The 115343-nt window shown below is 30.2% G+C and carries 117 protein-coding genes and 2 pseudogenes (1 of these 119 cut by a window edge); 94 read left to right on the forward strand and 25 right to left on the reverse strand.

The window, feature by feature from the left end:
- Positions 1-354 precede the first annotated feature (354 nt).
- On the forward strand, positions 355-1470 hold the full coding sequence (locus tag ACZ5N4_RS05825) for a M20/M25/M40 family metallo-hydrolase (RefSeq protein ID WP_464208001.1): 1116 nt from the start codon (positions 355-357) through the stop codon (positions 1468-1470).
- A gap of 122 nt (positions 1471-1592) precedes the next feature.
- Here the strand turns inward: ACZ5N4_RS05825 and ACZ5N4_RS05830 are convergent, their stop codons facing one another.
- The gene (locus ACZ5N4_RS05830) at positions 1593-3005 is read right to left on the reverse strand and encodes a PdaC/SigV domain-containing protein (RefSeq protein WP_464208003.1); all 1413 of its coding nucleotides are present in this window, start codon (positions 3003-3005) and stop codon (positions 1593-1595) included.
- Positions 3006-3216: 211 nt separating this feature from the next.
- Between ACZ5N4_RS05830 and ACZ5N4_RS05835 the strand changes: the two genes are divergently transcribed.
- The 4 genes from ACZ5N4_RS05835 (at position 3217) to ACZ5N4_RS05850 (ending at position 7554) form a co-directional block, all read left to right on the forward strand.
- Positions 3217-3879, forward strand: a complete 663-nt coding sequence (locus ACZ5N4_RS05835; RefSeq protein ID WP_464208005.1) for a response regulator transcription factor — start codon at positions 3217-3219, stop codon at positions 3877-3879.
- Positions 3869-5338, forward strand: coding sequence for a HAMP domain-containing sensor histidine kinase (locus ACZ5N4_RS05840; RefSeq protein ID WP_464208007.1), 1470 nt, complete (start codon positions 3869-3871; stop codon positions 5336-5338). The genes ACZ5N4_RS05835 and ACZ5N4_RS05840 overlap by 11 nt, the downstream gene beginning before the upstream one ends.
- A gap of 104 nt (positions 5339-5442) precedes the next feature.
- Positions 5443-6870, forward strand: coding sequence for an ABC transporter permease (locus ACZ5N4_RS05845; RefSeq protein ID WP_464208009.1), 1428 nt, complete (start codon positions 5443-5445; stop codon positions 6868-6870).
- 12 nt (positions 6871-6882) lie between these two features.
- Positions 6883-7554 (forward strand): ABC transporter ATP-binding protein, encoded by a 672-nt coding sequence (locus ACZ5N4_RS05850; protein ID WP_464208011.1) that lies wholly within the window; start codon positions 6883-6885, stop codon positions 7552-7554.
- Between the two features lie 72 nt (positions 7555-7626).
- Here the strand turns inward: ACZ5N4_RS05850 and ACZ5N4_RS05855 are convergent, their stop codons facing one another.
- The 3 genes from ACZ5N4_RS05855 to ACZ5N4_RS05865 form a co-directional block, all read right to left on the reverse strand.
- Positions 7627-8307, reverse strand: a complete 681-nt coding sequence (locus ACZ5N4_RS05855) for a GNAT family N-acetyltransferase (protein ID WP_464208013.1) — start codon at positions 8305-8307, stop codon at positions 7627-7629.
- 100 nt (positions 8308-8407) lie between these two features.
- On the reverse strand, positions 8408-9226 hold the full coding sequence (locus ACZ5N4_RS05860; protein WP_464208015.1) for a MerR family transcriptional regulator: 819 nt from the start codon (positions 9224-9226) through the stop codon (positions 8408-8410).
- A gap of 59 nt (positions 9227-9285) precedes the next feature.
- Complete coding sequence (locus ACZ5N4_RS05865) at positions 9286-10839, reverse strand: RNA polymerase sigma factor (protein ID WP_464208017.1); 1554 nt, start codon at positions 10837-10839, stop codon at positions 9286-9288.
- A 220-nt stretch (positions 10840-11059) separates the two neighbouring features.
- Between ACZ5N4_RS05865 and ACZ5N4_RS05870 the strand changes: the two genes are divergently transcribed.
- A complete protein-coding gene (locus ACZ5N4_RS05870) occupies positions 11060-11836 on the forward strand; it encodes an RNA polymerase sigma factor (protein WP_464208019.1) in 777 nt (258 codons plus the stop codon).
- A 145-nt stretch (positions 11837-11981) separates the two neighbouring features.
- Here ACZ5N4_RS05870 and ACZ5N4_RS05875 read toward each other — a convergent pair whose 3' ends face one another.
- Positions 11982-12683 (reverse strand): acyl-[acyl-carrier-protein] thioesterase, encoded by a 702-nt coding sequence (locus ACZ5N4_RS05875; protein WP_464208021.1) that lies wholly within the window; start codon positions 12681-12683, stop codon positions 11982-11984.
- 377 nt (positions 12684-13060) lie between these two features.
- On the opposite strand from ACZ5N4_RS05875, the gene ACZ5N4_RS05880 reads away from it, so the two are divergent.
- The 9 genes from ACZ5N4_RS05880 to ACZ5N4_RS05920 all read left to right on the forward strand — a co-directional run bounded on the left by ACZ5N4_RS05880 (position 13061) and on the right by ACZ5N4_RS05920 (position 19880).
- Entirely contained in the window at positions 13061-13795 is a 735-nt protein-coding gene (locus tag ACZ5N4_RS05880; protein WP_464208023.1) for a PadR family transcriptional regulator, read from the forward strand.
- Between the two features lie 87 nt (positions 13796-13882).
- Positions 13883-14695, forward strand: coding sequence for a flavodoxin family protein (locus ACZ5N4_RS05885; protein ID WP_464208025.1), 813 nt, complete (start codon positions 13883-13885; stop codon positions 14693-14695).
- A 103-nt stretch (positions 14696-14798) separates the two neighbouring features.
- Positions 14799-15182 carry a GNAT family N-acetyltransferase gene (locus ACZ5N4_RS05890; protein WP_464208027.1) on the forward strand — a complete coding sequence of 128 codons (384 nt, stop codon included), beginning with the start codon at positions 14799-14801 and terminating at the stop codon, positions 15180-15182.
- Between the two features lie 92 nt (positions 15183-15274).
- On the forward strand, positions 15275-15721 hold the full coding sequence (locus tag ACZ5N4_RS05895; protein WP_464208029.1) for a DUF3795 domain-containing protein: 447 nt from the start codon (positions 15275-15277) through the stop codon (positions 15719-15721).
- Between the two features lie 285 nt (positions 15722-16006).
- Positions 16007-16339 (forward strand): hypothetical protein, encoded by a 333-nt coding sequence (locus ACZ5N4_RS05900; RefSeq protein WP_464208031.1) that lies wholly within the window; start codon positions 16007-16009, stop codon positions 16337-16339.
- A gap of 87 nt (positions 16340-16426) precedes the next feature.
- Positions 16427-16975 (forward strand): nucleotidyltransferase, encoded by a 549-nt coding sequence (locus ACZ5N4_RS05905; RefSeq protein WP_464208033.1) that lies wholly within the window; start codon positions 16427-16429, stop codon positions 16973-16975.
- A 152-nt stretch (positions 16976-17127) separates the two neighbouring features.
- Entirely contained in the window at positions 17128-17664 is a 537-nt protein-coding gene (locus ACZ5N4_RS05910) for a GNAT family N-acetyltransferase (RefSeq protein WP_464208035.1), read from the forward strand.
- A 383-nt stretch (positions 17665-18047) separates the two neighbouring features.
- Positions 18048-19418, forward strand: a complete 1371-nt coding sequence (locus tag ACZ5N4_RS05915) for an 8-oxoguanine deaminase (RefSeq protein ID WP_464208037.1) — start codon at positions 18048-18050, stop codon at positions 19416-19418.
- Between the two features lie 207 nt (positions 19419-19625).
- The gene (locus tag ACZ5N4_RS05920; protein WP_464208039.1) at positions 19626-19880 is read left to right on the forward strand and encodes a transposase; all 255 of its coding nucleotides are present in this window, start codon (positions 19626-19628) and stop codon (positions 19878-19880) included.
- On the opposite strand, the gene ACZ5N4_RS05925 is transcribed toward ACZ5N4_RS05920, so the two are convergent.
- Positions 19812-21206, reverse strand: coding sequence for a PQQ-dependent sugar dehydrogenase (locus tag ACZ5N4_RS05925; protein WP_464210844.1), 1395 nt, complete (start codon positions 21204-21206; stop codon positions 19812-19814). The genes ACZ5N4_RS05920 and ACZ5N4_RS05925 overlap by 69 nt on opposite strands.
- A 315-nt stretch (positions 21207-21521) precedes the next feature.
- On the opposite strand from ACZ5N4_RS05925, the gene ACZ5N4_RS05930 reads away from it, so the two are divergent.
- The 4 genes from ACZ5N4_RS05930 (at position 21522) to ACZ5N4_RS05945 (ending at position 24502) form a co-directional block, all read left to right on the forward strand.
- Positions 21522-21863 (forward strand): PadR family transcriptional regulator, encoded by a 342-nt coding sequence (locus ACZ5N4_RS05930; protein ID WP_211141290.1) that lies wholly within the window; start codon positions 21522-21524, stop codon positions 21861-21863.
- On the forward strand, positions 21856-22815 hold the full coding sequence (locus ACZ5N4_RS05935) for a permease prefix domain 1-containing protein (protein ID WP_464208042.1): 960 nt from the start codon (positions 21856-21858) through the stop codon (positions 22813-22815). The genes ACZ5N4_RS05930 and ACZ5N4_RS05935 overlap by 8 nt, the downstream gene beginning before the upstream one ends.
- Before the next feature lie 61 nt (positions 22816-22876).
- Positions 22877-23371 carry a Csac_0668 family 2Fe-2S cluster-binding (seleno)protein gene (locus tag ACZ5N4_RS05940; RefSeq protein ID WP_464208043.1) on the forward strand — a complete coding sequence of 165 codons (495 nt, stop codon included), beginning with the start codon at positions 22877-22879 and terminating at the stop codon, positions 23369-23371.
- 69 nt (positions 23372-23440) lie between these two features.
- Positions 23441-24502: a M28 family metallopeptidase gene (locus ACZ5N4_RS05945; RefSeq protein ID WP_464208045.1), complete on the forward strand. Its 1062-nt coding sequence runs from the start codon at positions 23441-23443 to the stop codon at positions 24500-24502.
- Positions 24503-24643: 141 nt separating this feature from the next.
- On the opposite strand, the gene ACZ5N4_RS05950 is transcribed toward ACZ5N4_RS05945, so the two are convergent.
- The 3 genes from ACZ5N4_RS05950 to ACZ5N4_RS05960 all read right to left on the reverse strand — a co-directional run bounded on the left by ACZ5N4_RS05950 (position 24644) and on the right by ACZ5N4_RS05960 (position 26891).
- Positions 24644-24838: a hypothetical protein gene (locus ACZ5N4_RS05950; RefSeq protein ID WP_464208047.1), complete on the reverse strand. Its 195-nt coding sequence runs from the start codon at positions 24836-24838 to the stop codon at positions 24644-24646.
- A gap of 241 nt (positions 24839-25079) precedes the next feature.
- Positions 25080-26084 (reverse strand): sodium:calcium antiporter, encoded by a 1005-nt coding sequence (locus ACZ5N4_RS05955; protein WP_464208049.1) that lies wholly within the window; start codon positions 26082-26084, stop codon positions 25080-25082.
- Positions 26085-26276: 192 nt separating this feature from the next.
- Positions 26277-26891, reverse strand: coding sequence for a manganese efflux pump (locus ACZ5N4_RS05960; protein WP_464208051.1), 615 nt, complete (start codon positions 26889-26891; stop codon positions 26277-26279).
- Between the two features lie 239 nt (positions 26892-27130).
- Here ACZ5N4_RS05960 and ACZ5N4_RS05965 point away from each other — a divergent pair, with 239 nt between their 5' ends.
- From ACZ5N4_RS05965 to ACZ5N4_RS05980, 4 genes are all read left to right on the forward strand, one after another.
- Entirely contained in the window at positions 27131-27472 is a 342-nt protein-coding gene (locus ACZ5N4_RS05965; protein WP_464208053.1) for a DUF805 domain-containing protein, read from the forward strand.
- 138 nt (positions 27473-27610) lie between these two features.
- Positions 27611-28354, forward strand: coding sequence for a Bax inhibitor-1/YccA family protein (locus tag ACZ5N4_RS05970; protein ID WP_464208055.1), 744 nt, complete (start codon positions 27611-27613; stop codon positions 28352-28354).
- A 54-nt stretch (positions 28355-28408) separates the two neighbouring features.
- Positions 28409-29125, forward strand: coding sequence for a response regulator transcription factor (locus ACZ5N4_RS05975; protein WP_464208057.1), 717 nt, complete (start codon positions 28409-28411; stop codon positions 29123-29125).
- Positions 29097-30503 (forward strand): sensor histidine kinase, encoded by a 1407-nt coding sequence (locus ACZ5N4_RS05980; RefSeq protein ID WP_464208059.1) that lies wholly within the window; start codon positions 29097-29099, stop codon positions 30501-30503. The genes ACZ5N4_RS05975 and ACZ5N4_RS05980 overlap by 29 nt, the downstream gene beginning before the upstream one ends.
- Here ACZ5N4_RS05980 and ACZ5N4_RS05985 read toward each other — a convergent pair.
- Positions 30500-30685 carry an iron chelate uptake ABC transporter family permease subunit gene (locus tag ACZ5N4_RS05985; protein WP_464208061.1) on the reverse strand — a complete coding sequence of 62 codons (186 nt, stop codon included), beginning with the start codon at positions 30683-30685 and terminating at the stop codon, positions 30500-30502. The two genes, ACZ5N4_RS05980 and ACZ5N4_RS05985, sit on opposite strands and share 4 nt — an antisense overlap.
- Positions 30686-30735: 50 nt before the next feature.
- The gene (gene cooS / locus ACZ5N4_RS05990; protein ID WP_464208063.1) at positions 30736-32628 is read right to left on the reverse strand and encodes an anaerobic carbon-monoxide dehydrogenase catalytic subunit; all 1893 of its coding nucleotides are present in this window, start codon (positions 32626-32628) and stop codon (positions 30736-30738) included.
- Between the two features lie 517 nt (positions 32629-33145).
- On the opposite strand from cooS, the gene ACZ5N4_RS05995 reads away from it, so the two are divergent.
- Positions 33146-34540, forward strand: a complete 1395-nt coding sequence (locus ACZ5N4_RS05995) for a L,D-transpeptidase family protein (RefSeq protein ID WP_464208064.1) — start codon at positions 33146-33148, stop codon at positions 34538-34540.
- Positions 34541-34709: 169 nt separating this feature from the next.
- On the forward strand, positions 34710-35321 hold the full coding sequence (locus tag ACZ5N4_RS06000) for a DUF2238 domain-containing protein (protein WP_464208066.1): 612 nt from the start codon (positions 34710-34712) through the stop codon (positions 35319-35321).
- 128 nt (positions 35322-35449) lie between these two features.
- Here ACZ5N4_RS06000 and ACZ5N4_RS06005 read toward each other — a convergent pair whose 3' ends face one another.
- Positions 35450-35872: an OsmC family protein gene (locus tag ACZ5N4_RS06005; RefSeq protein WP_211141279.1), complete on the reverse strand. Its 423-nt coding sequence runs from the start codon at positions 35870-35872 to the stop codon at positions 35450-35452.
- 131 nt (positions 35873-36003) lie between these two features.
- Between ACZ5N4_RS06005 and ACZ5N4_RS06010 the strand changes: the two genes are divergently transcribed.
- The 6 genes from ACZ5N4_RS06010 (at position 36004) to ACZ5N4_RS06035 (ending at position 39834) form a co-directional block, all read left to right on the forward strand.
- Positions 36004-36906 (forward strand): LysR family transcriptional regulator, encoded by a 903-nt coding sequence (locus tag ACZ5N4_RS06010; RefSeq protein ID WP_464208068.1) that lies wholly within the window; start codon positions 36004-36006, stop codon positions 36904-36906.
- A gap of 29 nt (positions 36907-36935) precedes the next feature.
- Complete coding sequence (locus ACZ5N4_RS06015; protein WP_464208070.1) at positions 36936-37058, forward strand: hypothetical protein; 123 nt, start codon at positions 36936-36938, stop codon at positions 37056-37058.
- Between the two features lie 60 nt (positions 37059-37118).
- On the forward strand, positions 37119-37577 hold the full coding sequence (locus ACZ5N4_RS06020) for a MarR family winged helix-turn-helix transcriptional regulator (RefSeq protein WP_464208072.1): 459 nt from the start codon (positions 37119-37121) through the stop codon (positions 37575-37577).
- Between the two features lie 2 nt (positions 37578-37579).
- Positions 37580-38770 carry an MFS transporter gene (locus ACZ5N4_RS06025; protein ID WP_464208074.1) on the forward strand — a complete coding sequence of 397 codons (1191 nt, stop codon included), beginning with the start codon at positions 37580-37582 and terminating at the stop codon, positions 38768-38770.
- 72 nt (positions 38771-38842) lie between these two features.
- Complete coding sequence (locus tag ACZ5N4_RS06030; protein WP_464208076.1) at positions 38843-39106, forward strand: cupin domain-containing protein; 264 nt, start codon at positions 38843-38845, stop codon at positions 39104-39106.
- Positions 39107-39198: 92 nt separating this feature from the next.
- Complete coding sequence (locus ACZ5N4_RS06035; RefSeq protein ID WP_464208078.1) at positions 39199-39834, forward strand: oxygen-binding di-iron domain-containing protein; 636 nt, start codon at positions 39199-39201, stop codon at positions 39832-39834.
- Positions 39835-39860: 26 nt separating this feature from the next.
- On the opposite strand, the gene pdxR is transcribed toward ACZ5N4_RS06035, so the two are convergent.
- Positions 39861-41285 carry a MocR-like pyridoxine biosynthesis transcription factor PdxR gene (gene pdxR, locus ACZ5N4_RS06040; protein WP_464208080.1) on the reverse strand — a complete coding sequence of 475 codons (1425 nt, stop codon included), beginning with the start codon at positions 41283-41285 and terminating at the stop codon, positions 39861-39863.
- Positions 41286-41535: 250 nt separating this feature from the next.
- Between pdxR and ACZ5N4_RS06045 the strand changes: the two genes are divergently transcribed.
- From ACZ5N4_RS06045 to ACZ5N4_RS06065, 5 genes are all read left to right on the forward strand, one after another.
- Complete coding sequence (locus tag ACZ5N4_RS06045) at positions 41536-42411, forward strand: LysR family transcriptional regulator (RefSeq protein WP_464208082.1); 876 nt, start codon at positions 41536-41538, stop codon at positions 42409-42411.
- A gap of 291 nt (positions 42412-42702) precedes the next feature.
- Positions 42703-44943, forward strand: coding sequence for a heavy metal translocating P-type ATPase (locus ACZ5N4_RS06050; RefSeq protein ID WP_464208083.1), 2241 nt, complete (start codon positions 42703-42705; stop codon positions 44941-44943).
- Positions 44944-44977: 34 nt separating this feature from the next.
- Positions 44978-45193, forward strand: coding sequence for a heavy-metal-associated domain-containing protein (locus ACZ5N4_RS06055; protein WP_464208085.1), 216 nt, complete (start codon positions 44978-44980; stop codon positions 45191-45193).
- 186 nt (positions 45194-45379) lie between these two features.
- A complete protein-coding gene (locus ACZ5N4_RS06060) occupies positions 45380-46228 on the forward strand; it encodes a patatin-like phospholipase family protein (RefSeq protein ID WP_464208087.1) in 849 nt (282 codons plus the stop codon).
- Between the two features lie 222 nt (positions 46229-46450).
- Positions 46451-47107, forward strand: coding sequence for a DsbA family oxidoreductase (locus ACZ5N4_RS06065; RefSeq protein WP_464208089.1), 657 nt, complete (start codon positions 46451-46453; stop codon positions 47105-47107).
- A gap of 81 nt (positions 47108-47188) precedes the next feature.
- On the opposite strand, the gene ACZ5N4_RS06070 is transcribed toward ACZ5N4_RS06065, so the two are convergent.
- The gene (locus ACZ5N4_RS06070; protein ID WP_464208091.1) at positions 47189-48526 is read right to left on the reverse strand and encodes an aminotransferase-like domain-containing protein; all 1338 of its coding nucleotides are present in this window, start codon (positions 48524-48526) and stop codon (positions 47189-47191) included.
- 222 nt (positions 48527-48748) lie between these two features.
- On the opposite strand from ACZ5N4_RS06070, the gene ACZ5N4_RS06075 reads away from it, so the two are divergent.
- The 6 genes from ACZ5N4_RS06075 to ACZ5N4_RS06100 all read left to right on the forward strand — a co-directional run bounded on the left by ACZ5N4_RS06075 (position 48749) and on the right by ACZ5N4_RS06100 (position 54713).
- Positions 48749-49975 carry a peptidase U32 family protein gene (locus ACZ5N4_RS06075; RefSeq protein ID WP_464208093.1) on the forward strand — a complete coding sequence of 409 codons (1227 nt, stop codon included), beginning with the start codon at positions 48749-48751 and terminating at the stop codon, positions 49973-49975.
- A 315-nt stretch (positions 49976-50290) separates the two neighbouring features.
- Positions 50291-51193 (forward strand): carbon-nitrogen hydrolase family protein, encoded by a 903-nt coding sequence (locus tag ACZ5N4_RS06080; protein WP_464208095.1) that lies wholly within the window; start codon positions 50291-50293, stop codon positions 51191-51193.
- 457 nt (positions 51194-51650) lie between these two features.
- Entirely contained in the window at positions 51651-52142 is a 492-nt protein-coding gene (locus tag ACZ5N4_RS06085) for a C-GCAxxG-C-C family protein (RefSeq protein ID WP_464208097.1), read from the forward strand.
- A gap of 53 nt (positions 52143-52195) precedes the next feature.
- The gene (locus tag ACZ5N4_RS06090; RefSeq protein ID WP_464208099.1) at positions 52196-53650 is read left to right on the forward strand and encodes a hypothetical protein; all 1455 of its coding nucleotides are present in this window, start codon (positions 52196-52198) and stop codon (positions 53648-53650) included.
- Positions 53651-53836: 186 nt separating this feature from the next.
- On the forward strand, positions 53837-54001 hold the full coding sequence (locus ACZ5N4_RS06095; protein ID WP_464208101.1) for a hypothetical protein: 165 nt from the start codon (positions 53837-53839) through the stop codon (positions 53999-54001).
- Between the two features lie 196 nt (positions 54002-54197).
- Positions 54198-54713: an N-acetyltransferase family protein gene (locus ACZ5N4_RS06100; protein WP_464208102.1), complete on the forward strand. Its 516-nt coding sequence runs from the start codon at positions 54198-54200 to the stop codon at positions 54711-54713.
- A gap of 177 nt (positions 54714-54890) precedes the next feature.
- Here the strand turns inward: ACZ5N4_RS06100 and mscL are convergent, their stop codons facing one another.
- Positions 54891-55289 (reverse strand): large-conductance mechanosensitive channel protein MscL, encoded by a 399-nt coding sequence (gene mscL / locus ACZ5N4_RS06105; protein ID WP_464208104.1) that lies wholly within the window; start codon positions 55287-55289, stop codon positions 54891-54893.
- A gap of 155 nt (positions 55290-55444) precedes the next feature.
- On the opposite strand from mscL, the gene ACZ5N4_RS06110 reads away from it, so the two are divergent.
- The 3 genes from ACZ5N4_RS06110 (at position 55445) to ACZ5N4_RS06120 (ending at position 57354) form a co-directional block, all read left to right on the forward strand.
- Entirely contained in the window at positions 55445-55891 is a 447-nt protein-coding gene (locus ACZ5N4_RS06110) for a MarR family winged helix-turn-helix transcriptional regulator (RefSeq protein ID WP_464208106.1), read from the forward strand.
- 234 nt (positions 55892-56125) lie between these two features.
- Positions 56126-56473: an SHOCT domain-containing protein gene (locus tag ACZ5N4_RS06115; protein WP_464208108.1), complete on the forward strand. Its 348-nt coding sequence runs from the start codon at positions 56126-56128 to the stop codon at positions 56471-56473.
- Positions 56474-56790: 317 nt separating this feature from the next.
- On the forward strand, positions 56791-57354 hold the full coding sequence (locus ACZ5N4_RS06120) for a flavin reductase family protein (RefSeq protein ID WP_464208110.1): 564 nt from the start codon (positions 56791-56793) through the stop codon (positions 57352-57354).
- Positions 57355-57530: 176 nt separating this feature from the next.
- Here the strand turns inward: ACZ5N4_RS06120 and ACZ5N4_RS06125 are convergent.
- Positions 57531-57941, reverse strand: a pseudogene (locus ACZ5N4_RS06125) (IS3 family transposase); the annotation flags it as partial.
- Between the two features lie 48 nt (positions 57942-57989).
- A pseudogene (locus ACZ5N4_RS06130) lies at positions 57990-58334 on the reverse strand (transposase); the annotation flags it as partial.
- A 195-nt stretch (positions 58335-58529) separates the two neighbouring features.
- Here ACZ5N4_RS06130 and ACZ5N4_RS06135 point away from each other — a divergent pair.
- The 20 genes from ACZ5N4_RS06135 to ACZ5N4_RS06230 all read left to right on the forward strand — a co-directional run bounded on the left by ACZ5N4_RS06135 (position 58530) and on the right by ACZ5N4_RS06230 (position 79451).
- Entirely contained in the window at positions 58530-59132 is a 603-nt protein-coding gene (locus ACZ5N4_RS06135) for an accessory gene regulator B family protein (RefSeq protein ID WP_464208112.1), read from the forward strand.
- Positions 59104-59259: a hypothetical protein gene (locus ACZ5N4_RS06140; protein WP_464208113.1), complete on the forward strand. Its 156-nt coding sequence runs from the start codon at positions 59104-59106 to the stop codon at positions 59257-59259. The genes ACZ5N4_RS06135 and ACZ5N4_RS06140 overlap by 29 nt, the downstream gene beginning before the upstream one ends.
- A 76-nt stretch (positions 59260-59335) precedes the next feature.
- Entirely contained in the window at positions 59336-60643 is a 1308-nt protein-coding gene (locus ACZ5N4_RS06145; RefSeq protein ID WP_464208115.1) for a sensor histidine kinase, read from the forward strand.
- A 51-nt stretch (positions 60644-60694) separates the two neighbouring features.
- Complete coding sequence (locus ACZ5N4_RS06150) at positions 60695-61462, forward strand: LytR/AlgR family response regulator transcription factor (protein WP_464208117.1); 768 nt, start codon at positions 60695-60697, stop codon at positions 61460-61462.
- 293 nt (positions 61463-61755) lie between these two features.
- A complete protein-coding gene (locus ACZ5N4_RS06155) occupies positions 61756-62889 on the forward strand; it encodes a radical SAM protein (RefSeq protein WP_464208119.1) in 1134 nt (377 codons plus the stop codon).
- A gap of 29 nt (positions 62890-62918) precedes the next feature.
- A complete protein-coding gene (locus ACZ5N4_RS06160; protein WP_464208121.1) occupies positions 62919-64037 on the forward strand; it encodes a S8 family serine peptidase in 1119 nt (372 codons plus the stop codon).
- Positions 64038-64063: 26 nt separating this feature from the next.
- Positions 64064-65170 (forward strand): radical SAM protein, encoded by a 1107-nt coding sequence (locus tag ACZ5N4_RS06165; protein WP_464208123.1) that lies wholly within the window; start codon positions 64064-64066, stop codon positions 65168-65170.
- A 14-nt stretch (positions 65171-65184) separates the two neighbouring features.
- Complete coding sequence (locus ACZ5N4_RS06170) at positions 65185-66516, forward strand: radical SAM protein (RefSeq protein WP_464208124.1); 1332 nt, start codon at positions 65185-65187, stop codon at positions 66514-66516.
- 173 nt (positions 66517-66689) lie between these two features.
- Positions 66690-66833 carry a hypothetical protein gene (locus ACZ5N4_RS06175; RefSeq protein WP_464208126.1) on the forward strand — a complete coding sequence of 48 codons (144 nt, stop codon included), beginning with the start codon at positions 66690-66692 and terminating at the stop codon, positions 66831-66833.
- A 57-nt stretch (positions 66834-66890) separates the two neighbouring features.
- Positions 66891-67034, forward strand: coding sequence for a hypothetical protein (locus ACZ5N4_RS06180; RefSeq protein WP_464208128.1), 144 nt, complete (start codon positions 66891-66893; stop codon positions 67032-67034).
- Positions 67035-67085: 51 nt separating this feature from the next.
- Positions 67086-67226, forward strand: a complete 141-nt coding sequence (locus tag ACZ5N4_RS06185) for a hypothetical protein (protein WP_464208129.1) — start codon at positions 67086-67088, stop codon at positions 67224-67226.
- A gap of 131 nt (positions 67227-67357) precedes the next feature.
- Positions 67358-68908: a M1 family metallopeptidase gene (locus ACZ5N4_RS06190; protein WP_464208131.1), complete on the forward strand. Its 1551-nt coding sequence runs from the start codon at positions 67358-67360 to the stop codon at positions 68906-68908.
- Between the two features lie 82 nt (positions 68909-68990).
- On the forward strand, positions 68991-69899 hold the full coding sequence (locus tag ACZ5N4_RS06195; protein WP_464208132.1) for an ABC transporter ATP-binding protein: 909 nt from the start codon (positions 68991-68993) through the stop codon (positions 69897-69899).
- Complete coding sequence (locus ACZ5N4_RS06200; protein WP_464208134.1) at positions 69892-72636, forward strand: hypothetical protein; 2745 nt, start codon at positions 69892-69894, stop codon at positions 72634-72636. The genes ACZ5N4_RS06195 and ACZ5N4_RS06200 overlap by 8 nt, the downstream gene beginning before the upstream one ends.
- Positions 72637-72943: 307 nt before the next feature.
- On the forward strand, positions 72944-74614 hold the full coding sequence (locus ACZ5N4_RS06205) for an ABC transporter ATP-binding protein (protein ID WP_464208136.1): 1671 nt from the start codon (positions 72944-72946) through the stop codon (positions 74612-74614).
- A 202-nt stretch (positions 74615-74816) separates the two neighbouring features.
- The gene (locus tag ACZ5N4_RS06210; protein ID WP_464208137.1) at positions 74817-75596 is read left to right on the forward strand and encodes a GNAT family N-acetyltransferase; all 780 of its coding nucleotides are present in this window, start codon (positions 74817-74819) and stop codon (positions 75594-75596) included.
- A gap of 187 nt (positions 75597-75783) precedes the next feature.
- Complete coding sequence (locus ACZ5N4_RS06215) at positions 75784-76020, forward strand: DUF2164 domain-containing protein (RefSeq protein WP_464208139.1); 237 nt, start codon at positions 75784-75786, stop codon at positions 76018-76020.
- Between the two features lie 82 nt (positions 76021-76102).
- The gene (locus tag ACZ5N4_RS06220; RefSeq protein ID WP_464208141.1) at positions 76103-76567 is read left to right on the forward strand and encodes a GyrI-like domain-containing protein; all 465 of its coding nucleotides are present in this window, start codon (positions 76103-76105) and stop codon (positions 76565-76567) included.
- A gap of 222 nt (positions 76568-76789) precedes the next feature.
- The gene (locus tag ACZ5N4_RS06225) at positions 76790-78832 is read left to right on the forward strand and encodes a leucine-rich repeat domain-containing protein (RefSeq protein ID WP_464208143.1); all 2043 of its coding nucleotides are present in this window, start codon (positions 76790-76792) and stop codon (positions 78830-78832) included.
- 439 nt (positions 78833-79271) lie between these two features.
- On the forward strand, positions 79272-79451 hold the full coding sequence (locus ACZ5N4_RS06230) for a hypothetical protein (RefSeq protein WP_464208145.1): 180 nt from the start codon (positions 79272-79274) through the stop codon (positions 79449-79451).
- Positions 79452-79619: 168 nt separating this feature from the next.
- Here the strand turns inward: ACZ5N4_RS06230 and ACZ5N4_RS06235 are convergent, their stop codons facing one another.
- On the reverse strand, positions 79620-80222 hold the full coding sequence (locus ACZ5N4_RS06235; RefSeq protein WP_464208147.1) for a hypothetical protein: 603 nt from the start codon (positions 80220-80222) through the stop codon (positions 79620-79622).
- A 563-nt stretch (positions 80223-80785) separates the two neighbouring features.
- On the opposite strand from ACZ5N4_RS06235, the gene ACZ5N4_RS06240 reads away from it, so the two are divergent.
- From ACZ5N4_RS06240 to ACZ5N4_RS06275, 8 genes are all read left to right on the forward strand, one after another.
- Entirely contained in the window at positions 80786-81784 is a 999-nt protein-coding gene (locus ACZ5N4_RS06240; protein ID WP_464208149.1) for an alpha/beta fold hydrolase, read from the forward strand.
- 438 nt (positions 81785-82222) lie between these two features.
- A complete protein-coding gene (locus tag ACZ5N4_RS06245) occupies positions 82223-82786 on the forward strand; it encodes a sigma-70 family RNA polymerase sigma factor (protein ID WP_464208151.1) in 564 nt (187 codons plus the stop codon).
- Complete coding sequence (locus tag ACZ5N4_RS06250; protein ID WP_464208153.1) at positions 82783-84186, forward strand: hypothetical protein; 1404 nt, start codon at positions 82783-82785, stop codon at positions 84184-84186. The genes ACZ5N4_RS06245 and ACZ5N4_RS06250 overlap by 4 nt, the downstream gene beginning before the upstream one ends.
- Before the next feature lie 148 nt (positions 84187-84334).
- On the forward strand, positions 84335-85147 hold the full coding sequence (locus tag ACZ5N4_RS06255; RefSeq protein WP_464208155.1) for an alpha/beta fold hydrolase: 813 nt from the start codon (positions 84335-84337) through the stop codon (positions 85145-85147).
- Between the two features lie 273 nt (positions 85148-85420).
- Positions 85421-86434 carry a CPBP family intramembrane glutamic endopeptidase gene (locus ACZ5N4_RS06260; RefSeq protein ID WP_464208157.1) on the forward strand — a complete coding sequence of 338 codons (1014 nt, stop codon included), beginning with the start codon at positions 85421-85423 and terminating at the stop codon, positions 86432-86434.
- Positions 86435-86780: 346 nt separating this feature from the next.
- Positions 86781-87293 carry a GNAT family N-acetyltransferase gene (locus ACZ5N4_RS06265; protein WP_464208159.1) on the forward strand — a complete coding sequence of 171 codons (513 nt, stop codon included), beginning with the start codon at positions 86781-86783 and terminating at the stop codon, positions 87291-87293.
- 2 nt (positions 87294-87295) lie between these two features.
- Positions 87296-87613: a MazG nucleotide pyrophosphohydrolase domain-containing protein gene (locus ACZ5N4_RS06270; protein WP_464208161.1), complete on the forward strand. Its 318-nt coding sequence runs from the start codon at positions 87296-87298 to the stop codon at positions 87611-87613.
- An 81-nt stretch (positions 87614-87694) separates the two neighbouring features.
- Positions 87695-87970 (forward strand): YciI family protein, encoded by a 276-nt coding sequence (locus tag ACZ5N4_RS06275; RefSeq protein WP_464208163.1) that lies wholly within the window; start codon positions 87695-87697, stop codon positions 87968-87970.
- 131 nt (positions 87971-88101) lie between these two features.
- Here the strand turns inward: ACZ5N4_RS06275 and ACZ5N4_RS06280 are convergent, their stop codons facing one another.
- The gene (locus tag ACZ5N4_RS06280; RefSeq protein ID WP_464208165.1) at positions 88102-89418 is read right to left on the reverse strand and encodes an amidase domain-containing protein; all 1317 of its coding nucleotides are present in this window, start codon (positions 89416-89418) and stop codon (positions 88102-88104) included.
- 330 nt (positions 89419-89748) lie between these two features.
- Here ACZ5N4_RS06280 and ACZ5N4_RS06285 point away from each other — a divergent pair, with 330 nt between their 5' ends.
- From ACZ5N4_RS06285 to ACZ5N4_RS06315, 7 genes are all read left to right on the forward strand, one after another.
- Positions 89749-90561 carry an alpha/beta fold hydrolase gene (locus ACZ5N4_RS06285; protein ID WP_464208166.1) on the forward strand — a complete coding sequence of 271 codons (813 nt, stop codon included), beginning with the start codon at positions 89749-89751 and terminating at the stop codon, positions 90559-90561.
- Between the two features lie 461 nt (positions 90562-91022).
- On the forward strand, positions 91023-92144 hold the full coding sequence (gene rodA, locus ACZ5N4_RS06290) for a rod shape-determining protein RodA (protein WP_464208168.1): 1122 nt from the start codon (positions 91023-91025) through the stop codon (positions 92142-92144).
- 458 nt (positions 92145-92602) lie between these two features.
- Complete coding sequence (locus ACZ5N4_RS06295) at positions 92603-93526, forward strand: S66 peptidase family protein (protein WP_464208170.1); 924 nt, start codon at positions 92603-92605, stop codon at positions 93524-93526.
- A gap of 369 nt (positions 93527-93895) precedes the next feature.
- Complete coding sequence (locus tag ACZ5N4_RS06300) at positions 93896-94588, forward strand: CAP domain-containing protein (RefSeq protein ID WP_464208172.1); 693 nt, start codon at positions 93896-93898, stop codon at positions 94586-94588.
- Between the two features lie 224 nt (positions 94589-94812).
- Entirely contained in the window at positions 94813-95181 is a 369-nt protein-coding gene (locus tag ACZ5N4_RS06305) for a DUF7668 domain-containing protein (protein WP_464208174.1), read from the forward strand.
- 350 nt (positions 95182-95531) lie between these two features.
- Positions 95532-95816, forward strand: a complete 285-nt coding sequence (locus tag ACZ5N4_RS06310; RefSeq protein WP_464208175.1) for a hypothetical protein — start codon at positions 95532-95534, stop codon at positions 95814-95816.
- 357 nt (positions 95817-96173) lie between these two features.
- The gene (locus ACZ5N4_RS06315) at positions 96174-96953 is read left to right on the forward strand and encodes an NAD(P)H-dependent oxidoreductase (protein ID WP_464208177.1); all 780 of its coding nucleotides are present in this window, start codon (positions 96174-96176) and stop codon (positions 96951-96953) included.
- Positions 96954-97146: 193 nt separating this feature from the next.
- On the opposite strand, the gene ACZ5N4_RS06320 is transcribed toward ACZ5N4_RS06315, so the two are convergent.
- Both ACZ5N4_RS06320 and ACZ5N4_RS06325 read right to left on the reverse strand, forming a co-directional pair.
- Entirely contained in the window at positions 97147-98124 is a 978-nt protein-coding gene (locus tag ACZ5N4_RS06320) for a TRM11 family SAM-dependent methyltransferase (protein WP_464208178.1), read from the reverse strand.
- 155 nt (positions 98125-98279) lie between these two features.
- The gene (locus ACZ5N4_RS06325) at positions 98280-99953 is read right to left on the reverse strand and encodes a methyl-accepting chemotaxis protein (RefSeq protein ID WP_464208179.1); all 1674 of its coding nucleotides are present in this window, start codon (positions 99951-99953) and stop codon (positions 98280-98282) included.
- 249 nt (positions 99954-100202) lie between these two features.
- Between ACZ5N4_RS06325 and ACZ5N4_RS06330 the strand changes: the two genes are divergently transcribed.
- Together ACZ5N4_RS06330 and clpP are read left to right on the forward strand one after the other, a co-directional pair.
- Positions 100203-100556 (forward strand): helix-turn-helix transcriptional regulator, encoded by a 354-nt coding sequence (locus tag ACZ5N4_RS06330; protein WP_464208181.1) that lies wholly within the window; start codon positions 100203-100205, stop codon positions 100554-100556.
- Positions 100557-100592: 36 nt separating this feature from the next.
- Complete coding sequence (gene clpP / locus ACZ5N4_RS06335) at positions 100593-101177, forward strand: ATP-dependent Clp endopeptidase proteolytic subunit ClpP (protein WP_464208183.1); 585 nt, start codon at positions 100593-100595, stop codon at positions 101175-101177.
- A gap of 133 nt (positions 101178-101310) precedes the next feature.
- Here the strand turns inward: clpP and ACZ5N4_RS06340 are convergent, their stop codons facing one another.
- The gene (locus ACZ5N4_RS06340) at positions 101311-101817 is read right to left on the reverse strand and encodes a GNAT family N-acetyltransferase (RefSeq protein WP_464208184.1); all 507 of its coding nucleotides are present in this window, start codon (positions 101815-101817) and stop codon (positions 101311-101313) included.
- A 277-nt stretch (positions 101818-102094) separates the two neighbouring features.
- Between ACZ5N4_RS06340 and ACZ5N4_RS06345 the strand changes: the two genes are divergently transcribed.
- From ACZ5N4_RS06345 to ACZ5N4_RS06360, 4 genes are all read left to right on the forward strand, one after another.
- Positions 102095-102319, forward strand: a complete 225-nt coding sequence (locus ACZ5N4_RS06345; RefSeq protein WP_464208186.1) for a DUF1659 domain-containing protein — start codon at positions 102095-102097, stop codon at positions 102317-102319.
- Positions 102320-102331: 12 nt separating this feature from the next.
- Positions 102332-102550: a DUF2922 domain-containing protein gene (locus ACZ5N4_RS06350; RefSeq protein WP_464208188.1), complete on the forward strand. Its 219-nt coding sequence runs from the start codon at positions 102332-102334 to the stop codon at positions 102548-102550.
- 81 nt (positions 102551-102631) lie between these two features.
- Positions 102632-102754 carry a YvrJ family protein gene (locus ACZ5N4_RS06355; RefSeq protein ID WP_464210846.1) on the forward strand — a complete coding sequence of 41 codons (123 nt, stop codon included), beginning with the start codon at positions 102632-102634 and terminating at the stop codon, positions 102752-102754.
- Positions 102755-102863: 109 nt separating this feature from the next.
- Positions 102864-103475: a YitT family protein gene (locus ACZ5N4_RS06360; protein ID WP_464208189.1), complete on the forward strand. Its 612-nt coding sequence runs from the start codon at positions 102864-102866 to the stop codon at positions 103473-103475.
- Positions 103476-104217: 742 nt separating this feature from the next.
- Here the strand turns inward: ACZ5N4_RS06360 and ACZ5N4_RS06365 are convergent.
- On the reverse strand, positions 104218-104709 hold the full coding sequence (locus tag ACZ5N4_RS06365) for an N-acetyltransferase family protein (RefSeq protein WP_464208191.1): 492 nt from the start codon (positions 104707-104709) through the stop codon (positions 104218-104220).
- Between the two features lie 60 nt (positions 104710-104769).
- Positions 104770-105684 carry a LysR substrate-binding domain-containing protein gene (locus ACZ5N4_RS06370; protein WP_464208192.1) on the reverse strand — a complete coding sequence of 305 codons (915 nt, stop codon included), beginning with the start codon at positions 105682-105684 and terminating at the stop codon, positions 104770-104772.
- A gap of 315 nt (positions 105685-105999) precedes the next feature.
- Here ACZ5N4_RS06370 and ACZ5N4_RS06375 point away from each other — a divergent pair, with 315 nt between their 5' ends.
- The 4 genes from ACZ5N4_RS06375 to pyk all read left to right on the forward strand — a co-directional run bounded on the left by ACZ5N4_RS06375 (position 106000) and on the right by pyk (position 111330).
- The gene (locus ACZ5N4_RS06375; protein ID WP_464208194.1) at positions 106000-107469 is read left to right on the forward strand and encodes an SLC13 family permease; all 1470 of its coding nucleotides are present in this window, start codon (positions 106000-106002) and stop codon (positions 107467-107469) included.
- Between the two features lie 13 nt (positions 107470-107482).
- On the forward strand, positions 107483-108235 hold the full coding sequence (locus tag ACZ5N4_RS06380; RefSeq protein WP_464208196.1) for a hypothetical protein: 753 nt from the start codon (positions 107483-107485) through the stop codon (positions 108233-108235).
- A gap of 11 nt (positions 108236-108246) precedes the next feature.
- The gene (gene apgM, locus ACZ5N4_RS06385) at positions 108247-109500 is read left to right on the forward strand and encodes a 2,3-bisphosphoglycerate-independent phosphoglycerate mutase (protein ID WP_464208198.1); all 1254 of its coding nucleotides are present in this window, start codon (positions 108247-108249) and stop codon (positions 109498-109500) included.
- 75 nt (positions 109501-109575) lie between these two features.
- Positions 109576-111330 (forward strand): pyruvate kinase, encoded by a 1755-nt coding sequence (pyk, locus tag ACZ5N4_RS06390; protein ID WP_464208200.1) that lies wholly within the window; start codon positions 109576-109578, stop codon positions 111328-111330.
- 70 nt (positions 111331-111400) lie between these two features.
- On the opposite strand, the gene ACZ5N4_RS06395 is transcribed toward pyk, so the two are convergent.
- The gene (locus ACZ5N4_RS06395; protein WP_464208202.1) at positions 111401-112303 is read right to left on the reverse strand and encodes a LysR family transcriptional regulator; all 903 of its coding nucleotides are present in this window, start codon (positions 112301-112303) and stop codon (positions 111401-111403) included.
- A 141-nt stretch (positions 112304-112444) separates the two neighbouring features.
- Between ACZ5N4_RS06395 and ACZ5N4_RS06400 the strand changes: the two genes are divergently transcribed.
- The 4 genes from ACZ5N4_RS06400 to ACZ5N4_RS06415 form a co-directional block, all read left to right on the forward strand.
- On the forward strand, positions 112445-113620 hold the full coding sequence (locus ACZ5N4_RS06400; protein ID WP_464208204.1) for a threonine synthase: 1176 nt from the start codon (positions 112445-112447) through the stop codon (positions 113618-113620).
- Between the two features lie 29 nt (positions 113621-113649).
- Positions 113650-114081: a GlcG/HbpS family heme-binding protein gene (locus ACZ5N4_RS06405; protein WP_464208206.1), complete on the forward strand. Its 432-nt coding sequence runs from the start codon at positions 113650-113652 to the stop codon at positions 114079-114081.
- Positions 114082-114207: 126 nt separating this feature from the next.
- On the forward strand, positions 114208-114744 hold the full coding sequence (locus ACZ5N4_RS06410) for a cysteine hydrolase family protein (protein WP_464208207.1): 537 nt from the start codon (positions 114208-114210) through the stop codon (positions 114742-114744).
- A 99-nt stretch (positions 114745-114843) separates the two neighbouring features.
- On the forward strand, positions 114844-115343 hold the 5' portion of the coding sequence (locus ACZ5N4_RS06415) for a hypothetical protein (RefSeq protein WP_464208209.1). Its footprint extends 319 nt past the window's final position; only the first 500 of its 819 coding nucleotides appear in the window; it begins with the start codon at positions 114844-114846; the stop codon falls past the right edge of the window.

Consider the following 115343-nt stretch of genomic DNA (forward strand, 5'->3'; position numbering starts at 1 on the left):
AATAGCCTCTGCTAAGCATAAATAATATATTTTCTCATAAAGCTGTACCCCTTTCCTGTCTACTTGATATATAAATTTTATCTAATAAATATGATTATCTACATAGCTATAATATAACATAATTGATTAACTGTGGAAATAAAAATGGTATCTTTAATAGGAAGGTAGATTCGTAATTTTTATACAATAAAGCACTTTAGAAAGTTATAATCTTTTTTCGCTTAATATTTCAATCTACATTAAAGTGAGTATTAACAAATTTGAATATTTATATAATTTGAATATTCATATAAAATGTGATAAAGTTAAATTTATACACAATATGATCATTTTTACATAATGGGGGAGTATATAATGGTAAATAGGCAAAGATTAATAGGTGAACTTGTAGAATTAGTGCAAATAAGTAGTCCAAGTTCCAAAGAAGGTGCGGTAGCTAAAGTCTTAGTAGACAAGTTAGAACAACTAGGATTTGAGGTATATGTAGACGATGCCGGAGTAAAATCTGGAGGAGAAACTGGTAATGTTATAGCAACATTAAAAGGAACTAGACAAGGAAAAACTATATTATTTAGTTCTCACATGGATACAGTTAATCCGGCTGAAGGAATAAAGCCTATTATAGATGAAGTTAATGGCATAATAAAGAGCGATGGAACTACAGTATTAGGCTCTGATGACAAAGGTGGTATAGCCGCTATATTAGAAGCTATAAGAATAATAAAAGAAAATAATATAGAGCATGGCGCTATACAAGTTGTATTCTCTATATGGGAAGAAGGGGGATTATTTGGTGCTAAGTATTTAGATTACTCTAAGATAAATGCAGATTTTGCATTTGTACTAGATGGTGGTGGAGCTCCAGGAAAAATAATAGTTAAAGCTCCAGCACAAGATAGCATAGAAGTTAAAATAAAGGGTAAACCAGCTCATGCAGGCTTAGTTCCAGAAGAAGGCATAAGTGCAATAATGGTTGCATCAAGAGCTATAGAAAATATGAAATTATTAAGAATAGATGAAGATACTACAGCAAATATAGGCACTATAAAAGGAGGAGTTGCTACTAATATAGTTATGCCAGAATTAGAACTATTAGCAGAAGCAAGAAGTTTAGATAACTCAAAGTTAGATGTCCAAACTCAGCACATGGTAGATACATTCAAGCAAGCAGCGGATGATTTTGGTGCAGAAATAGAAATAAAAACTAAAAGAATGTATGAAGCTTTTAGTGTAGATGAAAATGATGAGATAGTTAACATGTTAAAGAAAATATTCTCTAAAATGAATATAGAACCTACTGTTATTTCTACAGGTGGTGGAAGTGATACAAATATATTAAATGCTAATGGTATAAAAGCTGTTAACTTAAGTGTAGGTATGGAAAAAGCTCATACATTAGAAGAATATATAGCTATAGAAGATTTAATGAATTCAGCTAGAATGGTAGTTGAAATAATTAGAGAAGCATAGTAAGGTAATAACTACTTAATCTAGCACTTAGGTCAAGTGGTTGCTTATATACAATTTTTTTGGACATACAAAAGGGGATGTTGCAAAATTTCATTTTGCAATAACCCCTTTTTAAATTGGAATTAGTGAGCTACATCAACTTTTAAACTATCTTTTAACATAGAAAATGGAATTTTAAATTCAGGAGTACCAACAGCATAAGGAGCAATTTCGTATGGCTGGTAATAGATTACGATGCCATCTTCTGCAATGTAAAAGGATTGATCGTCTGAAATTGAATCTAATGCCGCAGCTGCGCCTGGATAGAATTTAGTATCTGCTGCCATTTGTTTCTTTATTTCTTCTGTAATTATTTTTTTAGAGTTTACTCCTTTCTTAAAGAAATCTTTTAGTAATATTTTTTCTCCAGTTTTTAGATTTATATTGGAAGTTTCAGTAAGGGTATTTCCATGTGCACCGCCAGTATATTGATGATAAGTGCTGGTAATACTTATAATATTCTTTTCATTGTAAGAAATATCGTAATCTACGAGCAGAATGTAAGGTCTAGCTTCATGGCCATAATTCTTAGCATCTTCTAAGGCTTTTTTTCCATCGCTTGTCATTTGTTCTTTAAGCTCTAATGCTCTTTTTTGAAAAGCTTTATTTATTTCAGACTGCATTTTTTCATCTTTCAAACCTTTTATTACTGGGATTTTTATATTAGAAATTAAAGCTTCATTTTTTTCTGAAATTAATTCTGGAACAACTTTTACGGAATCTGTCTTGATTTCATATCCTGTTTTTACGCCTCCTTTAAATAGTGAGAAGGGAAGCTTAAACTGTGGAGCACCTGTTGAATATGGTGCAATTTCATAAGGATTAAAATAAAGAATCACATTGCCGTCTTCGATTCCGAAAGGTTGATCAGGGTTAATACTAACAAAACCTTGATCTTTTTCACTAAAATAATTGCTTGGATTTAATTTTATTTGTTTTTGAATATCTTCATTAATAACAGAGATATAGTTTTCGTTTTTGTTAAATAGATCTTTTAAAGCAAGCTGTTTTCCAGTGGTTAAATCAAAGTTAAAAGTTTTTATTTCATAGTTTTCATGTGCACCAAGGGTGTAATTATAGTAAGTGCAGGCTATGCTTACTATATTGTTTTGCTTGTAGGTAACTTTGTAGCTAGTAGATGCAGTATAAGGTCTTACTTCCAAGCCTTGTTTTTTTGAATCCGCTGCAAATCCAAGTCCTTGATTTTTTATATCCTGTGCAAAAGCAAGTGCATCTTTTTCTATAAAAGTATTAATGGCAGTTTGAATTTCTGTATCTTGAACTCCTTCCAGTACTGGGATTTGTAAATTAATTTTGTAAGCTTCTTGATTGTTTTTTACTTCTTTTGTTGAAACTTTCACTTCAGGATGAAGGGTAATTTGTCCACCTTGTGCATAGAGAGTTGAGGCAGACTGAGATGTCGGTGATGCCTTTACAAAAGAGGTAGCTCCCAAGCTTAGTATTCCAATTAATCCTAAACAAAATATTTTTTTCATCTATATTCACTCCTTAATTTGTGGTATTTGCTATTTGTTTCTATGTTTATACTATACTTCACAAATTATATAGATGGGTTACAAAATGCTTACAAACAGTAAAAATCTAGTTACAAAAAGATTTGCTAACTTCAGTTTATAATATAAATTTTTAACTTCACATAAAAAACACAATCATACTTTATAATAATGAAGATAGGAAGGTGAAAGTATGAATGAAAAGATACTTGTAATTGAAGATGATTTAGACATACAAGAAATACTTCGTGAGTTTTTGTGTGTAAATGGATATATTGTTGAAGTGGCTGAGGATGGATTAAGAGGCATTGACAAATTTAATTCAGGTAAATTTGATTTGGTGCTCCTTGATATCATGATTCCAAAGATTGATGGCTTTGTTGTATGCGAAATTATTAGAAAGACATCTAAAACCCCAATAATAATGTTAACTGCTTTAGAAGAGGAACAAGATCAAATAAAGGGCTTTGAATTAGAAGTGGATGATTATATAACGAAACCTTTTTCAGTTAATCTTCTAATTAAAAGAGTTGAAGCAGTACTTAGAAGAACGAAAACTCTAGATGAGGAGGCAAGGCTAAGTTTTGAAGATATTGTTATTGATGCTAGCTGCTTTAAGGTGTGGGTAGGCGAAAAAGATATCGAACTTACAGCTAAGGAGTTTGAACTTCTAAAAATTTTTATTAAAAATAAAGGCAGAATTTTAACAAGAGAAATATTACTAAATCAGTTATGGGGTTATGATTTTTATGGGGATGTCAGGGTTATTGACACTCACATTAAAAATTTAAGGTGCAAGTTAAAGGTTGATTATATTAAAACGATTAGAGGTGTTGGCTATAAACTTGAAAAATAATATAAGAAAAAGTATTACTTTTAAAACTTTTAAAATCACATCAATATTGCTAATTACTTCAGCAATCTGTATATATTTAATACTATATTTCTTGCTGCCAAGCTATTATTATAAATATAAAAAAAGTACTATAGAAACTGGGTTAGATAAATTGGTAAATACTGTTTCAATGCTTCCAATTAAAGATGCTAAAAAATACCTTGATGATTTTAATGTTAAATATACTGTTAACTTGACCGTACGGGATAGTGTAGGAAGACCTGTATACTTACCATTTAATTTGATTGAAATGACTTTAGAAAATCAAAATAATATACCTTATATGTCGTCATCTATAGTTACACCACAAGCAGGCAGCTTTCTAGTTTCAGGCAGTAAGCAAATTCCTTCTGCCTATATGGTTTCAAGACAGATAAAATTTTTAAATGATAATGAAAGCTACACTATGAATGTTATAGTTCCTCTGCAGCCAATAGATGAAGCTTCAAAGGTTTTATTAAATTTAGTACCCTTAATTGGCATTGTAGTGATTATTATATCAGTGGTAGGAGCCTTTATATATTCAAAAATAATTACTAAGCCATTACTTGAAATAAATAACGCAGCTAAACATTTGGCAGCTTTAGATTTTGAAAAAAGCTGTGAGGTAAAGAGTGAGGATGAAATAGGAGAAATTGCCTTAAGCTTAAATGAATTAGCTTCCAATTTGCAGCATACCATGAGTGAACTTAAAAATACTAATTTAAAACTTTTGGATGACATTGAAAGAGAACGAGAAATTGAAAGGAAAAGAAGAGAATTTACTGCTACAATTTCACATGAATTAAAAACACCTATTACAATAATAAAAGGGCAACTTGAAGGGATGCTTGGAAATATAGGTGCTTATAAGGATAGAGATAAATATATGAATAGAGCCTTATTAGTCTTACAGGATATGGAATCAATGGTCAGAGAAATACTCGAAGTATCAAAACTAGAAGCTCATGGGTTTAAACCACAATACACTGAAATAAATCTATCATATCTAGTTAAAACTCACCTTGAAAAACTCAGTTATCTTGCAAATGAAAAGGATATAAGTTTAAATCCAAAAATAGCTGAAGAAGTTTATGTTCAGGCAGATGAAAAACTAATTAAAAAGGCAATATCTAATGTTATTAATAACGCCATTACACATACAGCAAGGAATGAGAAGGTATTTGTAAATTTATATGTGGAAAATGATAGAGTGGTACTAACTGTTGAAAATACCGGAGCACATATAGATGAAGCTGAATTCGAAAAGCTCTTTAATCCTTTTTATCGCATAGAAAAATCTCGAAACAGAAGTACCGGTGGCAGCGGTTTAGGATTATATATTGTAAAGATGATACTTGAGGCTCATGAAATAGAGTATAAAATGAGCAATACTGAGTCAGGAGTTTGTTTTAAAATTATATTTAACAGAAGCAATTAAGCTTCTGTTTTTTCATATTAAAAACACTTAGACTTCACAGTAACTACACAATACAAATTTACAATTAATAATGTAATAAAGATTAAAAGGTAGGAGGAAGAACAATGAACTTTATAAAAAGAGCAATATTAAGTGTTACTAAAAGAAAAGTAAAAACTATAATATTAATTGTAATTTTAAGTGTTATAGCCAATATGGTCCTTGCTGGTCTAGCAATACGATCTGCTACTGTTAAATCAGGTGAATTTGCTAGAAAAAAACTTGGAGGGTCTGTATCTCTTAGTGTTGATTTTGAAAAGGCAATGTCTAAATCAGGTAATAAAGGCGGTAGAATCGACATAACTCCGCTAACTATTAAAGACGCAGATAAATTAAAAGACTTAAAACATGTTAAAGCATATAATTACTCATCCTCAGGAATGGTTTCGTCAGAAAATTTTAAACCCGTTGCGAAAGAACAAGATGATAAGAAGGATGATAAGAATTCCTCTGTATCATTTGGTGGACCCGCAGGTATGGCCCAGCCAGATGTATCATTAGAAGGGAATTTATATACAGAGCTTTCTCCTGACTTTACTGAAGGAAAAAGTAAGTTGATTGAAGGAAGAAATTTAACAAAGAGTGATCAGGGAAAAAATGTAGCCGTTATAGAGAAAAAACTGGCAGATGAAAACAAGTTAAAGCTTGGCGACAAAATAAAAGTAAAAAACTTACAAGGGGAAAATGCTCTAGAATTAGAAGTGGTAGGAATATATACAGCTGAAAAAATTGAATCCAATCCTATGATGGATGCGATGCCATTTTTAAGTCCGTATAATAAAATATATGTGCCTATTTCAGCTACAGCACAATTGGACTCTTCCTCATCTGGGCAAACAGATACTATTCAAAATGCTGTATATTACATGGATGATCCTATGAACGTTGAAAGCTTTAAAAATGATGTAAAAGCTTCAGGTATAAATTTAGAAGATTATAAATTAGATGCAAAGGATTCTTTATATAAACAGATGATGGGACCTATTGAAAATGTTGGATCATTTTCAAAAACTATAGTTATTATAGTTGCAATTGCGGGCGCAGCAATTCTATCACTTATAATAATTTTATCACTTAAGGACAGAAGGTATGAAATTGGTGTGTTAATGTCTATGGGAGAAAGCAGATTTAAAATTATTAGTCAATTATTAGTAGAAACCATGATTGTTGCTTGCATAGCTTTTGGTATATCAACATTTACCGGGAATGTAGCAGCACAGAAAATAGGGACTAATCTATTACAGAATGAAATAAAGACCACTGAAAAACAGAAAAATTCGCAGCCTTCAAACTCAGGAGTGGTGATGGTTGGGCCTGGAGGAACAATGAACGAAAAAGTTGATGCCATAGATAAAATTGACGTTGGCGTAAATTCAAGGGATCTTGAAAAATTATATTTAATTGGATTTCTAATTGTAACTTTAGCAACAGCGGTTCCAACAATATCAATACTTAGATTTAATCCAAAAACAATTTTATCTAAGAATGAATAAGGAGGTATAAAAATGAATACAGTATTAGAATTTAAAAATGTGAGTTATCATTATCAGGATGGTTCAAAAAAATCATCAATTTTAAAACAGATAGATTTTAGTTTTGAAAAGGGAAAGTTTTATACTATACTTGGTTCCTCAGGTTCTGGGAAAACCACATTTCTTGCTTTAGCTAGTGGTTTGGACATACCTAAATCTGGAGATATACTATATGATGGTAAAAGTATTAATAATATAGGATTAACTAACTTTAGGAATAAAAATATAGGAATAGTATTTCAATCCTATAATCTTATACCTTATATGACATCTTTACAAAATGTTTTAACAGCAATGGAAATAACTAAAAATAAAATAGAAAATAGAAAACAAAAGGCTTATGATTTATTAGAAAAGATGGGTTTAACAAAGGAGGAAGCCAATAGAAACGTACTAAAGCTGAGCGGTGGACAGCAGCAGAGGGTTGCTGTAGCTCGTGCCATATCCACAGAAAGCGATTTAATACTTGCAGACGAGCCAACAGGAAATCTTGATCATGGTACAGCTATTGAGATAATAAAAATATTTAAAACCTTAGCTCATGAGAATAACAAATCTGTTATTGTAGTTACTCATTCGAGTGATGTAGCAGCTCAATCGGATGTTATACTTAATCTTAAAGCTGGAAAACTTGTTATAGCTTAAAGACTTCTGTTAATTTATTATCCAAAGAAGTGCAAATACAGGTAGTGCAATATCCATACACACACATGAACTTTAAGAATTCATGTGTGTTCTTTTTTTATTATTGATTAAATACTCGCCAACTTTATAGGAATATAAATATACTCCTAAATCTGCTGATCCATTTACAGTGTTAATGTTGATTTGTTTTTCACCCATTCTTTTGAAGCCATTATTATCATAAAATCCATAATTACATTTTGAGTCTGTAAATAGATACAAACTTCTAACATTGTTGCTTTTGCAAAAGCATAAATAATTATTCACAAGTCTTCTACCAATGCCTTTGCCACGGCATTTTTCACCAACTATAAAAAGCACTACCTCACCGTCGAAATTGTCATTACATTCCTTAATTAAATTAGCATAGGCATCAGAAATTTTTTTATATTCTAGTAAGAAGGCTTTATCTTTTTTATTAGTCAATAAAGCTCGTACCCAACAAATAAGTAAAGACCAGATGTCAGGAGCATTTTTCAAAAATTTATTTTTATTATTCGCTTTTCCTAATAATAAGCCGATAACTTCTCCATTTTCTTCTACCACTTGCGAATAGTTTTGTACAAGAAGACATCTTCTTAAATAAGTTTCTAAAAAAATATCTAAAACTTTTGAATTTGAAGTATATTGTTTAAATTTAAATGCCTCATTAATAAGCTCTTTCACTGTACTATAATCATTTTTTCTAATTTTTCTATAAACTAAGCTACTCATTTTAAAACCTCCAATTACTTTCAATTAATATCTATATTTGAATCCTTAAAAAAATAATAAACCTTGGAGTAACTCCAAGGTCAATAGTTTTTTGTTTACTTTATGGAATTTTTTTATTACCATCTATAGGAACCCACATTTCATAATAATCTATAGAAGTATTTTCAACAGCTTCAAAAGCTATTGCTCTAGCTAAAATATCATCAGTTATCTGGATATTATTATAATTTAAGTAGTCTTTTAGTGCAGCCAGATCATCTATTTTAATGTCATTTTCAGCTTTAATAACTGTGTATATACATTTTCTTTTTTTGAATCTTTTGCAATTATTCTCTAGAACTATATCTTCAGTATCACTAGCGCTTATTCCACTAATGGCATAGTTCATATTTCCACCTAACTTCAGTTCATCAAAACAATTAGTATTTAAAATAACAGAGTATTTGATTGACAGCATATTAGCATAAGGATTAAATTCCTTTAAGATATTAATCATATTTTCATCCAGCTCATAGTTTTGAGCTTTGTATATAAACAAAGGGTTTTCTACAACTTCAAATTTGTTTATATAATTTATAGCCTTATTAAAGTCTTTTTTGTATTCAATAACAGTATTTTTAATTTTTTCTAGTTTTTTTATTTTGTTATCTATTACAGTTTCTTGATTTTCAAAAATATTAGTCATTTCATTTAAGGATTTATGATATAGCATAAGTTTTATCTCTTCTAAAGGCATATCTAATTCTTTTAGTGAAATTAAGTATGGTAACTTAACTATATCCTCTTCAGTATAATATCTATAGCCATTAAGCTCGTCTTTTTTTGGTGTTATTAATCCAAATTTATCATAATATCTTAAAGCATCTTTACTTATGTTAAAAAAATTAGAAACTTCGCCAATTAAATATTTATTCTTCATTCTACTATCACCATTTCCAAAATTAATTTAATAAATTATATCATATTTTTGGTAGCTTTCTATTTGTGTATTATTATTTCCTCTTCATCATAAATGAGATTTTTAACAGCATTATTTATTATTAATTTTGTTGATTTAGAATTTGTAGTAACCTTTGTACTGACAGCTCCATTTTGTAAACTTCCAAACTGATCTTCGATGGCTTTTAAATTAGGAACTTTTTTTACCAATGAATTATAAATTTTATCTCTTGAAGGTTGGTCCTTAAATTGTATATTTTTACTATTATTGATATTGCTATCTGATCCTGAAAAAATAAAGTTAAATTCGCTGAATATTCTATTGATCTTGCAGTATTCTATAGTCCATTTAGTAGAATCATTCTTCTCTTCCACAGAAGTAACTTTAAACTTTTCTCCATCACAATCAAATTCCATTGGGAGTTTATTTTTATCTATGTTATATATTTTTGAATTACTAAAAACATAGTTTGCTTGTATACCAATAAGTTTTACTTCTATTTGATTTTGGTTTTTATAATATACTGATTTAAATTTCTGTGATCCATGAGAACCTGTTCTTTCTCCTAAGTTAAGTTTGTCTTTACTACCAGTGTCAACTAAGCCTGCATCTGTACTAGAGTCGTTCCCACCTTCGTCAATTAAATATTCTTTATCTAACCTTACAGAGAATAAAGGATGTATAAATTCTATGTTTTTATCTTTTGGTATAAAACTGTAGTCCATAATACTTTTTAAAACACCTACTTTAAATGAATTAATTTTCAATGTACCTATATCAAGTGCATATTCCTTATTTACAGGTATAACTTTAATCGGCTGCATTGGTACCTGCATTTTTAAAGTCCAGTCAACCTTAATGTTATTATAATTATTATTGTGAATTATAGAATTCAATTTATCAAAAAAATTATCAGATTTTTTATTATCAATATATAAAAGATTATCTACTTTTAGAGTTATCGGATTATTGTGAATGTAATCTGCAATACTATTGTTTATAGTAATAGAGAAGGATTTTTCTTTATTATCTGAATTTGGATCTGGAAGAGTTTGCCCCCAGACTTCGAATTCTTTATTATCTTTGTCACAAAGCGTAACTTTATTTATAGAATATCTAGGATCAGAGACATCGTATATAACTTCTATTCCCATATCATCTGCTAGAATTTCTTTTGTTGAATAATCCTTAAGATATCTAAGTGCAAGTATATCTCTTTCATCTTTTCTAAGTTTAGAAAGTAATTCTTCTACCATAAGCCTGTCATCAATGGATTGGTAGGAAAACTCATCTCTAACTTGAATTAGTTCCTTATCGGAGGAGGCAGTTATCTTATTTTTTATGTTCTTTCTACATACATTTATAAGTATAGAAATAAACCAGCAATAAAATTTTTCTTCCTTTCTTAATTGCTTTAATTTGTCAAAGGCTTTTATAGAAGCTTCCGATATACAATCTTCAGCATCATATGAATTCTTTGTATAAGAAAAGGAAATATTATAAATTAGCGCTTCCTTTTCTTTTAAAAGTGACATAAATGAAGAAATGTCTCCATCTCTACTTTTCTGAACAAGTTCTTGTATGTTATACATTTTCTACCTTCTTTCAATGCTGCAGCAATATTGTTCTTACATAGATTAGATATTTAAGAAACACAAAAAGTTTCAAATTAATTTAGTAAGTTACTAATTTGATAAAAAGTCCATATTATCCCAGTTACAGTGAATAGTACCATAAATAACTATAAAAATTAACATAATAATAAATTTTTATGATATAATTTATAAAAAATTATAGAAATGAAGTGAATTAATGGATATTGAAATGCTTATAAATACATATGGGACTTATGTTTTCAGCTATGCTCTAAAATTATCTTGTCATCCATCTGCTGCAGAAGATTTAGCACAAGAAACATTTATTAGTGCATGGCAAAAAATTGAGACCTTGGAGAATCCAAATGCAATTAAAGCTTGGCTCCGAAAAATATGCTTTAATAATTTTCTAATGAAAGAAAGAAAAAATAAAGATTATAGTGAACTACTTTATGATGATATTAATCTTCTTGAAAAAGAGGGACATTTATTTGCGGACAACCCTCCAAAACCTGAAGATGAGGTAATTGTAGAAGAGGCTATTCGTGAATTGCAAAATGGTTGTTTTCTTGCGATGGTAAGACGTCTCACACTACATCAGAGAATAGCCTTCTCACTAATTGATATGTTTGGATTATCTTTAGATGAAGTTTCAAATATAATTGATATCTCAAAAAGTGCAACAAAAGGACTTCTCTATCGTGCTCGTATGAATTTAGATTCCTTCTTTAGTGGTCACTGCAACCTTTTAGATGTTAATAATCCTTGCAGTTGTAAAGCTTGGATTGAGTTCTCTAAAAGTAGAGATAATTTACAGAAGAACTCCAATAAACATAAATTGATTACAAAGCTAGATTATACAAAGTCAAATTATACTTTTAATGATGAAGTACGTGGCAAAATAAATTTCTTATATAAAAACATGCCTGATAAAAAGCCTCCTAAAGAATGGTATGAAGAAGTCATTAGTACAATAAATAAAATGTATGTTTAGATAAAATTTTTATAAGCAGGATTCTTGGCTTCAGGTGGAGGTTAAATGCCTAAATGGCATTTAACTGGCAGACTTGCCCAGTGGTCATAGACAAGCTATATCTGAAGCTTAGAAGCCGTTATCTAGGTAAATTATGTTAATCAGATTAGCTGAATTCGATTAGAGCACATACATCGTCATTCTTTTTCAGATACACCCACACCTTGTTGTCTAGATGGATTATCCTTGGAGTCAGGATATCTCCTTGAATAGCTGGTTTTTTGTACTCAATTCTTACGCGGTGAACTGGAAAGCCATCTGGGAGGCAGCTTGCCGCAATATCCACATACCGGGAATTATTCACATGTCGGTAACTGTCCAGATGGTAATTCTGTACTGTAATGGGCTCTTTCTCTATGATAATCCCATCAGGAACCGCTATTTTTCGGGGTAGAACCTCCATATTAAAAGGCGGCTCGATGGTAATAACATTGATAATTTCCGGTGGAATTCGAATTGGACGTCCGGTTTTCAAATTGATAAACGAACCCATAGAAGTAGAAGCCATACATACTTTACCATTTTCATCATAAAGTATGGTATTTCGATGTCCCCATGTTTTTTCACAATTATATATCCAGACCTTCATGGTTAAGCGTTCCCCATAAGCTGGGAGACGAGTAATATCTATCTGTCTTGAAACCAGATACATTCCTAACTGGTTTTGCCTGAAATATTCCATCATTTCTTTTTCGGTATCCATTTGAAACCAACTGCCATTCTGCAGGATATCGACCGCCGCACCAAGTTTGAGCAGGTTTTCTCCATCTATATGGCTGATACCCACCTGAATATGATATTCGTACAAATTCATCATCTCCTTCCAAAACCATGAGCAAATTGAAGGCTAAGGGTAATTCCTATAACAGGAAACTATCTCTAAGCTAGTGTGATTAATATACTAATACATGATTCTATAAAAAATTTTTTCAATTCTAGGTTCAATTGGTTCTATTTTATCCACCTCCATTAGTTTCTTTAAAAATTAATAAAAATATATCACAAAACAGTTTCCTTTCCAACTAATTATTTGGAAAAGTTTGTATTACGATTTTGCATATAGAATAAAAGTAAGTATTTTAATTAGTCGTTTATAGAATATAGTGAAGACTATTTGTATGATATAAAAACTATAGATGAAAAAATCTTAATTGCTGCTTGATGTTAACCAATGTTGGATATATAATGTTTATATACAATGTTGGATATGGGGTGATTTATATTATTAAAGTATTAATATTATACTATCTAAGTATTAAACCTACACATGGGTATGAAATTCAGAAATTTATACAAATAAATCATATGGATAATTGGACAAAAATTCAATCGGGATCGATTTATTATGCTTTAAATAAGCTTGAAAAAAAAGGCCTTATAGTATTGTCAGAGGAAGTAGGGAGCGGAGCTAAGGCTCGTAAAGTCTATTCCATTACAGAAGCAGGAAAAGTTGAGTTAAAAAATTTAGTAAAGCAAGAGCTAAATTATCAAATTTCTGAGGTTGGATCTGATAAATTCATTATCTTTCCATTGCTAAATGTTCTTAATAAAGATGAAATGCTTACTGAATTAAAAGAACATATTGAAAAGTTGAATGTTCAGAAAAAGTATCTTGAAAAGTGGCAAAAGATTAAAGTTAATGAACAAACGTTGGAGGTAGAAAAAATTGCATTCGAAATGATGTTATCTAATCTTGAATATCAAATTAAGTGGCATAATGCTCTAATTGACAATATGGAAGATTGCATTACAGCAAGTAAAAAAGTAGCTAAATTAATTTCAGAATTTGATTTTTCAGATGCACAGGATATAGAATCTGACAGAGCAGAGGAGATAGAAAATCTAAAATATCAAATATTAAATAATCCTGATACTGCACAGAATAAATTAGAGCAACTTATTGAAGTTTTAAAAAGATAATTATCTATCCTATCCTTAACAGGGTAGGATAAAAAAATAGTAGTGATATCCAACGTTGGATATGATCGAAAAGAAAGGATTGATTAAATGAAAGTTATTGTATTAATGGGAAGTCCGCGAAAAAAAGACAGCCATGATGTGTGTAAGTTAATTGAAGAGAAATTTAAAAAAAACTGTACTGTAGAGTTTGAGTATATATTTTTGAAGGATTATGTAATTGAAGATTGTAAAGGGTGCGATATGTGCTTCAAAAAAAGTGAAAAACTTTGTCCTTGTAAAGATGATTTGCATAAAATTAAGGATAAGCTTTTGAATGCTCATGGTATTATTTTTGCGTCGCCAGTATATGCATATCAAGTACCTGCACCACTAAAGCGAATATTTGATAGGCTATCTTATCTGTTTCATCGTCAAGAATTAATAGGAAAGCCTACGTTAACAGTTGTAACCACAGGTGGTGGAGGGCATAAGCAAGTTAGTAAATATCTCAAAATGACTGTATGTGGGTGGGGCTGCAATTTAGTAGGAGCAATTAGTATTATTTCTCCTATGTTTTTTGAAAACAAAAATGAAAGTTCAGCATGGGGATATGATAAATACTATCATGAAATAAATGTTGAAAAGATTGAAAAAATTTCAGAAAGTTTTATAAAAGTTATAGCAGATAATACACCACCTACGCCTACCTTTTATGATATTTTTATGTTCAACTGTTTAAGAAGTAAAACTTTTACTTCTCAAGCAGACTGTGATTTTTGGAAGGAAAAAGGTTGGCTTAATTCAAACTACTTTTATGATGTGAATATTAATTTATTAAAAAGAGGGTTTGGTAATATATTAAAAGTCATCATTAATTTAATAGGTAAAAAGTTAAAGAATAAATCAATTTGTAGCAAATAGTACAATCAAAATTTTTCATAATTTATATTTTAGGAAGAGGACTAAACTGTAGAATATCTAATTGTAATTAGGTTTAAATTTATATTTGATGGGGGAATTAAGAATGAAGTTGGCTTTAGAAACTGATAGATTGTTATTACGTGAAGTAACTGAAGAAGATTTTAACTTTATTATTAAGTTAGAAACACGACCTGAAAATCAAAAGTATGAAATGGAGGGTATTCCCAAAAAGGATAATGTTATTGAAGCCTGCAAATGGTTTGTTGAAAAAGCAAAGATATTGCCTGAATGTGGAGCAATAAAATACATTGTTTGCGATGATAAAGGTAACATGATCGGTACTGTTTCCTTAATCTGTAATTGGGAAAAAACAAAGGAGTGGGAAATTGGATATATGCGTGAAGCAAGACTTGTTGACGGAAAGTGGAATGATGAGCTTGTATTTGCATTATTAGAAACAGATTTAGAAAATGAGATGTATGTTTAGATAAAATTTTTTATAAAACGTGACTTTCCTCTTTTTATTGCATCTATATAAGTGAAAGGAAATATTTTTATATTATAAGAGGAGGAATTGTTATGAATAACTATGAACAAGCTGTAAAGGATTTAGCCCCTTGCGGGATTGACTGCTCAAGGTGTGCATATTATGAAAATAGCAAAATAGTACTATTAAGCAAAGAACTTGATGAGAACTTAGTAAACTTTGAGAAGATGGCTGAAAAAACAAAGGATTTTGTGCCCGCATTTAATCATTATGAAAAATTTTTAGCCGTTTTAAAGCATCTTTCAAAGGGTAGTTGTCCAGGGTGTCGTTTTAGCGATAAGCCTAACTGTCAATGTAGTATAAATGAGTGTCATAAAAAAGAAAAAGTAAACTTCTGTTTTGAATGTTCCAAATATCCTTGTAATCCTATGACATATAATGCACTTGTTACTGAAAAATGGAAAGGAAATAATGATACTATGAAAAAAATTGGTGTTGATAATTTCTATATAGTTCAAAAAGAAAAACCAAGATATTAATTTTAAAATTTTTAGGTTCCTGTTGTTAGGTATTTCGAAAGAAATGTACAAATGAGGTAAAAAACATAAACAGACTTCTAAGCTTCAGATGGAGTTTTGACTCCATCTGAAGCTTAGAAGTCATTATCAAGGGGCATAGCCGCTCTTTACTCCCGCTTGAAAATACAATTAATATTGTGCTAATTAGATAAGGACTCAATAGTAATTAATACGAAGGGGTTTACCTTTTATATCTATATGTATAATGGTACAATTATAATATTATTAGTAAAATAAGGGGATTCAATGAATAATAAAACTAACAAATTCATGTTTGAAAGTTTAAATATAATTAATAAATTATATTTTATAGGAAAGTATATTTTCTTCGGAGTGCTAACTTGGGCATATTGGGGGACTATGTTTTCATTTGCAAGAAAAAGTATATCGGGGGGGATTGTAAGTTTTACTTTATTAATATTATTTTTTTTATATAAAGAGACTATAAATCCAGAGAAAACAAATAGTAATGAATTTGGTAAATATACAAGTATTATTGGAATAGCTATTTCAATAATTGTTGTAAGTTATTTATGCTTTAATGTTGGATTTATATTTAAGATATCATTAAATATATGATACTATATAGCATTTGCTTTGTATCATAACAGTAAGATTTTGCGTCACAACAATAAGATAAGGTGAATAAGAGGTGATATATATATAATGTTTAATACTTTAAGTTATATCGGTGGAAAACTTAATAGTTCAAATATAGTATGGGGAGTCGGTGCTTCTATATTATTAAATCAATTTGGACTTATAAAAAAACCAAATGATATAGATATTTTTATAGATATTAAAGACATTGAAAAAGCAGATGAAGTCCTTAAAAGTATTAGCGAGAAGAAAAAATGGGAGAAGACTGCTACCTATTCAACAAAATACTTCTATGAGTATATAATAGACGGGTTTGATGTTGATGTAATGGCAGGATTCGCAGTCAATCATATTAATGGAGTATTTGAATACACTTTTGATCACAACTCAATTTCAGAATTTAAAAGGATTAACGGAGTAAATATTCCTTTCACATCATTGGAGGATTGGTATGTAATTTATCAATTAATCCCTAATAGAGAAGCAAAAGTAAAGATAATAGAAAGTTACCTGCTATTGAATGGAATTAAGAAACCACTTTTATTAGAAAGAGCATTAAAGGGTAATTTACCGATAGAAGTAAGAGAGAAAATTAAAAAGATATTAAGTTCGTAATATTCTTATTATGCTAAGTATCTAATAAATGAATTGTTTCTCGAATTTTGATTTTACAGTTGAAGTACACAGGTTACATCCACTTGTAGGAGTTATGGTTGCTAACAGAAATAGAATTGACCATTAATATAAAATTTTAGGAGGAAATAGAGATGGAGTTTGTAAGAATAAATTCTAATGATAATAATTATTTTGATGATGTAATGAATATATATAAAGTAAGTTTTCCTATATTTGAGCAAAGAATTATAAAAAATCAAATAGATGTCTTAAAAGATGATAAATATAATTTCATGGCTGTTTATGAAAATAATGAATTAGTTGGAATATTATTATATTGGGATTTAGATAAATGTAAATACATTGAACACTTAGCGATATCTCCTAGTTTAAGAGGGAAAAGCTATGGTTCTAGAATTTTAAAAGATTTTTGTGAGAATAATGGAACTATAATTTTAGAAATAGACCCACCAGTAGATGATATATCAATTAAAAGATTAAACTTTTATTCTAACTTAGGATTTAAGTTACAAGAATTTGAACATATTCATCCACCATATAGAAAAGAGTATAAAGGTCATAAATTAAAGATTATGAGTTTTAATAGAAATCTATCTGAGGATGAATATAATGAATTTAACGTATTTTTAAAAGAAAGGATTATGAAATACTCAGAGAATAATGATTAAATACTACTACTTTATATTTATTAAATTGAAGGATTTAAATATTGTAGTAATCAAGGCTGGGAGGATGTAGCTAAAATATGCATTACTCATTCATATAGTATAAAGGATATAAGGTCTGTAATTGGTAAGCTAGATGTAACTAAAGAAGATTATAATTTTCTTAAAATGCAATGTAATAATTTAAATTGAAAATATAAACAAGGCTCTTGGATAATTGAACAATACGGTGTTAGAAAATAGAAATACTTATTATAATAAAATTTGATATTGAAAAATTTTCGTTTTATAGTATATTATTAGTATATTCTTAATTTTACTAATTAAGAATTTAGTGTCGAGTTAACCACTTAAAATACTCAAATTATTTTAGGAGGTTCATGAGATTGAAAACGTTGCTTTTAAAAAACATCAATTCTATCTATACCTTTAATGATAGGGATGAAATATTTGAAAATTGTAGCATCCTCATTGAAGGTTCGAAAATTATTGCAATTGGAGAAAACTTTTCTATTCCTGAAGACACAGAAGTTCTTGATTGCAGTGGCTTAATTGCTCTTCCAGGCTTTGTTAACACACATCACCATTTATACCAAACTTTATTTAGAGGAATTAAGGAAGTTCAAGAAAAACCTCTATTTCCTTGGCTTATAGGGCTTTATGAGTTTTGGAAAAACATAACTCCTAAAGCTGTATATTATGGAGCTATGGTTGGTTTTAGCGAACTTTTAAGAACTGGATGCACGCTTACTTCTGACCATCACTATGTTTTCCCAGAGAATCAACCGCATACTTTAATCGATGACCAAATTAGAGCGGCTAAAGAAATTGGAATAAGATTTCATGCAACTCGCGGTTCTATGTCTTTGGGTAGAGAACAAGGTGGTTTGCCTCCAATGTCAGTTGTTCAAAGTGAAAGTAAAATATTAGAAGATTGTCACAGACTAGTTAGTAAATATCATGATGTCAATGATTTTGCAATGACTAGAATAGCCTTTGCACCTTGTTCTCCTTTTTCAGTCACTAGAAGTTTAATGCTTGAGACAAAAGATTTAGCAAGAAAATTAAATGTTATGATGCATACTCACCTTGCGGAAACTTTAGATGAAGAAAATTTCTGTATCGAAAAATATGGGAGAAGACCTTTTGAGCTTATGGAAGATTTAGAATGGGTTGGTAATGATGTTTGGTTTGCCCACGGAATATTTTTAAATGATAGAGAAATAAATAATCTTAAGGGTTCTGGTATAGCACACTGTCCATCATCAAATATGAAGCTTAACAGTGGCATTTGCAGAACTACTGATATTGTAAAATCAAAAAAAGGAAATTTAAGTATTGCTGTTGATGGAAGTGCTAGCAATGATGGTTCTAATATGTGGGAAGAAGTCAGAAGAGCTTATTTATTAAATCACTTGAAATACGGTGTTGATGGTTTAAATGCTTATGAAATATTAAAGGTAGCAACTAGAGGCGGTGCAGATGTACTTGGCAGACCTGACACTGGTAGACTTGATATTGATAAAGCTGCTGATATAATTCTTTTTGATTTAAATAAAGTTGAATTTGCAGGTTGCCATGACCCCCTAGTTTCTCTAGTATGTCTTGGAAATTCTAGCTTTACAAAAATGACTATAGTTAACGGGAAAGTAATATGTAAGGATGGAGTTCTTCTTACTATTAATGCAGATCGTATTTATAATAATGCTCATAGCCTTGCTAAAGATATAGTTAACAAAGAAAGAGTTAAAATTTAATTTATAATCTAGTTTGTGTAGAATTAGATATTAAAAATTATTTAAAGGAGCTGTTGCAAAATGAAATTTTGCAGCAGCTCTTTTATATGCCCTAAAAAAAGCAAATGACTGGCTCTACGAACCAGTCATCGGTATAATATTAGTATGCTAATCCTAAATATTACACAAAAACACTATACCAAAGAATTAAATAAATTACAATTAAAAATGAACTTTGATGTTGGAGTTTTTATTCCACAGTATGATTCTGTGAGATTGCTGCGCAATATAGTTAAGGAGATGGATTTTAGTAAAGTTTACAGCGCTTATTCCGATAGAGGAAGGAAACCAGTAGTTTCACCGGTCACAATGTTCCAGATAATTGTTTATGCATATATATTTTATAGTTATGAATCATGGAACAATTTCAAAAACAGTACCTTGGTTAAAATCAGTCACATTCATAGAGCCATAAACCCCTAAATATAGTCTGGTTTGATTCAGATTTGTTCCTAAACTAGTATAATAAGCTGATTGAGATCCAAAATTATAATCGGTTTCAATAACACTAAAATCATTTAGTTTACAATCTGTTCTTGCCCTGGTATAAGCTAAAACCCCTCTAATAGGAGGTTTAGATCCTTCATCACGGGCAAAATCAGTAAACACAACGCTTCCAGTTAAACCGGGAATTCCATTCCCCATATATGCCTGGACTCCCGTAAGTGCAGTTGCTCCGAACTTATCCGGCCTAGGATCTTTATGAAAATAACTAGTTAGAGGCGGAATACGCTGTGTTGAAGTTTTTACTGCATCATTGTAATAAGCAATTATTTTCTCATCTAAAGTAGGATTTGTAGAGCAGCTCCTTATAATCGAAGTTGGAAAAGCACCTTCCCACCCTCGCCAGCCAAAGTTAATAAATCCTTCTTGGTCAGATTCAGATTTCATTAAATAAGCTTGAATAAGCTGAGTAACCGGTATTGGTTTATAATTAACGAATGAAAAAATTGACTCTACCAGATCCTGTCCGACAATTCCAACATATTTGATATACTGATTATAAAACCTTTGGAATGAAATTCCAGTTATGTTGCGAACTCCTTTGGCAATTACCGTAAGCGTCTCCTGAATAGGTACGGGAAGTTCATTAAAACGTGTGACTACCGGTGGATTATTGATAAATGTATTCTTAGTTACATCAATTTCAATTATTTTACCGGCGATTTCCATATCATTCTGGCTTGAATTAAATGGATCATAGCCTGATCCTCCATCTCCGGTTGTTAAAACAAGTTTTCCTGTTTCAGGTGAAAAGTTTAAGCTATTAATACCATTATGATTAAAAAATGGTCTTCTTAAATTAAGTAATGTACGCCGTTTTTGAGATTGACCATTCGATTGTAAAATCCATTCTTCAACTGTATCAATATGATCATATTTAATTTCTCTATTAATCCACTTTTGGTTTAAGGTACTGGGGTCACAGGGATTAGGTTTAAAAAATTCAGGAAGTTGTCTTGAAACTTCTGAACTAGGAAGAGCACCTGGACCTTGTGTTCCAGCTACTGAATAATGAAGATAAAACAAACCGTTATAATAAAATTGGGGATGAAACGCTAGTCCTATCAATCCCCGTTCATCATATTTACCACCAGAAAAACCTAGTTTTAAGACTCGTGGGCGAATATCTAAGAAAGTTCTTACAACTCCGTTTCCAATGTAAAAGATCTCCCCTACCTGGGTTGCAATAAATAATCTTTCCATTGAGTCACCAGGAAGTATAGCTGTTTTCAAAACAGTAGGCATATTTACCTTACTAACAATGGGCCGTAAACTAACTTTAACTTTTTTTAACAAATAACTTTACACTCCTTCATATTCTTTTCTTTTATAAAATATGATTAGAACCGTTCTATTAGTACTAAATTGAGACCGGGGAATCTAATGAGGTATTGCACCATTTTCCGCACCAGTGTCGGAGGAATCTTGGGTGAGCATTGGGAATGTGACTAAATTTGCACATTGAATTAACTCTATGTTTTTTGTTTAACAATGCGATAGCATAAACTACTTTACACTATAGAGTAGTTTATGCTATCATGTTGTTGGAGGTGATAATATTTGGAAATAAACAAAGAGATGATAAAAGGATACATTGAAAGTATAATATTAAGCCTATTAGAAGATGAAGATTTATACGGATATGATATTGCCAAAAAGATAAGAAACACAAGTCAAGAAACCTTTGAAATTAAAGAAGGAACAATGTATGTAGTATTAAAAAGGCTTGAAAACAATGGACTTGTAGAGTCATATTGGGACGACTCAATAAGCGGCGGGGGAAGGCGAAAATATCATCATATAACTGATAAAGGCAAAAAATATTTAGAGAACTCACAAAAAGAATGGCAATTTTTTAAGAGTATAATAGATAAATTTTTGGGGGAGAAAAAAAATGGATAGAATAGATAGATACCTAGATTCTATATATAGAGGTGCAAGTGATTCCTCTAAAGAAGCAGAAGATTTAAAACAAGAAATGAGAAGTCATTTAATAGAAACTGTAAGGGAGCTTCAAGAAAATGGAGTTACTGAAGAGGAAAGCGTCAGAATTGCTATAGAAAGATTTGGAGAAGAGTTTCAGATAAGAAAGGAATTAAATCAGGTACTAAAGTTTCAAAAATTATTTGCTCAAAAAACATTAATAGCATCATTAGTTTTATTAGTGATATCTGGCATATTATTTATAACATCATTTTTTGTACATAAAGCCTCTATGAAAAGTCTTGATATTATGGATTCTCAAATTGAAACAGCAGAGAATAAATTAGCTAATGAAGGAATTACAGGTGTTGATAAGTATTTAAAAGAACTCTTTAAAGATGAAAAAAATAATAAGCTTACTTATTTTGCCATAAAAGAATTACCAAAAGACTTCGATAGTAGTAAACATGATGAGTTATTCCCTGGAGAGATAAAGTACATTTATCCTGAAAAAATAAAAGATGAATATTATAGTAATAGGTTTGGACATGAAGTAACATCAAATAATATTAAATATTTTTTAGAAACAGGGGTAAAGAATTCTGCTAACTTAGATAATAGTAGTATGTATAGGGGGTTGGCAGCTTTAGCTTTTGCGGTATGCTGGGTACTATGGATAATATGGTCAATAATAAATGTTCATGGATATGGATATCTAAACACTAAATGGTGTATACGACTAATTTCAACAGGAATCTTAGGATATTTTATATTTTCACTTTCTGTTAATCCAAAAAATATTGCTAATAATCGAAGAAATAACATTATATATATCAGTATCTTTTGTTTTATAGTAATAGCATTAATATTATATTATATATATAGTGAGCCTTATAGGATTCAAATGTTATATCAATTAATTTTTCATTGAAAAAGTGGGACATGCTTTAAGAATATTATATCCTAATAGCTTAATTTTGGAGGTGTAAAAGATGAAAAACAAAGATATAAAGATGTCTTGTTGAGCAAGTAAAGAAAATTCTGTTGGTTCAGCAGAGGAACTTTATGTATGCCCTGTATGTAACGGAGATACTAAAGAAGTAAAAGGAATAACTGTTAGGAATTTTATAATTGATAGCCTTGTAAACAAAGTGAGTGAGGTTAATTATCGTATTTGTTTAAATGAAGATTGTGATGTTGTTTATTATGATTTAGGTGGGAATGTAATATTTAAAAAACAAGATATGAAAATTCCTATTTGGTATAAAAAAGACGCTAATCCTAAATATATATGTTACTGCAACCAAGTAACGGAAGAACAAATTATTAATGCAGTCCTTAATGAGGGAGCAAAAGATATTAAGGACATTGTTAGACTTACAGGAGCAATGAAGAATGGAAAGTGCGAAATTAATAATCCTTTAGGTAAATGTTGTAGTCCTATTATTCAAGAAACTATCAACAAAGCATTGAACATGAAATCATAATATAGTACGTTATATTTTAAAACTGCGTCGTAAGAGTAAGAAACCCTTATAGAATAATAATCGGACAATTTGAATAAGCATATAAAGAATTGTAGATATAAAACTATTGGGGGGATTACTATTAAAAATATATTAAAATTAGGTGCTATCTGTGCTATAACTATAACTTTTACGTTCTGTTCTTATACTTCAATCATTAAGCAATCTACTCAAGGTGATGGACAAGTAGCCCAATCAACACAGGTTCAAACTCCTGTAAAAATTCCGAATACTAAAGAAATTGTGAACACCTTATGCTCAGATGAATTTCAGGGAAGGCTAACTGGTTCAAAGGGAAACGAAAAAGCTGGAGAGTATATTGCTAAAATTTTTAAAGATATAGGACTAAATCCTCTATTTGGGAATAGCTATTATGAAAAGTATTCTCAAAAGATTGCTAGCACTTATCGAGGTGATGAAAAGAATGCTAAAACTAAGACCGTCAACAATATTGTTGGGGTTATAAGAGGTAAGGATAGTAAAAAGGCAGTAATAATATCAGCTCATTTTGATCATTTAGGATATGTTAATGGAAAGATTAATAGAGGAGCATTAGATAATGCTTCTGGTATATCAGCTTTGGTAGAGATAGCACATATATTAAAAGAAAAATCAAAGGATAAACCTTTTAATATGGATATAGTTCTATGTGCCTTTAATGGAGAAGAAGAATTTATGGAAGGAAGTCGAGCCTTTGTACAGGACATCAAATCTAAGCACTTATATAGTAGTAGCTTATACAACATTAACATTGATTGTATAGGAGCTAAAAATGTAGGGAAAAACCTTGCTCTGCATAATGAAAGCAGGTTATCTGAGAAACTATATGACGCTGTAGAGTCTACCTTTAAAAAGAATAATATTAGCTTTGCAGACTCCAAAGTACAAGGTGGAAGTGACCATTTCAGTTTTCAAGCTGAAGGCATACCTAATATTTTTATAGTGCAAGAAAATATAGAAAAATTAGCTAATAAGCCTACAGATACTCCAGACATTTTAGACTATGACCAAATAGATAAAATTGCAAATGCTATATGTGATTTTGTAGAGGCAAATGATGGGGTAGAATTTCCGAATTGGAGAAGTAATTAAAATAACTGTGTATAAAGAAGGAACAGTCACAATGGATTATGCTGCTCCCTCTTGGCTTTTCTAAAGTTCTTGCCCTTTTTTATGAATTTATGTAGTATTTGTAGTGTAATTATTATAGCGTTGCTTCGAAGTTTAAGAACATTACGACTTTTTCTCTTTATGCTTAAACCACAACATTGTAAATATAACAATAAATATAAAAGAGATTGCTATTGCTATTCCCTTGTATATATTTATACCTATTTCTATTATTGACAGCACACTGCTAATAAATATGGCAAAACATAATATTCCTAGTCTAATAATTATTTTATAATATGTTAGATTGCTATTCATTTTTAGACTCTCCTTTCTATATTATATTTCGCCATAGCCTATTGTTCCATTACAGCCCCCAAAAACATTAGTTAAAATATACTATGATAAATTTGGGAATAATGTTACTTATCTTATATGAAACTCATCTTCCTTACGTCTGAGGAGTACTCACTGAGTAAGCGACCATATTAAAATCGAAGATTTTGAATGCCTGCTTAAGATTTCGGTTCTCTGCCTAAAAAGAGGTAATGCATACAGGTTAAAATGCATTACCTTCTATTAATAAAAATCCTATAATAAAAATAACATATAAAAGAGCGTTTAAAGATAGCTTTTTAGCAGACAAACAACCTATTTTTAAAGTTGTCCATATAGCTATAATAGCCCCAAAGGTTACTATAGCTGAAAGCATAAGTGACTTATCAAAGATCCATGGAGTGAAAATGATACCTAATGCACTTGGGACTGTGGCTTGAATCATCATAGAACCGCTAATGTTTGCAATTGCTAAATTTTCTTTACCTTGTTTTACCCATATAAATACATTTAATATTTCAGGCAGTTCTGTAGCAATTGGACTTAACAATAAAGCAACCAAATGGGGTGACATTCCAAGGGAAATGCTTAGGGCATCTAAATTATGCACAAATAATTGTGAAGCTACAAATATAAAAATCAGTGATATGATAGTTTGAACTAGAATCAATGATTTCTTAGGATTTATGCTTTTAGAACTAAATTTCAACGGCTCAAGTGCTTCTGCTACATCTACTGTATCTACGCTCATTTCTTTATAAAAATAAATTGCATAAGCTATTAGAAATAAAAGCCCTAACCATGGCTTAATAGTAAAAGCAAGAAGTCCTAGTCCTATCTTGAATATAAAAATAAACATAAACCAAATTTGATCCCTTGCTAATTTTTTTACATTAACATTAATACAGCTTCCCATTTTTCTTCTACCACTAAAAATGATTATACAAATACCAATAACAGCATATCCGATTGTACTTAATACAAGAGGTCCTCCTAAGGCTGCACCAACTCCAATGTCTTTTTGACTTGCATTTACGCCAAAAACTACAGCTATGAAAGTTACAATGCTCTCAGGCAAAGCTGTACCGAAAGCTGCAAGCACGGAACCTACTGCACTTTGAGAAATATTAAATGCTTTACCTACCCATTCAATTCCGTTTACAAACAGTTCGCAACTAAAATAAATTAATAGTGCTGAAGCAATCATAATTAAAATTGTTGTAATCATACTTGTCCTCCTTTGAAAATAAAAAGACTTTTAGCGTATTTTAAATACGCTAAAAGTCTCGTTTCACATTTTTGCGGATATTGCCAGGCTTTTAACCAATATGTTGACAATATCTATCAAACTACTCCCTTTTAGGTGAGTTATTTTTATTAACTGATATTTATTTGTAAGATAACTCAAAAATAAGAAATATTAATTAAGGAATTCAACTATACCAAGTATTATTAGCAATACGCCTGAAATTAATGGTGCATATTTACCAAATAATTTACCCAATACATGATTACCTACAGCTTCACCAAGTATAATTGTAAGAATACTTAATATAAATGTAAATACCACTGTAAATTGAATACTAACTCCTGTTATACTTGCTGCTACACCAGTTCCTAAGTTGTTAAAGGTTAATCCGAATGCTACAATGAGAGCTTCTCTTATATTTATATCACCAGAGTTGTCCAAATCTGATTTCTCAGCATATTCAATCATGTCAGTAATATCTTTTAAAGCAAGTTCTTTTGATTTCTTATTATTTATAAGTTTTATTATGCTTTGGATTACAAAATATACCCCCAATATAATAATAGCTCCAGCACCTAATGAATTTGCTACAGTATGAGGTAAGAATTTTGATATATAAACTCCAAGTGACATAGATAAAAATGTTCCTGTAGATGTTATAGCTGCTATTATAAAATTTGAAATTATTCCTATCTTTATTTTCTTTATTCCATAAGCAATACCTACAACTACATTATCTAAGTTAGATGACAAACTAAACAATAATGCAGATAAAATTAATGCCATATATGATCTCCTTTTTTCATTCTTCCCGTTTTAGTATATGACTTTTAAATTTTAGTGTGATTAAGAACTCAGATAAAATTAAAATTTCATTTCAATAACAACTAAAGTAATATCTAAATCTTAAGAAATCTTAAGAATGTCTTAAGTGTATTCATAGATTGAGCTGCTATCATTGATATTGTAAAAATAAGTTTTACTAATTTTTTAAAACGAAATAAAATAATAAAGGAGAGAATTATATGTTAAATTTTTTTAATTTCAATGGAAGAGTCAATCGTTTGATTTATGCTATCTATTTTTTAGTGGGAGGCTTTCTTTCAAGTATTACAGGGATTGTGCTAGAAAATACTAATAATACATCCTTGGGAATTATTAGCGCGTTTATTTATGCCATTATTGGGATAAAACTCGTTTTGATTAGTATTCAAAGATTTCACGACATAGAAAAGTCAGGTAAAAATGTTTGGTGGCTATGTCTACCAATTATAAATATTTACTTTGTAATTGTTTTACTTTTTAAGAAAGGAACAAATGAACCTAATAAATTTGGAGAAAATCCACTACAAATTGTAAAAAAATAAATTGTTAGATTTAATATTCTTCACAATGTTGCATTAAAAGCAAATGAACATTGTGAAGAATATATATTGTAAAATCTAATTTTATATGTAATTATAGTACATATAAATTTTACTGAAAAACAAAGTGGAGGGACTTATATGATAACAAGAAGTATTTTTTTAGAAAAAGGTTTTAGAAGAGTTGAAGCGGAAAACTCTACAGAGTATATGACATATACAGGTACAGTAAATAAAAGTATATTGCTTTTAACACTACTATTTTTATCAAGTGGAATTGCTTGGTATGTATTTCAGACTAAGCAAGAGAAAGCTATAGCATTCATGATAGTTTGTGGACTAGTAGGTTCTTTATTAGGAGTAATAACTTCCTTTTTTCCAAAAATTTCAGTAGTTACTGCACCTATATACACGGCGTTAGAAGGAACATTGCTTGGAGTAATTTCTGCTTTTTTAGAAAGTGCAGTTCCTGGAATAGTAACATCTGCTGTATTAACAACTTTTGCCGTTTGCATTGCTGTTCTAATGCTATTTAAATCTAAGCCAAGCATTGCTCATAAGCTTAGAAATTTTATAATTATTGCAACCATGTCTATAGCGTTTTTATATGTGTTAAATAGTATTTTAGGTATAGTAGGGTTATCTGTTCCTTTTCTTAATGATATGGGTCCAGTGGGTATTTGTATAGATTTATTTATTATACTTATTGCAGCAGGAAATCTTTTATTAGATTTTCAGCTTATATATGAAGGAGTAAACAACAATGCTCCCAAATACATGGAATGGTATGCTTCCTTCGGTATTATGCTTACACTAGTATTAATGTATACAAAAATATTAGAACTATTATTTAAATTATTCGGCAAAAATCTCTTAGACAATTAGTCTAAAAGAAAAAATGCTTATTGGATTTTGTCCATTGAAAAGGAGGAACATATTATGAAGCTTCAAATTCTAATAGCGGAGGACGAAAAAGATATTATAGACTTGCTGAAGCTATATTTAGAAAAGGAAAACCTAGAAGTAATTCCTGCATATAATGGCGAAGATGCTTGGAATATTATTGAAAATCAAAGAATTGATTTAGCTGTTTTAGATATAATGATGCCTAAACTTAATGGTTTTGAGCTCACTAAAAAAATTAGAAGCAAGTATGCTATCCCAGTTATTATTTTGTCTGCTAAACAAATGGATAATGATAAAATATTAGGATTAGATTTAGGAGCAGATGATTATATAACAAAACCTTTTAATCCTTTGGAAGTATTAGCGAGAATAAAATCACAGCTAAGAAGATGTTATAATTTAAGTAATGATCTAAATATGAAAAATGTAAAAAATGTATTAAAGGTAGGAGAGCTTATATTAGATGAAGATGCTTTTAAGCTTACTAAAAATAGTATTGAAATCATACTAACACCAACAGAATATAAAATACTCCACTTACTTATGAAATCCCCTGGTCGTGTATATACTAAAAGCCAAGTAATGGAGAATATCAGCAATGGTTATTTTTTAGGAGATGACAATATTCTAATGGTTCACATTTCTAAATTAAGAGAGAAGATTGAAGATAATCCTAGAAATCCAATATATATTAAAACTATAAGGGGGATTGGCTATAAAATTGAAAAGGAATCAAACATCACAAAATAATAGATTCTATACCACTCTTATAAAGAATTATATTTTATTTACACTAAGTACTATACTTATAATAATTATTGTTTCATCTATTGGTATATTTAAGCTTACAGGATTTTTAAGTTTATCTGATGAAAATATATCTTCTCAAATACCATTATTAGAAAGAGGACAATATGAAAAAATAGATATTAGCTCAATAGAAAAAGAAGAGGGCTGGATTGAAATACTAGATAAAAATTACAAAGTAATATATGCAAAAGGAAATGTAAAAGAAAAAAGAAACTCATATACTAAAACAGAATTAGAGGCTATTACAGCACCAGAGACTCTTCCATATCACACTAGCAAGCAAGAATTCAAGAGCGATACTGGGGAAAATTTAATTCTACTTTCTAAAATACCAACAGAAAAAAGTAACATCGAAACTACAAATAATTTTAAAAGCAGTATCTCCCAATTATTTGATATATTTCTAGCGCTTTATGTTGTTAACATTATGTTGTTTGTGTTGTGGTTAAATAAAAAAGTAAAAAAGCCTCTTGATAAAATTAATAATGCTATGACTTTTTTCACAGAAAGCAACGAAGAGACATACCTTAATTACAAAGGTGAAGCGGAATTTGCACAAATATGCAATAGCTTTAATATTATGGTTAAAAGACTGAAAACAGTAGAGAAAGAAAAGAAAGTAATAGAAGAAAGTAAACAAAAGATGCTTGCAGATATTTCACATGATCTAAAAACGCCTATAACCACTATTCAAGGCTATGCAAAAGCAATTTCAGAAGGTTATGTAACTAATACAGATGATATAAATAAGTATTTAAATATTATATATCAAAAATCTACTAAAGTAACAGATCTAATTAATCTTCTATTCGAATATGTAAAACTAGGTCATCCAGACTTTAAGCTTAACTTAGTCATAGAGGATTTAACGGAATTTATAAGAGAAATCATCGCTGAGAACTATGAGTATATTGATGATAAAGGATTTATATTGGAGTTTGATATACCAGATAAAGTACTTCCTTTTTATTTAGATAAGAATCAATTGAAGAGAGCTTTTTATAATCTTATATCGAACAGCATAAAGTATAATACCCCCGGAACAACTATTAAAATAATTTTGGAAGATGATGATAATGACTATAGAATCATTGTTTCAGACAATGGTACTGGAATACCTGAGGAAATAGTAAATGATATATTTGTACCCTTTGTAGTAGGAGATGAAGCAAGAACTACTAACAGTGGAACAGGTTTAGGACTTTCCATTACAAAACAAATAATAGAAAAACATGGTGGTAAAATTAATTTACTTTCTCCTAGGGACAGTGAATATAAAACTCAATTTGAAATAAGAGTTCCAAAGCCTAAAAATTAGTAGTTCGCCTTTTTAATAAGCAAATAAGCAAGAAAAGGCGCACCTACAAAGGAAGTTATTATGCTAATAGCGATCTCTGCAGCACTTATGCTTCTTGCAATTGTATCCATGGAAAGCATAAAAATACCTCCAAGTCCTGCACAGAAAGGAATGAGATTTTTATGATAATATTTTGGCAGCATATAATTTATTTAATAGAAAGCAGGCACTTAGAAATGCCTGCTTTAAAATCTTAAATATTTATTTTTTTACGTTTTGCTTCTATTCTTTCAAGCATTTGTTCAGCTGCTTTTTGTGGATCAGTTTCTACATAGAATTTAGCACCGTAGTCTTCTTCCATCTTATTTAATAGGTAATCTGCAACAAATGGGGAGCCTGTTACAGGAGGAACAACTCCTAGCCAAGCATCTATACCGCTTCCTACTACGTAAGTTCCTATAGCTACAGCTTTTTCTGACATCCACTCTGGAGCAGCACCAACTACTGGTAAGTCACTGATATCTACTCCTAAATGATTTGCTAGCTCACCAACAAGTTGTAAATTACGGCTGATATCAACACAGGAACCTTGATGAAGAATTGGCGGAATATCTAATAAACCACATACAGTCTTAAGTCCAGGACCAGCGAGCTCTTTTGCTTCTTTTGAAAGCAATCCTGCTTTTGCTGCCGCATGAGCTGCACAACCAGTAACAACAACTATTACATCATGAGCGATGAGATACTTCATCATTTTTACTGTAGGTTCATCATGTGGAACCTTTGGATTATTACAACCAACAAAGGCAGCTGCACCTCTGAGGGTACCAGATAGTATAACATCTGCAAGAGGTTTAACTGTTTGCATAGGGTCTATGTTTGAATTAACAACTTTGTCAAGACCATCTACTATAGCTTCCGTACTAAATCCAACTAAAGCATCGCATTTTTCATTAGGAATTAAAACATTATCCCTATTTCTATTTTTGTAATTTAAAACAGCTTCTTTTATTATTTCTTTTGCAGAGTCATATGGTCTGTGTTCTTCAAACTCAATATAGGTTGAATCTGTTATTTCAGCTTTTGGTGAAGTTGTTATGAATTTTGTATGATAAGATTTTGAAAGCTTTGCAAGGGATGGCATTATACATTGAACATCAACTATTACCGCTTCAACTGCACCGGTTATTACTGCAAGCTCCTGTTGTAGGAAGTTTCCTGCCATCTTAATACCATGTCTCATTGTTATTTCGTTTCCAGTACAACACATACCGCAAACATTTATTCCATCTGCTCCTTGAGCTTTTGCAAGAGCAATAAGTTCAGGGTCTTCAGATGCTGCTACAATTGATTCTGAAAGTGATGGTTCGTGACCATGTAATATAATATTAACTGAATTAGTTTCTAATACACCTAAGTTAGCTTGGGTTTCTACTGGTGATGGAGTTTTGAATAAAATATCACTAATTTCAGTTGCTATATAAGAACCACCCCATCCATCTCCAAGAGATGCTCTCATTGACATGTTGAGAAGATTTTTAGCATCTCCTGAACATCCAATGTGAGTTGAGTGCATTATACTAACTATATCTTTATCAATTGCTCTTGGAGTTACACCAAGTTTGTCCCAAACTTCTTTTCTCTTTTTAGGTAGAGCTGAAGAGAAAATTAAGTTTCCATGAGGTTTACCAAACTCATTCAATGTAGCTGCAGCTACATCATGTGCTACATCATAAATATCTCTTCCTTCAGTCTCAATACTATATTTTTTGGCAACAGATGCAAGTTTCTTCTCATCTCTTATATTTATTTGTCCATCTCTTGATGCATTCTCTAGATAAAGACATAGTGATCTACCGTGATCTGAGTGAGATGCTGAACCAGCTGCACACATTCTTGCGAAGTTCCTTGCAACTATAACATCTGCTGTAGCTCCACAAATACCTCTTTCTACTCCCTTTCCAGGAACTGGGCTTACTCTACAAGGTCCCATAGCACAGTTTCTACAGCATACGCCTGCTGAACCAAAACCGCATGGTGTCTTCATAGCATCTTTTCTATCCCAGGCAGTTTCCACACCATCTTTTTTTGCTTTTTCAAGAAGCTGATCCTCAGCTGCTTGTATTAATAATCCTCTGTCTTCCATTAATAAAACACCCTCCTTGTTTTATAATCTGCAATGGTTTACAACATTGATTATAATTTTTTTATTTATGATAGATTTAACCTTAGCTTAAAATTGCTTGCCTACTAAAGTTAAAAAATTAACATAATAGGGGCAAAGGCAACAACTCTTTAACCAAGGTAAAATAGATCATAAATTAGGGTTTTAGGATTTTAGGGCTAAATAATGAACTTTTTTCAAAATTCACTTATCTTATTTTGATATTCTGATAAGAAGGTCATATCAAAATTTAATTTTATTTTACCTATGATTACGAGAATGCTGGAGTTCCCCCTAATACATTACAATTAAATTATACGATAGATATTTAAATTTGATAAACAACTTAAATTTAGGCTCATACAACTAAAAGTTATTATGAGAATCAAGCTACTATATATATTTTAATTACAAAAAAATTTTAGAATAATTGTCTTAGATATCAACATTACCACATAGAATGAAATGTATGATTTATTTATAGTGATATATGAAGGGGATGGACATCACGGAAAAAGAAAAAAATAAACGCAGTAAAGTTATAATAGGAATTATAATTTCTATTTGTGCTGTACTTATTGTATATTTTAGTATGGCAACATATTTCATGAATCATTTTTATTTTGGTTCTGAAATTAACTGTATTAATGTTTCAGGTAAAACTGTAGAGGAAGTAAAAGCACAGATGGTAGATGAACTGCAGAACTATACTTTGAATCTAAAAGAGCGGGGTGGCAAAAGCGAACAAATTAGAGGTAGTGATATTGGGATAAAGTATAATTCAGGAGGAGAGTATAAGAGTTTTAAAGATAAGCAGGACCCTTTTAAATGGGTGCTAGCAGCCTTTAATTCAGAAGATTCTAAGATGACAGATGAGCTCTCATATGATACAAAACTATTAAAAGAAAGAGTAGATAAACTTTCTTGTTTTCAGACTAATAATATAATAGAACCTAAAAATCCTAGTTTTAAATATACGGATAAAGGCTATATAATTGTAAATGAAGTAAATGGAAACAAGGTTAATAAAGATATTTTATATGATCATGTGGCAAAGGCAATACTTAAAGGGGAAACTACAGTAGACCTGGAATCAATTAATTGTTATGTCAAGCCAAAATATACTTCGGAATCCCCAAAAGTTATCGAAACTAAAAACATTCTTAACAAATATATATCTTCAAAGATTACCTATGCTTTTGAAGAACGTAAAGAAACTATAGATAATTCTATAATAAATAAATGGCTTAAAGTTAATGAAAATCTTGAGATTACCTTCGATAATAAAGAAATGAAAAATTATATGAATGCATTTTTCAATACCTATAATACTGTTGGTAAAAGGAGAAACTTTGTTACATCTTCAGGAAAGACAATAAGTATTGGCGGTGGTGATTATGGATGGTTAATCAATGCTGATAAAGAAATTCAAGATTTGTGTGCAGCCATTGAGAAAGGAGAAACAATAACAAAAGAACCGACATACGCCAAAAAGGCCTTATCTCGTGGCAATAATGATATTGGAAACACCTATGTAGAAATAGATATAACAAATCAACACTTATGGTTTTATAAAAATGGTTCACTAATAGTACAAGGAGATGTTGTTACAGGTAATGTAAGCAGTAAGCACTCAACACCTCAGGGTATTTATAGTTTAAAATATAAACAAAGGAATACGGTATTAAGAGGCCCGGGTTACAGTTCTCCGGTTGATTTTTGGATGCCATTTAATGGAGGAATTGGAATTCACGATGCAAGCTGGAGAGGTGAATTTGGAGGTAATATTTACAGAACAAGTGGGTCTCATGGTTGTATAAATTCACCATACTATTTAGCAAAAGGGATATTTAATAATATTGAAGAGGGGACTCCAGTTATTTGTTATTATTAGATTCAATATAAATTTAATATAGCAAAAATGAGGATGTTTCTAAAGATGGAAAGCTAGCTAAAGTACAGATCTCTATGTTTTTAAGGCATAGAGGTTAGTTTGTTATTTAATTAAAATATGTTTTTTAGGGTATAATAATTGCAAAAGCCTGTTAGTTAGGAGATATATAATGAAAAAGTACATGGAATATGACACAATAATTACTTATATATTTTATATATTATTAGCCATTACATTAGTATGGGATATATTCGCCAGAGACGGTGGAAAAGTATTTAGAATTGGACTAATTTATATAACTATATTTATAGTAAGATTGTTATTTAATAAAACATTTTTAAAAAAGTCTAAAGCAGCTTATGTATTAGCACTGATCTTTATATTTTTTTCCATGTATTTAGCAAATGTAATGGATTTTTATAGCATACCAAATTATGATAAATTACTGCATTTGGTATCTGGAGGGTTATTAGCATTTTTAGGATTGATTATATATATTTTTTTATGTGGTAATAAAGAGAATCTGACAATGAGACCTATAGCTATGGTTGTATTTCCGTTACTATTTGCCATTGCATGTGCAGGAGCATGGGAAATATGGGAGTTTACAACAGATCAGATTTTTGGATTTACAGCACAAAATAATAGTCTTCATGATACTATGTGGGACATTATTTGTGGAACTGTAGGTGGAAGCTTTTCATGCTTTTTTATGTATCTTTATATAAAAGGTAAGAATATACGAATTGTAAAGATGATAATTAAGGATATGGAAGATTAGATAAAAAAATTTACGATCAATAATCAATGAAAAAAAGTGTGTTCCAAAGCTAAGTTCCTAGTTTTGAAACACACCTATTTTTTAAGTTCGAGCTAGATATAAGATAACCTCAAGATGGCATGTAAAACTTATTCTTCAATGAGATTAAAATCCCAAGTGATATTAGATTTATAAGTATTTGCAACACCACTTTCAACTTCAAAAGCAATTTTAAGTACATCTTCTATCATTTCAGATGTCATGCCCTTTCCTTTTATGTTATATAAAAGGTTAATTTTTTCTATAGGCTTTGGAGCCACTGCTCCTCTTTCTCCACTAACAGTGACTTCGTATTCTGAAATTTGAGCACCTCTAGCCTGAAGCATTGCAACTGTGTCTACGCTTGTACATGCTGCAACTGCATGAAGAAGTATTTCAATTGGCTTTGGCCCTAGAACCTTTCCATTATTCATTTCTGCAGGACCAGACAACACAAATTTTGCTCCCTCTGGAGTTGTGCCTTCAAATGCCACTCCTTCTCCAAGCCATTTTATTACTCCATTTAACATCATAATTAATTCCTCCTATATTTACAGTATGGTATGTGTTTAATTAAATAGTAACTCATGGCACTGGAAAAGAAAAATTGATATAATAAATCATAATCATATGAAAAATCTATGGATGAAGAAGGGATGACAATATGGAATTTCGCCAACTTAACACATTCGTTACTGTAGCAGATCTAAATAGTTTTACTCGAGCGGCAGATATACTTGGATACACTCAACCAACTGTCACATCTCAGATACAGTTGTTAGAGAGTGAACTAGGAGTTCGTTTATTTGAGCGGATTAGGAAGAATATTTCCCTTACTCACGAAGGGGAAAAACTTCTTGTTTATGCAAGACAGATCGTTAATCTGTGTGAAGAGGCAAAGAATACAGTGAAAGATCATCCAGTTCCAAAAGGAGTTGTGACTATAGGAGCATGGGAATCCTTATGCACAACACGAATACATAGTCTTCTCAAGGAGTTCTATTATAAGTTTCCTGACATTGAAATTATATTAAAAACTGTCAAATCTACGGAGTATGAAGAACTTTTACTGGATAACCAGATTGATGTTGCCTTTTGCTTGGATCGTATGATAACAGGTTCCGATTTTATCGTTGAACTGGCTATACCTGAGCCTTTAGCGTTACTGGTAGAACCAAATCATCCTCTTGCAAAGCTCCCTGATGTATATCCTGAAAACATCGTTGACTATCTTCTTATTTTAGCGGAGGAAGGCTGTAGCTATCGGAGAGCAATTATGACCATATTTAGCGATTGTGGGCTGGCTCCCGATTCAATTATGGAAATCGAAAGTATCCAAGCTATGAAACAGCTTGCAATCAACGGTTTAGGAATCATATTTCTGCCTAAAGTTACAGTTGAAGAGGAATTATCAAAAGGTCAGCTTGTTGAAATGAACTGGCGTGGCCCTTCTTTTGAATTCTTGACTCAAGTAATCTACCATGAGGACAAGTGGATGTCGCCTGCTTTACAAACTCTTTTAAATATGACAAAGGAGCTCCTTCCAATTCAGTATTGCCAGAAGTAATATTGAAAAACAAAAGACTTCACTACAAAATGCAGTCTTTTTTGTTTAGTAGGAATTTAAAAAAGTTAGCTTTAGATGCAAAAGTAGATTTTATAGGGCTGATGAATCCAGAGATAAAAACTCTGCAAGTTCTAAGGCTTATGACTGCTTGACAAATATACATGCTATATATATAATTGCTATAGCAAGTACTTTCGGAAAGGAGAGTTAAAATGCAACTTAATGATTATATAGGATTTATCTTTAACAATGCTTCTCGAAAATTTAATCAGTTTGCAACGAGTTTTTTTAAACCTTACGATTTAACACCGGAACAGGCGGGAATCATTCGAAGGTTGGGAGAGCAGGAAGGCATAAGCCAAAAGGAATTATCTATACGAATGGCGAAAGACCAGACAAATATAACCAGGTTATTGGATCAACTGGAGAAAAAGAAACTTGTAAGAAGGGGACCTAATAAGGAAGATAGAAGATCATTTCTAGCGTATCTAACAGAAAGCGGAAAAGAAATGAATGAAAAAATAATGCTAATAGAATCAGAGATTATGGAAATCGTATTTAAAGGTCTGTCTGAGGAAAGAATAACTTTATGGAAAGAAGTAATAGAAGAAATAGCGGGAAATATAAACGCACATAATAAAGTTAGTTCCAATAATGAAATGGAGCAATAAATATGAAAGAACATAGGTTATGGAGTAAGGAATATATATATATTTGTATCAGCAGTTTTTTCTTATTTATGACAATGTACTCTCAAATGACAGTACTTCCTTTATTAGTTATCAATGGATTGAATGGAAGTGGTCAGCAGGCAGGTCTTACTATGACCATGTTTCTGCTTGGGTCAGTGATATTCAGGCCCTTCGCCGGAAAATGGATAGATGAACTCGGAAGAAAGAAAATGCTGCTCATCAGTCTTTCCTTGTTTTTAGCCGCCAGCATCATGTATATTGAAGTAAAGAGTCTTTCTAGTTTGCTAATATTACGATTTATCCATGGTATTGGCTTTGCCTTGGCCAATACTACACTTTATACTGTTGTTGCAGATCTCGTTCCTGAAAAACGCAGAGGAGAGGGCCTTGGGTATTTCGCTACATTTATGAACTTGGCAATGGCAATTGGTCCTTTTCTAGGACTTACTATGATAGCAAGCAGTAGCTTTAACTTATTCTTTACCGCCACTGCAATATGTGCTGTATTATCTTTTTTATTTGGAAATATCCTTCGTATTCCTAAAACCTTAGGAAAGGTTATGATACAGGAGTACCAAGGACTGAAAAGATATTTTGAACTGAATGTTCTGGCAATAGCCCTTGCTAGTTCATTTGTATCCTTTGCTTATGCAGGAGTATCTACTTTTTCTTCAATATATGCAAAACAGATTGGGGCTTCAGAGGTCGCGGCCTACTTTTTTGTAAGTTATGCTATAATGCTTATATTATCTAGGCCTTTTGTGGGAAAATTATTCGATCGTTCCGGGGCGAATACAGTTATTTATCCGGCATTTTTCGTTCTTATAGTAGGAATTATTAGCTTGGCACTGGCAAAAGGGCCCTTTATGTTTCTGGCCGGTGGTGCAATTATCGGAGTAGGCAATGGAACGCTTTACTCGTCCCTTCAGACTATGGCAGTAAGTGTATGTCCTGTAAACCGCAGAGGGGTTGCAACTTCAACATATTTTTTGATCTATGATACGGGTATGGCTGTAGGAGCCTTTATCCTTGGAATGATAGCAGCTCATACAAACTACCATTTAATGTACTTTATATCTGCTTTAATCGTATTGATTTCAACACTGTGCTATTATACTCTATGTCATAGAAAGATTAATAGCATAGACAATCATACGCAACGGGCAGCTTAAACATAACATTAGATTTAAATATAATAAAATATTATTTTTAAAATCAAAATTTCAATCAAAGGAGGAATAATAATGAATTTAGAAAATATTAAGGAATCAATTGTAACTAATGTATATCACATTCCTGCGGATAAGAAGGTAGCTTTGCACAAACATCCAAAGCATGATGAAATTTTCTACTGCATCAAAGGTGAAGGTTTTGGTGTGCTGGAGGATAGAGAAGTGGAATTGACAATAGGTAAGGCTTTTATTGTTCCTGCAGGAGAAATGCATGCTTTACGCTTAGATAGTAATTTGTATGTTAGCTCATTTTTGATTCCTGTTGTTGAAGAATAAAACTATATACGTTATCAATGCCTATATGTTAGTTGTACAAAATAATAATAAACTTAAAATTTATATTCTAATTAGCAGGAGGAGGTAAACAAATGTCAAGTATTTATGAAGATTTACATCAATTTAGTTCTTACGTACCACCTATAGATCTTACCTTTCATCAGTACCTTTTACTAGCTGATGAGTCTGTATTGGTTCATACAGGCAGTGTACAGCAGGCGGAAGCTTTGATTCCTCAGCTGAAAGAGGTTCTTGCTGGTAGAACACTAAAATATATTTTTATTTCACACTTTGAATCAGATGAATGCGGAGGTCTGTCACTAATATTAAAGCATTTTCCTGAAGCCAAGCCAATCTGTTCGGAAGTTACAGCAAGACAGCTAAGCGGCTTTGGTATTACAAATGATACAATAATTAAAAGACCAGGAGAAAAACTGATTTCTAATGGCTTTGAGCTTGAATTCATCAATTATCCATCTGAAATGCATCTTTGGGAAGGTTTATTGCTCATGGAAAACAAGCGTGGAATATTCTTCAGCAGCGATTTAGTGTTCCGCTTTGGAAATGCACAGGGTACAGTAATAGAAGGTAATTGGCAAACAGAAATAGAGAATATTACACCGCAGCAAGTATCGGACCCTCAGCAAAGAGCGCAGCTTCAGCAGACTTTAGCGCAATTAAATCCTAAATTCGTGGCTACTGGTCATGGCCCATGTCTTAAATTTTAGCATATAATTTTAAAGACTACTGTGAGTTAGACACAGTAGTCTTTGTATTTACTATTACCACCAAACCAAGCCTTATTCAAAAGTTTAACAGCTGGTTCAATCTCATCTAATGTTATTCCTCCAAAGCCCAAGACAACAGTGCTGTCCAAACTATTCTCAGGGCATTTCCAGTACTTTGATGTAGGATATACTTTTACACCTGCCATATACGCTCTCTCAATTAGTTCCTTTTCCGACATAATTCCTTTTACTTGTATCAAAAGGTGAAGACCGGCATTCATACCATAAATAGTAATTTTATCTCCAAATTCTTTTTTTAGATTTTCAACTAATGCATCATGTTTTTTCTTTTGCATTCTATTGGTTTTTCTAATATAACTTTCCCAGTGTCCCTCTTTCATAAAAAGCTCCAGAGTTTTTTGAATAACAAAGGGAACAGAAGATGGATAGCCATCAAACATCCTAGTAAACTTGTCTACCATATCTTCAGGAAGAATCATGTATGATAAACGAAGTGTAGGAAATAAAAATTTTGAAAAGCTTCCTATATATACAACTTTATCGCTGCAAAGAGATTGAAGAGATTGCACTGGTTTTGTGTTATACCTGAGATGACAGCTATAATCATCTTCAATAATTATTGAATTATTTTTAAGTGCCCACTCTATGAGCTCAAGTCTTCTAGAGATAGGCATTATAATTCCTAAAGGGTACTGATGTGATGGAGTAACATAAACAGCTTTAGCATTTGTAAAGCTTAATTCCTTCACATTTAGACCAGAGGAATCCAGCAAAATAGGCTTTACATCAAACCCATGATTTTCTAGTGTAAGACGGGTTATATGATGTCCTGGTTCTTCCATTGCAACTGTGGTAGTAGTGCCTCTGATAAGCTGACAGAGCATACTTAAACAATAGTGTACACCAGATCCAATAAAAATTTGATCTGGTGTGCACTTTACACCACGGTAATATTGAAGATGTTTTAATATTTCTTCTCGAAGTGAAAGTTCTCCAAAAGTTGGACCATAGATTGTCATTTCATCAGTAAAGTCTCTCAAACACTTATTTGTGAGTTTTTTCCACTGCTCTATAGGCAGCTCAAATTGATTTAGTTTTCCATATTTAAAATCATATTGAATCAATGTGTCCTGATTATCAGTTACTGCAGGCTTCTCATAAAAAGTTTCTCTTGTAATATGAATAGATGAAAGATCCAAGTTTTCAACATAGTATCCATTGCGTGGCTTGCTAATTATATATCCTTCTGAGTATAGCTGATGGTAAGCCATATCTACAGTATTTCTGCTTATACGTAAATCAGTGCACAGTTTCCGACTTGATGGAAGTTTGTCACCAGACTTTAAGTCACCACTTAAAATTTTCTCTCTAAACTGTTGATATAACTGAATATATAGTGGAACGCCAATTTTATCATTTAAAACAAACATAGACTCACTTCCTTTTGACTTGAAAACTTTCATTAATTTAGAGGATTATCTTTATATATTAATAATTTAACGTACTATTTTGGATTATGTCAAATAAATATTTAAATTTTCAAGTAGTTGGCCTCGTTGTTTTTGTAAAATCTGGCACTTTTATATATAAGAGGAGTATTTTACAATAAAATTATGTTAAATTTTTAATTAAGAATTTCACAAGCGATTGTAAAAGGTATATAAAAAGGTGGTGTAATAATTGGACATCAAACAATTAAAGTATTTTTTACAGGTTTGCAAACATAAAAGTTTTTCAAAGGCTGCTAAAGAGATTTATATTACCCAACAGGGGTTAAGCAAGGCAATTAGCAATTTGGAAGAAGAGATTCAGTATCCTTTATTTTATAATACTACTAAGGGGATCAGAATAACAAAATATGGAGAATATTTACGAGAACAATCAGAGCATATTGTGCAGGAGTTTGATTTAATTTTGGAAGGGCTCGATAAAATGGCCAACATCAATGAGGGAACTTTAAGGGTGTGTTTTTCCTTTGGGGTTCTTAATGCACTGTCACCGGATATTATCCCAGGCTTTTGTGAAGCTTATCCCAACATTGAATTAATTGTAAAAACTTATCCAGATTCAATTTGTGAAGAAGTTGTCATGAATGAAAATGTAGATTTAGCACTTTCAATTGGTCCTATTAACAAAAAAAATTTTCATTCTACTATTATCAAAACGCAGTATCCTTGTATTCTAGTAAATGAAAAAAATCCTTTGTCAGAAAAGACAGCAGTTGACTTCAGTGATTTGAAAGATGAAAAGTTAATTATTCTTAATGAAAAATTTCATTTTTATCATAACTTCCTTGACAAATGCAAAGAGTCAGGTTTCGAACCAAATATAGTTTTTACTACTTCAGAAGTTATCACTGTACACAAATTAAGCCATCTTAATAAAGGCACAGGGGTTAGCGTGGACTTTATTACTAATGATATTAGTTATCCAAATGTTTATTCAATTCCTTTCAAAGATCCTTCTTTTGTGTGGGAGATCTGTTTAATAACTAAGAAAGACCGGTTTACGTCCAATTTAGTAAAGATATTTACAAATTATGTTCTAAGTCATTAAACTTTAAAATTTTTTATTGAAATAAAATTTAAAAAGAGTTATAATTTAGCCACACCCCCAGGGAGGGGGTGTGGAGATTGCTTTTCAAATTGCTTAAAGATTGATATGCAATTAAAAAGTATAGCTATAAACCATTATTGAGTTTTTTATTAAAATAATCCAATAATGATCTATAAAAAAGTACTACCCCTGGGGCGTGGGGTGATAACTGAATATTAAATACAAAAATATAAGGAGAGGATAGAGTTATGTTCAAAATTATTAATAGACTAAATAAAGGGGGAAGAGGTAATGACAAGTAAAGTCTTAAAAATAGAAGGAATGACCTGTGCATCCTGCGCTAAGGCTGTTGAAAGGGCATCAAGAAAACTAGATGGTGTTTTAGAGGCAAATGTAAATTTTGCTACAGAAAAGCTAAGTGTAAGTTTTGAACCTTCTAAAGTAAAGTTATCAGATATAAAAAAGGCAATTGAAAAGGCAGGATATAAAGCACTAGAAGAAGAGACTACTGTAGATACAGATAAGGAAAAGAAAGAAAAAGAAATAAAAGCACTATGGAATAGATTTTTAGTGTCTGCTATATTCGCAGTTCCGCTGCTTATAATAGCAATGGGGCCAATGATTGGTGAGAAATTAGGATATATGCCTCCGCCAGCTATTGATCCAATGGATCATCCTCAAGTATTTTCTATAATACAACTACTTTTAGTATTACCTATAATGGTTGCTGGAAGAAAGTATTTTACTGTAGGGTTTAAAGCATTGTTTAAAAGAAGTCCAAATATGGATTCTCTTATAGCTATAGGTGCATCTGCTGCATTCCTATACAGTGTTTTTGCAGTATACCAAATACTTCTAGGTAATTTAAATTATCACTTATATTTTGAATCAGCAGGTACCATACTTGCCCTTATTACTTTAGGTAAATATCTAGAGTCTGTTGCTAAGGGAAAAACCTCAGAAGCTATAAAGAAGCTTATGGGACTTGCACCAAAGACTGCAACAATAATTAGAGAAGATAAAGAAGTAGAGATATCTATAGATGAAGTTGAGGTTGGAGACATAATTGTAGTAAAACCTGGTGAAAAAATACCTGTAGATGGAGAGGTAACAGAAGGAATTACCGCAGTAGATGAATCCATGCTTACAGGTGAAAGTATACCTGTAGAAAAAAGTGCTGGGGACAAAGTCATTGGAGCAAGTATAAATAAAAATGGTTCTATTAGATATAAAGCTACTAGAGTTGGTAAGGATACAGCATTGGCTCAAATTATTAGATTAGTAGAAGATGCCCAGGGGTCTAAGGCTCCAATTGCAAAATTAGCAGATGTTATATCAGGATATTTTGTACCGGTAGTAATAAGCTTAGCTACAATTGCTGCTTTAGCTTGGTATATATATGGTGAAACTGGAGTATTTTCACTTACGATATTTATATCAGTATTAGTTATTGCATGTCCTTGTGCTTTAGGGTTAGCAACACCAACTGCTATTATGGTAGGTACCGGAAAAGGTGCTGAGTACGGTGTACTTATAAAAAGTGGTACTGCGCTAGAAACAGCACATAGAATTCAAACTATAGTATTTGATAAGACTGGAACTATAACTGAAGGCAAGCCTAAGGTTACGGATATAATTACAACCCAAGGTACAGATGAAAGCTACTTGCTTCAATTGGCAGCCTCAGCAGAAAAGGGGTCAGAGCATCCACTAGGAGAGGCAATAGTTAAAGAGGCCGAAAATAGGAAGGTTGGGCTAAAAAAACTTGATCTATTTAAGGCTATACCAGGGCATGGAATAGAAGTTACTATAGATGGCAATAGAATTCTACTTGGAAATAAAAAGCTTATGGATGAAAGTAATGTTTCATTAGAAAACTTAGAGGAGAAATCACAGGCTCTAGCTGGAGAAGGGAAAACTCCTATGTATATAGCCCTTGAAGGAAAACTCATTGGGATAATTGCCGTAGCAGATACAGTTAAAGAACACAGCAAGAGAGCTATAGAGAAGCTTCATTCTATGGGAATTGAAGTAGCAATGATAACTGGAGATAACAAGAAAACCGCAGAAGCAATAGCAAAGCAGGTTGGTATAGATAGAATACTTGCAGAGGTTTTACCTCAGGATAAGGCAAAAGAAGTTAAGAAGCTTCAGAGTGAAAACAAAAAAGTTGCTATGGTTGGAGACGGTATAAATGATGCTCCAGCATTAGCGCAAGCAGACATAGGAATAGCTATAGGGTCTGGTACAGACGTAGCAATGGAATCCGCAGATATAGTTCTAATGAGAAGTGACTTAATGGATGTAGTTACAGCTATAGATTTAAGTAAGAAAACTATAAAAAATATTAAACAAAATCTATTCTGGGCTTTTGGCTATAACACCTTAGGCATACCAGTAGCTATGGGAATACTGCACATATTTGGAGGACCACTTTTGAATCCAATGATAGCAGCTTTAGCCATGAGTTTAAGCTCAGTATCAGTTCTAACAAATGCTCTAAGATTGAAGGGCTTTAAGCCATCAATATAGTATATAAATTTAAAAAATGAAAGGCGGAATAATTATGAAAAAAAGAATAGTTATTGAAGGAATGAAGTGTGGAAATTGTGTTAAACATGTAAAAACAGATTTAGAAGAACTTAGAGGAGTAACTAGTGTAGTTGTTGATTTAGAGTCTAAAACTGCAGTAATTGAAGCTAATAGTGATATTCAAGACAGCGATATAAAACTTGCTATTAAAGATGCACGTTATGAAGTTGTTAGTATAGAAGAAGCTTAATAAAGTGATACAATTAAGTTAATAATATTTAAAGAGTATGGTCATAATGTTGGTCATACTCTTTAAATATTATCAATTTTGATATAGAGCTTATAAAATATGTACATATAATAAAAGTTGATTTTCTTCTCATATTAGTGCTATTGTAGAACGTAGTGGAAAATGCTAGAAGGGAGTGTAAGGATTATGAATAATATAGGATTGGTACTTGAAGGGGGAGGTATGAGAGGATTATATACTTGTGGCGCTTTAGAATATTTCATGGAGAAAGATCTATATTTTAATTATATTATAGGGGTTTCAGCTGGAGCCAGTAATGCAGCTTCGTATATATCAAAACAAAAAGGAAGAAATATAAAAGTAAACACAGGGTTTCTAAGAGACTGGAGATATATGAGTTTTAGAAGTCTCCTATTGAAGAAATCATTTTTTGGTATGGACTTTATTTTTAAAGATATTCCTGATAAGTATGTTGAGTTTGATTATGAAACCTTTCATAATGCATCATGTGAATTTCTAGTGGGTGTAACTGATTGTAAAACCGGAAAACCGCTATATTTTAATAAGAATGATATTAGGAGTGAAGGATTTGATATTTTAAGAGCTTCATGTTCACTGCCGCTCATGTCACCAATCGTTAATCTGAAAGGATATGAGCTTTTGGATGGGGGCATATCAGATTCTATTCCAATTACCAAATCAATTAAGGATGGTAACGATAAAAATATTATTATTTTAACTAGGAATAAAGACTATAGAAAAAGTCCGTTAAAATTTGCAAACTTAATAAAAATGAAATATAAAAAATATCCTCTATTAATAGAAACAATGATGAATAGGCATAAGAAATATAATGATACCTTGGATTACATAGAAAGATTGGAAGAAGAAGGTAAGGCAATAGTTATAAGAGCTTCTAAAGAATTAAAGGTTGATAGATTGGAAAGAGATCCAGTAAAGCTTCAAGAACTATTCCAAAATGGATATGAAGATGCTCAAAGCGCTTATAAGAGGATTATGGAGTTTATTCGATGAATAGAATGCTATTCACACAGTTGACAATTAATATAATTGTAACTATAATGGTTACAAAGAGATAATACAAATAAAAAAATTGAATTCTAAAATATTCAATTTTTTTTACCACTGTTGTAACTTATATGGTTACAATTGTGGAAAAGGATAGTACTTGAACAAATACAGATAATATATATGATCAAGGGTTATTACCGTATTTAAGAAGGAGATGAATTTATAATGTCATTAAAAATTAAAGTATATTCAGATTATGTCTGCCCATTTTGTTTTTTAGCTAAAGTTCCTTTTGAGGAGGCAATAAAGGGAAAGGATGTCGAAGTGGAATGGATGCCTTTTGAATTACGCCCAAGTCCTGCACCTAAGATAGACCCAATAAAGGATCCTTCTAAGCTACAGTCATGGGATAGATTTATAAATCCAACTAGCAAAAGCTTAGGAGTTAATATGAAGTTGCCTAATGTTTCACCACATCCATATACAGATTTAGCTTTTGAAGGATTTCATTTTGCTAAGGAACAAGGTAAGGAAAAAGAATACAATGATAGAGTGTTTAAAGCATTCTTTCAAGAAGAACAGGATATTGGAAATATTGATGTACTAACTAAAATTGCTGCAGAGATTGGATTAGATGAAGGTGAATTTAAAGAATCTTTAGTAACAAGAAAGTACAAGGAAGTTCAGCAAAAAGCTCTTCATCATGCATACAACGAGGCAGAGATTACATCTGTTCCAACCTTTATAATAGGTGATAAACGACTACAGGGTTTTAATAGCAAAGAAATATTTGAGAAGGTTGTTAATGATGAATATAAAAAGGATGACTCAAATATTGGCAACGGAATGCATTGCAGCATTGATGGCTTTTGTGAATCTTAAAAATAAAATTAGCAATTATGGCTACAAGTAGAATAGATATAAACGAATAAAAAAGGGGTATAGTCTACCCCTTTATAAAAATTAGGTTAGATATTTTTGTATAGTATTAAGGACTACAGGAATACCTTTTTTTATTTTATCTTCATTCACTTTACTAATACTTATTCTAAAATAATTATCACTTTTATAGTCATCCAAGAAACACATATTTGTATTTAATAATTCTATATTTTTATCTTGTAAGGAACTAATTATTTTATCATATTGTACAGGACCATCTACGTATATACAAGAGAAATATCCGGAATTAGGAATATTCCATTTTATCTTAGGATACTGAAGGGATGACACAGTGTTTTTTAAATAAGTCAATCTATCACAATATAATTTACTCATCTTTTTTCTATGAATATCAAACATACCGCTTTTTAAATAGATTTCTAGAGCACCTTGAGATAAAATTGGACTATTCATATCTGTCCATTTTTTATAACCTAGAAAAGTATTCATTAACAACTTAGGCAATATAAGAGTTGCAACTCTTAAACCGGGCATAAGAATTTTTGAATAACTTTTTAAGTAGATAACCTTTCCGGAAGTATCATAAGCAAAAATAGGATCATTTTTTTTATCTGTTTCTAAATCTGCGACAATATCATCCTCTACAATATATACATCATATTTTGCAGCCATTTTGACAATTGACTCTTTCTCCTGTCTATTATAGGAGTTCCCAGTTGGGTTATGAAATCTAGGAATAGTATAAAAAAACTTAATATTTCCATACTTAAACATATGCTCTAGTTCCTCTAGATTTATACCATTAAGTCCTCTTTCAATTCCTAATGCAGAAACATTATTTAGCTCTAGGGATTTTATCATTCCATAATAAGTAGGTTGCTCAACAAGAATGTTAGACTTACCATTTGGAAAGGGCATAATTGATAATATGTTTAATGCTTGTTGAGAACTGGAGGTTATAATAATGTTATCTGGTCTTGTGAATATTTGATATTGCTGCAAATGTTTTGCTAATGCTTTTGTTAATGAGTTTAACCCTCGAGGATCTGAATAAGTAAAGAGAGTTTCTTTATATAATTCTATTGATTTATTCAGACAATGCTGAAAATCTTTATAAGGAAAAGTTTCAACGTCTGGAACTCCTGATGAGAAGTCAATAATTGCATTTTCAAAGGAATTATTATTATTAAAATCTTCCAATAGGTAGTATCCACTCTTTGGTGATGAATAAATAATATGATCTTTTTCAAGTTTATCGTAAGCTTTTAAAACTGTACCAACACTGCAATTAAATTGTTGAGATAGTGATCTTACAGAAGGTAATCTTTTTTGATATTTAAAATTTCCTGTTAAAGCTTCATTTTTAACATAGTCTATAATCTCCTCATATTTTAACAATTTAAGCGACTCCTTTGCTTTTGTACTAGCACAGAATATGATTTTATTTCTTGGCATATAAATTATACTATAATATTATGAATATGTAATTAAACTTTTTCTATGAAGAATTGAAAATAATAACATCATATAAGGTATAATTTAAGCATGAAGTGGGACAAGTCGAATTGATGATTGTAATATTAACTATTGCTTTATTTAAAGAAGAGGAGAGAGTAAGTTATGAATAAACCAGAACTTTTAGCTCCAGCAGGGAATTTAGAGAAGCTTAAGACAGCTATAAATTTTGGTGCTGATGCTGTTTACCTTGGGGGCAGCAAATTAAATCTAAGAGCCTTTGCAGATAATTTCACTGCTGAAGAATTAAAAGAAGGTCTTGAATTTGCACATTCTAGGGGGAAAAAGATATATGTTACGTTGAACATAATCCCTCACAATGAAGATCTAGTAGGGTTAGAGGAGTATCTTAGAGAGTTATACGATATTGGTGTTGATGCAATACTAGTTGCTGACCCAGGAATTATTATGACCGCAAAAGAAATAGTGCCTAATCTTGAACTACATTTAAGCACACAAGCCAATACTGTAAATTATAAATCCGCTTTATTCTGGCACAATATTGGCGTTAAAAGAGTGGTTATGGCGAGAGAAATGAGCATGAAAGATTTTAAGAAACTCAGAGAAAAACTTCCTGAAAGCTGTGAAATAGAAGCTTTTGTTCACGGCTCAATGTGTATGGCATACTCAGGCAGATGTATGCTTTCAAATTATCTAACAGGTAGAGATTCAAATAGAGGGGTTTGTGCGCAGCCATGTAGATATAAATGTCATCTAGTGGAAGAAAAGAGGCCAGGAGAATATCATGAAATTACTGAAGATATTAATGGAGCTTATATACTGAATTCAAAGGATTTGTGTATGATAGAACATATTCCTGAGCTTATAAATGAAGGAATCAATTCTCTTAAAATTGAAGGAAGAATGAAAAGTACCTTCTATGTTGCGTCGGTAGTAAAAGCCTATAGAGAAGCTATTGATAAATACATAGAAGATCCAGAGAGTTATAGCTTTGAGTCTAAATGGATGAACTATCTTCTAAAGCCTAGTCACAGACCTTATACTACAGGTTTTTATTTTGATGAAGAGATCAAGCAGCATTATGAAAGCTCAGCATATATTCGGGACTATGATATTGTAGGCATTGTAAAGAGCTATGATAAGGAATCTCACATTGCAACTATAGAACAAAGAAATAAAGTTTACAATGGAGATACCGTTGAAGTTTTAGTTCCAAAGGGAGACAACAAGATTATAAGGCTTCAAGATATGAAAAAAGAAAATGGCCAAGCTATAGATAGTGCACCTTCTGCACAAATGATTTTTACGATTCAGTGTCAGGAAGAATTGAAGGCTGATGATATGCTTATTAAGAGCAAAGAAGATAAATAATGAAAAGATTATTATAGATATCCAACTTAAATGCTTGACTTATCTACCGGGATATGTTTCCAAGCTTCAGTCCGTTAAAAACTTTTAGTCAGTCTAAAGCTTGTGTTTTAGACGACCTAAGAACCTTCGAGAAACTCGCTATGCTCAGACAACTCGAAGGTGCTAAGGTTGTCTTAAAACCCTTCACTAAGACTGACACAAAGTTTTTAAATCTACCTTCAGCTTTTGAAACACATCCCTATATATAAGTTGAATGATGAAGTTGGATATCTATATATACCAACCTACTATATTTTTGAAATGGAGATGATAATTGTGAAGATTGCTTTAGCGCAAATGAAAATAAGTGAAAATGTAAATGAAAATTTTGAAAAAACCTTACAGCTAATTGAAGTTGCTGCAAAAAATGAAGCGCAGTTGATTTGCTTTCCAGAACTACAATTAAGTCCATTTTTTCCACAGTATGAGGGAGTAGATGTATCAAATTATGTACTTTCAATTGATGATGAAAAAATAAAAAAAATTCAAGAAAAGTGCAAAGAATTCAATATAATAGCAGTTCCCAATATATATTTAAAAGAAAATAACAAGTATTATGATACCTCATTGCTTATTAATGCAGATGGCAAAATAATGGGAGGGTCAAAAATGGTTCATATTATGAGATGCCATCAATTCTATGAGCAAGATTATTACTCTCCATCTGATACTGGATTTAGGGTATATGATACTCCTCTTGGGAAAATAGGTATAATAGTATGCTTTGATAGACATATAGCGGAAAGTTTCAGGTTATGTGCTTTGCAAGGAGCAGAGCTTATAATAATTCCTACTGCAAATGTTAAAGATGAACCATTAGAAAAGTTTGAGTGGGAGCTCAGGATTCCTGCTATGCAAAACAACATTTTTGTAGCAATGTGTAATAGAGTTGGCAAAGAAGGAGAAATGGATTTTGCAGGGGAGTCAATAGTTGTTGATCCAAACGGCGATGTAGTTGTGAAAGCTGATGACAAGGAGCAAATACTCTATGCTGAAGTTGACATAACTATGGTACAGAAATACAGAGAGCAAAGGCCTTATATAAGCTTAAGAAGACCTCAAGTTTACTCTAAAATTTGTGATACCAACACATATGTTTTTAAGTATCCTCAGGAAACAGAAAGAAATAGCAACGATGAATTGTGGAATAACCTAGAAAAATTGTTTGTTAGTGATTAATGCTAGCTGGAATTTAAAAAGTATTAATAAGTGATGCACCAAGTCATTATTGGAATTATATTAATGGCAAAAGGAATATTTATCCGGTGTCTACCCTCCATGAATAAAGGCTTCTAAGCTTCAGATGGCAACTGAAGATTAGAAGCCTTTTTGTATATAAAAAATTATTATAAATGCAGCGGATTATATAACAAAATATTATAGAGCTACAATAATCCTTATAAAATCTAAAAACTTATACTCTATGGTATAAGCTTAGAGCTAAGATTTATAAGGGGATACGGGAGGTTTAAAGGGATAGTTATATTGTCAAAGCAATCTTTTCTAAAGAGCTGGCCTCATCACTGTTAACAAATCTGGCACTGTTTAATATACAGCTTGCTATCTATAATAAGGACTGTGTTAACACGGAGAATAGGAGCATTTTTAGATTAATTAGGAGCTGGAGGTAAAACAAATGAATAGGGAAGTTAGTATTAAAAAAATTACAAAAGAAGAACTTTTAGATAAAGCTCAAGATAATGCAGAAGAACTTTTTAGAAGTGGTACATTTTTCTGCAGTGAATCGGTGGTACAAACAATTAATGATTTATTAGGCCAACCATTCGATGAAAACGTCGTCAAATTAGCAAGTGGATTTCCTATAGGTATGGGTAAATCCGGCTGTTTATGTGGTGCAGTTTCAGGTGGGCAAATGGCTCTTGGCATGGTATACGGTAGGGTTAAAGGTGAAGTTATGAATGAAAAAATGTTTGAAAAAGCTAAAAAACTCCATGACTATATTAAGAATGAATACAAATCAACATGCTGTAGAGTAATCACAAAGGAATGGGCTGGAGATAATTTTCAAAGCGAAGGAAGGAAGCAACACTGTATAACAATCACTGGGAAAGTTGCAAGATGGATTGCGAATGAACTTATTGAAGATGGACAAATCCAAGTAAAATAGCTAAATGGATTAGGAATAAAGGCATTAATATCAAAGTATGAAGGAGAAATAAAATGAATTATTCAGATAAGAGTAAACTTGAGTTTTTTGGCGGAGAAAAAATCTCTTTTTTACCTACTGTGATTTATATAGGGATAGCTATGTTTTTAGCATTTAATTATGATTTTCTATCAATGAAATCTGTTATAGTAGGTGGTTCGGCTGGTATTCTTGTAGGATTTTTATTTGCAAAAGACAAAGAAAAATACTGGGAAGTAATTATTTCTGGAATTATGCAACCGGGAAATGCCAAATTGTTATTTACTTTTGTATTTATGGGCTGTTTCACAAAACTATTATCTTATGGGCAGATAGGGCAAGGATTTGTGTGGATTAGTCAGACTTTAAATTTGAGCGGTGGTACAGTTGTTTTATTTATATTTCTAGCTTCCATGGTCATTTCTATGGGATGTGGAACACCTATTACGGCAATTTATGCTATTGTACCTATTCTTTATCCTCCAGGAATTATTTTAGGTGCAAATCCAGCTGTTCTATTGGGAGCTATTATCAGTGGGATTTTTTTAGGCGATAATATATCACCTAGCTCCCAAATAACTGCAACGGCAGCAAGTATGCAAACAAATAGCGTTACGGGAATTTCAGCGGATCCTATTACTGTTTTAGCAGATAGGATAAAATATGTCGTATTTGCAGGATTGATTTCAGCAATCTTATTTTATATGAAGACTAATGGTGTAGAAGCAGTACAAAGCAATATTTCAATTGGGAAACTATCTAATCCAAAGGGATTATTGATGTTAATTCCATTAGGAATTTTGTTGTTAGTATGTGTCAAGACAAAAAATTTACTTAAAGGAATAACATTTGGAATTTTATCAGGCCTTGTGATTGGATATGCAAGCGGATTGTTTGGACTAACTGGTATTGTTAATGTTCAAAAAGGAAATATCAGTGGAATTTTATTTGAAGGTGTATATAGCATGGTAGATGTGGTTATCGGCATGATGATGTTATTTAGCATGATTCAAATTATGGTCAGAGGAGAGGGAATTCAGAAAGCTAGCAATTGGGTAACAAAGTTTAAATTTGTACAAAGTCCTATAGGGGCAGAATTGGTTATTGGAGTTAGTTGTATAGTATCGAACATTTTGCTATCTAGCATACCATTACCTGCTATTTTATTAATCAGTTCTTTTATCAATAACTTAGGACATAGGGCCAATTTACATCCTTCAAGAAGATCCTATTTTTTAGTGGGAATGATGCATAATTTAAGTGTAGTTATACCATTTAGTAGTGTTTTCGTGATGAGTGCTATGACTATGGCTCAAGGATTAAATCAACAATATAAATTTACTAACGTAAAAATAAGTGGTTTTGATATTTTTTCTAATAGCTATTATCTTTTAGCCATGACATTAATTGGACTTCTATGGATATTTGTTGGGCTAGGAAGAAAATATCAATCGGACAATAAAGAAACTTCAGCTGAACAAGTTATGTAATAATATTTGAAAACTATGGGCTGTTACATTGAAAATCTATAAATTAAAAGGTGTACTTATACTGAAATGTATAGGTACACCTTTTAGTTTGTTAAAATTCCAAAATAAAAAGTTTAGGCTCTGTTAGAGATTGATGCTGAAAATTGATTATAATAAGACTATATAAAGAGTTACGGAGGTCATATTATGCCAAGTGTAGAGTCAATTAAAAGAGATATACAGGCTTTAGGAACAGCAGGAAAGGAAGAAATATTAAACTATCTTGAAGAAGTCGTTATATTAGGCTCATTTGCAACCGAAGTTACAAATGAAGTAAAGGAAAACCGATTTTCAAAGGGGAAAATCTGTTGATACAATCTCATACTTGTCATTCCGACACAAAATTAAAAGACTTTAGATTTAGAGAAGCAATTTATATATAGTTATGCTAAATATTTGAATGTTTATAGTTGTGTAGTGTATAATTAAACAAATGGACAATTGTAAATAAATACAAAATATAGTCGAGTTGTAATCAAATAAATAGTAGTTTATCGGAGGAATACATATGATTATTAGACCAATAATAGATGATGATGTACAGGCTATTGCTAAAATATATACTGATAATTGGAAAAACACATATCAAAATATCTTACCAGATTCTTTTTTAACAAGTATGACATATGAACATTCAAAAGAAAAGTGGTTGTCATATATTCATGCAGATAAACAAGGTGCTTTTGTTGCATTAGATGAAAATAATATGATTATTGGTTTTTCAGCATACAAGCCATATTATGATTTAAAAAAATGTCTATTACTTGATTCATTGCACATTATACAATCAATTCAAGGTAGTGGAATCGGTAAAAAATTGATTTTTACAATTGGCAAATATGCTTACAATAATGGATATGAAAAAATGTCCATTTGCATTGTAAAAGGAAATGATAGAGCAGGAGGAATATATACTCATTTAGGCGCGAAGCATTATAAAGATTTTATTGATGATTTTGAAGGGACACCATCTAATTCATCAGTTTTGCTATGGGATAATTTAAGCATGTTTATTTCCAAATAAAAAATTGAAATTTATCAAGATTATAATGTTTTATGTATTATTCTTAAAATCAGAATTAATGGAACTACTAAAGAATAGTTCCATTATTGTATACCATATTATCAACATTATTCATTAACATAGGCAAAGTTTAAAAAATAGTTGTTATAACAGTATTTAACTTTTGGAATATAATCTTTATTTCTTTAACAAATCTCTAATTTCTTCAAGTAATAAAACTTCTGGTGATGGTTTTGGAGTCTCTTCTTTAACAACTTCCACATTCTTTTCTCTTTTAAGTTTATTTATTAATTTAACAAATAAGAAAATAGAAAAGGCAATAATTAAGAAATCAATAGTGTTTTGAATAAAATTTCCGTAATTAAGAGTAACTGCTGGTACACTACCGTGAGCTTCCTTAATTGTAAATTTTAAATATGTAAAGTTAACTCCACCAGTTAAAGCACCTGCAAGGGGCATAATAATATCATTAACCAAAGAAGTAACTATTTTTCCAAAAGCACCACCTATAACAACACCAATAGCTAAATCTAGTACATTGCCCTTTATGGCAAATTCTTTAAATTCCTTCAACATATAAAAAACCTCTTTCAATCATCTTTAGTATTTTTAACGTATTGATATTAACATATATATTATTAAGAGACAATATATAGTTGAACCTTCAACAAAACTAGTATATAATGAGTGAAGTTGAAAATTCAATTAGTTTTCAAGGAGGTAATTTACATTTGAAACTAAATAGTTATATTTTAAGAGAAATAGGAGCCCTTGCTAGATGTGTGCAATCAATAAATGATATAAAGCTTAAAGAAGTGAAATTACAAAAAGGACAAATGATTTTTGTAACTAGAATATGTGAAAATCCAGGAATTAATCATATAGATTTATCAAATATTTTAAAAGTTGATAAAACTACTACTACTAAGGCTGTACAAAAGCTAATTGAGGCCGGTTATATAGATAAAGTAAGAGATGAAGAAGATAAGAGAATGTGGAGACTTCATCCTAAGCAGAAAGCTTTAGATGTATATCCAATGCTTGTAGAAGTAGAAAACAAAAACATTGAAAGCTGCTTTAGTGATTTTAGTGAAGAAGAGAAAGAGATAGTCTATAAATTAGTAAAAAGAATGTCCGAGAATATTGAAGATGATTGGAAAGAAATAAAAAGTTTTTAAATATTTTCAACAATTGAATAATAGGATGCCCAAAAGTGAAATGTTTCGTATTTATTGGAAAATTAGTCATTTTTTATCATGCCAACTATGATATAATTATTATTAGTAAAGTTAAAATAGTGATTTTTTATTATATGAGTTACACTAGAGTTATCATTACTATGTGGTAAAAATGAAGTTTCTAAGATTATATTAGTGTTTTTAAAAGCAAGAATTGATTAAGGGGAAAGTGTTATGTTTGAAAGGGATAGAATAAAGTTAAAATCAATTGGTAATATAATCATTGGAATAATGTTTGTAATTTTGGGTGTAACAAGTATTACACGTGGTGAGACTGTTTTCGTTGGATTGGGATTTACACTTATGGGTGTTGTGATTGCAGGTTCTCATCTCTACGATATTTTTAGTAAAAAAGAGGTTTCACAGTATCAAGCTAATGTTGAAGTAACTGATTCTTATCAGGGAGAAGAGAAAAGTTTTGACGAAAAGCTGAGAAAGCTTAAAGCACTTAAGGACGATGGAATTATAAGTGAGGAAGAATATAAAGTAAAAAGAAAACAAATATTAGATGATAAATGGTAGGCAATCAATTAAATTTTACGGTATTTTTATGTCGTACTTCAAATATTATATTTAATATCAAGAGCAGAAATGCTCTTTTATTTTTATCTTAATTAAAAAGCAAACTATGTGAGTACTATTATGATAGCATGAAAAATACAGGATGAGGTAATGTGCTAAATTACAATTATTTGATATTGTGATGCTAAGATTATTTATTTTTGGGCGTGATCTATCTATATGATAACTCATAGAAAAGAAACAGTCTATATTTTTTTCAATTTATCCGTATAATTATTATTGTTGCAACAAATAAATAATTGGATTGGAGAAAGAATATGATAAAGAAGAAAATAGCAAATATCCCTTTTGGACCATTTATTACAGTTTTAGTAGGGGCAATGGTTAATGGAAAGCCAAACTATGCCACACTAGGTGCATATGGTGTTGTAAGTGAGAAGCCTGTATTGTATATTTCATTGAAAAATTCCCACTATACAACTTCAGGTGTAGTGGAAAATGGATTCTTTAGTGTGAACATACCGTCCTCTGAATCTATTGATAAGACTGATTTTTGTGGGTGCATCTCTGGTAATAAAGAAGATAAATCGAATGTTTTTGATTCGTTTTATGATGATGCAGGAAATGCGCCAATGATAAAAGAATGTCCTGTAAATTATCTTTGTAAGGTAATACAGACAATTCCTATATTTGATTTTACGATGTTTATTGGAGAAATTGTTGCAGTATATGCGAATGAAGACTGCATGGAAAATGGAAGACCAAATGCTCTAAAAGTTAAACCAACAATAATGATGGGTTCAGGGTACTTTGATTTAAAGGATAGAGTTGGTTCAATATTTAAAACATATAATACCATAAGTACCGCTGATCCTAAATAATAAGTATTAATATAAGGGTGATACAGAATTTTATTATCTTACATCCTAACTTAAAATCGAATAATTAATAAAAATACCGTATTATTCAGAAATGAACTGCACCCTGTCAAGTAGACAGTGGAAATAAAAAATTTATGGAGTTGTCCAGGTTTTGTAGACACAAAGTTAAGTAAATTTTATGAATTCAATTCTTCGAATTGGGATGGAGAGAGATATCCCAATGAAGAATGCATTCTCTTAGTATTATAATATATTTCAATATACTTAAAGATTTCTTTTTGAGCTTGTTCAGGTGACTCGTAATTAGCGTCCTGAATAAGCTCTCTCTTTATAGTTCTATAGAAAGATTCCATTACTGCATTGTCATAAGGATTTCCTTCTCTACTTTGACTATGAACAGCCCCATACTTCTTTAATAACGCTTGAAATCTTCCTCCTGTGAACTGGGAACCTTGATCTGTATGTACAATTAGGTCGTTTTTAGGATGCTCTTTCCCATAGGCCTGCATAAATGCACCCATTACAAGAGTATCTTTCATTCGATTATCCATAGACTATCCAACAACTTTCCTTGAATATATATCTATTCGCTTCAAGAAGGCTTGGTATTTTTTTAGTAGTTCTAACTCCTTTTTTAACTCATTATTTTCCTGCCTTAGCTTTTTTATTTCATACTGACACAAATAGAGTGCAGTTCCATGACCAGGGAATGCACTCTCTCCGCATTCTTCATATTCACTTATCCAACGATATAAGGAGTTATAATGAATAGATAATGCTTTTGCTGCATCAGCAACAGACATATCATTTTTTTGTACTAACTTAACCGCTGCAATTTTAAATTGTTTATCATAACTTCTTCTCATAAAGTAGACCACATTTTCACATTTTTCTCTTATCTTGGTGTCTACTTTATTATACCATTTCCAATTTTTATTTTTTAATCTGTCTACCTTAAGGGGAGCATATCTAAATGCCATAAAATTCAAATGTAAATTCTATGTATTTAATCTTTACAATATATAGATATTATGAGAAAAATGCAAAATAAACCATATAATCCCAAGAAAATACGAGAATATAGTTAAAAAGTTAATGGACAGGCTAAAATTTTAATGGTAAAATTGTCATAAAGTTACATTAAATCATATAAAAGGACGGTGAATTTAAACTTGATGACAAAAATAACAGACAGTTTAGCTTTATATGTAAATAAATATGCTAAAAAAGATGAAAAAGAATTTAAGGAAATGAGATATGGATTATTTGTATTGATTGTAAATATCACAAAAATAAGTATGCTCATGCTGACTGCTTATTTTCTTGGAATATTTAAATATACTATGACTTATTTTTTATGTTTTTTTATTGTTAGAGCTTTTGCTTTTGGAGTTCATACTAGAAAAAGTATAACATGTACTATATTAAGCTTTATTGTTTTTTTAGGAGGAACTTATCTATCATTATTTTTAAAACTTAATAATTATAATATTATATTTATATTTATAATAAGCTATATATTGTTATACAAATATGCTCCAGCAGATACAGAGGAGAGGCCAATAATAAATGCAAAATTTAGAAAAGAACTAAAAATCAAATCTATTTGCTGTATGACTATTTTATTAATTGCAGCTTTAATTTTAAAAAATTCTATTTACAAATCCATAATTACGTTAGCTTGCTTTTCAGAAGCTTTATTTATAACACCATGTATATATAAAATTTTAGGAAGGGAGTACAATAACTATGAAAGATTATGTACTAAACAAAATTGATTTATTAAATGGAAAGGTGGCATTATTATTAGCGGGTATTGGTATGGCATTGGCACTTACAGCTCCTAATATGTCTAAAATAGGTATGTTCTATGAAGAAAAAATGCCAGAATCATTAATAAAATAACATATAAATAAAACGTATGTATAGTTTACATACGTTTTATTTATATAATAGCTATAATAATAAGGAGATTAGGTAAATGGATTATAATTTTTCCATATTAATATTAAGTGTAATCATTATCTTAAATTTGTATAATCTTAATTTTATTAAATTAGAGTATAAACATATAATCATTCTTAATATAGCTATTTTCACTATAATGAGTATATTAGACCAAGTTAGTGAAACATTATTAGCGCCTTCTGCTTTCTTTGTAATTGTTATATATTTATATAGTTTAGCAAAAGATTTCGCACTAAGTATTCTGTGGGTTTCATTGGCTATTTTAATTCTTCTTCTTATAGATGGAATTTTAGGATGTTTAATAACTGGTATTTTTTACATAAACAAAAATACCATGTTTCAATTAAAAGATCACTATAAATTCTTCTATGTTTTATTGCTTTTACTGAATTTTGTATGTACTAAATTTATAGGAGTTCACATTAACAAAATCTTTACTAAAAATCATAAAAACAGAAACAAAGTTATCACATTAATTTCTATTAATATATTGATAATTTTAATTGTAGCTTATGTATTAAGTATGATAGGAAAATTGTTGAAGATTTATACAGTTTTTTTAGGTATAAATACCTTTTTAATTGTTATACTCTGTACAACTATAATAATTATTCTTAATATTTACCAAGAATATATGAGAAAAGATTTACATGATATATATGTAAATAAAGAACTTAATCAACTTAAAAAGTATGTTTGCGCTGTAGAAGACATGTATAATGAGATAAGAAGAATTAAACATGACCATGTAAATATATTATGCAGTATAAATGGATATATAGAAGATAACAATATAAAGGGTTTGAAAAAATACTTTAATGAAAACATTTTAAAATTAAATGACAGCTTATCAATAAGTTCTGGGAATTTAATGAAAATTAAATATATAAAAGTAGATGGAGTTAAAGGGTTAATATTTTCTAAAATGCTGCAGGCTAAAAATAAATCTGTAGATTTATTTTTAGATATAAGTGAAGATATAGAAAAGTTCCATTTAGAATCAATAGATCTATGCAAAATATTGGGTATATTGCTGGATAACGCTATAGAAGAGGCTGAGCTTTGCACTAATCCAAAAATAAAGTTTGGAATAATAAATTGTACAAGCTCTGTAGTTATAGTTATTATAAATTCATGTAGAAGCAATATTCCTCATATTTATAAAATGTTTGAATACGGATTTTCAACCAAAGGAGAAAATAGGGGGATTGGGCTTAGCAATATTAAAAATATAATAGATAAAAAATATAGTAATGTCACACTAAATACATATGTAGACAATGGAGAATTTAAACAGGAACTTATAATAGATCATAAATAAAATTAACTAAATAGTTTTACTTATAATCTATTATGATAGGGGGAATATGATATGTTAAAAATTTTTGTGTGTGAAGATAATAAAGTGCAGATGATGAGAATAAAAGATATAGTAGAGAATACTATTATAAGAGAAAATTTAGATATGAGTATAGTTACAGCTACAAATGATCCACAAGAAATCTTAAATTTCTTGAAGAATGATACAAAAACGGTAGGTATATATTTTTTAGATATAGATTTAAGATGCAGTTTAAATGGGATAAAATTAGCTGAAGAAATAAGAAAAATAGATAGAGAAGGATTTATTATATTTATAACCACTCATATTGAAATGAGCTTTTTGACTTTTGAGTATAAAGTAGAAGCTATGGATTATATAATAAAGGACGATTATATAAAAATAAAAAATAGAATAAATGATTGTCTTTTAGAGGCTAATAAAAGATTTAATGAAAATCAAATTTATAAAGAAAGTAAGAGCTTATTCACATTTAAGAATAATGAGAAAATAATAAATGTAAAATTTGATAATATTTTATTTTTTGAAACTTCGTCAACAGTACATAAAGTAAGAATTCATGAAGTTAATAGACAAATAGAGTTTTATGGTAATCTCAAGGATATAGAAAGTGAATTGGATGAAAGGTTTTGTAGGTGTCATAAATCTTTTATAGTTAACAAAGATAATATAAAAGAAATAGATACCTTTAATAGGATAATATATATGATAAATGAAGAAATATGTTTAGTATCTGTGAGAGAACTTAGAAAATTATTAAAAGAAAAAAATAAAGAATATAAGCTGTACAAAGTATAGTATATTTAAATATACTATATTACCTTAGCTAAATATAGTAATTGTAGGATTTTTTGAAATTTTATTTTCAAAAAATCCTTTTTTTATTTATATGTTTAAACTAATTATTTAACGTAACCCAAAAAGTCATTAATGTATATTTTATTTGAAATATATAACAATTAGTACTAAAAAATATACTAATAAGATGATTTTATGGAATATTGAACCAAAAAGTAATAATATCTAACTAAAGATTAAACGAGTTATAGTATTAAGTTAAAGTAGAATAAAGTTATAATTGGAGGGATATAATGGAGGAATTAAAATTAATTGTAACTAATAAGTGTAATCTAAATTGTTCTTATTGTTATGAAAAGCATAAAGGAAAAAGTGCAATGACCAAAGAAGTTGCAATGGATGCTATAGATAGTTTTACTGAAAATGCTGAATCAAACACTAGATTAGATTTATCTTTTCATGGGGGAGAGCCTCTATTAGAATTTGAAATAATTAAGTATGCAACAGAATATTTAAAAGAAAAATCAAGTTTAAAAAAACTAGATCCTCACTTTGGTATAACTACAAATGGCACACTAGTTACTCCAGAAATTGCACAGTATTTTAAAGAAAATAATTTTAGGGTAAAAGTAAGTTTAGATGGAAAAGAAGAAACTCATAATTTTCACAGGAAAACAATAGATAATCATGATACTTATAATAAAGTGGTAAAAGCAGCATATTTATTAAATGAAAATGAATGTGATTTAAGCATTAGGATGACTATAACACCAGAGACTGTTGATAGTTTTGTAGAAAATGTTCAATGGCTTCTTGAAAAAGGATTTAGAAAAATAGAAGCAGTAGCAGATAATCTTGCTGATTGGAGCAAAAAATTTGATAAATTAGAAGCTTCATACAAAGAAATACAAAGAATTTATATAGATAGATTAGAAAAAGATAGGTTTAGTTTTGGAATGTTTGATGGAAAAATAGCTCAATATCTACAAGCAAGAAAACCTCGTTTTTGTAATGCTGGGTTTGGACATTTTGTAGTAAACCCAGATGGAACTTTATATCCTTGTGCATATGTAATGGACAAAGAAGAGTTTTGCGTAGGAAAACTTAAAGGAGAAATAGATAAGAAAAAAAGAAAAAGATATATTGAAAAACATCTTACAAAAAATGATATTTGTGAAGAATGTTCCATAGCACATTTTTGTCAAGGAAGAAAGTGTTCATTTAATAATTATATAACAACAGGATATTTGAATTTAAGTAACGATTTTTGGTGTAAACATGAAAAGATGCTTTACAAAATAGTAGAAGAAATTGTAGATGTACTTTGTATAAAAAAAGATACAACTATTATGGAGATGTTGGAATGTATAAAAAATAATCCTGGAATAATTCCAAATGATTCTGTTAAAAAATACTTGCAAGCTTAAGAGTATGTATTGAGAGGTTTTTAAAAAACATGAAAAAAATTAAAATTGCTTTAATTGATAGTGGTGTAGACATTAATCATTCGGACCTATATGACAAATATATCCAGGGAATTGAGCTAACTGGTAAAAGAGATAAAAGTTATGTAAAAAACAGTTTTTCCGATGTAAACGGACATGGAACAGCTATAGCAGGAATTATATTTGATAAGTGTAAAAATATAGATTTATTAAGTATTAAAGTTTTTGATAAAGATTTAAAGTGTTCTTTTGATAGTTTATATAAATCATTAAAATTTGCTATAGAAGAAAATGTACAAATTATAAATTTAAGTCTAGGAACTACTGAAAAAAAACATGAAGAAAAGCTCTATAGATTATGTGAAGTTGCAGTAAATAAAGGAATTTATATTGTTTCTGCTTTTCATAACAAAGAAACAGTAAGTTATCCAGCAGCTTTTACAAATGTTTTTGGAGTTATAGGCAAAAAATTTAATTATAAATATGGATACATATATGATTCAAATACTAATAAAGTTATTGCAAATGGTGCAAGGCAAAGAGATTGTTGGAGTGATAACAGCTATGAATATATATATGGAAATAGTTTCGCTTGTGCAAACTTTACAGGTATATTGGCAAACTTAATGTATGAAAGTTCAATTAATTGCTGGAATGATTTAAAAAAAGAAATTATTAAAAATAGCTTAAATAATAAACAGTGTGAAGAAATAGACGAAAAGGATGAAAGAAAATGGATGAAGAGAATATTGTATTTTCCAATTAATAAAGAAAATATAGAAATAATAAAAAAAATGGATGACAACGAAGAACATAAATCTATAGGAATATACGATTCTCGTCCAGTTTATCAGGATTATTATGAAGTGGAGAAAGAGTCAAAAACAATTAAATTAAAAATTTATAATAATATAGAAGTTGGCTTAGAAAATGCAGATACTTTGATGATAGGAGACTTAAATTTTATTCCTAGAAACAAACAGGTACAAATAAAAAGAGATCTAATAAAAAAAGCAATAATCTTTGGAAAAAATATTCTTTCTAAAGATGCGCTTCTAGTAGATGATTATTGTGATTTATATGAATTAGCGGATAAAAAAGGGATAATTATGAAATCTGTATATGTGTAAGGCTTAATATGTTAGGAGGAATGGTAATGTACAGTATAACTTTACAATTATTAAAAAATTGTAATTTAAGATGTAAGTATTGTTTTGTAGACCATACATCAGAAGTAATGGATATGCAGTTAGCTAAAAAATCTATAGATTTTGAAATAAATAGAGCATTAAAAATTAAACAAAAAGAAGTTAAAGTAACTTTCTTTGGCGGAGAACCATTATTAAAATTTGATATGATTAAAGAGTTAACGAAGTATACAAATAAAGTGGCTGAAAACAATAACTTAAAAGTTACTTTTGATTTAGTAACAAATGGATTGTTGTTTACTAAAGAGGTAAGTGAGTTCTTTGTAAAAAATAATTTTAGTGTTGGTATAAGCTTAGATGGTGATGAAAAAAACCATAATTTAAATAGAATAGATATAAAAGGAGAACCAAGTTATTCTAGGATAATGAGCAATATGGACAACATAAAATATTATGAAAAAAATTCTGGAAAATTAGTTCAAGTAAGTATGGTAGTTTCTAAAAATACATATCTTAATTTTTATGAAAATTTAAAATCTATTATAGACCTAGGCTTTAGAAAAATAGCTGATGGCTTAGAGTCTTATGGATACTGGGAAGAAGAAGAATGGACTAAAGAAGATTTTAAAAAATTAGAAAAGCAATTCGAATTGGCTACAGAACTCTATCTTAATAAAGTAGAAGAAGGAAATCCATTTATGTGGAGTTTTATCAATGAGGGTATAAAGACTTTGACGGAAAAAAGAAAGCATTACTTTTGTGGCTGTGGAGTTATAGACAATTTTATTACCACGGATGGATCCATTTATCCATGCACCTTTTGCTCAAAAGAATCTGCAAAAATAGGACATGTAAATGAAGGGATATATGCTGATGAAATAAAAAGGTTCTTAAGATATGAAAGAAACCTCTCTAAAGAATGTGAAGAATGTAATATAAAAGAATTTTGTTCTAGTTGCGATTGTTTAATGAACAATTTTGAAAGAACGGGAGACTATTATAAAGTCCCATTTGAAGTTTGTGAATTTTCAAAAATGAGATATAAGTTAAGTAAGAAATTATTAGAGAATCCAAGATGGCATAGGGTTATGGGAAAATATGAAAAAGCTCAATAAAAGAGGTGATTGAAATGAAGTATGTTTGGAATGATGCAGTAATAACATTAAAACATGATGATAAATTTGCATTTGTAAATCCTAAAAGTAAAGCGTGGTTAAAAACAAAAATTAAAGTAAAAGAAATGATTGACAATATAATTAAAGGAAATGAGATAGATAACATTTCAAAAGATAAGAAAGATGAGATATTAAACAGGTTTATAAATTCAGGAATTATAAGCACAAGCAAGGAAACAAATTCTGAAATTAGTGTTGATGAGAAAAGCATAAGCTCTATATATTTAATGGTGACAAAAAAGTGTAATTTAAAATGTAGTTTCTGTTCGCTAGGGTGTAGTCCAGAAATAGATGAACCAGTAATATTAAATATAGATAACATTAAACATATAATTGATGAATTAAGTAATTATAAAATAGGCAGTATTATTATAACTGGAGGGGAACCAACTATAAGGAAGGATTTATTAGAAATAATAGATTATATTCATGATAAATTGAACTGCAAATTAATTCTTGAGACAAATGCTCTTCTAATAGATTCTAATTTTATAGAAAAGGTAAAAGAAAAAGTTTATCAAATTGATATTAGTTTTGAAAATATTTTTGAAAAAGATGCTAAATGGCAATATGAAAAAATTGTAGATGTGGTAAAAAAGCTAAAAGATAACCAAGTATCAATGGTATTTTCATACGTTGCAACGTCTGAAAATTATGACAATGTATTCAAATTTATAGATTTGGCAGTAGAATACAATCCAAAACATGTTATTGTAAGAAATGTTTGTTCAATTGGCAATGCTAAAGATAATAAAAAATTATTATTAGATAATAAGGAAATTTTCGAAAGATATAAACAAATTTGTGAATATTTATATGAAAGACAATATGATTTACCTTGGGTTGAAAGCTTTGTAAGGACAAGTTTAATTCCTAGATATAATTGTTCTGCAAAAGGAGATACTATGTTTGTATATTCTGATGGACGCGTATACTCTTGTCCTTCATTATTTCATGATGAATTTTGTTATGGAAACATATTGGAAAATGGGGTTAAAGAAGTTTTTGAAAATAGAAGTGAAAAAATTAAAAGTACGCTATATCAAAAAAGCTTTCACATAGATGAAAGATTATTGTGTAAAGAATGTGATTTAAAATACTTTTGTGGTGGCAATTGTTTTGCGGAAATTTATGAAAATAAGCATGATGTGGACAAGCTTCCTCCTGATTGTGAATTGAGAAAAATATTAATAAATTATAACTTATGGGAATACGATTCGAAAATTAGTTTTTTAGATAATTTAAAAAATATAATTGAACTATTAAATGAGAAAAGTGTAAGTTAGTTACGCTGAAATAATAACAAATACCTATTAAATTTAAGTTCTTTTGATAGGATCATTGTATATGGTTATATAGCTATATACAAATGATAATATAAAAATCCACAACCATAAAGTCTGCAGCAAAATGGTTTGGATAACCTATAAAAATAAACTAAAGTTAGGGGGGAATTGTAATGGAAAGAGAAAGCAAAAAAATTGAAGCTATTACTGAAGAGGATTACGACGTAGAAGGCTACAGATATTGTACATCAAAGGTAGAACATTGTTTAAGTGATTGTTGGTTCATGCATAATTCAGTTGCAAGCACAAACGATTAATAGTTAAGCGATATAGATTATCATAAAATTATAAATTTAATAATAGGAGGTTTTACAATGAAAATGGAAAATAAAAAAGTTGAAGTTATAAATGAAAAGGATTATGAGGTAGAAGGCTACAGGTATTGTACATCAAAGGTAGAACATTGTTTAAGTGATTGTTGGTTTATGCATAATTCAGTTGCAAGCACAAACGATTAATAGTTAAGCCATATAGATTATTATAAAATTAATAATAGGGAGGATCTTACAATGAAAATGGAAAATATAAAAGTTGAGGATATCAGTGAAGAGGAATATGAAATAGACGGATATGCAGGTTGTGGAAAACAAGAACATTGTTTAACTGACTGCTGGTTCATGCATAATTCAGTTGCTAGTGTTAACGATTAGTATTTTAATGATAATTATGAATATACATTAACTTGAGATTTGCATTAATAAAATTTAAGGCGATTGTATTATACAGTCGCCTTAAGGTGTTGTTGTATGAAATATTACAAATATAAGGATGTGATTACAATATGAAGGTAAATTGTAGAAAAACAATATTTATTGTTTTTTTAGTTAGTTTTTTTACTATATGTTTTGTAAAAGATATCAATGTAAAAGCATCAGAATTGTATACAAAATACAATATGAATTTAGAGTTTAATGAAAAACAGAAATGTTTATATGGAAAAGAAGAAGTATATATTAAAAATTCAAATGATGATGATCTAAAAAGTTTAGTGTTTCATCTTTATGCAGATTCTTATAATGAAAAAGACACAATGCCGGCTAGTGATAACATTGATAAAGACAAACCCTTATCAAAAGATGAAAGAGGGGATATATGCATAGAAAATGTATTAGTAAATGGACAAATAGTAAAATTCACTCAAAACAATCAAATTTTAAAAATATGGTTAGATAAAGAATTAAAAAAAGGTGAAAGTTTAAAAGTATTGATACAGTTTAATCTAAAGTTGCCTAATGGGTTTTCAAGGCTTGGATACTCAGATGATGTATATTGTTTTGCAAATTGGTATCCAGTACTTTCTATGTATGATTCAAATAGCAGTAAATGGAATGAAAATGTATTTTATCCTATTGGGGAGTCAAACTACAGTGAAATTGGGGATTATGATGTAAATATAAAAGTTCCTAAAAGTTTTGTTGTAGTATCTACTGGAAAAGAAAAAGAAGTATTGGTGAATGAAGAAAACAAGATTGTAAACTTGAAGGCAAAAGACGTAAGAGATTTTTCAATAATGATGAGCCCGTATTTTAAGTCTTTATCGGAATATATAGATGGGATAAAGATAAACAGCTATTATATAGAAAAGAATAATATGACTAATGAAACTACAGCAAAAAATATATTAAATACTTCAGTAAATGCTGTTAAGTTTTTTAATTGCAATTTTGGTAAATATCCTTATGAAGAGCTTGACATAATTGAAACTTGTTACGAAGGTGGGGCTATGGAATATCCTCAATTAATTCAAATGCCTAGATATTCAAGTGAAAATATTTTTATAGAAGAAACTGCTGTTCATGAGGTTGCTCATCAATGGTGGTATGTAGCTGTAGGTAATGATGAGTTTAATGAGCCATTTTTAGATGAGTCATTAACTTCATTTTCTACTGCTTATTATTTTGAAAAAGCTTTAGGAGAATATTCTAGAGATGCTGTAATAAGAAGTTTAAGATATAAATTCACAATAGCATATGAAAATGGAATGAAAAATATTAATTTTCCTTCCTGCGGATCAAGTGTTGATAAGTTTGAAAATGATTTTTTGTACAACATGGCCTTATACAAAACAGGAGCTTTAATATTTGAAGATCTTAGAAGAATGGTGGGAGAATCTAGGTTTTTAGAAATACTGCAGGCTTATTTTAAGGAGTATAAGTTTGCCAATGCATCTATAAAAGATCTGCTTAATGTGATTGAAAAAAAATGTGGGAAAAGTATTAAAAAGTACATAGAAAATTCAATATATTCTGATAGTTACATGCCAGAACATTTAAAAGTTACTTCCGAAGAGCTAAAAAAAATAAAAGCTGAAGAATTAAAAGAAAAAAATTGAAAGACAAAAAACTTTTAACCAATAATTTACGTATTAGTCAATGGAATGAAAAATAAAATCTTAAATATTAAGGAGGAAGGTTATGAACATTTCAGAAAACAAAATAATCATAAAAAACTTAACTAAAAAGTATGGAAAGTTTAGAGCTCTTAATAATTTAAATTTAGAAATCAAAGAGGGGATGTTTGGTCTTTTAGGTCACAATGGAGCAGGTAAAACTACATTAATGAAACTCATAACAACTTTAACAGAACCTACTAAGGGGCAAATTATTATTAATGGGCTTGACACTGTAAAAGATAAGATGGAAATTAAAAATATAATAGGATTTCTTCCACAAGAATTTAGTGTATATCCAGATTTAACTGCTTATGAATTTTTGGACTATATAGCAAAATTAAATTATGTTAAGAATAAAAAGATGAGAAGAAACTTAATAGAGTCAGTTTTAGAAAAAGTTAATTTATTTGATGTAAAAGACAAGAAAGTCGGAGGATTTTCAGGTGGAATGAAAAGAAGAATAGGGATTGCTCAAGCTATTATAAAAGATCCTAAAGTTCTTATAGTAGATGAACCAACAGCAGGATTAGATCCAGAAGAAAGAATTCGTTTTAGAACTATGCTTGTAGAACTTAGTCAAAATAAAATAGTTATACTTTCAACTCATATTGTAGAGGATATATCAGCATCCTGTGAACAGATGGCATTGTTAGATGGTGGAAGTCTTAGATATGCAGGATCACCAGTAGACTTTGTAAATGAAGTTGAAGGAAAAGTGTGGGAAATACAAGTGAATAATAAAAGAGAACTTTTGGAGATAAAAAATAAATATTTAATAATATCAATGAAACAAACTAAGGAAGGTACTTATATTCGTGTGCTTTCAGAAAATTTAAGAGAAGGTTTAAATATAAAAAAAGAAGTGCCTAATTTAGAGGATGCGTATATTTACTTTAGGGAAACAGATAGAAGAGGTGAGTCTATTGTTTAATAATGTATTTGTAGTGGCCGGCAAGGAATTTAATAGATTAAGAAAAAGTCTTTTCTTTTGGGCAGGGTTAGTATTGATATCTATTGCACCTGAGTTAATAAATAATCCTATTCAGGATGGAAGAGTTCTTTGTACACCAGGTTCTGTAGCATACTATGTTTTATATACTGCATTTCTTACAGATACATTAGCTATTGCTCTACTCATAGGATATATTTGTTTTTATGATGATAAAACAGAAATGAACAGTGTTATTCTTACTCAACCAATAAGTAGTCATAATTACGCATTAGGAAGGTTTATAGCTGTATTTCTTATGTGGTTATTTTTAGCTATGATTCGAGTGATTATTTTACTCTTTGTTCCGCTATATTTTAAAGCTATGCCCTACTCTCCCATACCATTTTTAGAGGCAACATTAATTTATTTACTTCCAGCTATATTTTATTTTACAGCTCTATGTTACTTTATTTTGATGATTTCTAAATCAACAATAATAACTACAATAGTTTCCGTAGTATGGGGATTTTTGCAGTTAAGTTTTTTGCATAATACTGCAATTGATGTTAACTTAGAAGGAAAAGTCCAAGTGTTCTCAAATGGGGAGAAACTAACTCGGGATTTTGCTACCTATTTTGTGACAAATAGAATACTACTTATTTTAATTGGTATTTTATTTTTGTCGGCATCTATTTTTATATATTCATCTGAAAAGAAACATACAAAAACAACAAAAAAATCAAAGACTTCAAAACTTAAGTTAAATTATAATTTTAGAATACAATCTCCTGTAATAAGGGCAGCTATTATAGTGGTTGCATTAGCATGTATACTGTTACTTATAATATCAAAAGAAAATGATGGATGGAATAAATTAAAAATGTTTCTTTCACTTATTCCTTTGTTTCTCATAGTCAATGTATTAAGTGAAGAATATGTTCAAAATAGAGAAGGTATACTTTTTACATGTAAAACTCCAATTTATAAGCAAATGCTTACTAGAATTTTATATGCTTGGATATTTAGTGAAGTGGTTCTATTTATATGTTATTTAGCAGCTTTTATTAATGGAAACGAAAATAATTTTAATAGATTTTTACCAATATTAATCTTGTCTACTTTTTTAAGTTTGCTTGGGCTAACAGCGTCAAACCTATCAAAAAAACCCTTATTAGGTTTTATTGTTCCTATGGGGTATTGGATATTCTTTATATTACAAGGCGCTAAATTTAATGAAACTTTTAACTTTGTATCCTTTATAAATCTGATGCTGACTTCTCAAATGATATGGATAAATTTAATAAGTTTAAGCTTAATAAGTATAGTACTATTAGTATTCAATATATGGTATGTAGGTAAAGGAGAAAAAATAAGAAAGCCTCTATTAAGATATACATTTGGAGTAGTTGTTTTTATTATTTGTATAATTGGCATTCATTCTTATTATATATATAATAGGAGTATTGTTCAAAGCAAATTAATGAATAATAAAGATACAATATACATTTTGAATGAAAGATCTCCTAAGGTAGAAAAATTTTTACAAAATAAAGGTGTTAAATATTCTATAATGGAAAATTTCAATATAAATAATTTCGGTAAAAATAATATAGTTTTTATATGTAATAAAAATTGTAAGGATTTAAAAAAAGATATAAAAATTTTAGATTATATTAATTTTAACGATGACGGGTTACAAATTAACGATTTTAATATAGTAGATGCTTCTTGTTTTAGATTTACTGTTGCAAATCCTGGTAATAACAAAAAACATATAGTTTTTATGCAATCTAAAAATTGGACAGATGAGGAATTAAATCTATTATTCAACGAAAAAAAGGGTAATTTTATAGCTGCTAAAGGTAACTCTTGTTTATTTGAAAGCAATTATAATTTAAAAAAAGATTATTCTATGGTAGACAATTTAAAAATTCGTGATGAAGGCGCATGGCTAATGAAGGGTAAAAAAGACGTTAAAATTATGTATAGATATGCGCCTAAAGCTAAAGTAACAATAGACGATTTATTAGATACTTGGTATGTTGTTCATAAAGAATTAAAGAAGACAACTGGAGAAGATTTAGCTGTTAACACTCTTCAAATTTATGATAGATACAAGCCAATTAATTTAAGTTCTAATGCACTTAAAATCGGAATAAATGATATACGATCTTTTGATGCTCCTCAATCCTCAATGGATGAAAGATGGACTCAAACAATAGCTGTAGAAGCATTGGAAAATATAGTTTTTAAAAATATAAAGGATGAAAAAATAAGAGGTGGATGGAGTGAATACTTATTTTATACAAGGATGATTCCAGCTTTTAAAGAATTAAAAAAGGAAATTTTAGATTATAACTACAAAATGACTAATGGAAATATTACGGAGTTTTATGGAGATTATTATGAATCTTTACAAGAAAAAATAAATACAGCAAAAAATAAAACTTATATTGATGAAGATAATATTCAGGTTGCTGGCCAAAATATATTATATTCTTTTGATAACAAAAAAGATAGTTTATATAAAATAGTGAGGATGATTTATAAGTCTAAGTATCCTATTAATGAGTTACAATTGGAAAAAATGTGTAGTGAAAATTATGATGCTGGGGAAACTCAAAGTGTATTTAAATTTTATGACGAAGTTAAGGAAACCTGCGGAAAATATGGAGGATTAGGTGAGATGTTAAAACCTTTAGATACCAGTGTAATAAATACAAGAACCCAAGAATAAATATAAGAAGGTTATACATTAAATTTAAAAATATATAGTAAATAAATTAAATGTATTTAAGCCGTAAATTATGTATAAAAAATTAGTTAAGATATAGTAATATACTTTATCTTAACTAATTTTTTATTGTAATTAAGTAATGTCTTTATCGTAATAAAATAAGTCATAAATGTATTTGAAAATTTGAAAATTAATACTATTATTACAAAATATAAAACTAATAATACGCTTTGATGGAACGGAAAACTAAAAAGATATATGATTTAATTGTAATAAGGGGAAAGGATGTTATGAGGGGATGAAAAAAATGAATAGTGATGTTATTAAAAAATTTTTTGCATTATTTATAAGACCAGTTATAAAAGATCAAATAATAGCATTTATATTTTTAGTTATATGTACTGTTGCTAGCATTATATTTCCGTATTTTTTAAAGCTCATAATAGATGATGCATTAGCTAAGAAAAATTTAAATCTTTTAATTATATATAGTGTAGGTATGATTATAACAGCATTCATAATGATTTTATTTAAAAACCTTCAATGTATGAAATTTGTTAAAGTAGGTCAAAAGATTATATTTAATATAAAACAGCTTACATTAAACAACCTTATGACGTATTCTTATAATTTCTATTCTAAAAAAACTACAGGAGAAATAGTTTCTGTATTAGAACAGGATGTAGATGCAATAGAGGACTTAGCTACAACTGTTATAAGTGATATTTTAGTGAATTTATTTACTTCTATTGGATTATTTATAATACTTTTTTCTATGGATTTTGAAATAGCAGTTGTATCCTTAATGGCATCTTTAGTATTTGCATTTATTCAAAACAAGCTAGGGTTGGCAATAAGAAATAGGATAACAGATTTAAGAGAGAGAATTGCTGATTTAAACTCAGTAACCTTTGAAATAGTTTCCTCTATTAGTTTCATACAAATATTAAATTGTGTGGATTCATTTAAAAACTCTTATAAAAATAAACAAAGAAAGTGTATAAATAGTAATGTAAAATTTTGGAAAACAAGAAACTATTTAACGGCAACTGGTGGAGCATTCAGTTCATTAGGCATATTGCTCGTACTTATTATTGGTGGAATGAGAATATTAAAAAATGAAATGACAGTAGGAACTTTATTTGCTTTAACTATATACATACAAAGGGTATATGGTCCAGTAATAAATTTATCAGAAGCTTATATAACTGTTCAAAAATCAAAGGCTATTTTAAAGAGAATATTTAACTTAATGGAAAGAGAAGATATTATAGAGGATGGAAATTTAGTTTTTGACAAGCCTTTAAATGGAGAGATAGACTTCAAAAATGTGTGTTTTAAATATGGTACAAAACCTATTTTAGAAGATGTAAATATTTATATTGATGCAGGAGAAATAGTTGGTATAGTTGGAGAAAATGGGTCTGGAAAAACCTCCATAACTAGAATTTTAACCAGACTCTGCAAAATTCAATCAGGAAAAATACTCATAGATAACAGGGATATTAATGAGTATAAGCTTGATTATTTTAGAAATCAGATAGGTTATATGACTCAAAAAGTTTTCATATTTAAAGGAACTGTAAGAGATAATCTTATCCTTGGAAATCAAGATATTGATGATGAAAAGTTATATGAAATTTTAGAGGCAGTTCGATTAAAAGAGGATATAGATAACATGCCAAATGGATTGGATACTATATTAGAAGAAAAAGGAGCAAATTTATCAGGAGGACAGGCTCAAAAGATATCTCTTGCTAGGATCATATTAAAAAATCCATCTATAGTTATATTAGATGAGCCTACTGCATCTATAGACTTAGAAACTGAAAGATTTTTATCTTTGAATCTTAAAGAGCTATTGAAGAATAAAACAATTCTAATTATATCCCATAGAGAGGAACTTTTAAAACAATGCTCTAGAGTATTTAAACTAGAAGATTGTGAAATAGTTGAAAACAAGGTTGGGATTGCTTAAGGGGAGCATATCAAACTGAATTTTACGGTGTTTTTACGCTGCACTTCAAAAATTATACGTAATATCAAGAGCAGAAATGCTCTTTTGTTTTTATGTTATAATTTTTATAATGAGTAAGTCAAAAAGATAATGTAATATGACATATTGTTGTCACCTTCATAGTGGTATTATTAAGTTATGATTAATGAAAGGAGTTACCAACATGAATGACTCAAGAGAAATTATAACTTTAAATAAAGAAAACATTGATGCTGAACATATTTGCTGCGCTATATCAGATAAAAAATGTACTGAAGGATATCTGAAGAAAAAGGAATGGCTAAAACAACAAATTTCAAAGGGGTATGTATTCAAGAAATTTAATGTTAAACATAAAGTCTTTATTGAATACTGCCCATCTGATATAGCTTGGCTACCGATTACTGCACCAAACTACATGGTAATAAATTGTTTTTGGGTTGCAGGACAATATGCAGGAAAGGGATATGGGAAAAGGCTTTTAGAGAACTGCATGAAAGACTCTATAGATAAGGATGGAATTGTAGTTCTTACAAGTAATAAAAAGAAATCATATATTTCAGATAAAAAGTTTTTCATAAGGCAGGGCTTTGAAGTTTGTGATACAGCTCCTCCATACTTTGAGTTATTAGTTTATAAAAATAATCCTAATGCCATAAGCCCTACCTTTAATCAATCTGCTAAAGAAAATGTCTGCAGCAATAAAAATGGCTTAACAGTATATTATTCAAACTGTTGTCCTTTTACTGAATACTATACCAATACAGTGTTAAGAGAATTGGCAAGTAGAGAAGGCATATCATTAGAGATTATTAAGATTGATAATAGAGAACAGGTGAATGATCTGCCATCAGCTTTTAGTATTTATAGTGTGTTTTATAAGGGGAAATTTATTACTCATGAGATTTTAAATGAAGCAAAATTTAATAAAGTTATAGATGGTATAAAGAATGGTGTATACTGATATAGATATGAAGTCATATGATTTTTTCTTAAGATTTAATATGAATCAATTAATTTAAGAAGCAATGATAAAAAAGTAGAAATATAATTTTCAAATATATAGTATAATTATTTCAGGATGTTTTGTTCATACTTGTAATTTATTGTAGCTTAACATGAAGAAGGATAATTTTAGATGGAGGTACGGTATGATGAATAAAAGTAAAATTAAGTTAACTAAAGAGAAAAAGGAAGAAATGGTTTCTGCAATAAAGAATTATTTTATAAATGAAAGAGAAGAAGAAATAGGAGATTTGGCCTCAAATTTGATGCTAAGCTTTATTATTGAAGAATTAGCACCAGAGTTTTATAATCAAGGAGTTTACGATTCTTACAAATATATAAATGACAAAAGTGAGGATTTATTGTCTATTCAAATATATTAACTTATATAGTCTTTACAATTATAATATAACATTCTTGCTAGGTATAAAAATAAAAATTCAAAAAAGTAAGGAGAGGTGTTTTATGGAACCCAAAATTATAGTTGATAAAGAATTTAAAATTATTGGCTTAAAAAAGTTGATTAAACCAGAAAGTGAAGCAATACCTGATTTGTGGAGTAATTTTTTTTCAAGGAGATATGAGATAAAAAGCGAAGTAAAACCGGATGTTGCTCTTGGTTTAAGTGAGTACCTGAATATTAAGATTGATAGTGAATTTAATTATTGTGCTTGTGTAGAGGTAACTGACTTTAATGGTATTCCAAAAGGAATGATAGCTAAAACAATTTCTCCTTCAAAGTATGCGGTATTTACTCATAAGGGACCAATGACCGAACGAAATAAAACACTTAACTACATATATGGAACCTGGTTGCCAGGTTCAGGATATGAGTTGGCTGAAACTGATATAATAGAATTGTATGATTCAAGGTCAATTGACATTTCAAGTCCTAATTGTGAGTTTGATATTTATATTCCTCTTAAATAGGATATAATCTCGTTAAACTTTCTGAAAGCCTGGACGTAGACTTATGCGTTTTGGCTTTTTTTATATAGAAACTGAAGAAAATAAGTAGTTTATGAAAACACCGTATTATTCAAACATGAATTCCGCGGTGTTAAATAATAAAATCCTCCTTTCATTATATGGAATATGCTTTCCAAAAAAGTTATAATAAGTATAATGATCTATAATAGGGGGATGTATAAATTGAAAAATAAGTTTATAGTGGCAACTTTTTTGTGTTTTTTTCTATTATTTTCGACTAGTGTACAAGCAACCGATTTTACTGACAATCAGACAGTAGATCCAAACAAAACATGGACAATTAAATTTACAGATGATGTTGTATTTGACGATGCAACTAAGCAGGGTATAAATGTAACGGATAGCTCAGGTGTTGTAATAAGTGTAGGTATCCAGTTAGGGCAGGATAGTAAAACAATTACGGTAACAGCTCCAGAAGGTGGATATACACCAGGAGGAAATTATATATTGAACATTGGGAGCAAGGTACACTCGAGTAAAGGGAAGGCATTAAAGAATGAATGCAAGGTACATTTTAGTATTAAAAGTAACACTAATAGTGGTGGTATAGTAACTTTCAAAGATAAAAACTTAGAACAAGCAATAAGAAATCAAATAGATAAGATAACTGGAGATATTTATAAAAGTGATGTTGAAAAAATAACAGAACTAGATGCACAATATAGGGGAATTGAAGATATTAGTGGAATAGAAAATCTAATTAATTTACAAATGCTTGGTTTACGTGGTAATCAAATTAGTAGTATAGATGCGTTAAAAAACTTAACTAACTTAAAACAACTTAGTTTAGGTAACAATAAAATTAGTGATATAAGTGTATTAAAAGACTTAGTTAACTTACAAATACTTGATTTAGGTGAGTATTATAACAGTTACAATCAAATCAGTAATATAGATGTATTAAAAAATTTAACTAATTTAAAACAGCTTAGTTTAAGTGGCAATCAACTTAAAGATATAAGTGTGTTAAAAAACTTAGTTAATTTACAATCTATTGATTTAAGCTACAATGAAGTCAGTAATATAAGTGCATTAAAAAACTTAACTAATTTAAAGCAGCTTAATTTAGCTAACAATAAAATTAGTGATATAAGTGCATTAAGTAACTTAACTAATTTACAAGAACTTAATTTAGGTTATGTTCCATGGAGAGGCATTCCAGCACCTGTTCTAAAAGAAAATTATAATGAAATTAGCGATATAAGTGCATTAAAAAATTTAACCAATTTACAAACACTTAATTTAGGTTACATTAAAGTAAAGGATATAGGTGCTTTAAAGGGGTTAAGTAATTTACAAACGCTTGATTTATGTAACAATCAAATTGGTAATATAAGTGATGTAATAAGTGCATTAAAGGAGTTACCTAATTTGAAAAGCCTTGATTTATCTAGTAATCAAATTAGTGATATTAGTGAATTGAATAAATTAACTAATATACAAACACTTAATTTAATTGGTAATAAAATTAGTGATATTAGTGCATTAAAGGGGTTAACTAATTTACAAATGCTTGATCTAGATGGCAACCAAATCAGTGATGCAAGTGTATTGAAAGATTTACGTGGTTTAAAATGGATTAGTTTGTTTAATAATCCAGTAAGTAATGTTGATATACAATCTTTAAAAAATGCTTTACCTTGGTGTGAGATTAATGAGGTTGTAGCTAAAAAACCTAATATATATTTGTATCCAGAGAAAACTGAAGAATTATCAGTATATGTTACCCCTAAAGGTAAGATAACTAAATCAATTCCAGAATATAATGAAGGATGGAAAGTAACAGTTGACCCAAGTGGAAAGATTGACAATACTTATGGTTTTTTATTTTATGAAGCTTCACTTAATTATCAATTTACCTTAAACAAAGGCTGGATTATAAATAAAGGCAGTTTTAATGAAGAAATGAATAGCATATTGACTTCCATAGGTTTAAATTCAAAAGAGAAAGCGGATTTTATTGAATATTGGTCAAAAGAGTTAAACTGGCAAAAAAGTAGATATGCAGCCTATTATCTTGATCCTAAAGAAATAAATGAAGCAATTAAAATTAACTTATCTAAGGAACCTGATTCAATTTTGAGAGCTTATTTTTACTTTGTGCCCCTTAATGATAACGAAAATTTAGAGATTAAAAAACCTAAAATAAATGAATTTAAACGTAATGGATTTACAGTTGTTGAATGGGGGGGGATTTGTAAATAATCTATTAGAACACTGTATTATTCAAACCTGAATTTTACAGTGTTTTACGTCCACTTCAAATATTATGCGTGAGATCAAGAGCAGAAATGCTCTTTTGTTTTTGCCTAAACTTTGTCAGATTAATACTTAATATGATAATCATGTGACGTAACTGTATAGAAATAAGATATGAATAATGTTCTTTATAATCGAATAATATTGTATTAAGGATTACTCTATTTAACATAAATGTTTTAATATAACACTGAGGCATGATATAATTCTTCTATGATGTAAGCCAGAATAGTAAAATAAAAGAAATATTAATGGGGATGTGGGTGAGGAAAATGGAAATTAAACTACAGACAGTTATTAAAATGAAAGTAATTAAAAAAAATGGATATTGTCCTATATTTAATGAGGGGGACGAAATAATCATAAAAAACATTGCTTAGATGTTTTGGAGAACAAATTACAGAAATATTGCTATGCAACGCTAAGCGATATTTATCCGAAATATTCAAAACTTAGAAAAATGCCGATTGGAAGTAAAGATATTTTCAAGTGCAGGGATAATGGAATTATTGAAATTGAACTTGAAAGATATGAAGATGAGTTATATGATTTTGAAAGAAAATAATACATAAAAACGAATATTTATTTATAGCACCGTATTATTCAAAGTAGAATTTTACGGTGTTTTTATTTCGCAATTCAAAAATTATAAGAAATAAATATATATATACATAAAGTCTAAGGCAAATTAGGGAACTGTAGATAATTAGCCCCCTAATTTATTTTAATTTACTTATTTCTTCTTAGTTACAGTATAAGTATTAAAACCACCTTTAGGTGCATCATTAAAATAAGTCTCTTTTGTCTCATCTACATATAGTGCATATGTTATACCGCCACCGCCATCCTTTATGCCCTTTATTTCTATTTTGCCTTCAGCTGGCACTCTAAAAATCTTGTAATCACTGGTTAGCATAAATGGCTGTGATAATTCCTTATCATTGTGAAATACCTGAACATAATCACCATCAACTGCTGCAAAATCCCATATATTTAAAGTAAGTTCCTTTATATTTGAGTTAACGGTTATCGATTGATCCTTTTGTTCAAGTTGTTTATCTTTAGATGCTACAGCAGTTCCAGGAGAAACATTTTTTGAAACACCTGTCTTTGGTATTGACGTAGTTGAGGATATACCATTAAATACTCCTGTTAAAAGAATGATAGAACCAATAATTCCTAAAGATAGAGATAATATCGATATCTTAGTTATAGTTTTAAAGATTGTACTTGGATTTTTTGTAATTATTAATAATGCTGAGGTTGATACACCTAGAGCACCTATTCCTAAAAATACTTTTACAAAACAAAAAATTAAATCATCAATATTAAGCACTTAATGTCACTCCAATCTGTAGTTATGTGTAATTACTATTTTCTACATAAATTTTGAAATTCCTTCATAATTATGAAATTTAAACATTCTAGGAAAGATAGATATGTAGAAAAATCAGTAAAAATGTGGTTGAATATTATTTATAAAATGTATTATTATTAAGTTTAGTTAACTACGTTGTAGGGAAATTGAATATTAAACTTTAATACATCACGTAAGACCAAGAGCAGAAATGCTCTTTTATTTTATCCTTTATTAGATTAATGCTTAATATGAAGTAATGCGGCGTAACTATTGAAATTAAAAATACGAACAATGTTCTTTGCTACGAAAATAGACTGCATTTCTATTTTCATTGGCAGCTGTGAAGTAAATCATGAATCGTTGAAAATTGAATAATGCGATGTTAAAGGGTGGAAAGATTTCATATTTATCGGAAAATTAACTATATTTTATATGAAAATTATGATATAATTCCCATTGGTAAAGCCGAAATAATGAGATATTGCTTAATACTTACGATATCAACTTGTGAATAGCTATATTTTAGGGGGAGTTTATAAATGGATTTAGAAACAAAAAAAGATAAAAGAAAAATCAAACAAATAGGTGTAAGACGATTTAGAAAATATGTATTTAGAGCTTTAATTTGCATATTTATTATTTTATTAATTGGTTTTTCATACGAAAAAATTGGTGAATATAAGGATGCTAACAGCTACCCTCCAGTGGGAAAAATGATTGCTGTAAATAATCATAAAATAAATGTTTACAGCAAAGGTGATGGGAATGTTACTGTAGTTTTTTTATCAGGCATGAATACTCCAAGTACATATGCAGATATGTATCCTCTGTATAACGAAATTTCAAAATATACTAAAACAGTTGTTTATGACAGGCCAGGACATGGGTGGAGTGAGGTGACAGATAAACCAAGAGATATAGATTCTATTGTAAAGGAAATGCACACTGCACTAATAGAATCAGGACAAAAACCTCCATATATATTAGTTGGTCATTCATTAGCATCTTTGTCAGTAATAAGATTTACACAAACTTATAAAAATGAAGTATCTGGATTAGTGTTAATAGATGGTGGCGCTCCTGAGTTTTATGCAAAAAATAGTTTGGTAGTTCCTAGAAGTACAGTATTTAAGTATAAGGTACTAAAGACTACGGGCATAGCAAGGTTAGTACTTTATCACACAGATTATTATTCAAAAAATCTTAACTTCCTACCTGATAATTTAAAACAATTATATTTAGGAATGATTCTAAAAACTATGTATAATAAAAATATTATTGATGAAGGTATTATGGAAAGCGCTGGTGCAAAAACCGTTTTAGCAAAGGATCATTTAGGGAATGTACCACTTAGAATATTTACTTCCGATCAAAATGATAGTTTAAGTACTGAATGGAAAAATAGCCAAGAAGCTTTGAAAAAATGGTCTACAGATAGTATGCAAATGGTTGTTAAGGGTTCAACACATGCAATACACCATACTTCTCCTGATGTTATAAATAATGAAATAAAAAAATTGATAGAAAATCAGAAGTAGAATGTACCTAGGTTTAATGCGAGTAAAATCCTCATAATAAAAAATAATTTAAATATTTAAAAATAAAGCTTTCTATGATAAAAAATAACAACTCATAGAAAGCTTTTGTTATGACCAGAAAGTCAAACGTGTCTACATTTTAATTTTAAGTTACTCCTACTAAAAATATTCTTTATTGTATTAAAATACTTTTCATGTATTTTAAATATTTATTCTGCAGCCTTAAAGGACTATTCTATAGAGAAAAGTTTTGAAAGCTTAAAAATAGGATAAAAAGTGTTCGATTTATGGCCTGTAAACGTTCCTAATTAAATTCACGTTATTATAGATATAATGTTTTTTATAATAAACACGTTAAAATATAAAGATAAATTTTGTGAAATACTTACCATATTATCCGTATTAATTAGTGATAGGATAAGACGGAAGGAGTTAAAAATGAAAATTAATGATGAAAATTTTTTATTAGAACTTAAGAAAAAAAATCCTGCAGCCTTAGAATACATCATTAATACTTACTGCAATTTAGTTTTTAAAATCATAATAAATGTACTTGGAAACGATAATTATGAAAATGCAAAAGAATGTATTAATGATGTATATCTTTTAATATGGAATAAAAGCCATTTATATAATCCAGAAAAATCTTCATTTAAAAATTGGCTTTTAGCTGTAAGTAAATATAAGGCTATAGATTATAAAAGAAACTTAACCAAACAGGACAAACTTCAAATAGAAGAACAAATGTTAATTTCTAAAACTGATGTTGAAAATGAGTATATATTGAAGGAAAGGAAAGAAGAATTAATAAAGCTTTTACAATATGAGCATGAACTGGACAGAGAGCTGTTTATACGAAAATACATTTTAGATCAAGATATGGATAGCCTATGCAAAAAATTTAATTTATCAAAGGGTGCTGTTTACAATAGATTATGGCGTACTAAAAACTCACTTATAAGAAAATTAGATATTTCAGATGAAGTGGAGGTATCAAGATGAAATTAAATTTAAATGAAGATGAAGTTTTAATGCTTTTAAATGATGTTAATATAAACGAAAATGAATTTAGTGATGTAGAGCTTAATGAAATTGAAAAGAAAAAAATCTGTAAAAATATTATTAGTAAAGTAAAGCCTAAGAAATCTAAAAGTAAAAGAAATTTTATTGCAGCAGCGGTTATACTCTTGATAAGTATTCCTATACTCATATCTCAAAAAAATGTTTTAGCTAATATGATAGAAAAACTAACTGTAATATCTGGCATTGGAGAAGTAAAGGTTTCTTCAGATAAACCCAAAATTCTTAAAAATAGTATTAAACAAGGTAATATAACCTTAGTTAATATGTATGTAGACAACAATAAAATTATAATTACTTTGACTATTGAACCAGAAGAAGAAAAACTACCTTATTACACTATTAAAGATGAATATGGTAATCTCTATGAAATTCATAGGAGTGATAATCTTGCTATGATGCCAGATAATCACATAGGTTCATACAGGGCAGAATTTCATGGTAAAGTAAAAAAAGCTAATAGTTACACTTTAAGTGTTTTAGATAGCGATAAAAAATCTACTAGAGCAACTTTTAAATTGAAAAATTCTGATTTTAAAGAAGCTCCTGAATCAAAGATCTTATATACTGCAACTAATGGAATAACTACATTAAACGTGACTTCATTAAAAAGAGAGGGAAATATTTTAAAAGTAGATTATTATTTTACAGATACCTTACCAGATTTTAAATTTAAAAAAATAGATAAAGTTAATCAGGGAACCTTTGAAGAAGGTAAAGAATGGGGAGTCAAGGAACCAATTAGCACAAAATTAATAAATAATGATTCTATAAGAAATCCCTACATTATAATTTCTGATGAATATAATAACGCAGTATATGGGCATAGCAATACTAATTATTTAGATCAAGAAAATGAATCTTTATTTGATTTAAGCAAACTCACTGGTAAAAAGTTAAAATTAACTGTTTCAAATGTAGTTTATCACGTTCAGAATGATTACATGAGTAAAAATAATGATTTTAAGTTGGAATTAGATGTTCCTAAATCAGGAAAAAGTATTTTAAACAAAACAGGCGAATATAAAGGGATTAAATATAAAATTATTAGTATTGAGCGTTTATCAGATAACAGCGTAGAACTAATTTACAATTATATAAATGATAGCAATGCAAAATTGCAAACTCGAAACATTTGGTTTGAGAGTGTTACTATGGGAAAAAGTGGTAGTAATGAATTTAGACCATATAATAATAATATTAAACATATTCTTCAAAAGGAGGAAGGAATAGGCGACAAATTACGATTAAATGAAATTAATGGGTCTTTTTCTTCGGTTGGTCCTTTTGAAATAGAACTGGATTCATCAACAATTAAATAAATTTTCACTGTTTTTATTTAAAAACTTAGGCCCTATTTTTTAATAATGATATAGCTAATCGGTATTAAAAATCAGATATATGATTCATCTATTTGTTTCCAAGAGAATAAGATAATAACGGAGAAATTTTATTTATGGAGGTATTTGTGTGGGATACTATGTTATAGTAGAACCAAATGTAAAAATCTATGTAGAGGATCTTAATCCAGAGGGAAAGAAGACAATATTATTTATACACGGTTGGCCTGCAAATCATAGGTTATTTGAATATCAATTTGATCAGCTTCCACAAATGGGATATCGATGTATTGGAGTAGATATCAGAGGATTCGGTAATTCAGATAAGCCTTGGAGGGGATACTCCTACAACCGATTGGCAGACGATATTCGATGCGTAGTTGAAGCACTTAGATTGCAAGATTTCACACTTGCGGGTCACTCTGTAGGAGGAGCGATTGCAATTCGATATATGGCTCGTCATAATGGATATGGGGTATCCAAACTTGCTCTTTTTGCTGCTGCCGCTCCTAGTTTTACCAAACGTCCTGGTTTTCCTTATGGTCTTAATAAAGAAGATGTAACTAAAATTATTCAAGATACGTATAACGATCGCCCTAAAATGCTACAGGGATTTGGAGATATGTTTTTCTTTCAGTACTTAACAGGACCTTTCTCAGATTGGTTCTTCCAATTGGGACTACAGGCAGCAGGTTGGTCCACAGCAAAGCTTGCGACTTCGCTTAGAGATGAAAACTTATTTTCTGATCTTGGGAAAATATGCATTCCTACTTTAATCCTTCATGGTATTCATGACAAAGTTTGTCCATTTCCATTAGCTGTTGCTCAAGAAGAAGGAATTAAGAACTCCAAGCTTGTGCCATTTGAAAACAGCGGTCACGGATTGTTCTATGATCAGCGAGACAAATTTAACGAAGAATTGATGAAATTTATTGAAGAATAAAGTTTTTGTAACGTAGAACATCTTAATAAAAATATTCAAAGCTAATAATTCATTTAAGTAAGTCCAAATATAGGAGGTATAAAATGAGTTACACTAATCCATATGAACAGCAGGGTGTTGAATAACAGGTTAATCTTTATTTATGATATAAGTTCTAGTGAGTTTGAATAAGTTTGAGCTATATGATATAATTTCCAAAGCAGGATACATTTACCTTGACTTGAAGGGTATAAATAGAAAGTAGCTGTTATAAAACTTTTAGAGGAGAATGCTATGGAAACAAATTCAATTAGAATTAAGAGAGAAATAACAACATTTATGCTGGTTACTTTTACAATTACATTTTTTATGGGGATAATTATGTTTTTTATATACAATTATATTGATAAAGCTATCAGTTCAAGTTTTGCTTTAGTACAAATGTTTTATCCTGCCTTAGCTGCTATTATACTAATAATTAAATATGAAGAAGAGAATATTCATAAAAACTTGATTAATTTTTTTAAAATTTATATTGCCTTATGTATTTTATCTATAATTGGTTTACTTGTTGGAACTTTTGCTTTCCCCAAATATGTATCAAAAATATTAGCTGCACTAGTATGTATATTTAGTATTATCTTTTTTCCTTTAATCATTAAGAATAAAGATAATTGCTTTGAAAAAATTAATATGGTTTTTCAAAAGAACTTTAAGAACGTTTTTCTATTATGTTTAACATTTGTTGGAATTCAATTTATAATAATAGTCTTAAGTGGACTTGTTTACGGTAACTTTATTGAGACTATGAAAAAAGGTATTGGCGTTTTAGGATTTCTTCCTTTTAACGTACTGATCTCCATTCCCTTATCTTTTATAAGTTTCTTTGGAGAAGAGCTAGGTTGGAGAGGATATTTACAGCCAAAACTTCAAGTTTTATTTGGCAAAAAACTTGGTGTTATAATATTAGGTCTTATATGGGGATTATGGCATTTACCACTTTGTTTTATGCTATATAGTCCAAAAACTCCAATATACTGTGTAATATTCCATGTTTTTTATTGTATATTCATTGGTATTTTTTTAGGTTTTGCATATATGAAAACCGGAAACCTTTGGTCAACTATAATTATTCATTTGATAAATAACTCCCTCGCTTTTAGCAATGATAACACAGGTGGTGCAGTATTTACACCTCAAATCTTAATATTAAATATAATTATCTGTGGCATTGTATTTTTACCATTTATATTTACTAAAGAGTATAAGGGAAAAGAACTAGAAAAAATTTATGTAAATTCATTATAGAAAAAAGAAATTTACAATATTATTTAAAGTCGTAATCTGAAAAACTAATAATTTTCTTGACCACCGTATTATTCATCTGAATTTTACGGTGTTTTTGCGTCACAATACAAATATATAATGCATCTATCGTAAATTTACGATAGATATACTTTCTTAATATTACAGGAATTAAGAAGAGCTTTAATTGAAATTTAATATGCAGTTCATAGAGAAGCCAGAAATATTTGCTATGGATCTTCGAAGACCTATTACCAATCTCCTTTATTTGTATTGGTAAAAATTATATAATTAAATTGATAGTCTAATATCATATTAATAGATTTTTGTGGTTAAAAGGGGGAGGAACATGAAACATATTAAAGAAAAATCTGATCTTATAAATATAAGGAATACTCAAGAGAAGGATTTAGATTTTGTAATCGCTTCGGAACGAGAACCTAACAATGCGCAATATGTTGATCAATGGACGAAGGAGCAGCATAGAAATGCATTAACCCAGGATGATATTTTGCATTTAATTGTTGAAGATAAAACTACAGATAAACCTGTTGGATATTTAATTATAGCAGGCCTTACAAACACACATCGAAATATTGAATTTAAGAGAGTTGTGATATCGGACAAAGGTAAGGGTTTTGGAAGAGAAACTTTAAAATTAGTTAAAAAAATAGCTTTTGAGCAGTTGAATGCACACAGGCTTTGGCTTGACGTTAGATATAAAAATCATGGAGCACAAAAACTTTATAAATCTGAAGGGTTTATTGAAGAAGGTATCTTAAGAGAATGTATTTTATATAATGAAAATTATGAATCAATAATTATAATGTCAATTCTAAAAAATGAATATAATGGAGGATAAAAATGAATTTATCAGAAATTCAAAATATAGTAAATAAATTCACTAAAGATAAGAACATGAATTCAAGTGTTAACGTTAGAATGATTGACTTAACATCAGAAGTAGGAGAACTGTCAAAGGAGGTTTTAAAAGGAACTAACTATGGCAGTAAACAATTTGAGAAAACTGAAGAATGGAACAGTGAAATTGGAGATGTGTTATTCTCTCTTATTTGCATAGCAAATGAAACTGATACTAATTTGAAAGATTGCCTAAACTTTGTTCTTGATAAATATGAAAAAAGGTTTATCAGTAAAGGAGATCTAGGCTCTGGAAGATAACTAGGGCAATAGCTTCAGGAGAAAAGAACAAAAATTGTCAGTAATGAAGTTTGTTTTTATCTTAGTTAGGAGGGAAAATAAGTGACATATGTTTATTTAATGAGCAATCAGAAGCCGATAAATGCTGATATCATTAAGAGTCATGTAGAATATTTAAAAGAGTTAAAGGCACAGGGTAAACTTGTGCTTTGCGGACCATTTACAGATTATCCAGGAGGAATGGTTATAATTTTTGCAGAAAGTATTACAGAAGCAACAAAGATTGCAGAATCCGATCCCTTCATTGCATCAGGATGCAAAACTTTTGAAATTAGAACGCTTGAACTGGCAAATGAAGAGAATAATTATCTGCTTTGACCAAGAATCATGTGCGCTAACTTTAGTTCACAATCTTCTAAAAGAACGACATAATTTAAGGGAATGCTCCTTAATTTATGTCGTCTCTTTCTAATATTGTTTAAAACAGATAATATATTCAAAGAAATGACTTATCCGTTTATGTGTATAAGAAAAAACCTTATTTTAGCGTCACCCCATCCTAAATCCCAAGGTACATGATACCTATCTGTAGTATGAGAATTCACAAGTGGATATCCATGAGAATCAAAGCCTGTTATTACTGCAAAGTGGTCTATGTTTCCCCTGCCTTTTTCATAAGCAATCACGTCTCCAAGCTGCAATTTTCCAACTGCTCCATTAGGGAGTTTTTCTGAAGATTTAGTCAACTCTTTAAATGTACCAACACTAATTACACTTCCTCTTCCACTGTTTACTAAGAAATTCTTCAACCCATCAGCATTAGCCCAAGCGTTACTACTAGGCACCCAAGCACCACCAATGCGCATACCGCCACCTTCTTTATCTCCTAGTACTTGGGATACATAATTGGTACAATCTCCACCTATACCATTATAATCATTATATTTCTTGTTATATTTAAAATTATTACCACTTCCCCAAGCAGCGCCACAGTATTTATCAGCATAAGCAACAGCCTTTTCTCTGTCATAAATAGGTTTCCTATAAATTACTTCTTGATAACTTTTATTTATATTATGAACAGGATTTAAAATTGTTGGAAATTTGGCAGCACTGCTAGAATAGCTACGTAAGGCATCCTCAAAGCAGTCAGTGTACCAGTCATTGAAAATAACCCATTTCTCATTCCTTTTAACTAGGCTTGTAGTATGCCTTATTCCAACTCCAAAAGAATTAATAGGAGAGTTCTCCTCGTTATTATAAACATAATCAAATCTATAGGATTCTTCTAAAGCTAATTTTACTATATTACCTTTAGGATAAATTTTCTTTACTCTCACTGTGGATTCTATTTTATTAAAAGTTATATTTCTTTCCTTTGACCAATCATTAAGATATTTTATACGTTTAACCTCATGCTCTAATGCCCATTTACCATATTTTTGTGAAGTATCAAAAAGTGTGTTTAAAGATGATACATCACCGGAGGCAAGAGCTGCTGATCTCTCATTATATATTCTTCCAACTTCCGATTTTAATTCATTCTCGTCGATCTTCTCAACTAAGTTTTGTTTTTTAGGATCTGTTTTGTTTTGGTTCACATTATTTGGTGGAGTATTGTTTTGTTCTGGTTTTTTCTCTTCTGTATTTTTCTGTTGCGGCACATTTTCATTTGGCTCAACTTGTTTCAGATCCATAGCTGAAACCTTTGAAAGATTTCTTATTTCCCTTTTGTTAATATTTCTAATTTTGCTAGAACAGCCAAAGATGAAGCTAACAACTATTAATAAAGTAAGAAAGATTACATAATTGCGCTTTTTGGTCATATCAACTCATCACACTCCTCATATATAAATTCCCTAGTTATACTTGGAATTATACAATGTATAATTAGGATAAAAAGAATATTGAGAATGATGGAAGATGGACAAATATCAAAAGATAATTAGAAAAAATAAAATTTTTGTTTTCAATGTATGTAATTATTTTTATGTCAAAGCATGAAAATATTGCGAACTAATTATTGATTTTAAAACACGAACAATGTTCTTTGAAAACTGAAGAATACGGTATTTAAGAGTCGGCTCAATCATTCACAAATTATTGTTCTAGTGAATAACCTATTTATATAGCTATTTAATTGTTGGAGGTTATCAATGGGTTACTATATTAAAGTAGAACCTAATGTAAAAATTTATGTAGAGGATCTTAACCCTGAGGGCAATAAGACAATCTTGTTTTTACACGGTTGGCCTGGAAGCCATAAGCTGTTTGAATATCAATTTGATCAGCTTCCGAAGATGGGATATAGGTGCGTCGGAATAGATACAAGAGGATTCGGCAATTCAGATAAGCCTTGGACTGGCTACGACTACGATAGATTGTCAGATGATGTTCGGTGTGTGGTTGAAGCACTTAAATTACATGATTTTACACTCGCAGGGCATTCAACTGGAGGAGCCATGGCTATTCGATACATGGCCCGCCATAAAGGCCACGGAGTATCTAAACTTGTTCTTATTGATGCAGCAGCTCCTAGTCTTATCAAGCGTCCAAATTTCCCATATGGTTTAGAAAAAGAAGATGTAATCAAAATTATTCACGGAACATATACTGATCGTCCTAAAATGCTGAGGGATTTCGGCGACACATTTTTCTTTCAGCATATAACTGAACCATTCTCAGATTGGTTCTTCCAATTGGGATTGCAGGCAGCCGGCTGGGCAACTTCGGCCATTGCAAATACTTGGATAAATGAAGTGCTATTTTTTGATCTAGAAACAATAAATGTTCCAACTTTAATTATCCATGGTATTCATGATAAGGTTGTTCCATTTGAGCTTGGTGAAATACAAAACAAAATTATTAAACATTCAAAAATTATACCATTTAAATACAGCGGTCATGCGTCGTTCTATGACCAGCGTGACAAATTTAACAAAGAACTGGTGAAATTTATTGAAGAGTAAAGTTTTTGCAATGTAGAGTGTCTTAATAAAAATATTAAAAGCGGATAATTAATTTAAACATCGTATTATTCAATGAATTTTACGGTGTTTTTACGTCGCAATACAAAGATTATATTTAATATCAAGAGCAGAAATGCTCTTTTATTTTTATCTTATAATTTATTAGATTAAGTCTTAATATGAAGATTATGTGACGTAACTATTTAGCATAGTATAACTTATACTTTGCCTGTTGGGATAGATTCACTCATACTGACGTAATAAATTAGAACCATTCTGCACATTATTACAATAAAACAAATTTTGTACTAATATAACATTATTATGTTATAATGGTATTCGGTGTATTGTGCTAGATTCTTTCTATAGGCATATTTGATAATTTTACTTTAACTAAATAATAGTCTACTATCTTTCATAATACTAATAGTCATATAAAAATTGGACAAGGTGGGAAAACTATGTCAATCTTAAAAAAATTAAAAATAGATTTGAAGCTGCTTAGGAGAGTGGATTTTATTCTTGTATTAGCAATAATAGTAATTTCATTATTTGGAGCAATTAATATTTATAGTGCTACTAAGAAAACCTCTAGCTATTATTTTCTTGACCGCCAGATAATGTGGATATTAATTAGTATTTGTGTTTCATATATAATTTTAACTATTGATTATCAAAGAATTCTTGCTTATATTGAGTATTTATATTTATTTAATATAGTACTATTAATATACACATACTTGTTTACCTCACCAATTAATGGTGCTAAAGTATGGATAAAACTTGGCAGTATCGCAATCGAACCTGGTGAATTTGCTAAACTTATAATAACATTAGTTCTTGCTAAGAAAGTACAAGAAATGAATGGTCAAATAAACAACTTTAAAAATTTGTGTGTTTTATTCTTATATACTATAGTACCAACCATATTGATTGCTATTGCACCAGATATGGGTCTAGTACTATTGATTTTTGTTGCAGTTCTAGCAATCTTATTTATTTCCAAATTAAATCTTAAGATAATGCTTTCAGGATTATTAGTATTGTTTATCAGCGTAACAATAGCATGGAATTTAGGTTTAATTAAAGAATATCAAAAACAAAGGATAACATCTTTTATTAGTCAAGACTCTGATTTAAACGATTCAAACTTTCAACTAAAACAATCAAAAATTGCTATAGGTAGTGGTGGTATATTAGGCGAGGGATTTGGCAAAAGTGCTTATATACAAGGGAACTTTATTCCTGAATCTCACACTGATTTTATATTTGCTGTTATTGCAAATGAATGGGGTCTTTTAGGAACTATAGTATTACTAATTGCATATGGTATAGTTGAACTTAGGATTATTAAAATAGCAAAGAACTCTAAGGATATTTCAGGTACAATAATTTGTGTTGGCATAAGTGCCACTTTAATGTTTTCTGTATATCAAAATATTGGTATGACCATGGGGATCGCACCGATATCGGGAGTTACACTTCCATTTGTAAGTTATGGTGGAAGTTCTATACTCTCTAACTTTACGGCTATAGCACTTGTTTTAAATGTAGGAATAAGAAACAAAAAGATAAATTTCTAAGTATTTAAGAATTTATTTTTTTGTTTCTTATTTAACGAAATAATTGAAAAGGCGAACGATTTATAAAAACACTGTATTATTCAAATTTGAATTTTACGGTGTTTTTACGTCTCAATACAAAGATTATGTGTGAGATCAAGAGCAAAAATGCTCTTTTGTTTTTGCATAACCTTCGTCAGATTAATACCTAATATGATAAAAAGGCTACGAAACTTTTGAAACAAAAAGTACGAATGATGTTCTTTGCATAGAAAAATTTATATTCTTATACAAAGGATATAAGTAATAATGAGTAACTTCATATAATATCCTAGTAATAATGAAACGAGGTTTTAGTAATTCCGCAAGTCTAAACTTCCTGTCCGTGGGGGGGATGATAGATATAAATAGCGACAAGGAGTAGTTTTTACGGAATTGTAAGATTATATATTATTAAGTTATTTAGAAGGTGAATGAGTATGGCAACGAGACCACAAATTTTACGTGCAGGAGATACAATCGGAATAGTTACTTTAGGGAGTCCATTATCTGCGGATGCCATTAATACTGGTATACAGACTCTTAAGAATATGGGCTTTAATGTAGTTTTAGGAAAATACGTATATTCTTCTATTGGATATGTTGCAGCTACAGAAGAACAGAGGGCCTCTGATTTGATGGAAATGTTTAAAAACCCTGATGTGAAGGCTATTATACCCTCAAGGGGTGGAGTAGGTGTTGCAGGTATTTTACCATATCTTGATTACTCTGTCATTGCACAGAATCCTAAAATTTTCACAGGGTACAGTGATATAACAATTTTATTAAATGTTTTGTATATATGGGCTAACTTAATTACTTTTCATAGTCTTCTTTTAATAGACTTTAAGCCGACTACTCCTGCATACAACATGAATCAGTTTTTCACTGCTACATCTACACTTACCTCACCAAGGATACTTGAAAATCCTCCTGGAATGTCTCTAATAAGCAGGGTTCCTGGAAATGTAACGGGGGATATAGTAGGAGGTAACCTTACATCCTTTGTAGATAACCTTGGCACCCCATTTGAAGTTGATACCAGAGGAAAGATACTCTTAATCGAAGAAGTTCATGAACCTATTAATGCAGTCTACAGGCATATAAACCATCTAATATTAGCAGGTAAATTTAGGGATTGTGCAGGTATCATTATGGGTGAATGTACGAATTGTGAGCCTGCATATGGTAAGTCATATGAAGATTTAATTAATGAAGTTATTATGCCATTGAATAAACCTCTTATGACAAATTTAGCATCAGGACATGGCATATACAAGATGGCTATACCTATAGGTGCTCAAGCTAACCTTAACACTTATAACAATACATTGACAATACTTGAACCAACAGTGCATATATAAAAAGACAGAACGATTTATAAAATGCCGTATTATTCATAACTGAATTTTACGGTTTTTTTACGCCGCATTTCAAAGATTATACGAAATAAATATATATACTTTTTTATTTTAAATATATTAAAATAAGAATAATTAATTTGATTTATATGGAAATATAAAACTGGATTACCACAATTTTCTGGAAATTTTTTTGAATGTTTTTAGTTCATTTACAAAATAGAGGCATTATGTTCATATTTATTATTTATACTCTAAAATAAGTTTTTTAAATATAGTAAAAAACTGAACATGAAATTATATTAAGTGTTTTTCTCAAAGGACTTTAATATAATTTCTTGGTAAACAAAAAATTTTAGGAGGTTTTACTTTATGAACAAAAGTGTTAAATCAATAATTGCAGCACTAGTTATCGCAGGAAGTATACCAACTACTATGCCTACTATAGTAAAAGCAGCTGAAACTACTTGTACTACTTCAGTAACTCAACAAATTTGGTTGAAAGACATTTTAAATAAATATCCTCAATTTAAAAACTGGACAGTTATTACTTCAGAAAAGCCAACTACAACTACTACTAATTCGTCGACAAAGGCTACCCAGCCTACAACTAGCACAAAACCAAATACTACACCTACGCAACCAACACAAAATAATGAACAAGCTTCTACTGTAAGTCAGGAAGCAAGTGAAGTAATCAGACTAGTTAATGTAGAGAGAAGTAAAAATGGACTAGCTCCACTTAAGGTTAATGCTGAATTATCTAAAGTAGCAACAGTTAAAGCTCAAGATATGATTGATAAAAACTATTTCAGCCATACTTCACCTACTTATGGTTCACCTTTTGATATGATGAAAAAATTTGGTATCAACTATACAGCAGCAGGTGAAAATATTGCATACGGTCAGAAAACTCCTGCTGAAGTAATGAATGGATGGATGAATTCTTCAGGTCATAGAGCAAATATATTAAATTCTAACTTTACAGAAATTGGAGTTGGAGTTGCTAAAGATAAAAACGGAACTCCATATTGGGTTCAGATGTTTATAACACCTACTAAATAACTACATTTAATACTATTAGTGGTTTGTAATATAGAACTATATAATATTTAAAAAGATGCTGTTTTAAAAATTAAAATCTATAAAAAATTTATATTAAGGCTTTCGATAATTGATGTAAAAATAGGGTTTAACACTGAAATCAATTCTATTTTCGGTGTTAAACCCCTTATTTTGTAAGTAACTAACAATAACTTAAATTGAAATGCAGTAGGAGTGAAAATGTTATGGAATTGAAAGATACAATTAAGCAGGAAATCATAAATATTTATAAATTATTTGTATTTAAAGGCTATGAAACATTAAAAAAAAGATATTTATCTGATGATAGAGAAATTGAAGATTTTATTAGAGCCCTTCATGAATACTGGGAGTTTTGGGAAGAAGAAGGTACAGTTACTATGCCCTCAATAGACGAATTTAATAGTATTGAAATTATAGAAATTGATACACCGAAAAATGCTTTAAAGGAGTTTAATGTAACTTTTGATTTTTGGATAAATGGTGAAAAAAGTGATTTAACTCTTGAATGTTATATAGAGTATTATAATCAAGACGATATGAGAGCTTATTTATATGATTTACATATAATGTAATTTGGAGTATTTCGAGAATACTTATGTTATTCTAATAAGTTTGCACTATTCTTATTTAACGCAACAACTGGATAAACAATTTGCTAGAACACCGTATTATTCAAACTGAATTTTAGGGTGTTTTTACTTCGTGATATGAAAATTATGCAACGTAACTATTGAATATGAAAATACGAACGATGGCCTTTGAAAATTGAATAATGCAGTGTAAAGAAGTAAGTGATTTGTATTTATTAGGAATATCATTGGCTTTTATTTGTAAAGGTTATGATATAATTACTATTAATAAAGTCAAAATAGTAATTTATAACGAACCTTTCTTATAATAAAGTTAAATGGGGGATTTATTTATGAATAAAGAACAAAAACAATTAGAAAGATGGAAAAGGATAAAAAGTAAAGGAATGTTTTCTCATATAATTAAAAGAGGGGCAGTATGTTATGGGATAGTGTTTTTTCTTACATGGGTGTTTATAGTTCCTTTTATAGACCATAGGTATTCATTCGGTTTTGTATACAATGAAACATTTAAAGACAAAGTTATTATATTTGGTATCGTATCACCTTTAGTCGGGACATTAATGGGGTATTTAGGATGGAAAGGGCTAGAAAAGAAATATAGGAATTTTGAATAACTGAATACGCAATACTCTTATTTAGCGTAACAACTGAAAAAATGAACAATTTACCTAAACACTGTATTATTCAAGCTTGAATTTTACGGTGTTTTTACGTCGCACTTCAAATATTATACGAAATATCAAGAGCAGAAATGCTTTTTTGTTTTACCTTACCATTTATTAGATTGATGCTTAATATGAAAAAATGCGAACATTGTTCTTTGAAAAATAAATAATGGGATGTTAAAAAAGAAATATTCATATTTGTTACAAAAGTGGTAATACATGTTGAAATTCAGTGATATAATTAACATTAGTTAAGTCAAAATAGTAAAATTTAATGAAAAGAATTTATATTTAGAGAGGTCAAAAATGAAAAAGGTTACCATTTTTATCGGGAGTCCGGGAAAGCAGGCAACTTATCAAGCTGTTGAAGAATTTGTCACAAACTTCAAGGCACAGGTGGAAATTAATTTTGAGTATGTTTTTCTAAATGACTATAACCTTGGAAATTGCAAAGGTTGTAAGTTATGCTTTAACAAAGGAGAGGAATACTGTCCATTGAAAGATGATCGAGATTTACTAATTGAGAAAATAAATAATTCAGATGGAATAATTTTTGCCACTCCTAATTACGCATTTAATGTAACGGCGATTATGAAGAACTTTTTAGATCGGGTATCCTTTATTTTCCACCGACCACGTTTTTTTAGCAAGGCCTTCATGGCTATTGTTTTCCAAGGAATATACGGAGGAGCTGCTATTGTAAAATACCTAGAAACCGTAGGAGAGAACTTGGGATTTCACGTGGCAAAAGGATGTTGTTTGACGGCATTAGAGCCTAGAACAGCAATTGAACAGAAAAAAATAACGCAAGAGCTCAATAAGGCCTCCGCAAGATTTTACAAGGAACTTATGCGTACCACGCCACTAACTCCTTCTTTTTTCAAGCTGATGATATTTCGAATGAGCCGTACAAATATAAGTGTAATTCTGGATGAAAAATTCCGAGATTATCGCTATTTTAAAGAAAAAGGTTGGTTTGAGTCTGATTATTATTATGACGTTTCATTAGGGGTTATTAAAAAGCTGGCAGGTCGATTTTTTGATTTTTTAGGAAAACAGATGGCTAAGCATAAACTCCGAACTTAGCAAATTGCCATAAGGCTTTAAGAAAGGAAGCATATAATCTTCTTATTTTACGAATTAAAAGTTAAAATTAATACTCTCAGCAAGTTATCAGCAGCAACAAAAAAGATTAGCCTATATCTTCAATTACTATGTAAAGCATGATATAGGCTTTGATTTATATGCTAAATATCTGACTATATATTTCCTTTAAAAGTTACTCACATATAGATATATATCTTTTAAACTTACCTTTAGAAATATGACATCTATCAACAATATTAAAACCAGATGATAGAATATGCTTATCCATATTTTCAAATGTAATAATAATCATCTTATCGGATATTTTGCGAGCAGTTTTCATAATATCTACTTGCTCTTTAAGTGTAGTGGGAGAAAAGAGACCATAAGGAAGATCTATAATTGATACCTGGAACTTTTCTTCTATATCATGCATATTACCATTGGCAATTACATCTTTGTAGTCGAAATATTTAAGATTTGTTTTTGCATTTTCAGCAATTAAAGGATTTAATTCAAAGCCTTTAATATTAATTCCAAGTGAAAGAGCTTCCATAACAACTGTTCCAATGCCACAGCAGGGATCTACTACTGTACACTTTAAATCGTTACATACAGCAATATTTACTAGTGCCCTTGCAGCTCTTGAAGTAATTGCATTAGAGTATGAATAGGGCTTTCTATTATGAATTATCCATTCCGGTTCATTTCTTTTATATTCACCTAATATCCATTTCTCATTAACCTTTGTTACACCTAAAAGCAGCTCTGGGTTCTTTAATTCAGCTTCACCATTTATGTTTTGTCCAATTTCATATTCAATTTTACGACGTTCTTTATGGCTTAAGGTTTCATCACCATAATTTATATAAGAAACTTTAAATTTTTCAAGAGAAACTTTATCTATAACTAGCTGGTTAATTATATCCTCTAGACTGCTGCCAGTATACATTATAGAGATACATTGTTTTATAAAGGGACTTCTAGATGGATCAATATAATGATAGGAGAAGAAGTGTTTTTGTTTTGGAACCTTATTAAAAAGGCACTTCATTTCCATTTTACATAAAGACTCTTCATCTGCAGCAAAATTGATTATATAGAAATGTGGTTTAATTTTGCCGTTAATATTTACTTTTGGTTTAATGCCTTCAGGTATTAATTCTAACATAAGCTCACCCTCTTTTTCTGGGTTCAGAAAATAAAAAGCATATTAAGCAATAATCACAAATATTACTTAATATGCTTAATCTATTACTAAACAATTATTTATAATATTATAAGTTCAATTTAATATAGAATAGTTATAAAGTCAATAAAAGAACATTAATTTTCTATACAAATATCTGCCATAATTACTCCAATTATGCTTCCACTTGAATTTTTGAAAGGTTGAGAAATTGTAATGCAATAATTAAAAGTTGTATTAGAAATATAAGGTTCAGTATGATATTCTTTTCCCTCTAAAGCTATTTTAAAATAAGGTCTATACGTAAAATCATTACCTATATTAGTGTCAACACTTGCAGAGATCATTATGCCTTCTTTATTAATAATTGATACTAGTTCAAATTGTGGATAGGTTTTAGCCTTTTCTCTAAAGAAATTTGAAGCACTTTCAATACTTATATTTTGTCTATTTATATCTTGATTCAAATCTTTAAGTATTTTTAATCCTTCATTTATTAAAACTTTTTCTTTTTCACCAACACTAATATTTTTAATAAAGGAGTTTAATGTTTTATCAATATCGTCAGCTGTAGTATTCATTTTTTCAACAAGTCTGTTCATTTCCTGCATTGAACCAAGCTGTTCTTCACAAGCAGCAGAAACTTCCTCAGTAAACGCTCCAGCTTCCTGTGTTGAGCAAGCTATTTCTTCAACTAGTTTAGTTACAGTGGAGGTTATTTCCATAGAGTTTACTGACAGTTCATTAATTTGCTTTATTGCATCAAAGGTAGATTGTGTTGATTCTACAATTTTAGAAAAGGATTTTTTTGATTCATCTGCAAATTTTATATCTTTTTCTATTTCTTTTACTTGGTTGTTTGTTTCTGATGTAATATTTTCAATTGTTGATGTAATATTTTCGATTAATTTTTTTATTTCGCCAGCGGAGTCAGAAGATTGTTCTGCAAGCTTTCTAACTTCATCCGCTACAACTGAGAAGCCCTTTCCCTGTTCACCTGCACGAGCTGCTTCAATTGCTGCATTAAGAGCGAGTAAGTTAGTTCTCTCACTAATTTCAGTTACAACATTAGTAATGTTTTTAATTTTATCTGCTTCTATTTGAAGTTGATAAACGTTTGTTGCAAGTTTCGTTGTCATATCGCCAGTATTTTTTATGTTACTGATTAGACTGCCGAAGAGTTCACCATTTGCTTTTACAATTTCTATCATTTCACCTGCAACAACTTTAGTCTTTTCTGTTTGTTCCATAATTATATTGTTATTTTCAGCCATTTTTTTCACATTTTCGTCTGATAAAACAGCAGCATGTGATTGCTGATTTGTTCCTTCTGCAATGGACTGAACTGAATTTGCTATTTCATTTGAAGCTCTCTCTGTGCTTTCTGAGTTGTCCTTAATTGTTAATGCAAGACCTCTATTTTTGTCAGATACCTCACCAACTTCACACAATACTCTTTTTGTATTATTTATAACTTTGTTAATATCTACAGCAATTGCCTTTAGAACTCCTTCTTCCTTTACTCTAATTGAAAGTTGTCCATCTGCTATACGTGTAAGTTTTTCTTTAAATACATCAATATTTATAAACATATTATTAATGTATATTGATAGCATTATTACTGCTATAACAGTGCAAACCACAGCAGTTCCTATAATGGCTAATATAATACTAGGATTAAATATAGATAACATTCCATTAGTAGCAGTGCCTTTTAGCAACAAGCTTAGTACATAAGAAAGAGCCGTACCTGATACTAAGAATACGACAAAGAACATAGTGGCAAGTGTCAATATTATTTTGTTTTTCATTAGTGCTTTCCCTCCTTATATAATGTGATACTTTAGCAATATACTAGCTTATTAAATTTAGTGCTCCTTAACTTTTTTCTGTATTAGCACAAAACCCATTTCTAATATAACATAAATTAGGAAAATAATTAACGTATTTAGTAAATTTTTATAAAAATCTCTATATATAGATGAGCAAAAAAAGACAGGATTTACATAGAAGGCTAAGATATAATATAGAAAAAAACTAAATGAGGTAGGTATACTAAAATGAATTATGATGCTTGTATTAAGAAATCTATTGAATACATCGAACATAATCTAGATAAAAAAATAGAGCTTAAAGAACTTGCAGATAAGGTGTTTCTATCGAAGTACTATTTTCACAAGGTTTTTCATGCTATCGTTGGTGAACCTGTAGCTGAGTATATAAGAAAGAGAAGACTTATGGAAGCAGCCAATGAGCTGCTCTACACAGAAGATAAAATTGTGGATATAGCATTAAAATATCAATTTAGCTCTCAGGAAGCCTTTACAAAGGCTTTTAAGAAACTTTATGGGATGCCTCCAAGACAATTTAGAAGAAACAGAATAAATGTGACTCAGCCTTCTATGGCTGCCTAATATCTATGTAAAATAAAACTTTAAGGAGTGATTTTAATGAGTTATGTACCGGTAGTTGTTGAACAGTCAAATTTGGGGGAACGTTCATATGACATCTACTCAAGGTTACTTAAAGATAGAATAATTATGTTAAATGGTGAAGTGACTAATGAGAGTGCAAGTGTTATTGTGGCACAGATGCTTTTTCTTGAATCGGTAGGTCCTGAGATGGATATTAGTTTTTATATAAATAGTCCGGGAGGTTCCATTACTGCTGGAATGGCAATATATGATACAATGCAATATATAAAACCGGATGTATCCACAATATGTATCGGCATGGCTGGAAGTATGGGTTCATTTTTGCTGGCGGCAGGTGCTAATGGAAAGAGGTATGCTCTTCCTAATAGCGAAATTTTAATACATCAACCATCAGTTTATGGAGGTTTTCAAGGGCAGGCTACAGATATAAAGATTCATACGGAGTGGCTTCTTAGAACTAAGCGCAAGTTGAATAAAATATATAGTGAAAGAACAGGTCAGCCAATTGAAATAATAGAAAGAGATATGGAAAGAGACTTTTACATGTCTGCAGATGAAGCTAAGAACTACGGAATAATAGACAAAGTTCTTTTAAGATAGGCCCCGTTAGATGATTTTCATAATGGCTATATTTTAGAATAGCATTGATAATATAAATAATAACTAGGGAAAGCCATTTGGCTTTCTTTAGTTATTATTTTAAGAATGATATTTATTAATTTATTGGATTATCTTATCTAAATTTAAGAATATACTTATATTCTTGATCAGTAGAACAAACTAACTTAAAATTACAATTATTTAATACCTTATGAGAGCCAATATTTGTTTTGAGAACTTTAGCAACTATACCTTTAGAATCTTGAAATCCATAAGCCCACTTCACTAATGTTTCTAAAGCCTCAGTCATAAGTCTTTTTTTTCTGTAGTTAGATGAAATACTGTATCCAACTTCTGAATAACCATTTTCATCTGGTATTCCTTTAAATCCAATAAAACCTATTCCTTTTCCATTGGCCTTATCAATAATTAGCCAGTAGGTATACCACTCATGAGTATCTTCACAAACCTTTTGCATTTTCTCTATTTTCTTTGATATTGCTAATTTAACAAAGTCAAATATTGCTTCCGATTCAATAGATGTTTCAACATTATCAAGCTCATTATTATCAATATGTAATAGTTCGCTGAAGGATAAAGGCTTTAAAAATAATCTTTCGGACTGCAATATTTTTTCCACTACAATACCTCCATTTTGTAAACTTAATACTGAACAATAAACTACAAGTCTATACTAAATTGTAGAATATATATGTTATATTATAACATTAATAACTTCGGTCTTGCCATAATAGGACCTTCAGACTTATATATGGATTTAATGATAGTAGATTCGCAAGTATATATTAAATTTTAGCGTTGATTTAAAAAATAGCCTAAATAATAATTTTATTCTTAAAAACTCTGCCTACACCTATAGTAACTGTATATATATTAGGTGAAGGGAGTTGATAAATATGGCTGCAACATCAACAAAATTGCAGACTGCACTAGTACTAAAATATAAGGACGGTGTAGATGAAAAAGGAAAAGAATTGATCAAAAAACAGAGGTTTTCAAAGGTGAAGACTACAGCCTCCGAGCAAGATGTCTATGATGTAGCTTTGGAGATTCAAAAGCTTCTAGGTAAAACGCTGGATGAAGTTATAAGAGAAGAGCAAAGTTCAATAATGAATGCGTAAGGAGGAAGATAGATGAGTAAAATATTAGTTATGAATTTTTTAAATGAGGAAGGTAAAAAAACTGCTGTAAGGGTTAACAATGTAAAGGAGGACATAGCTGCTGCAGAAGTAAGCGCTGCTATGGATGTAATAATCGCTAAAAACATATTTGCATCTACTGGGGGAGACCTAAAGTTTAAGGATTCAGCAGAGCTTACAGATAAAAACTCTACTGAATTATCTGTGAAATAGACTTATAGGGTTTCTAGTTAGTTTACCTATATAAGTTATTGTATTGAGAAGGTGAGGACACTGAGTAATGATTTATTGAATATGATAGGAAATATAGGCTTTCCCATAGCTGTCTCTGTGTATTTGCTTGTGAGGCTAGAGGCAAAGCTTGAAGTGTTGACTGTCAGCATAAACAACCTATCTAATGCTATAAAGGATTCTTAAAGAATACATGCGGGACATTGGTCCTGCATGTATTTTTTATATATAACTTTAAGTGTAAAGTATGATAGAATAGAGATAGATGAAATAACTTGTAAAGAAGGTATATACTGTGAGAGACATAGTAAAAATAATTTTAGGCAATATATTAATAACATTTTCTTATGCTTTTTTTACTGTGCCAAGAGAGATAATAAATGGAGGGGTAACAAGTTCTGCTTTAATAGTGCACTCTTTAATGGGAACAAATGTGACAACAGTAGCTAATATACTTACAATTGCACTAGCGGTTAGTTGTCTTATATTCTTAGGGAAAGAATATTTTATTAAAACTATATTTAGCAGCATATGTTACATGTCATTTTTTTATTTGTTTTATTCATTAAAATTTACAATTAATATAAATATAGTATTAGCAATAATTATTTCGGCTGTTTTAGTGGCAATAGGATATTATTTATGTGTATCTTCAAATGCATCTACAGCAGGCTTTGATGTTATAGCCTTGATAATTAATAAGAGAAATCCTAAGATAAATATAGCTTCAGCATTGAGAGCTATAAATATCATAATATTACTTTTCGGATTATTAGCATTTGGGTACGAATCAATAATTAAGGGACTAGTTTTTACTATCCTATACTCAGGTATATTGAAGGTATTATTTAATAAGGGATTTAAGTTTTTACCGAATTTAGTTTCATGGAAAAAGGTACTACGTTAGAAAATAATTACTAATAAGAATTTTCAGATAATATGTTGAATTTTGAAAAAATAAATGATATAATATATTCAAGAAGAAAGTTAAAGCTTCTTCTAGTAGATTCTAACTCATTAAAAGAAGTAGTAAACCAGGTATTTAGTAAGTGTTTAAGTAAATTGTTTAAAATGTCTGTCTGTCTGTCCGTCGGAGTCTGGGAATTTGGCTAAGGTATATCTCTATAGTATGAGGCTTACAGTGGCAGCAGCGTATAGTAAGTTTTATTTAACTTATGGTGCAAGCGCCTAAAAAGTGTTAATGTGTAGAATATAGTTAGTGCAAATAAACGGTATGTCTGTATTAAGATTGTTAAAGTTAATTAGTTGATATTAAAAAGGTTTAAAATCTTTAACATGTGTCATTTAGCCGGGAAGTTTAAAAAGAATAGGTGATAGAAATTCAAATAGAACCAAATAATTTTTCTGATGAGTTAGGATCTGCTTAACCACCAATTAGTGTCATTTAACTAATTGGTGGTTTTTGCTTTTAGTAAAAAAATATAAACATAAATTATATTAAGATTTAAAAATCTTAATTATGGATATAATAAAAAAGCCCTCCAAGTTAATACTATAAAAAGTGCACGCAAGAAATGATCTTGTATGCACTTTTTTATAGCTATGTTTTAGAATAGTGCTCATATTACAATACTTTTAAGGAGAGACATTTGAACTTCTTTTAAGTACATTTTAAGAATATGAAAGAATTAAATAAATGTTTCATAAGATACTGCATATTCTCTAAAGCCATTTCTTTCATACAATTTTTTAGCATTATTATTCCAAGAATAAGCATGTAATTTAATTCTATTAATTTTATTTTCTTTCATCCAATTTATTGTTTCATCTAATAATTTTTGTCCTAATCCAAGCCCTCTTGCTGTATCATCTACAAATAGTTCATCAAATAGGCCCATTCTGCCTGTTCCATTATCTGCTGTTTCATCTTCTTCGAATATCCTTCCTAAAGCATATCCTATTGGATTACCTTCTAATTCTGCTATGAGGATTAAGATATCTTCATTTCTATTAGTAAATGTTTCTTGTGCTTTTCTTCTTATTGAATCAATTATAAATTCATAGTTATCGTATTTACATTTGCTATTATGATTATTTCGATTGAATTTACTTAGTTTAACTGCAAAATCCACAAAAATATCTTCATCATCATCTACTGCTTGTCTTATATTTACCTTCATAAATCTACCTCCAATTTAAAATATTTTATTGTAGGAACTATAAAGTTCAATGTTTAGCTATTATTTTTCAAGATCTTTATTTTTTAAAGTTATAAATTCTTTTGCAAATTTCAAAAACAGTTCCGTAGAAAGTGATAACTTTTCATCTTTGCGTTTTATATAGTATATGTGACGCATTAGCTTAATTTCATCAACTATTTCAACTTTACTGAGCAACCCTAGTTTAAGTTCTTGTTTTACAGCACTTTCTGATATTACCGATATTCCTAAATTACTATATATGCTCTGTTTTATTGCTTCAATACTTCCAACTACGCATATATTATTTGAAGCAAACTTAAAATTACCTACTTTCTCTAAATAAGATACTAATGAAGTATTTGGGTTGGATATTAGAAAAAGTTCATTTTTTATTTCATGAATAAAAATTCTTTTTTTCGTGGCCCATGGATGTTCGTTATTTACAACCACAACCAGCGGATCTTCTAGTATAGGTTCGCATAATATGTCATCGGTATCAGAAAAATATGGTTGTGAAATTATTCCAATGGGGTAGCTTTTATTTAACACACCATTAATTACATTTTTAGTATATTGTACATGATTAACTATTGTAATATAAGGATATTTTTGTCTAAATAAGAACATTATGTTTGGTAATATGTATGTTCCAGGTGTGTTAGATGATGCAATAGATATCTCAGATTCCTCCATTAACTTTGCTTGTAGTAGATGTTCTTTTGCATTTACAAAAGTATTCGATATCTGTTGAGCATAAGGTAAAAAAAGGTGACCGGCTTTAGTTAGCTCAGCTTTTTTAGATTTGCGACTGAATAAATTGCAGTCAAGATATCTCTCTAACCGTTGAATTCTCATTGAAACTGCAGCTTGTGTACAGAACATTTCTTCTGATGTCTTTGTAAAACTGTTGTTTTTTGCTATAAGTAAAAAGGTCTGAAGGGTTTCTAAATCCATTTTTCCTCCTCCTTGTTAGAGTATCAATATTCTAAAGTACGATAATATTAACTTTTTATATATAAATATTTTTTATTATATTATAAAGCATTTTTGATACAAAATGTATAAATAAATGCTATTATAGCAGTTATTTCAAATGGATCTATAAATATAATTTATGATTATGAGGTTTTTTTATAAAAATAAATTAAATTTATTTTTATCATAATTAAATGTAATTGGCTAATTTATAGTTTGTTAAGTATTATTAGACTATCAAATAGTTAACTTTTTGAGAAAATTTTAGATTTTAGTAAAAGGGAGATATAAATTATGAGTACAACTGTGAAAGTTAAAAAGAATAAAAGTCCATTTGACTTACAAATGTCTTACTTTGGGATGCCAATTGCATTGATTGTCTTAGCTCTTATCTGGACTATGGAAACACCACTAGGTATGACTTATACTGGAAAAATGGCTATGGGTATTTTCACATTCGCATTAATACTTTGGGTTTCTAATGGTATTCCAAACTATGTAACATCACTTTTAGTTTTGGTCCTTCTACCAGTTACAGGAGCATGGACACAATCGGAAGTTCTTGGAGTATTTGGGTATGAGGTTATATGGTTAATGATTGCAGCTTTTGTAATCGCTTCCGGGATGGAAAAAAGTGGACTTGCCAAAAGGCTTGCGTTGTTTCTTATTCTCAAGTTAGGCAAAAGTACTAACTCAGTACTTGTTGTACTTATGCTTACTAACTTTTTAATTTCTTTTGTTGTTCCTTCTACCACTGCAAGAGCGGCTATGTTATTACCAATTGTTATGATAATTATTGAAATGTTTGAGGTAAACAGTGAAAACAAGAGCGATAGGAACTTTGGTAAACTACTGGCTCTTCAAGGAATTCAGGCTAATAACTTTTCTACTGCTGCCGTTGTAACAGCAACGTCATCACAGATCCTTGCTATCAGTTTCATTAAGGATCTTACAGGAACGAATATTTCATGGATGCAATGGTTTATCGCAGCTGCACCAATTACCGCACTTACATTAGTTGCTTCATTCTTTGTTGGTAAACTAATGTTTAAGACTAACAATAAAGCGGCTTCTAAAGAAAAGATAACTGCTCTTGAAAAAGAATATAAAGATCTAGGCAAAATGAACGCTATCGAAATTAAGGCGCTTATTATATTTGGTATTACAATACTACTTTGGTCTATCGATAGTTTGCAAGTTCAATTATTTGGATTTCAGCTTAGCCTTGTTATAGTTGCTATTGTTTCTGCTATTCTTTTCTTTTTGCCTCATATAGGTATATTGGAATGGAAGGAAGCTAAAATATCTTGGAATCTCTTGATATTTAGCTGTGGCGCTTACGCTGGTGGGTTAGCTCTTGATTCTTCAGGTGTTGCATCCTGGGCACTAAATAGAATATTTGGAAGTCTTAAAGTTGAAAGTTTGAGCTTCTTCGCTCTTTATGCAGTAGTTATATTCATAGCTAGTTTTTCACATATAGTATTCACAAGTAAAACTGTTAGAACTATAATACTTATTCCAGCGATTATAGCAGTTGCCAAGGCTGCAGGCGTTAATCCAGTAGCTCTTGCTCTACCAGCTTCATTTATGATCTCCGATTGTGTTACATTACCACCTCATAGTAAAGTTAACCTTATATACTACAGCACAGGTAATTTTACAGTTCTTGAGCAACTGAGCTATGGAATAGTAGTTCTTCTTGCAAAATGGGGAATCATGCTAATTGCATCATTCACATGGTTCAAAATGATCGGAATAGTGTAAGGAGGTAAAGGATATGAAAAAATTATTAACTATATTGCTTGGTTTTATAATAAGTCTTTCATTCTCGGTAGTAGCTTATGCAAGTAACACAGGGCAATTGGATTACGTCAAGGATGTTGTTGTTCCTAATAAAGAGAATAGTGTTATTACTACCACAATTAAGGGCACTACAGATAGTAAGGGTGTTTTGATTATCCCTTGTTATAAAAATGCACAAATTACAAATATCAATGTAAAAATCGGTAAACTCATAGGCGAATTTAAAAAAGAAAAAAACGGAAGTCTTGAATACTATATTGCAAATTTTGAGGGAAGTGGAGATAAAGTTGAGCTTGTTATTACTCAAACTCAAAAGAAAACCTATGAAATTAGTCCATCAAAACAAAAAGATACCTTTCCAGGTAATGTTAAGATGGTTACTTATAAAATGGTGAATAATACTCCAATTGAAATAAAGAAATATGTTTTAGAGATGGGTATTCCTAAAGAGTATGAACTTTTTAATATAGTAGGATATGATCCAGAGGAAACTTACAGTATATTCTCAAAAGATGGTATTAAGTATGGAGCTTTTGAATTTGGAAAACTATCAGCAGGTAAAGATATTAAATTTTCCATTAATATTTATAAAACAGGGCGTTTTTTCCCTTTGATACTTTGGGGAACAGTTATATTAATTTCTGCATTCTTTATGTATAAAAATAAAGATATGCTAAGACAAGCTAAGGAAATAACTGAACAGAAAAAGATTATGAATTGTAGATAGGAGCTTGAAAGATGAGAAAAAAGCAGGGACTACTTATTATACTAGATGGTTTAGGAGATCGTCCTAACCAAAAATTAAATAATATGACTCCATTAGAGAATGCCAAAACTCCAAATTTAGATTTTATTGCTTCTCAAGGCATGTGTGGAAATGTCTATCCAATATCTCCAGGCATAAGAGTAGGTACTGATGTTGGACACCTACATATATTTGGATACGATAGCGATAAGGTGTATTCTGGAAGAGGACCACTTGAAGCCTTTAGTGCGGGAATGGATTTGATGCCAGGGGATGTTGCCTTCAGGGGCAATTTTGCAACTATTGATGATAATTATACCGTTATTGATAGACGTGCTGGCAGAATTCGTGAGGGAGCGAAAGAACTAGCATCTGCCATTAATGGTTTAGTACTATCCGATGGTACACAAGTATTTGTTAAGGAGCTTACTGAGCATAGAGTTGCAATTGTTTTTAGAGGTAAGGAGTTAAGTGATAAAATATCCTGCACTGATCCGGGTACTGCAGAAGAAGGAGAGAGGCTCATTCTTCCAAGTCCATTAGACGGCAGCAGTGCAGCAGAAAAAACAGCAAAAAACCTATGGGAATTTACAAATCGTTCTTATGAGATTTTAAAGGACCACCCTATAAATAAACAGCGTCATGCGGTCGGCCTAAATATAGCTAATGCTATAATAACTAGAGGTGCAGGTCAAAAAAAATATATACCATCTATTAAGGAACTTTATAATATAAAAGCTGCTTGTGTAGCAGGAGATAAAACTGTTGGAGGTATCGCCGAACTTGTAGGAATTGACTACTTTAGCGATGAAAGTTTTACTGGAAGTTTTGATACCAATTTAATAGGTAAGGCTGATATGGCTATTAAGCTTCTCAATGAAAAGAACTATAATTGGGTTATTATGCATGTTAAAGCCACAGATTTAGGAGGGCATGATAACCTTCCAATTGCAAAAAAAGATATGATTGAAAAAGTGGATAGTGTTATTGGAACTATTCTGAAGAAAATTGACCTTAATAAATGCTATATAACATTTACAGCTGATCACTCTACACCTTGTGAAGCAAGAGATCACACTGGTGATGGAGTACCAACAATTATTGCTGGTGGCGACGTTCGAAAAGATGGTGTTTGTTCTGCTGGCGAAGCTCAGTTCATGTCCGGTAGTCTGAACGGTCTTACTGCAAATGATATTTTTATGCTGCAGATGGATCTATTAGGCTTTACTAATAAGGTAGGTTCATAATTCAGTATACAGTAAACCCTCTGAAATCTCAGAGGGTTCACTTATTATGAATATATTTAAAAAGGAGAGTAAACTATGCAAAAGACTAAGATGATTTTTACAATCGGGCCTGCTAGTGATAGTGAGGAGATATTATCAAAGTTAATTGAAGCAGGAATGAGTTGCTCAAGACACAATTTTTCTCATGGCGACCATGCAGAACATGGAGAAAGAATAAACTTAGTAAAAAAGCTAAGAGAAAAATACAATAAACCAATAGGTATAATTCTTGATACTAAGGGTCCTGAAATAAGAACAGGATACTTTCCAGAAAAAGTAGAATTAGTTGAAGGAACAAAATTCACTATAGTTTGCGGAGAAGACGTAGAAGGAGATGCTACAAAATGTAATTTAAGTTATCGCGAGCTATATAAAGATGTTGTACCAGGCAACATGATACTAATGGCAGATGGCTTAATTGGACTCGAGGTACAAGAAGTAGAAGGAACAAATATTCATTGTATAGTAAAAAATAGCGGAATGATAAGCACTAAAAAGAATGCTAATGTGCCTAATGTAAAAACAAACTTACCTTCCTTTACAGAAAAAGATGTTGATGATTTAAGATTTGGTTGTGAAGTAGGAGTAGATTATATAGCAGCATCATTTATAAGAAAGGCTTCAGACGTTTTAGCTGTAAGAAAACTGTTAGAACAATTTGGAGGACATGACATACAAATAATCTCCAAGATAGAAAATCAAGAAGGTGTTGACAACATTGATGAGATAATCAAGTTTTCAGATGGAATAATGGTCGCAAGAGGAGATATGGGTTCAGAGATTCCAATAGAGAGAGTTCCATTAATCCAGAAGATGATAATTGAAAAGTGTAATAAAGCAGGTAAATTTGTTGTAACAGCTACACAAATGTTAGATTCAATGGAAAGAAACCCAAGACCAACAAGAGCAGAAGCCTCTGACGTAGCTAATGCTATTTTAGACGGTACTGATGCTGTAATGTTAAGTGGAGAGTCAGCAAATGGAAAGTGGCCTGTAGAGGCTGCTAGAACAATGGCAAGAATAGCTATGGAAGCTGAATCTAGAATAAACTATGAAGAATTGTTAACTAAAAAGAGAGAGACTCATATTTATAATGTAGCTAATGCTATAAGTTTAGCTACATGTACAACAGCATCAGGATTAAATGCTTCAGCAATTATTACAGCTACTCAAAGCGGACATACTGCTAAAGTTGTATCTAAATACAGACCAGCGTGTCCGATAATTGCAGTAACTCCAAGTGATAAAGTTGCTAGAAAGCTAGCATTAAATTGGGGTGTGTTTCCGATACTTGCAGAAAAGGTTAGCTCAACAGACGCATTAATAGAAAAATCTGTTGAGATTTCATTGCAAACTGGATATGTTAAGAAAGGCGATCTAGTTGTAATAGCAGCTGGAATACCTGTAAGCTATTCAGGAACTACTAATATGCTTAAAGTTCATATAGTTGGAGACATATTAGTTCAAGGTAGAGGTGCAGGTAATAAGCCAGGATATGGTACTGCTAGAATAGTTAAAAATGCTAAAGAAGCAGATGAAACTTTAGAAAAAGGCGATATTTTAGTTGTAAGAAGCTTAGATAGAGAATATCTGTCAGTATTAGATAGAGTTAGTGGAGTTATAGCAGAAGAGGGTGGATTAACATCTCATTTGGCTATAGAATGTATTACAAGTGAAGTTCCTCTTATCTGTGGAGCTGGTGGAGCTACTGAAATATTAAAAACAGGAGCATTTGTAACAATGGATGTTACAAGAGGAATTGTTTATAATGGAAGAGCGAATATAATATAAAAATCGCTTGTTAAACTTTATTGACATTTTAACCCAGAAGCATTGAATTACCTTGCTTCTGGGCTTCTTATTATTGATTTGCTTGCGATGAATAACGGGAAAAAGAGGAAGGCATAAAGTCTGCTAGCCATTGACTTACTGCTGATGAATTAATTCGCTGCCTATTTACTAACATATAGCTTTCTATACTTGGTGGTGTGCTTTCGAGAAGCTTTACTTCTACTAGAGAACCTTCTTCCAGAAACTTCTTGGCGGCGGACTCTATCATGAAGCTAAAGCCAATTCCTTCTTTTAAAAATTTAATGATGCTACTACTAATATTGATATCCAGTGGATATACATAGTTTTTCGGAAAAATTGAGTAGAACCATTCCTGAAATGGGGCAGTCATAATTGTAGAGCACAATAAAGGTAGATTTCTAAGCTCATTGTCTGTGATACCGCATGCAGTGGCACTATTCTGTGAACCAGTAACCAATATGATTTTGTCGCTATAGAAAGGCTCACATATAAATTTAGGAGATTTGATGTCCCAATATGTAAATGCAATATCTACCTGATCCTCATGAAGCATTTGTACCAGTTCTTCACTATGTTCAATAGTAACTTTTACTGCAATTTTTTTATTTTGCTGCATATATTTAAGAATCATATCCTGCACATGGCAATCGTAAATAGAGTGTACAGCACCAATATTAAGTGTATCGTTGAATAATTCCAGAGCTTTAAGCCTAAAAATAGCAGATTCTTGTATACTTAGCAACTGTTTAGCGTAGGGAAGAAAAGCTTCTCCCGCATTTGTCAGTTCCACATTCTTATTTGTTCGGATAAACAGGGTTTCCCCTATATTATATTCAAGATTTTTTATTCTGCTGGTGATGGTAGACTGAACCACATGAAGCTGATCAGCTGTTTTAGTAAAGTTTTTCAACTTAGCTAAGTAAATGAAGGTTATTAAAAGATCATAGTCCATACATCAAATCACCTCTTATCTATAATTAATATTTTCGATAGTTGCTATTCAATATATTCGTTATACAAATAGAAAAACCTCTTTTATAATCGAAGTTGTAAATAACTCGATAAAACTATTATACAGAAAAGAGGACTATTTATGTATAAGATGAATGAAAAAATTGAATCAATGTATTGTATTAAATGTGGAGAAAAATATCCGGTGGGAGATTATTTTTTAGGATGCCCCAAATGCCTAGAAAAAGGGGAAAATGCCGCTATTTCATTTCAGTATAAGGAAACAGTTTTCAAGAATTCTAGTATAAAAGGTATGCAGAAATATGGAAGTATACTTCCTTACGAAACATTTCCAACCTTAGGTGAAGGTGATACACCAGTGGTGAAGCTTGAGAAAATGGCAGAACTCTTGGGGGTTAAAGAAATATTTATAAAAAATGAGTTCCAAAATCCTACCGGTTCTCACAAAGACAGAATGAGTCCACTGGTAGTGGCTCGAGCACTTGAATTGGGCAAAAAAGGTATAGTAGCTGCTTCAAGCGGCAATGCAGGTATTTCCTTAGCAGCTTATGCTGCAAATTCAGGCTTGAATTGTAAAATCACATCATTACCAAATGTGAATATGGCCTATAAGACTGCTATTGAAGCAACAGGCGCAGAGCTAGTAATAGTTGATGAAGCTGATGATATAGCTACTAATGGTAGATGGGGTTATATGAGGAAAATGGTTGAAGAATATGATTGGTACCCTGGAACAAATTATATTTTACCAGCAGTAGGAAGCAATTGCTTTGGAGTTCAAGGATATAAGACCATAGCTTATGAAATATATGAGGAATTTGGAGACAATCTACCTGAATATATATTTGTGCCTGTATCCAGAGGGGACCTTCTTTGGGGAATATTTGAGGGTTTTAAGGAATTGATGAAGCTTGGATATATTGATGTCTTACCAAAGTTGGTTTGCGTGGAGCCATTTAGAAGACTTTCTAAAGTGTTGAAAGGGGAAGACTATAGAAAAGAATTTCCGGGCGAATATTCTTTAACCGCTTCCATAGGAGGGAGTACCGTAACTTACCAGTCCTATATAGCTATAAGGGATTCCGGTGGTTTTGCAATTGATATACCTCAAGATAATGTAATCGATGATGTCAGACAAATGGCTCATTTTGGATTATATCTTGAATCATCGTCCTCAGTAGTATTCAGTGCTTTAAAGACGGCAGTAGAAAAAAGGATACTGGATGAGAATTGTAGAATTCTTCTCATAGGAACGTCTAATGGATTTAAAAATAACCCTGAGATATTTCAGAAATAGAAAGTAATAAAATTAGGAAGGAACAGACTATGAATAAATTGCTTATGAAACCCATATTGACCCTTGAAGCCGCTAAAGTGATTTCTTCCGCTGCAGAAGCTGAAGCTGAAAATAACGGTTGGGCTGTAGCTATCGCAGTGACAGATGATAGAGGGGAATTAATACATTTTATAAGAAAGGATAATACAACAAATGCAGCAGTAGGTATAGCACAAAAGAAAGCCTTCCATGCAGCAAATTATAGACGAAATACCCTATTTCATGAGAAACTATTAGCAGAAGGAAAGGAGAATCTTGCTGTGCTGAGTTTACCTAACTCCATGCCTGTTGAAGGTGGCATGCAGTTGATTTATGAAGGTAATGTCATAGGAGCAATAGGAGTAAGCGGTGTAGCATCAGATGATGATGGACGAGTTGCACAAAGAGGTTGTGAAGCCTTTGAAAAACTAATGGCAGAGTGATTTTATAATTTATGAAGTAATTTTAGCAAACATTATCTTAGGGTAACAAACTAACACAAGCAATGCAAAGTTTGTTAATATAAAATAATAAGAAAAGATTATTTATAAGCGAAAGGAAGAAAACATATGAATAATATTGTTTTGATGGTTGTAGATGTGCAAACTGCACTGATTAAGAAACATCCTTATAATGAACAGAAAGTAATTGAAAATATTAAAAAACTCATTTTAACTGCAAGAGATAATAAGAAAGAAGTTATATATGTACGCCATGATGATGGAAAGGGTACTGAACTTGAGCAAGATACAGATGGCTGGCAGATTTACAATGATATAGCACCTAACAGTAGTGAATTTATCGTTGAAAAGGAGTATAATAGTGCTTTTCATAAAACTGGATTAAGAAAGTATTTAGAAAGTAAAGAGATAGATACCATTATACTTGTAGGACTTCAAACAGAATATTGTATTGATGCTACTTTAAAAAGTGCCTTTGGTTATGAGTATAAAATAATTATTCCAGAAGAAACAAATACAACTTTCGATAACGAGTATCTATCCGGTGAGAAACTTTATGAGTTTTATAATTATAAGATTTGGAATAAACGCTTTGCTAATGTTCTTTCAATGGACGATGCAATAAAAACTTTGCTAGACAATTAATGAATTTGCAATAAAGAATGTAAGATGGCTTACCTCAAGGAGTGTAAGCCTTTATTAGTATAACTACCCAAAGAAAAATAAAACTATGGTGGTGATTAATTGATAAATTTAAGAGAGATTAGAATTTCTATATTATACTTTTTAAATGTGGCAATAATGGTTTTAGTAATATTAGTAATAAGAAGATATCATTTACTAAGGGGTGATGTACATAGTATTGATATTAAAGGTATAATTCTTCTTATTATTGTTGCTATTATTATATTCGCTATAATTCCGTGTACAATAGCCTCCATTTACCATATGGTGAAAGCAGTAAGATATAATAAGTTTTATTATAAGGAGCATCATTATGCTGAATGGCATTATTCAAGAAATGAATGGATAAGTTTTATCATTAATAATTTTAAAAAAAATAATATAATTGAATTGAAATCTTTTAGAAAGGCAGCAGTATACTATTGCGCTGTTATGTTCCCAGCCCTTTTACTTGACGTTCTCTTAAACAGTAAGGATAGAAGGCATATTGTTGCTTTCCTATTAATTACGTTGATATGTTTTCTTTTATATTTTACAACAACTATGTCTAAAAATATCAT

The organism is Clostridium nitrophenolicum, assembly GCF_055391695.1.

What these genes read in the sequence shown, in the direction of transcription:
- ACZ5N4_RS05825 (WP_464208001.1), top strand. Translation starts at nt 355, where the DNA reads ATGGTAAATAGGCAAAGATTAATAGGTGAACTTGTAGAATTAGTGCAA.
- ACZ5N4_RS05830 (WP_464208003.1), bottom strand. Translation starts at nt 3,005, where the DNA reads ATGAAAAAAATATTTTGTTTAGGATTAATTGGAATACTAAGCTTGGGA.
- ACZ5N4_RS05835 (WP_464208005.1), top strand. Translation starts at nt 3,217, where the DNA reads ATGAATGAAAAGATACTTGTAATTGAAGATGATTTAGACATACAAGAA.
- ACZ5N4_RS05845 (WP_464208009.1), top strand. Translation starts at nt 5,443, where the DNA reads ATGAACTTTATAAAAAGAGCAATATTAAGTGTTACTAAAAGAAAAGTA.
- ACZ5N4_RS05850 (WP_464208011.1), top strand. Translation starts at nt 6,883, where the DNA reads ATGAATACAGTATTAGAATTTAAAAATGTGAGTTATCATTATCAGGAT.
- ACZ5N4_RS05855 (WP_464208013.1), bottom strand. Translation starts at nt 8,307, where the DNA reads ATGAGTAGCTTAGTTTATAGAAAAATTAGAAAAAATGATTATAGTACA.
- ACZ5N4_RS05860 (WP_464208015.1), bottom strand. Translation starts at nt 9,226, where the DNA reads ATGAAGAATAAATATTTAATTGGCGAAGTTTCTAATTTTTTTAACATA.
- ACZ5N4_RS05865 (WP_464208017.1), bottom strand. Translation starts at nt 10,839, where the DNA reads ATGTATAACATACAAGAACTTGTTCAGAAAAGTAGAGATGGAGACATT.
- ACZ5N4_RS05870 (WP_464208019.1), top strand. Translation starts at nt 11,060, where the DNA reads ATGGATATTGAAATGCTTATAAATACATATGGGACTTATGTTTTCAGC.
- ACZ5N4_RS05880 (WP_464208023.1), top strand. Translation starts at nt 13,061, where the DNA reads ATGTTTATATACAATGTTGGATATGGGGTGATTTATATTATTAAAGTA.
- ACZ5N4_RS05885 (WP_464208025.1), top strand. Translation starts at nt 13,883, where the DNA reads ATGAAAGTTATTGTATTAATGGGAAGTCCGCGAAAAAAAGACAGCCAT.
- ACZ5N4_RS05890 (WP_464208027.1), top strand. Translation starts at nt 14,799, where the DNA reads ATGAAGTTGGCTTTAGAAACTGATAGATTGTTATTACGTGAAGTAACT.
- ACZ5N4_RS05895 (WP_464208029.1), top strand. Translation starts at nt 15,275, where the DNA reads ATGAATAACTATGAACAAGCTGTAAAGGATTTAGCCCCTTGCGGGATT.
- ACZ5N4_RS05900 (WP_464208031.1), top strand. Translation starts at nt 16,007, where the DNA reads ATGAATAATAAAACTAACAAATTCATGTTTGAAAGTTTAAATATAATT.
- ACZ5N4_RS05905 (WP_464208033.1), top strand. Translation starts at nt 16,427, where the DNA reads ATGTTTAATACTTTAAGTTATATCGGTGGAAAACTTAATAGTTCAAAT.
- ACZ5N4_RS05910 (WP_464208035.1), top strand. Translation starts at nt 17,128, where the DNA reads ATGGAGTTTGTAAGAATAAATTCTAATGATAATAATTATTTTGATGAT.
- ACZ5N4_RS05920 (WP_464208039.1), top strand. Translation starts at nt 19,626, where the DNA reads ATGAACTTTGATGTTGGAGTTTTTATTCCACAGTATGATTCTGTGAGA.
- ACZ5N4_RS05925 (WP_464210844.1), bottom strand. Translation starts at nt 21,206, where the DNA reads ATGCCTACTGTTTTGAAAACAGCTATACTTCCTGGTGACTCAATGGAA.
- ACZ5N4_RS05935 (WP_464208042.1), top strand. Translation starts at nt 21,856, where the DNA reads ATGGATAGAATAGATAGATACCTAGATTCTATATATAGAGGTGCAAGT.
- ACZ5N4_RS05950 (WP_464208047.1), bottom strand. Translation starts at nt 24,838, where the DNA reads ATGAATAGCAATCTAACATATTATAAAATAATTATTAGACTAGGAATA.
- ACZ5N4_RS05955 (WP_464208049.1), bottom strand. Translation starts at nt 26,084, where the DNA reads ATGATTACAACAATTTTAATTATGATTGCTTCAGCACTATTAATTTAT.
- ACZ5N4_RS05960 (WP_464208051.1), bottom strand. Translation starts at nt 26,891, where the DNA reads ATGGCATTAATTTTATCTGCATTATTGTTTAGTTTGTCATCTAACTTA.
- ACZ5N4_RS05965 (WP_464208053.1), top strand. Translation starts at nt 27,131, where the DNA reads ATGTTAAATTTTTTTAATTTCAATGGAAGAGTCAATCGTTTGATTTAT.
- ACZ5N4_RS05970 (WP_464208055.1), top strand. Translation starts at nt 27,611, where the DNA reads ATGATAACAAGAAGTATTTTTTTAGAAAAAGGTTTTAGAAGAGTTGAA.
- ACZ5N4_RS05975 (WP_464208057.1), top strand. Translation starts at nt 28,409, where the DNA reads ATGAAGCTTCAAATTCTAATAGCGGAGGACGAAAAAGATATTATAGAC.
- ACZ5N4_RS05985 (WP_464208061.1), bottom strand. Translation starts at nt 30,685, where the DNA reads ATGCTGCCAAAATATTATCATAAAAATCTCATTCCTTTCTGTGCAGGA.
- cooS (WP_464208063.1), bottom strand. Translation starts at nt 32,628, where the DNA reads ATGGAAGACAGAGGATTATTAATACAAGCAGCTGAGGATCAGCTTCTT.
- ACZ5N4_RS05995 (WP_464208064.1), top strand. Translation starts at nt 33,146, where the DNA reads ATGGACATCACGGAAAAAGAAAAAAATAAACGCAGTAAAGTTATAATA.
- ACZ5N4_RS06000 (WP_464208066.1), top strand. Translation starts at nt 34,710, where the DNA reads ATGAAAAAGTACATGGAATATGACACAATAATTACTTATATATTTTAT.
- ACZ5N4_RS06005 (WP_211141279.1), bottom strand. Translation starts at nt 35,872, where the DNA reads ATGATGTTAAATGGAGTAATAAAATGGCTTGGAGAAGGAGTGGCATTT.
- ACZ5N4_RS06010 (WP_464208068.1), top strand. Translation starts at nt 36,004, where the DNA reads ATGGAATTTCGCCAACTTAACACATTCGTTACTGTAGCAGATCTAAAT.
- ACZ5N4_RS06015 (WP_464208070.1), top strand. Translation starts at nt 36,936, where the DNA reads ATGCAGTCTTTTTTGTTTAGTAGGAATTTAAAAAAGTTAGCTTTAGAT.
- ACZ5N4_RS06020 (WP_464208072.1), top strand. Translation starts at nt 37,119, where the DNA reads ATGCAACTTAATGATTATATAGGATTTATCTTTAACAATGCTTCTCGA.
- ACZ5N4_RS06025 (WP_464208074.1), top strand. Translation starts at nt 37,580, where the DNA reads ATGAAAGAACATAGGTTATGGAGTAAGGAATATATATATATTTGTATC.
- ACZ5N4_RS06030 (WP_464208076.1), top strand. Translation starts at nt 38,843, where the DNA reads ATGAATTTAGAAAATATTAAGGAATCAATTGTAACTAATGTATATCAC.
- ACZ5N4_RS06035 (WP_464208078.1), top strand. Translation starts at nt 39,199, where the DNA reads ATGTCAAGTATTTATGAAGATTTACATCAATTTAGTTCTTACGTACCA.
- pdxR (WP_464208080.1), bottom strand. Translation starts at nt 41,285, where the DNA reads ATGTTTGTTTTAAATGATAAAATTGGCGTTCCACTATATATTCAGTTA.
- ACZ5N4_RS06050 (WP_464208083.1), top strand. Translation starts at nt 42,703, where the DNA reads ATGACAAGTAAAGTCTTAAAAATAGAAGGAATGACCTGTGCATCCTGC.
- ACZ5N4_RS06055 (WP_464208085.1), top strand. Translation starts at nt 44,978, where the DNA reads ATGAAAAAAAGAATAGTTATTGAAGGAATGAAGTGTGGAAATTGTGTT.
- ACZ5N4_RS06060 (WP_464208087.1), top strand. Translation starts at nt 45,380, where the DNA reads ATGAATAATATAGGATTGGTACTTGAAGGGGGAGGTATGAGAGGATTA.
- ACZ5N4_RS06065 (WP_464208089.1), top strand. Translation starts at nt 46,451, where the DNA reads ATGTCATTAAAAATTAAAGTATATTCAGATTATGTCTGCCCATTTTGT.
- ACZ5N4_RS06075 (WP_464208093.1), top strand. Translation starts at nt 48,749, where the DNA reads ATGAATAAACCAGAACTTTTAGCTCCAGCAGGGAATTTAGAGAAGCTT.
- ACZ5N4_RS06085 (WP_464208097.1), top strand. Translation starts at nt 51,651, where the DNA reads ATGAATAGGGAAGTTAGTATTAAAAAAATTACAAAAGAAGAACTTTTA.
- ACZ5N4_RS06090 (WP_464208099.1), top strand. Translation starts at nt 52,196, where the DNA reads ATGAATTATTCAGATAAGAGTAAACTTGAGTTTTTTGGCGGAGAAAAA.
- ACZ5N4_RS06095 (WP_464208101.1), top strand. Translation starts at nt 53,837, where the DNA reads ATGCCAAGTGTAGAGTCAATTAAAAGAGATATACAGGCTTTAGGAACA.
- ACZ5N4_RS06100 (WP_464208102.1), top strand. Translation starts at nt 54,198, where the DNA reads ATGATTATTAGACCAATAATAGATGATGATGTACAGGCTATTGCTAAA.
- mscL (WP_464208104.1), bottom strand. Translation starts at nt 55,289, where the DNA reads ATGTTGAAGGAATTTAAAGAATTTGCCATAAAGGGCAATGTACTAGAT.
- ACZ5N4_RS06115 (WP_464208108.1), top strand. Translation starts at nt 56,126, where the DNA reads ATGTTTGAAAGGGATAGAATAAAGTTAAAATCAATTGGTAATATAATC.
- ACZ5N4_RS06120 (WP_464208110.1), top strand. Translation starts at nt 56,791, where the DNA reads ATGATAAAGAAGAAAATAGCAAATATCCCTTTTGGACCATTTATTACA.
- ACZ5N4_RS06135 (WP_464208112.1), top strand. Translation starts at nt 58,530, where the DNA reads ATGACAAAAATAACAGACAGTTTAGCTTTATATGTAAATAAATATGCT.
- ACZ5N4_RS06140 (WP_464208113.1), top strand. Translation starts at nt 59,104, where the DNA reads ATGAAAGATTATGTACTAAACAAAATTGATTTATTAAATGGAAAGGTG.
- ACZ5N4_RS06145 (WP_464208115.1), top strand. Translation starts at nt 59,336, where the DNA reads ATGGATTATAATTTTTCCATATTAATATTAAGTGTAATCATTATCTTA.
- ACZ5N4_RS06150 (WP_464208117.1), top strand. Translation starts at nt 60,695, where the DNA reads ATGTTAAAAATTTTTGTGTGTGAAGATAATAAAGTGCAGATGATGAGA.
- ACZ5N4_RS06155 (WP_464208119.1), top strand. Translation starts at nt 61,756, where the DNA reads ATGGAGGAATTAAAATTAATTGTAACTAATAAGTGTAATCTAAATTGT.
- ACZ5N4_RS06160 (WP_464208121.1), top strand. Translation starts at nt 62,919, where the DNA reads ATGAAAAAAATTAAAATTGCTTTAATTGATAGTGGTGTAGACATTAAT.
- ACZ5N4_RS06165 (WP_464208123.1), top strand. Translation starts at nt 64,064, where the DNA reads ATGTACAGTATAACTTTACAATTATTAAAAAATTGTAATTTAAGATGT.
- ACZ5N4_RS06170 (WP_464208124.1), top strand. Translation starts at nt 65,185, where the DNA reads ATGAAGTATGTTTGGAATGATGCAGTAATAACATTAAAACATGATGAT.
- ACZ5N4_RS06175 (WP_464208126.1), top strand. Translation starts at nt 66,690, where the DNA reads ATGGAAAGAGAAAGCAAAAAAATTGAAGCTATTACTGAAGAGGATTAC.
- ACZ5N4_RS06180 (WP_464208128.1), top strand. Translation starts at nt 66,891, where the DNA reads ATGAAAATGGAAAATAAAAAAGTTGAAGTTATAAATGAAAAGGATTAT.
- ACZ5N4_RS06185 (WP_464208129.1), top strand. Translation starts at nt 67,086, where the DNA reads ATGAAAATGGAAAATATAAAAGTTGAGGATATCAGTGAAGAGGAATAT.
- ACZ5N4_RS06190 (WP_464208131.1), top strand. Translation starts at nt 67,358, where the DNA reads ATGAAGGTAAATTGTAGAAAAACAATATTTATTGTTTTTTTAGTTAGT.
- ACZ5N4_RS06195 (WP_464208132.1), top strand. Translation starts at nt 68,991, where the DNA reads ATGAACATTTCAGAAAACAAAATAATCATAAAAAACTTAACTAAAAAG.
- ACZ5N4_RS06205 (WP_464208136.1), top strand. Translation starts at nt 72,944, where the DNA reads ATGAATAGTGATGTTATTAAAAAATTTTTTGCATTATTTATAAGACCA.
- ACZ5N4_RS06210 (WP_464208137.1), top strand. Translation starts at nt 74,817, where the DNA reads ATGAATGACTCAAGAGAAATTATAACTTTAAATAAAGAAAACATTGAT.
- ACZ5N4_RS06215 (WP_464208139.1), top strand. Translation starts at nt 75,784, where the DNA reads ATGATGAATAAAAGTAAAATTAAGTTAACTAAAGAGAAAAAGGAAGAA.
- ACZ5N4_RS06220 (WP_464208141.1), top strand. Translation starts at nt 76,103, where the DNA reads ATGGAACCCAAAATTATAGTTGATAAAGAATTTAAAATTATTGGCTTA.
- ACZ5N4_RS06240 (WP_464208149.1), top strand. Translation starts at nt 80,786, where the DNA reads ATGGATTTAGAAACAAAAAAAGATAAAAGAAAAATCAAACAAATAGGT.
- ACZ5N4_RS06245 (WP_464208151.1), top strand. Translation starts at nt 82,223, where the DNA reads ATGAAAATTAATGATGAAAATTTTTTATTAGAACTTAAGAAAAAAAAT.
- ACZ5N4_RS06250 (WP_464208153.1), top strand. Translation starts at nt 82,783, where the DNA reads ATGAAATTAAATTTAAATGAAGATGAAGTTTTAATGCTTTTAAATGAT.
- ACZ5N4_RS06260 (WP_464208157.1), top strand. Translation starts at nt 85,421, where the DNA reads ATGGAAACAAATTCAATTAGAATTAAGAGAGAAATAACAACATTTATG.
- ACZ5N4_RS06265 (WP_464208159.1), top strand. Translation starts at nt 86,781, where the DNA reads ATGAAACATATTAAAGAAAAATCTGATCTTATAAATATAAGGAATACT.
- ACZ5N4_RS06270 (WP_464208161.1), top strand. Translation starts at nt 87,296, where the DNA reads ATGAATTTATCAGAAATTCAAAATATAGTAAATAAATTCACTAAAGAT.
- ACZ5N4_RS06280 (WP_464208165.1), bottom strand. Translation starts at nt 89,418, where the DNA reads ATGACCAAAAAGCGCAATTATGTAATCTTTCTTACTTTATTAATAGTT.
- ACZ5N4_RS06285 (WP_464208166.1), top strand. Translation starts at nt 89,749, where the DNA reads ATGGGTTACTATATTAAAGTAGAACCTAATGTAAAAATTTATGTAGAG.
- rodA (WP_464208168.1), top strand. Translation starts at nt 91,023, where the DNA reads ATGTCAATCTTAAAAAAATTAAAAATAGATTTGAAGCTGCTTAGGAGA.
- ACZ5N4_RS06295 (WP_464208170.1), top strand. Translation starts at nt 92,603, where the DNA reads ATGGCAACGAGACCACAAATTTTACGTGCAGGAGATACAATCGGAATA.
- ACZ5N4_RS06300 (WP_464208172.1), top strand. Translation starts at nt 93,896, where the DNA reads ATGAACAAAAGTGTTAAATCAATAATTGCAGCACTAGTTATCGCAGGA.
- ACZ5N4_RS06305 (WP_464208174.1), top strand. Translation starts at nt 94,813, where the DNA reads ATGGAATTGAAAGATACAATTAAGCAGGAAATCATAAATATTTATAAA.
- ACZ5N4_RS06310 (WP_464208175.1), top strand. Translation starts at nt 95,532, where the DNA reads ATGAATAAAGAACAAAAACAATTAGAAAGATGGAAAAGGATAAAAAGT.
- ACZ5N4_RS06315 (WP_464208177.1), top strand. Translation starts at nt 96,174, where the DNA reads ATGAAAAAGGTTACCATTTTTATCGGGAGTCCGGGAAAGCAGGCAACT.
- ACZ5N4_RS06320 (WP_464208178.1), bottom strand. Translation starts at nt 98,124, where the DNA reads ATGTTAGAATTAATACCTGAAGGCATTAAACCAAAAGTAAATATTAAC.
- ACZ5N4_RS06325 (WP_464208179.1), bottom strand. Translation starts at nt 99,953, where the DNA reads ATGAAAAACAAAATAATATTGACACTTGCCACTATGTTCTTTGTCGTA.
- ACZ5N4_RS06330 (WP_464208181.1), top strand. Translation starts at nt 100,203, where the DNA reads ATGAATTATGATGCTTGTATTAAGAAATCTATTGAATACATCGAACAT.
- clpP (WP_464208183.1), top strand. Translation starts at nt 100,593, where the DNA reads ATGAGTTATGTACCGGTAGTTGTTGAACAGTCAAATTTGGGGGAACGT.
- ACZ5N4_RS06345 (WP_464208186.1), top strand. Translation starts at nt 102,095, where the DNA reads ATGGCTGCAACATCAACAAAATTGCAGACTGCACTAGTACTAAAATAT.
- ACZ5N4_RS06350 (WP_464208188.1), top strand. Translation starts at nt 102,332, where the DNA reads ATGAGTAAAATATTAGTTATGAATTTTTTAAATGAGGAAGGTAAAAAA.
- ACZ5N4_RS06355 (WP_464210846.1), top strand. Translation starts at nt 102,632, where the DNA reads ATGATAGGAAATATAGGCTTTCCCATAGCTGTCTCTGTGTATTTGCTT.
- ACZ5N4_RS06365 (WP_464208191.1), bottom strand. Translation starts at nt 104,709, where the DNA reads ATGAAGGTAAATATAAGACAAGCAGTAGATGATGATGAAGATATTTTT.
- ACZ5N4_RS06370 (WP_464208192.1), bottom strand. Translation starts at nt 105,684, where the DNA reads ATGGATTTAGAAACCCTTCAGACCTTTTTACTTATAGCAAAAAACAAC.
- ACZ5N4_RS06375 (WP_464208194.1), top strand. Translation starts at nt 106,000, where the DNA reads ATGAGTACAACTGTGAAAGTTAAAAAGAATAAAAGTCCATTTGACTTA.
- ACZ5N4_RS06380 (WP_464208196.1), top strand. Translation starts at nt 107,483, where the DNA reads ATGAAAAAATTATTAACTATATTGCTTGGTTTTATAATAAGTCTTTCA.
- apgM (WP_464208198.1), top strand. Translation starts at nt 108,247, where the DNA reads ATGAGAAAAAAGCAGGGACTACTTATTATACTAGATGGTTTAGGAGAT.
- pyk (WP_464208200.1), top strand. Translation starts at nt 109,576, where the DNA reads ATGCAAAAGACTAAGATGATTTTTACAATCGGGCCTGCTAGTGATAGT.
- ACZ5N4_RS06395 (WP_464208202.1), bottom strand. Translation starts at nt 112,303, where the DNA reads ATGGACTATGATCTTTTAATAACCTTCATTTACTTAGCTAAGTTGAAA.
- ACZ5N4_RS06400 (WP_464208204.1), top strand. Translation starts at nt 112,445, where the DNA reads ATGTATAAGATGAATGAAAAAATTGAATCAATGTATTGTATTAAATGT.
- ACZ5N4_RS06405 (WP_464208206.1), top strand. Translation starts at nt 113,650, where the DNA reads ATGAATAAATTGCTTATGAAACCCATATTGACCCTTGAAGCCGCTAAA.
- ACZ5N4_RS06410 (WP_464208207.1), top strand. Translation starts at nt 114,208, where the DNA reads ATGAATAATATTGTTTTGATGGTTGTAGATGTGCAAACTGCACTGATT.